This window comes from Collinsella sp. AM16-21 (genome assembly GCF_003471905.1).
GTDB lineage: Bacteria > Actinomycetota > Coriobacteriia > Coriobacteriales > Coriobacteriaceae > Collinsella.
On the sequence record NZ_QRKJ01000001.1, the window covers coordinates 285,061 to 379,946 of the forward strand.

Genomic DNA, 94,886 nt, shown 5'->3' on the forward strand with positions numbered 1-94,886 from the left:
GGTATCCATGCTGGAGCCCGCGAGCTGCTCGAGCTGCATCTGCACGAGCTTGCCCTGGTTGCCCAGCTTGACGATGCAATCCTTAAGCTCGGTCTTTGCCTGTTGCATGATCTCGAAACTCGAGAAGATGCCGGTGATGTCGGCGAGCGTGACGTAGTCGTCGAGCTCAAGGGCCGTCAGGCGCAGCAAGGAGCGGTCGAGCGACTGACGGGTAGTCTGGAGCGTGGCGACGAGCTGGTTGACCGAGCTCATGATGGTGGTGACGGGCTGGATCTCGTAGCTCTTGCCGTGAACGTACACGTTGACGACGGCACGACGAGCCGAAACCGAGATCACGATGGCATCGGTGAGCACCGACATGCGAGCGGCAGTACGGTGACGCATGCCCGTCTCACTCGTGGCGAGCGAGGGATCGGGATTGAGGTGAAAGTTGGCGCGCAGGATCTGGGTGAGGTCGCCATCGATGACGATGGCGCCGTCCATCTTGGAAAGCTCGAACAGGCGGTTCGAGGTAAACGAAATGTTGAGCGGGAAGCCGTCGTTACCGGCAGCGAGCACGTTTTCGGTGTCGCCGACGCAGATAAGGGCACCCAGGTGACCGGCAATGATCATGTCGAGGGCGGTGCGGATCGGCTGGCCAGGTGCCGTCAGGCGAATGGCCTGCTCCATACGCTTTTGCAGCTCGTTCTTATCCAAGGCATCGCTCCCATCGTATACGCTCCATAAACGCTAAATAGTTTCTCACGGTTTGTCCCTGCGGCGCTTGCGAAATCCGATGCTTACAGAATGAGCGAACACCGCTGGGGTAGTCAAAAGAGCCCCAACCCAAATGAGCTGCTTATGTGGTAGCATCGGGATTCACATATATGAGGGAGTAGTCGCGTGACCGGGTTCGCCTCCGGTGGCGCGGTAAGTCAACACACTGGCCGATGCGGCCTGGCTTGCCTTAATGAACGAGACTCGTGGCTGTGCGCGCAACGCATACGCCACGGGTCTTTTTTGTTGCTCCCCCAAGAGGTACACGCGGGCCCGCCCGCAGAGAGGGAGCCAGACTATGGGACTCGCAGAGCTCGCGCTGCTTGCCATTGGCCTTTCGATGGACGCCTTTGCCGTTTCCATCTGCAAGGGCCTTGGCATGAAGAAGATCAACCTTAAAGTCGCCGTGGTGCTCGGCCTGTTCTTTGGCGGCTTTCAGGCCGGCATGCCCGTAATCGGATGGGCGCTCGGCAGTCAATTCATGGGCATCATCGGGCCCATCGACCACTGGATCGCCTTTGTCCTTTTGGCCTTTATCGGCGGCAAGATGCTGTGGGAAGCCTTTACCGAGGACGAGGATGAAGGCGACGACAAGGATGCCGAAAAGATTGACCTGGGCGAGTACCTGATCCTCGCCATCGCCACCTCAATCGACGCCCTAGCCGTAGGCATCTCATTTGCGGCGCTCTCGGTTGACATCGTTCCCGCTGTATCGCTTATCGGCGTCACAACGTTTATCTTTTCCGTCGCCGGCGTAGCGATCGGCCACACCTTTGGCGCGCGCTACGAAAAGCCTGCCACCATCGTGGGCGGCGTCGTGCTCATTCTCATCGGCCTCAAGATTCTGCTTGAGCATCTGGGGATTTTGGCGCTGTGACGCCAAACACAATCGCTCAAAACTCAACGCCAGTACAAGGCCTCATGCAGAGTTTTGCATATTGCCTTTTCGTGCAGACTTTTGCATGTCATACTGATATGCAAAAGTCTGCACGTTAGGAGATCGCCATGGATACCCTTCCCATCACCACGCCGCGTCAAGCTGGCATCTACGTGCGCCAAGCGCGCAAGGCACAGGGGATCACTCGTGCGACCCTCGCTAAAAAAGCCGGTGTTTCGGAGCGCCTGCTCGCATCGCTCGAGCTGGGCGACGCCACGGGCATTCGGCTCGACAAGTTACTGACCGTCTTTAACGCACTCGGCATAAGTCTCTTTGTGCAAAGCGATAACGACCCAATCGCATCACCCTTTAAACATCCGACGACGATAGCGGACCTCCCTATCGCGAACTCGAATGCCCTGCCCAAGCCAAGTGTAGGCAGACGACCCGCCCGACAAGGAACGCCATCTTCCTATGGTGCCTTGCTGGCCCAAATCGCAGCCGAGCAAGGCCTTTCCGGCACTTCAGACCTCTCCTTTGGCTGTAAGGTTGTGAAATAAATGGCAGAGATAGAGCTTGCGACCCTCATTTGTGGCGAAATCGCAGGCACTCTCCGGCAAGACGAGCATGGACTCTGCAGCTTTGTATACGTCCCAACCTATCGCGGGGCACCGCTATCGCTAACAATGCCGCTTTCCAATCGCACGTATGGCCATAACATCGTCCGCCCGTTCCTATTTGGCCTTTTGCCCGACAGTCAAGAGCAGCGTCGCGCTATTGCCGCCGAGCATGACGTTGCATCCAACAACCCCGTCGCCCTCTTGTGCCATATCGGTCTTGACTGCGCGGGGGCCGTTCAGTTTTGTCGAACCGATCAATTAGGCGCCGCCCGCGGCAGGGTCTCGGCATACCGCCCGCTTACCGATTCTCAAATCGCTCACAAGCTCAAAGCAATTCGCGATGACGAAAGAGAGACATGGATGGGCTCCAACGAAAGCTGGTCCCTGGGCGGCAACCAAGGCAAATTTGCACTAGCTTGGCATGATGGCCAATGGTGCGAATGTCTAGGGTCATCCCCCACTACCCATATCTTCAAAAATGGTGTCGTTGGGTTCAAACATCAGGCCTTAAACGAATTCGTCTGCATGAAAACGGCTCGGCGTGTTGGCGTTCCAACTGCCAACGTCTCCTATTGCACATTTGAAGATGAAGCCGCGCTCGTCGTTGAACGGTACGACAGAATGGTCACTAGCAGCGGAAGTATCGAAAGGCTGCATCAGGAGGACTTTTGCCAGGCGCTCGGTGTATTGCCAGGCCAGAAATACACCGCCGACGGAGGACCGACTACACGAGACATCCAAGAACGACTGATTAACACAGTCCCCCACCACATGAATCTTGTGCTTTTTACCTATATGTTGTTCTATAACGCCATTATCGGAGCGCCTGACGCACACGCTAAAAACTACTCGCTCATCCTAGGCAAAGGCACAAACGCGGCACTCGCACCCATGTACGATGTCGCATCGGGCTTGGCGTATGAGCGCATGCGACGTCGGGCACGCCTTGCTATGAGCGTTGGCGGCGAAAATCGTGTGGGGCGCATCGGTCCAGGTGCTATCCGCCGATACCACGGTATGGGCGACCCCGCGCTGGAGACGGCGCTCACCGATGCCGGGCTATCCGAGAAGTTTTGCTTTGCGACCATGATGGACCTCGCCTACGAGGTACCCATTTGCATGGAAGAGGTCATGGACGAATACGCCGACCTGCCCGGCATGGCGGACCTGCGCGAGCATATGCTCGGCCCCGTCCGCGAAAACTGCCAGCGAACCCTCGACCTCATCAGGGCGGATATGGGCTAGACGCCAATCAATTTCCCATTTTTTAAAAGAAGAGAGGGGGCACCCGTCGCAAAAGTTCGGATGCCCCCTCTCGTAATGTCATTTGCAATCCGCCAGCACGTGGCTCGGACTGCCGCTAGCGCAACCTTTACGCAGCGAGGCGCTTGAGGACGTCGATGAGCAGCTCGTAGAAGCGCTCGGCAGAAGCGAGCTCCATGCTCTCGTCCGGGGTGTGGACATCGGAGAGCGTCGGGCCCACGGCGATGGCGTCCAGGCCGTGCAGGGCCTCGGCAAACAGGCCGCACTCAAGGCCGGCGTGAATGGACTCGATGCGCAGCTCGGAGCCAAATAGCTCGCGATAGCTCTCGACAAAGACGTCGCGGACCGGCGAATGCTCGGCATAGCTCCAGCCGGGATACTCGAACTCAAACTTGGCGTCGAAGCCCAGGACATCGGCAAGCGTCTGCAGGCGGTCCTTGAACTCGTTCTGCAGCGAGGTGATCGAGGAGCGCGGGGACAGCATAATCTTGACCTGATCATCGGAAGTGGCGACCACGCCGATGTTGGAGGAAACCTCGACTGAGCCGTCGGTGGCGACGTTGCGGCGAATCACACCATTGGGGGCAAGACGCAGAGCGCGGATGAGGGCAAGCGCGGACTTCTCGTCCATGGCCTCGACCTCGGCGTTGTCGGCGATCTCGACAGTGCAGGTAAAGCCGGGGTCGAAGACCTCGAGCTCGGCGGTAACGTCGGCGATGATGCCACGGGCGATCTCGGCCGCGGCCTCGGCGGCAGCGTGGTCGGCGTAGACCAGAACAGCCTTGCACTCACGATTGATGGCGTTGTCCTTGGTGCCGCCGTTGAAGCTGACGATGGCGGGCTCACCGGCAACCATCAGGCGGTCGATGATGCGGGCCATGATAAGGTTGCCGTTGCCGCGCTCCAGGTTGATATCGCTGCCGGAGTGACCGCCCAGCAGGCCGGAGATGTCGAGCGTGAGGGCGCTACCGGTCTTGTGCTCGCGCGCGATCGGGCAGGTGTAGGTAACGACGACGCCGCCGGCGCAGCTGACGGTGGCAACGCCCTCTTCCTCGGAGTCAAGGTTAATCATGGTGCGGGCGCTAATCTGGGACTTGTCGAGCGTCTCGGCGCCGACCAGGCCAGTCTCCTCGTCGGTGGTGAATACGCACTCGAGGGCCGGATGGACAATCGAATCATCGTTGAGCACGGTAAGCATAAGCGCGACGGCGATACCGTTGTCGGCGCCCAGGGTGGTGCCGTTAGCGGTGAGGACGCCGTCCTTGACGACCAGGTCGATACCGTCGGTCGTAAAGTCGTGCTCAACGGAGCCCAACTTGTCGCACACCATATCGATGTGGCCCTGTAGCATCACGGTCGGGGCATTCTCGGCACCGGCAGATGCGGGCTTGCGAATGATGACGTTGTAGACCTCGTCCTGATACACGTCGAGGCCGCGCTCCTTGGCAAACGCAACCAGGAAATCGCTGATGCCCTTCTCGTTGCCAGACCCACGGGGGATCGCGCTGACCTCCTCAAAGAAATGGAACAGCTGAGCGGGCTCGTAGCCGGTAATCTTGTAGTCCATGGTGCCTCCTTGGCGCAACTGGTTAGACAGTAAGATATGCGACTTGTATATTCCCAGACTTTGCGTGCATAAACCAGTCGAAAACGCCGAGCGCCCTTGCATCATCGGCTAACGGTGAGGAAACGCCACTTTATCAAGGTAAAGCAAGCTAGACGGGCCGTGCAGAGGGAACGTTGGACCCCCCAACCAACCTCAACGCCTGTTGAACATTAATGCATACACCATTGGTATGTTTAATAAGATTCTTGTCCTCCGTCACGACGTAATCGGCATCAATGCGATTGGCGACGCCCAGCATCAGGTCGTCCTCAAAGTCATTGTGGTGGTACTTGAACACAAAGGAGTCGAAGACCTCGTCTGCACCGACCGGGGCGATGAGGGCTAGCTCGCGCATCTGTCGAACGCATGCCCAGGCCGTTTCGTCTGCCGCCGCAATGGCGTTATCGCTCAGTGAGCCAGTCTTTCTTCGGCACTCCTGCTTGATTGCCGCCGAGACAAGATATGAAACGTCTTTGACCGAAAGCGACGAGGCAAACAGGGCAATCCGCTCCGAGGCGTCGGCAATCTCGATCAGATGGACGACATTTGCCGTACGGTCGGACCTGCCAGAAAAATAATCCATCCATACGTTGGTATCGATTAACAGCTTGAGGACGCCTTCTGTGCTCATAGTTCCACCCACTCGGGATAGCGCTCCGCCATGGCCTCCTCATAGAGGTCGTCATAGTCTCCCGAGAACTCAGGGATGGGGATGCCGTATTTGAGGCACGAATCGCGAACGATATGGCTGCCTTGCGCGGCCCTTGACTCCATGCGCCGGGGCTCCACTCCGTCAGAAACCGGAGCCGCCGCGTCTCCCTTCGAGGGCATGCGTCCGTTAACGACCAGATACTCCCAAAGTGTCCGAACGGCTTGTGACGGCGTCATGCCAATATGAGTCAGGACGGCGTCTCCCGCCTCTTTGAGCTGGCGATCTATACGCACGTTCATCTGAACTGGCCGCGTGTCGAGTATTGACGTAGGCATATCAGCTCCTTTGCTATACTATATCTCGATTTTAGTATAGCACGGCAGATTGAAGCGCATTTCAATAGAAATGAGGGCGCTTCCTTATCGGAAACGCCCCCGTTATACAAGGTATGTTCAATCCCTACAGCGCACCAGAGCCGGCTTGCATCATGCCACCGGGGCCCGAGCTCACGCCACTGCTCACGGGCGCGGCGTTGCCGGTGTGCGGTGCCGCCGGGGTGGTATCGCCACCGAGCGTACCTGCCGGACGCGGTGCTGGGATCTCGCCCGTGCCGTGGCTAAAGACAAACTTGCCATCGGCCACGTCGCACAGGACGGTATCGCCCTCGCCCCACTCGCCGGCCAGCAGCTCCTCGGACAGCGGATCCTCGATGAGCTTTTGGATGGCACGACGCAGAGGACGCGCGCCATTGGTGAGGTCGGTACCCTCGGCCACGATCTTGTCATAGGCCGCATCGGTGAGCTTGACGTTCATGCCGTTGGCAATCAAACGCTGACGCAGATCGTCCACCAGCAGGTGCGCAATCTTAGTCAGGTTCTCGCCCGAGAGCTTCTGGAACACCACAATATCGTCGATACGGTTAAGCAGCTCGGGGCGGAACAGGCGCTTGAGCTCGCCCATCGCACGGCCGCGGATCTCACTCGAGGTGAGACCCTGCTCGCCGGTGGTGCCAAAGCCGACGCTCGCATCCTGCGCGATCTCGCGGGCGCCCACGTTGGACGTCATGATGATCACGGTGTTGCGGAAGTCGACCGTCTTGCCCTGACTATCGGTCAGGCGGCCCTCCTCCAGCACCTGCAGCAGGATATTGAAGATGTCGGGGTGCGCCTTCTCGATCTCGTCGAACAGCACGACCGAGTACGGATGACGGCGAACGGCCTTGGTGAGCTGGCCGCCCTCGTCGTGGCCCACATAGCCCGGAGGGCTACCGATGAGCTTAGAGACCTCGAACTCACTGCCAAACTCCGACATATCGAAGCTGATAAGCGCGTCCTTGCTGCCAAAGAGATACTCGGCGAGCGTCTTGGCGAGCTCGGTCTTGCCCGTGCCGGTGGGGCCCAGGAAGATAAAGCTGCCGCCGGGGCGACGCGGGTCCTTAAGCGGCGAGCGGCTGCGGCGCACGGCCTTGGCAACGGCCTCGACAGCCTCGTCCTGGCCGATGATGCGGGTCTTGAGCACGCTTTCGGTCTGCAGCAGGCGACGGCTCTCGCTCTCGGTGAGCGAGGACACCGGCACGCCCGAAGTCACGGACACGATGTCGGCGATCTGACTCACGTCGATGGTGAGCGGGCTGGCGTCGAGCTCGGCGGTCCAGGCAGCCTTGGCCTCGGCGAGTTCAATCTCGGCAGCCTTCTGCTGCTCGGTGATCTCGGCGGCCTTGTTCATGTCGTCGCTCTCGGTAGCCTCCTGTGCGGCAGCCTTGAGTTCCTCGATGCGATGCTCGGCCTCGCGCACCGGCTCGGGTGCGCGATTCGCGGCGATGCGAGCGCGGGCACCGGCCTCGTCAATGAGGTCGATGGCCTTATCGGGCAGGAAGCGATCCTGAATGTAGCGGTTGGAGAGGTTCGCAGCGGCCTCGATGGCACCCTGCGTGTAACGCACGTGGTGGTGCTCCTCGTAGCGCGGCTTGAGCGCAGTCAGGATCTTGACCGTGTCCTCGACGCTCGGCTCCTCGACATCGATGGTCTGGAAGCGACGCTCGAAGGCCGGGTCCTTGGTGAGGTACTTGCGGAATTCCTCGGCCGTGGTAGCGCCGATAATCTGGAAGGCACCACGCGCGAGCACGGGCTTGAGCATGGAGCTTGCATCGATGGATCCCTCGGCAGAACCGGCACCGATGATGGTGTGCATCTCGTCGATAAACAAGATGACGTCGTCGGCTTCGGTCGCCTCCTGGATCACGTTCTTGAGGCGCTCCTCAAACTCACCGCGATACTTGGCACCCGCGACAAGACCCGGCAGATCGAGCGTCCAGATATTCTGGTTCATAAGATTCTCGGGCACATTGCCAGCAGCAATCTGCTGCGCCAGGCCCTCGACGATGGCCGTTTTGCCCACGCCGGGATCGCCCAGGATAAGCGGGTTGTTCTTGGTGCGGCGCGAAAGGATCTCCATCATACGCTGGACTTCCTTTTCGCGGCCGATCACCGGATCGAGTTCGCCGTCGCGCGCCTTCTGCGTAAGGTTGGTCGCGAACTGCTTAAGTGTATCGGTGCCGCTCCCCTTTTGCTGGGAGGCATCCGAGCCGCTAAAGAACGGCAGACCCGTACCGGGACGACCAGCACCGGCGCCAGCGAGCGGGCGCTTCTTATCCTGGTCCTTGGCGGTGAGTTTCTCGATAGCCTTTTTGATGGAGGCGGACGACACACCCAGGCGCATGAGGATGTCCATGGCCATGCCGTTGCCCTCTTCGACGATGCCGATGAGCAAGTGCTCGGTCGAAACGTAGGTCTGGTTGTTCTCGCGTGCCACGCGGAAGGAGCGCTCCATCACGCTGATGACGAGCGGCGTAAAGGCGAGCTTGGCAGCCTCGGTCTCCTCGCTGGGCTCGGGAACCGTGGTCTGGACCTCTTTGAGGGTATCCATGATGTCATCGTAGGAGATATCGAGCGAGCGCAGTGCCTCGGCGGCAATACCCTCGTCCTCCTTAGCGAGCGCGAGCAGCAGGTGCTCGGTGCCCACCTTATTTGAGTGCAGATCGAGCGCCTCTTGCTTGGCCATGGACATGACCTTGCGCGCGCGATCGGTAAAACGGTCTAACATGCTAGTTCCTCTTAGACGAGCTAGTTTTTCAAACGCAAAGCGCCACTCGTGGCGGCGCTTTGGTCTCTTTACCCATATGGAGTATATGTTAACCGTTGGGACCTTTCCTGCCCGTAGCCGCGCGACAACGTCTACAAAAAAGGAATTGCCAGGTGCCTCTGCATCGGCCCAACGAGCGTGGATTTTCGGACACCCATTCCACGAGCGTGGATAATCTCCCGTTTTGAGCCCGTAAACAGGCCAAAAACGGGAGATTATCCACGTTCATGTTTTGCGGATCAGTTTCATTTGCACCAATTAGCTGGTGTGGCGCCAGCGAGAGTCGGTGAGGGTTCTCGCCACGCCCAGGCCAACGGGCAGAAACGCCACAATGAGCACTGCACGCACAAACCAGCCGAGCATATTGACCGTGTCGAAGGTGCACATGTAATACATCGAGCGATACAGATACAAGCCCGGCACCATAATGACAATCGATGGCACCGTGAGGGCGATACGTGGGTAGGTGAGCTTGATTTCGGCTAAGCTCGCGAGCAGGCCCGATACCAGCGCACCGATAAACGCTGCCGCCTCGGGAGGCATACCTAAGCTCAGACCCAGGAAGGGAAACAGCGCCGACGCATCAACAAGGGTCAGACGCAAGGTATTGGACACGGCGCCGATCAGCCCAGCTGCCGCGGCCATCTTTACCGGGCTGTTGAACATCACCGAGAAGCCGAATACGCCAACAAAGCTCATCACCACGCGCAGGAGCGTAAGGGCAAGCGGCGAAAGGCCGAGCGGGGCAAAATCATCCGGTGCCAGCCCCACACACTCGGCAACCATCCAGCCCACAAGGGTCGCCATCACAATAATCGACACGGCATACGAAAGACGCTCAATGCCGCTTCGCATATCGAGCTTAGCGATGTCGAGGCCTGCCGTAATGAGGGGAAAGCCGGGAATCACAAAGAGCATGGCGCCGATATAGCCTTCTTGGTGCGACATTGCCCCCGGTACGACCTGGCCAAGGCCGAGCAATGTCAGCAGATACGAAACGCAAGCGAGCGCAACGCCAATCGTCAGCGCGCTAAACTGGCCAAGACCCTGCTTGAGAATATGAGAGCGAGCAAAGTTGCCAACACCAGCGCCTACGAATGCGCAGGCCATCTCGATAGGGCCGCCGCCGAGCAAAAAGACGAAGGCGCCGCAAGCACAAGCTGCCGCAAGGCCCTGTTGCCAGGGAGAGTAATCGGGTTTTGAACTCTCAACGGTCTTGAGCATCTCGTGGTATTCGTGCACGGTAAACCGGCGCCCATACGTCTCGATTTCCTTTAGGAAGCTCTCCATCATCCAAATGCGATGGGTATTGACTCCCGTTGTGGGCAGGCTGACAACCTCGTTAAAGCAGTGGCCATCTTCGATGCAGGTGCACTCAAACGACAGAAGACTTAAGTCAACGTGGACGGTGACACCGAGTACGGCGGCAACGCGATTCATGGTATCGCGTACACGCCAGGCACCCGTTCCGCTCGCGAGCATAAGCATACCGGTGCGGCAGATGATGGATGACTTATCGGTGAGCGGCGCATCGACGGCAAGCTCATCGCCTGCCGTCACGATCTGGTGCCAGTCAGTTTTCATATGGAGTGCGCCGGCACGAACACCGTGGTGCATGGGGGCTCTCGAAAGCAGCGAGTCAAGGCGCGAAGACTGTGGGGGCTCCGCTGATCCGACCTCGTCCTCGTCGGGCTCTTCATCAACAAGGTCGAAAGTATCGAGCGCCGCCGGCTCGCGACGGTCGATCAATTCCTCGTCCTCATCATCAAAGTAGTTGAACTGATCGAGCATGTCCTCTTCGATTGCACGCTCGCTCGCGTCGTCCATATAGACGCTCCCTTCCTGCCGACTAACTCCCATCCTAGGCAGCGACGGCTAAAGGAAACATAAAAGAGACGACTGTCATGCATGGAAGGCGTAAACCCCCAATGCACCGGTAGACCCCAGGCGGCTAGGACCGTCCCCAAGTGCCGGCACAAGAGGAACGTCCCTAAGTGCCAACCAGGGCAACGCCACAGGTAGAGGACGGACAGCGAAAGCCCGCCAGAGTGAGCAAGGTGCCTTCAAACAAAATGGCGCCGCAGGTTGAGCATAAGTCAGCGAGCGGGCTGCATTTGAGACAAGGTGACGTGAAACGAAAGGGCGCTGACCTTCTGGTCGCGCCCTTGAAGTTGAACGTCAGATTGTCCAAATGCGGCCCGCGCAGCGTCGAGCCGTTACGCGGTTCGTAGAACCGCGTAACTACTTAGTACATCTTTGCGCCGGCAGGGATGGAAGCGTCGAGCTGGATCAGGTTGAGGCGCTCCTCGCCCTCCTCCTCGTGGATGGCGCTGATGAGCATGCCGCAGCTGGGGATACCCATCATCTTGCGCGGAGGCAGGTTGGTGATGGCGAGCAGGGTCTTGCCGACCAGGTCCTCGGGCTCGTAATAATCGTGAATACCGGAGAGGATGGTGCGGTCGGTACCGGTACCGTCATCGAGCGTAAAGTTCAGCAGCTTCTTGGACTTCTTGACGGCCTCGCATGCCTTGACCTTCACAGCGCGGAAATCGCTCTTGGAGAAGGTATCAAAGTCGACGAACTCCTCAAACAGCGGCTCAACGGCGATCTTGGAGTAATCGAGCGTGGGCTTAAGCGACGTAACGAACGGGCTCGCGGCGTTGCCGGCCTCTGCAGCCTTGGCGGCAGCGGCACCGGACTGGAAACCCTTCTCGGGCTTCATGTGCGGGAACAGCAGCACGTCGCGGATGGAAGCCTGGTTGGTGAGCAGCATGACCACGCGGTCGATGCCGATGCCGATGCCGCCCGCGGGAGGCATACCGTACTCGAGGGCGCGCACGTAGTCCTCGTCATACTCCATGGCCTCATCGTCGCCGCCGGCCTTCTCGGCCATCTGGGCAGCAAAGCGCTCGGCCTGGTCGACCGGGTCGTTGAGCTCGGAGAACGCGTTGGCGTACTCGTGGCCGGCAATAACCAGCTCAAAGCGGTGCGTCAGGCGCGGGTCGTCCTCAAAGCGCTTGGCAAGCGGGCTGACCTCGATGGGGTAATCGCACACGAACGTGGGGTTGACGATGGTGTCTTCGCCCAGCTCATCGTAGATCTCGGCGATAATCTTGCCGGCGGTCCACTCGGGCTTAATCTCCAGGCCCTTCTCGCGCGCGGCGGCAGCAAGCTCCTCGACCGGAGTATCGATGGTGACCTGCTTGCCGAGCACGTCGGAGACGATGTCGGTCATGGGACGGCTGGCCCACTCACCAGAAAGGTCGATGGTCTGGCCCTGGTACTCGATGACCTCGGGGTTGCCGATGGCCTTGTTAGCCGCCTTAATGACACCCTGGGCGAGCGCCTTCATGCCCTCGAGGTCGGAGAAGGCACGGTAGGCCTCCATCGTGGTGAACTCGGGGTTGTGGGTAAGGTCCATGCCCTCGTTACGGAAGATGCGGCCGATCTCGAACACGCGCTCAAAACCACCGACAATGCAGCGCTTGAGGTGCAGCTCGGTGGCAATACGCAGGTAGCACTCCTGATCGAGCGCGTTGAAGTGGGTAATGAACGGCTTAGCAGTAGCGCCGCCCTGGATGGTCTGCAGGATGGGGGTCTCGACCTCCATGTAGCCGTCGGACTCCATAAAGCGACGGAAGGTGGAGAGAATCTGCGAACGCTTACGGAAGGTCTCGCGAACGTCGTCGTTGGCGATCAGGTCGACATAGCGCTGGCGATAGCGGGTCTCCTTGTCGGAAAGACCGTGGAACTTCTCGGGCAGCGGACGAACGGCCTTGGCAAGCAGGGTCGCGCTCTTAGGGGCAACGGAAAGCTGGCCGCGCTGGGTGCGCACGACCACGCCGGTCACGCCCAAGATATCGCCCAGGTCGAGGGACTTGAGCGTATTCCAGGCAGCCTCGTCCATGTCGTTGATGCGGCAGAACAGCTGAATCTCGGCAGTCGCATCGCGCACGACGATGAACATGATCTTGCCCTGACCGCGCTTGGCGACCACGCGGCCGGCGATCTTCACGACGTCCTCGGTGTCCTCGCCATCGGCAAGCTCGGCGTACTTAGCCTCGATATCGGCGACGTAGTCCTCAAGCTCAGAGTGCTCGGGATAGGGGTTCTGGCCCGCCTCGAACAGGGCGGCGCGCTTGGCCAGGCGGGTGGCGCGCTCGTCGTTGAGCGTCGATGCCTGATCGGCGGCGTTCTGGTTCTCTGCCATAAGTTAGCTCCTCAAACTAAAACGCTCCCCAGGATTCGGTCCCAGGGAGCGAAAACATACCTTTACGCGGGACCGTGGTCTAGCGTGCGATCTTGGCGATGGTGTAGACGCGAGTCTTGCCGGAAGGCGTAACGACCTCGACGGAATCGCCCTCGCCGTGACCGATGATGGCGTGACCGACCGGAGACTCGTTGGAGATCTTGTGCTCGAGCGAGTTGGTCTCGGTGGTACCGACAAGCGTGACTTCCATGACCTCACCGTTGGGATCAATCAGAGAAACGGTGGAACCGATGGAGACGGTCAGATCGCCCGTGGTGGCAGCAACCTGAGCGTTGGCGAGGATGGCCTGGATCTCGGCAATACGAGCGGCGTTCTGGGCCTGCTTGTCCTTAGCGGCATCGTACTCGGAGTTCTCCGAAAGGTCGCCGAACGCGCGGGCTTCCTTGATGTCCTCGACGATCTCCTTGGCGTAATCACCCTCACGCCAAGCGAGCTCCTCGACGAGCTTCTGGCGGCCCTCAGCGGTCAGTACGATCTGGCTTGCGTCCATACGGATATCTCCCCAACTCTGATCAAACAATCAACTGTCAACAAAACGAAAAAGACCGGCTAGCCTGCGGGCAAGCCGGTCAGGTGCTCACCCCAAAGGGATGGGACTACTCTGCGTCCGCGTCGCTGTCCTCTGCCTGCTTCTTCTTGGCAGCAGCGAGCTTGGCCTCGAGCTCAGCGATCTCCTTGTCCTCCTCGGACTGCTCGACCACGACCTCCTCGGCCTGCTTGGTCTCGGCCTTATCGTCGCCCTCCATACCCTCGCGGATATTCTTGACGGTAGAGCCGAGGGACTTGCCGAGCTTCGGCAAGTTCTTGGGCCCGAAGATAATCAGGACAACGACGAGAATAATGATGAGCTCAGGAGCCCTCAGTCCAAACATGTAGACCTCCACAATACAGCGAGACAAGCTCGAATGAGTATACCGCGGGTATCGCGGTATCACAACAATAGCTAAAAAAAGGGACCGCAAGAAGCAGTCCCTCCTCATGCTCTGGTCGGGTTGACTGGATTTGAACCAGCGACCCCTGCGTCCCGAACGCAGTGCTCTACCAAACTGAGCCACAACCCGTTAGCTCGACTATAGTAACAAAGATTTCCGTCGTGTGCTAGAGAAATTTTTACTTCTTTGGCACTTCGATGCGAACCGTGTTGGGAATGAGCTCCGTCGCGCAGGACCACCAGCCGTTTTGCAGGGCAGCGTCGGCAAGCCTTTCGGCCGTGGCGGCGGTGTCGCAAATGGCAAATGAGCAGGCACCCGATCCGCACACATCTACAGCAACGGTGCCGTCCTGTTTACGCAGCCAATCGAGAACCATTTGAATCTGCGGCTCCATCTGTGCGGAAATGACACCTAGGTTGTTATGGATGAGCGCATATGCCGTCTCGGCATCACCAGCATGCAAGGCAGAAGCTATCGCGCCGGGCTTGTCTGTAGGCACCGGAGCCTCGTCAAAACGTCGATAGGCTTCAATTGTCGAAACGCTTGCCTCGCGCGGCTTGACCAACACGACGGGCGTTGCGGGCAGCGCGGGATACTCAGTTGCCAGCACGTCTCCCCCACCTACGTAGAACGCAAGGCTCGCGTGCAAAAAGAACGGGACGTCAGCACCAATGCCCCGCGCAATGTCGTCGAGCGCGGGGTCGGAGCGATCAATTCCCCAGAGCTCCGCCAAGGCGACAATGACCGCGGCCGCATCCGTCGAGGGACCGCCCAAGCCGGCGCACAATGGAATGCGCTTCTCAATCGTCACGCAGATGTTTGCCTCGCGACCATAATGCTCGGCCATAGCAACCGCAGCCCGATACGCCGTATTCTTTTGCATGGGAAAATCTGATGCCGGAACCGTCTGGACGGTCAGCACCTGCGCCGGCGTGACCGTCACGGTATCGGCAAGACCGACGGCTGCCATCAGGGAGTCGACTCTGTGATAGCCGCGGGCGTCGCGCTCGGTATGAACCCCCAGATAGAGGTTAATCTTTGCCGGCGCGGAAAGAGTCAGGGACCGATCGGTCACCGTTAGTGCTCCTCGAGCTGATTGCCGAGCGGGGTAAAGATATGCTCGCCGCTCTCGGGGTCGAACAGCTCGACCTGACCGGTGAGGACATCGATATACTGGTAGGACTGACGCGACTTGCGGCCTCGGCGCTCGTCAACCTCGACGATAAAGACGGCGGGGTGGACGCTCTTGATGGTGCCCATGCGCTCGACGACGCGGGTGCGGCCCATGTTGGCCTTCACCTTAACGCGATCGCCCACCATATTGGTCAGCTTCTCGTGGATGTCGTCGACGTGATTGACTTCCATCTCTTCCATGAACAGGGCCTCCAGAAGATGCAATTCAAAAAGGGGATAATACCCCTAAGATAGACAAAACTCTAATACTATAGCACCCTGTTGCGACCACGCGCAAGTAGCTAATTTGGCTACTTACAGATTGTCGGTATCGAGGACGATGGTGAATGGGCCGTCGTTGACGAGGTCGACTTTCATATCGGCGCCAAAGATGCCGTGCGCCACGTGTTCGACATCTTGACGAACGAGCGTCAGGAAGTACTCGTAGAGCTCGTTGGCAACATCGGGCGCGCCCGCATCGGTAAACGACGGACGGCGACCGTGGCGGCAATCGGCGAACAGCGTGAACTGCGACACCACGAGCACCTCGCCGTCGACATCGGCAAGTGCCAGGTTGGTCTTGCCGTTCTCGTCCTCGTTAATGCGCAAGCCCCGGAGCTTGCCCCACAGCTTATCGGCCTCGGCGCGCGTGTCGCCGTGGCCCACGCCCAGCAGCACCAGGTAGCCACGTCCAATACGGCCCACGCACTCGCCGTCGACCGTCACGCCGGCGTTGAGCACGCGCTGCACCACCGCGCGCACGGCCTACTCCTCGCCCGTCAGTTTGGCGGATAGGTGCTCGAGCGCATGGAATCGATGGCTGATGGCGTTCTTCTCGTCCGCCGTCAGCTCGGCCATGGTCTTGCCCGGCGTGTCGACCGGCAGGAACAGCGGGTCGTAGCCAAAGCCGTGATCGCCGCGGCCCTCGTGTGCGATAGTGCCCTCGCAGGCGCCCTCACCATAGGTGACCAAACCGTCCGTGTCGATGAGCGCAACGACGCTCCTAAAGCGCGCGGTGCGATCCTCGTCGGCCACGCCCTCCAGATTCACGAGAAGCTTGGCGTTGTTGGCGGCATCGTCTCCGTGCACGCCCGCATAGCGCGCGCTATACACGCCAGGCTCGCCGTCCAGGGCATCAACGACCAGGCCAGAATCGTCGGCAATGGCCATAAGGCCCGTCTCCTCGACCGCAGCCTGCGCCTTGATGATGGCGTTCTCCAAAAACGTCGTGCCGTTTTCCTCGGGGTCCTCAAAATCGCCCAGCTGGCCGAGCGCCACAAAGCGAACCTCGGGCATGACCTTGCCTAAAATGGCCTCGATCTCGGTGAGCTTATGGGCGTTGCCCGTTGCCACGACAATGGTCGCCGCCGGGTCGAGGGTGTCGATGTCGATCTTCTCAAGTGCCATGAGTGGTCTCCTTGTCTCTATAGCAATGCCGCGCCGAGGGCGACGAGGGCCTCCGCCTCTCCCCTCTCAATCAACGGCAGTCTTATACTTCGACGTTTTCCCAGATAAAACCTGCCAAAATAAACCTGTCCCTTTTTGGCAGGTTAGGCGATGGCTTGGCGCTGAAGCTCGATGAGCTCGGCGATGCCTTTGTCGCCCAAGTCGAGCAGGGCGTTGAGGCGCTTACGGTCAAAGGGCGCCTGCTCGCCAGTGCCCTGGAGCTCGATCATCTCACCGGTGTCGGTGGCAACGAGGTTCATGTCGACTTCGGCATGGCTGTCCTCGGAATAATCGAGGTCAAGCAGCGTATTGCCGTCGACAACGCCCATGGAGATTGCAGCCACCTGGCCGGTAAGCGGGATGCGCTCGATCTTGCCCGCCTCGACCCACATGGCGAGGGCGTCGTGCAGCGCCACCCAGGCGCCGGTGATGCTCGCTGTACGCGTGCCGCCATCGGCCTGAATCACATCGCAGTCGACGGTGACGGTGTACTCGCCGAGCGCCTTCATGTTGACGACGGTACGCAGGCTGCGGCCAATGAGGCGCTCGATCTCCATGGAGCGGCCCTTGCGGTTGGCGTGTTCGCGCTTGCAGCGCTTGCCGGTCGACGTCGGCAGCATGGCGTATTCCGCGGTCACCCAGCCGGCCTTAGCTCCCTTTCGCCAGCCCGGCACGCCCTCCTCGATAGTGGCGGCGCACAGCACGCGCGTGTCGCCGAACTCGGCCAGGCACGAACCGTGGGCGTGCTTCATGACGCCACGGGTGAGCTTAACGGGACGCAACTCGTTGGCGGCGCGGCCGTTGGCGCGGTTGACCTGCATGTACTCCATAGAAAGATCCTTTCGGCAAAAAATGTGGCGAAGGCTTTGGCGGCGGCCTTGCATCTATTTCAGCTCATCGATATCGATATGCTCAATGCTCTTGAGCGGCTGACCAAAGATAAAGCTGCCCGCCACCGCAAACTCGGCAATGTTATCGGCCGTCGTGGCAAAACGATGCTGCGGCTCGGCGGCGTCGCCCGCCAGCTGCTCGCGGCGCGTGAGGATATCGGTCAGCTCGCGCGTGGTCTCCTCGGCGGAACTCACGACGCGCACCCCAGGCCCCAGCGCATGACGGATAGGTCCCACCAACAGCGGAAAATGCGTACAGCCGAGCACCACGGTATCGATACCGTGGTCGCGCAGCGGCTCAACCGTGGCACCCACCAGCGCACGCACGGCAGGCGTATCGAAGATGTCCTCGTTCTCAAGCCACTGTTCCTGCAGATGTGCACCCGAGGCGAGCTCGTGTTCGACAACCTCGACAAAGCTCGAGGCAGGACAACCGTATACATCGACGCCGGCATCCAGATCCTGGATGGCGCGCGTGTAGGCGCCCGATCGAATGGTGAGGTTGGTGGCGAGCACGCCCACCCGGCGCGTGCGAGTGCTGTTGATTGCCGCGCGTGCGCCCGGTGCGATCACACCGATGACGGGAACGTCGAGCACCTGCTGGGCCAGACGCAAGGCCGCAGCGGTCGCCGTGTTGCAGGCGATGACCATAATCTTGACGTCGTGCTTCGACAGCCAACGGCCCGCCTGCAACGCAAACGAGCGCACCTCATCCTCGGTGCGCGTGCCGTAGGGGCAGCGTTTTGTGTCGCCGAAGTAGTAGACGGACTCGTGCGGCAGCGCCGTCGCGATGGCGCGCGCAACCGTCAGACCACCAAGACCCGAGTCGAATACGCCAATAGGGCGCGTGTCCCCGGCCAGATTCTTGATATCGGACATTACCTCACCAGATTCTCTCTCGAAAAGACATATCCAAGTGCGGCGACGCCGCGCTACGAACGCGCCGTGACCAGCAGCTCTGCCGTCGCCGCCCAACCGTCGACAATTTTGCCGCGCGTAACGAAAGCGTTCTCGCAAGCAGCCAGGAACTCGGGCGCGCCGGCGCTCGTCAGGCCATTCTCGACCAGGCAGAACGTGCCCACGTGATCGGCCATGTAGAAGTCGGACTCGGAATCGCCGAGCGCGAGCGTCTCCTCGCGCTCGATCCCCAGGTGCTCGCAGAAGCGCGCAATGGCGACGCCTTTGTTGAGGCCCGCGGGGTTGATGTTGAATGCACGACCGTCCTCGACGCGATCGAGCTCGAGCGTCGTCGGCTTGGACAGATGCGTCAGGTGACCGTTACAGGCCCACACCAGGCCACAGCCGGCCTCGTCGAGGATGGCCTGCGCCTCGTCATCGGGGATGTCGCCGCGCATGCCGACGGTAACCTCGCGGTACTTGTAGCCGGTCGACATGTCGTTGTGATACTCGATCTTGTGCGGCCAGCGGGCGAGGATCTTCTCGCACACGCCAGTCTGCTCGATCACCTGGTGCGGCGTGAGACCGCAAGATGGGTCGTAGGGCATATCGCCGGTCAGATACTCCCAATCGTTGGCCTTGAGATCGTACATGACCAGGCCACCCATCTCACCAATGTAGGAGTTGAGGCCGAGCACGCGCGCATCCTCGTGGATCATGGTGCGGTTGCGGCCCGAGGTGGGAACCACTTGGATGCCGGCGCGAGCAAGTGCCACGACAGCCTCGACGAGCTTGGTCGAGGGGTTGCCGTCGTTGTCGCGCAGCACGCACGAGCCGGGTGCGAGCATCGTAGCATCCAGGTCGGTAAAGACGTACTTGACCTTGGCCAAGCGCTCGCGCATCTCGCCCGAAAGCTCGGCAACGGTCGGCAGGGTGTTGTGGGACATGGTTACTCCATTACGTAGAAGGGGCTTCTGGTCTTAGGCGGCGCGCCTCACTCGAGGAAAAACGCGCTTGCAACGGCAGCGCGCTCAGGACGCCGCCCTCATCGCAGTTCATTAGTCAAACTGGGTAACATCGATTAGGCGATTGGCCAGCGAAAGGTCGCTCTCGATGGGCACGAACTTGTCGCCCACGTGCATGAGCTCCTCGTCACCCTTTGCCAGCAGCAAGACAATGGTGGGAGCATCGGCGTTGACGTACTCCTCGCGCGCCGCCTTGAATGCCGCGTGCACAGCAGCCTCGCGATCGAGAATGATCTTGTTCGGCGTATCGTCGGGAACATGTTCGGCAAGCTCGCGGCAGACCTTCATCGGGTCCTCGTGAGCCGGATCCTCGTTGGTAAAGATCATCAGGTCGGAATATGGTGCGGCCTCGCGCGGAAGCTGCTCGCGGCGCTCCTGCGCCTTGCCGCCGGCAGCGCCAAACACTGCAATGACTGGACTAGTGGGAAACGCGCGCTTAACCGACGAGAAAAGCGATCGGAACGAAAGCTGGTTGTGCGCATAGTCAACGACGCAGATCACGCGGCCGTCCTTCGACTCCACGACCTCCATACGGCCCGGCACACGCAGTTTGGAGAGGCCCTTCTTGATAGCCTCGATACCGATGCCGATCTCGTGCGCAGCGGCGATAGCGACCAACGCGTTTTCCACGTTAAAGTCGCCCGCGATGCCCAGCAGGACCTTCTCCCCCGCCTCGGACTCGTCAGCACACAGGCCATGCAGGTTAAACTCGATGCTAAAGCCGAGCACGCGGACATCGCTTGCCCACAGGCTTGCCTCGGGATGCTCGACGCCAACGGTCACCAAGCGCTCGGCCGTCGACGCTGCCTCCAGCACACGGTCAACCTCTTCGGTGCCCAGATTCACCACGGCGGTCTTTGCCTGGTCAAAGATCCTGAGTTTGCTCTCAAAATAATCCTCAAACGTGGGGTGTTCGATCGGCGAGATGTGGTCGCGGCCGATGTTGAGGAAGCACGCCACGTCAAACGGCAGATTCTCGACGCGTTGGTACTTGAGCGCCTGGCTCGAGACCTCCATGACCATGGACTGGCGACCGGACGTGCGGCAGTTGGCGATATGGCGCCAGACCTCGGGGGCCTCGGGCGTGGTGTTGGTGCTCTCGTAGCACTCGATACCATCGTCGGTACTCACCGAGCCGATGATGCCGCAGGACTCGCCCGCCGCCTTGATAATCGACTGGAGCATAAAAGCGGCAGTGGTCTTTCCCTTGGTACCGGTGATGCCCACGATCTTGACGTCGTGGTCGGGACGGTCGTAGACCTCCGGCGGCAACAGGGCCATGGCCGTGCGAACGCTATCAACAACCAGCATCGCAGCACCGCTCTCCTGCGCCAGCGGTTCCAGAGACTCGACCAGCGACTCTTCGCACACAAATGCGACGGCGCCCGCATCGAGCGCCATGCTCAAAAACGCGGGCTTAAAGGCAGCGCCTTTGCAAAAGAACACGTCACCTGCCGAGACCGCGCGCGAATCAAACGAGCAGCCGGTCACGGCACGCTCGTCAACCTGCTCTGATGCGCGCAGCTCGCCGAACACATCGAGAAGCTTGGCAAGCGTATCGACCGTGGTCACGGTCGCGGAATCCGAATGGTGCATCTTTCACCTTTCTCAGCCATTTGGCAGGGACGGTTTTTATAGTAACTGAAACGCACCCACGCAAAAACGGCTCCCGGAGGAGCCGTTACGCGCAGGCGTTCGTAAGCCGAGGCTAGGCAGCCTGAACAGCGGGCTGGTCCTCGTCGATAAAGAAGCGCTTGTACCACACCAGGAACACGAGCGGCGTATAGATCTTGCGCTGGAAATCGCCCTTGCCCGCAAAGTGCAAATCGAGCAGGTGCATGAGCTCGTCGGTATCGAAGAACTCGCTTGCCCACGGCGCGGTGAAGTACTCCTTGACATAGTCGTACCACTTTTGCTCGCGCAGCCAGTAGACAATCGGCACCGGGAAGCCCACCTTGGGACGGGTGGCCCACTCATCGGGCAGCGACTTGTTGGCAGCGTGGCGGAGTACCTGTTTGTTGCCGTTCTCGTTGATGCGGTAGCGGTCGGGAATGTGCTCGGCGAACTCCATGACTTTGCGGTCCAGGAAGGGCACGCGCAGCTCCAGCGAATGTGCCATGCACATCTTGTCGGCCTTGAGCAGAATGTCGCCCGGGAGCCACATGTTCATGTCCAGGTACTGCTTCTTGACCAGCTCGGGCTGGCCCTTCACGCGTGCGTAGATGGGTGCAGCGAGCTCAAAGGCGCCGTCGCCGGTGTTGTACTCGGGCTTGAGCACGCCGTCGACCTCGCGCTCCGGCCATACCAGAGCCTGTCCCAGGAACGACTTCTCGGGGATCTCGGCACCCTTGACCAGGAAGTTATGTCCCTTGAAGTACGGCATATGCAGCGCCAGGTTACCGAGCGCGCGACGGATGGGCAGCGGCACCATCTTTTTGTACTTGCGGACCGGAACCGTGTCCTCGTAGTAGGCGTAGCCGCCAAAGAGCTCGTCGGCGCCTTCGCCCGAAAGCACGACGGTGACGTCCTTGCGGGCCATCTCGGCCAAGAACCACAGCGGCACGGAAGACAGGTTGGACTGCGGCTCGTCCATGTGATACTGGATGTCCTCGAGCGCACCGAAGAACTCGTCGGCGGTAATCATCTTGCGGACATTCTCGACGCCGAGCTTGTCAGAAAGTTCCTTGGCGTAGTTAGTCTCGTTGAAATTCTTGTAATCGAAGCCCACCGAGAAGGTCTTGTCGGGCATGAGGCAAGCGGCGATGTAGCTGGAGTCGACGCCGCCGGAGAGGAACGACGCGACCTTGACGTCGGCGATGCGATGGGCCTCGACGCTCTCGTGCACGACCTCATCCAGCTCGTCGACGTACTCCTCGAACGGCTTCTCGACGGCAGAGTAATCGCAATCCCAGTAGCGCTCGATGTTCATCTTGCCGGTCGGGATGTCTACGGTAAAGTAATGCGCCGGCGGCAGCTTGTAGACACCCTCGAAGAAGGTCTCCTCGGTTGCCGAATACTGCAGCGTCATGTACGGACGCAGGGCCTTTTTGTTGACCGCCTTGTGGAAGTGCGGGTAGTCCAGGAAGCTCTTGATCTCGGAACCAAAGAGCACGCCCGGAGCGCCGTCGCCCGCATCGGCCATGGGATAGTAGTAGAGCGGCTTGATGCCAAAGATATCGCGGGCGCCAAAAAGCTTGTTCTTCTTCTTGTCCCAGATGACGAAGGCGTACATACCGCGCAAGCGATCGAGTACTGCCTCGCCCCACTCCTCGTAGCCGTGCAGGAGGCTCTCGGTGTCGGCGCCGCAGTGGAACTTGTAGCCCTTGGCCTCGAGCTCGGAACGGAGTTCTTGGAAGTTGTAGATCTCGCCGTTGAAGACAATGACGACGCTACCGTCCTCGTTGGCCATGGGTTGGGCGCCAGCCTCGGTCAGGTCGAGGATCGACAGACGGCGGAAGCCGAGGGCAACGCGGCCGTCGATAAACTGACCGCCCATGTCGGGACCGCGATGGACGATGCGGTCCATCATCTTGGTGAGTACCTCGGATTGGTTATCCGTCCCACCGACAAAACCGACAAAACCGCACATATACTATCCCCTCTGCTGTTGCTGGGCATCAAATCGAATCAGTAGCTTTTGAGTATACCCGAGGGCGTAAAGAGGGGCGGAATGTTCAGGCAATCTCAACTGAATCAGCTCCGCTGTGACACGCGACGGTTACCTTTAATGGATATGAGATGAATGAGGCGATTGTTTTGCTATACTCTCTCCGCACGGGCGATTGGCGCAACGGTTAGCGCAGGTGCTTTACACGCACAAGGCTGGGGGTTCGAATCCCTCATCGCCCACCACTGATTTGGAAACGGTCCTCGAAAGGGGACCGTTTTTTGTTTGGGCCCATTTCATGGGATTCGAACCCGCAAGGGTGCGGAGCTGAGGAAACGCGAAGCGTTTTCCAGCGCAGCACGCGAGGGCCGTAGGCCCGAAGCGAGAGCGGGCGGCGTCAGCCGCACGCGACATCCCTCATCGCCCACCACTGAATTGTTAGGCCTCCAGCGATGGAGGCCTTTCTTTTTTTCAGGCCCAGCGCATGGGATTCGAACCCGCCAGCACGTCTGTCACAAAGGCCGTGGCCAGAAAATGGCAAAAATGAGTACTGCTACCTTGCTTACAACATATCAAAAGATAGTATTTGATTAAGTTACGCAACATATGTCCATTATAAGGACTAACAATTAGATCAAAATCGTGCATTCATCGCCATTTCGACTTGCCATCTGGTCTTATTAGTCCAAAATTGCTGCGACCAAATCGGTAACAGTACTCATATTTAATGTTTTTTGACCAGCAGGTCTCCCCGCCTTAGCAAATCTAAGGCAAAACGGGCTCCAGACCGCTGAATCATGCCACATAGGGCACGTCCGCAGTCCGGAACCCGGTCCAAATTGAGTTATTGCGCTGTGTTAGGCCAAAACGTCCGACAAAATCTCGATCAGGCTGTCCACGTCGGCTTCCTCGCAGATAAGCGGCGGCAGGAAACGCAGCGTATGAGCTCCGGTCGCGTTAATCACGGCGCCAGCGGCCAGCGCGCGGGCAACAATATCATGTGCATCACCCGCAGTCTCATCCAAATCGCAGCCGAGCATTAAGCCGCGACCGCGTACCTCGACCACATGCGGCAGCTTGGTGAGTTTTGCCTCCATATAAGCACCCACCTTGGCAGCATGCTCAGCATAATCGCCGCGCACGAGCGCGGAGAGCGTCGCGGCGCACGCCGCGACAGCCAAGCAGCTACCGCCAAAGGTCGAACCGTGGTCACCCGGCTTAAACACGTCGGCGATCTCTTTCTTTGCCACCACGGCGCCCATGGGAACGCCGTCGGCGATGCCCTTGGCAAGACTCATGATGTCGGGCTCCACGCCATAGGTCTGGAATGCAAACGGCTTGCCGGAGCGGAAGATGCCACACTGGACCTCGTCGGCGATAAGAACGGCGTCCACCTCGTGCGCCAAGTCGCGCGCCGCCGTCATAAACTCCTCGGTCATGGGGTGCACGCCGCTCTCGCCCTGAATCGGCTCGAGCATGACGGCGCAGACCTCGCTCCCCAGCTGCTTAAAGATCGCACGCAGCTCGTCCACATCGTTGGGCGTGCAGGCCACAAAGCCACCCGGCAGCGGGCGGAAGCTGTCCTGCAGCCAATCCTGCATGGTGGCGGCAATGGTCTCGAGCGTACGGCCGTGGAAGCCGCCGCGCATGCACACGATGGTGTTGCCGCCATTACCGGCACGCTTGGCGTACAGACGAGCAAGCTTCATCGAGCCCTCGTTGGCCTCGGCGCCAGAGTTGGCAAAGAAGGTCTCCCAAACCTGCTCATCCGCAGCCGGGGCACCAAGAGCAGCTGCCGTGGTCTCATCGCCGGCGACAATGGCATCGGCAAGCACGCGCGCACCATCTACGTCGTCGTTGGCAAGCTTGGACAGCAGCGCCGCGACCTGTCCGCGCTGCTCGATGTAGAAGTAATTGGAGACATGCATGAGCTTTTTGGTCTGCGCCTCGAGCGCCGAGAGCACAGCCGGGTCGCCATGACCTAGGCTGCACACGCCGATGCCGGCAAGAAAGTCGAGGTACTCACGGCCATCGTCGCCGGTGAGCTTCATGCCGTGACCCTCGACAAACTCGACCGGAGAGCGGCCAAAGGTATGCATAACGTAGTGGGATTCGAGCGATTGTTGAGCAGCAAGTGACATGGGATGCCTTTCGTTGGGCGCCGTACGGCGCAGGGCTATGGGTGCAGGGACGCGACGACCGCGGGTCGGCTAGACCGTCTGGAGTTTCTCGACCTCGTCGAGGTTCTCGGTCAGGCGTGCCGCAAAGGTCGAAAGCGGGTGCGGGTGTGTATCGAACTCGTAGGCCGTCTCGGTGGAGTGGATCACGGTACCGACGCCAGCATCGGTCAGCAGCTCCAGCAGCAGCGAGTGCGGCGTAGTACCGTTAATGATGTGAGCACGAAATACGCCGGCGGTAAGCGCATCGACAGCGGCGCGTAGCTTGGGAATCATGCCTTTGTCGACCTCGCCCCCATAGAGTATTTCGTTAACCTCGTCGAGCGTTAGGTTGGAGATAAGCGAATCCTTGTCGCTAAAGTCCTTGTACAGGCCATCGACATCGGTCAAAAAGATCGCCTTATGCGCGTGGAGCGCCGCGGCAACGGCACCGGCGGCGGTATCGGCGTTGATGTTGAAGAAACCGCCGTCCTCCCCCGCCGCGACGGTAGCGATGACGGGGATGTACTCGCTATCGAGTAAGCGCTCGATATAGTCGGTGTTGACGTGCGTCACTTTGCCCACGCGTCCGAGCTCGGGGTCGAGCGGCTCGGCGATGAGCGTGCCGGCATCGCTGCCCGATACGCCCACGGCCAGGTTGCCGTGGTGGTTGAGCGCCGCGACCAGCTCCTGATTGACCTTGCCGCCCAGTACCTCGCGCACGATATCCATGGTGGCAGGCGTAGTCACGCGCTGGCCGTTCTTAAACTCGACGGGGATGTCATAGTGGCTGAGCGCCTCGTTGATGGCCTTGCCGCCGCCGTGCACGATAACAGGGCGCATGCCGATAATCTTGAGCAGGACGATGTCGCTCATCACGTCACGACGCAGCTGCTCGTCGACCATGGCGGCACCGCCGTACTTGATAACGACCGTCTTACCGGTCAGGTTCTTAATCCACGGCAGCGCCTCGAACAGCAGCTGCGCGGTAACTTCGTTGGATTCGCTCGAGCGACAATCGCGTGCGAATTTCATAATCTGCCTCGTCTTTCGTATCGTTATCACGCCGTGCTTCGCTGTCCGCAATGCGGCAAGATGCGCAGCGTGCCTGGAATCTAGGAACGGTAGTCGCCGTTGATGGAGATGTACTCGTGCGTGAGGTCGCAGGTCCACACGGTCGTTGCCGCGTCGCCTGCGCCCAGGTCGGCCGAGATCACGATCTCGGACGCTTCAAAACGTCGCAGAGCCTCGTCCTCGTCAAAGGGAACAGTCAGACCGTCACGGCAGACAGGCATACCCATCATGTCGATGGAAACGTCTTCCTGATTAAACTTCACGCCGCACTTGCCGAGCGCCATGGCAACGCGGCCCCAGTTGCAATCGTGGCCAGCGATGCAGGTCTTGACGAGCGGCGAGTTGGCGACGGCACGGGCGGCGATATCGGCTTCCTCGTCGTTGGCGGCGCCGGTAACGTTAACCGTCACGAGCTTTGACGCACCCTCGCCATCGGCCGCGATGTTGCGCGCCAAGCTCTCGCACACCTCGTGCACGGCAAAGGCCAACTCGTCAAAGGCGTCAGTGCCCTCGACGATGGCCTCGGTATCTGCGGCAGCAGCGCCAGAAGCAAGCATGATACAGGTGTCGTTGGTCGAGGTATCGGAATCGACCGTCACCTTATTAAAGGTCTGCTTAACGGTCGAGAGCAACAGGGCGTGGAGCGCCGCCGGCTCGACGGGGGCATCGGTAGTAATGACCGCGATCATGGTGGCCATATTGGGCATGATCATGCCCGAGCCCTTGCACATGCCGCCCACCGTATAAGCGTTGCCCGCATGGCCCGCAGCCTCACTGCGGTAGCGAACGGCATACTCCTTGGAGTGCGTATCGGTCGTCATGATGGCACGGGCCGCATCGGCACCGCCATGGACAGAGAGCGCCTCGTAGGCGGACGGAACAGCCGTCTCAAACGTATCGATCGGCAGAATCTGTCCAATCACACCCGTGGAGGCAACCAGGATCTGCTGGGGCTCACAGCCGATAACCTGCGACGCGATGTTGCAGGTCTCGCGCGCGCAGGCAAGGCCGGTCTCGCCCGTGGCGGCGTTCGCGTTGCCGGAGTTGATTGAAACACCGGCGATGATGCCATAGCCCTTGTCCGCGCCGCCCAGGTTGGCACGGCTCACCTGCACGGGCGCCGCGCAAAAGCGGTTGGTCGTAAACACGCCGGCGCCGGGACAGGGCTTATCGGGCACGACGAGCGCATAGTCCAAGCGCTCGGGATTCTTCCGGAATCCCGCATGGATGCCTGCAGCCTTAAAGCCGGCAGCTGCCGTAACGCCGCCCTCGACGGCGCGAATCTTGATATCAATCAGGTCGGTATTCATCGTCCCTACGACTCCTTATATCAAATAAAAAAGCGGGCATCGGCTGGCACGCCATACCGGTCGCAATGAGTAGACCAGCTTAAAAGTGGCGCCCAACTCGATACCCGACTACCAAATCGTTAACAATCGAATGTGCTACACCGGGCACGCCACTGTGGGCAAGCCTCGTCGCTCGTCAAAACCAAAGACGATATTGGCGCACTGGACCGCCTGGCCTGCTGCGCCCTTGCACAGATTGTCGATGGCGCCCGTAGCCACCAGAACGCCCGCGCGCTTGTTGAGCGCGAGGCCGATCTGGGCGACATTGGTACCGACGACCGAAGCCGTCTTGGGCTGCTGGCCGGCATCGAGCACGCGCACAAAGGTGCGACCGGCGTAAAACTTCTTGTAATGGTCGACGACGTCCTCAAGGGTCAACGTGTCGAGAGCCTGCGGCGCAAGCGGCAGCGTCACCGTAGAGAGCAGGCCGCGCTTGAGCGGTGCCAGATGCGGAGTAAAGACGACGCGGTCGGTCAGGCCCAGAATTTGCTCGATCTCGGGCGTATGGCGATGCTTGCCCACGCCATAGGCCTCCAGGTTCTCGTCCGCGCTACAAAAATGGGTGCGGGCGTTGCAGGACTTACCGGCACCCGTCACGCCGCTAATGGCATCGACGATTACGGGACCGTTCTCTGCCACCCAGCCCGCACGCACGGCAGGAGCAGCAGCAAGGCTCGTTGCGGTGGGATAGCAGCCGGCGCAGGCGACCAATACGGGCCTGCCAGCGGCATGGCTGGAAGCAGCGGCCTTCAAGTCCTGGCAGAACAGCTCGGGCAGGCCAAAAGCGCGGGTCCTGAGCAGCTCGGGGCTCGTGTGCTCGGCGGCATACCATGCCTCAAAGACGGACGGGTCGCTCAGACGGTAATCGGCCGAAAGATCAAAGCAGGAAACGCCTGCGGCAAGCAGGGCGGGCACCTGCGCCATGGCGGCTGTATGCGGCACGGCAAGAAAAACCGCATCGCAGCTCTTGAGCTCAGGGGCGTCATGCGTGGTGAAAACCAGATCGCTCACGCCAGCAAAGCTCGGATACACCGCGGACAGCGGCTGGCCGGCATCGGCGTTGGACGTAATGGCAACAAGTTCAAACTCGGGATGACCGAGCACGAGGCGAATGAGCTCGGCTCCGGCATATCCAGCCGCGCCGACGATTCCAACCTTCAAAGACATATCAGACTCCTTGTCTGCGATTTATGCACCGATGCGCATTTCGCAGCGGTCGTTATGAAGTGGGTTGAAACTTTAGCACCAAAAGATGCATGAATACGTAAATAGCTTGCATATTCATGCATTGAAACATTCCCGACACATTCGCTTGAAGGAATTGACAAATAGAGCGGGCCCCGTATTGACCGGCACTCCTTACGGTGCCGGGCAACACGGGGCCCGCCCATGCGAAAAACCAAGTTGTTGGGATGAGCCAGCTGGTTAGAGCTCGACCGGCGCCCATTCGTCGTGATTGCAGATAAAAGCCTCGGGATCCTCGACGCTAAAGAAGACAAGCGCGGGGTCGTTAGGCCCCTCATAGTGCTCGCTCAAGCGCTCAAGATGCTTCCATCCGGCCTCGCGCATTTCGCTCGAAGCCCGGTCTTCCAGCCCCGCACGCCCGCGCAGAATCAACCAACCATGGCCCGGCCACCAACTCGTGGCCTCAAAGCGCTGGTTTTGCAGCAGCTCCTGCCACACATCTTTGGTGCGCGCCGTCACAAACCACAGCTTGCCGTCCTGAATCTGTGCAAACGAGAACGGACGCACATGCGGCTGCCCGTCCACACTCGTCGCCAAATACCACGCCGGCACCGACGTCAAATACTCCAGCACCGTATTCAATCCGTCCACGTTTCCTCCTGACGCCTGATCAGTCTTTTTGGAATGGGTAGTCAATTTGGGAAATTAGAGCTCGAGGAGCTCTTCGCTGCCGTCGATATCGCAGAACCGCGCAGCGATGTTGCGGACCGAGAAGAACGCAAGGCGGCCGTCGTTGGCGCTATCGTGTTGCTCGCCAATGCCCACCATGTGCTTAAAGCCCGCCTGGCGTACCTTGTCGCTCGCGAATGCATCGTCCTCGAGCGCGGCCTCACCGGTTAGCACGATCCAGCACTCCCCCGGCTTCCAGCCCGATACCTCAAACTTGGGATTCGCACTCAACTCCGCCCATACGTCCTTGTCACGCGACGTGCAAAACCACAGTTTGTCATCATCAACCATGGCAAACGAAAACGGCCTCACGCGGGGCTGATGCCCGTCGCTCGCATCGGTCGTGGCAAGATACCACGCCGGAATGCGCCTGAGATACGAGCAGACGCGCTCGAGCTGAGCCGTGCGATCGATGTCGGTCATAGTGACCCCTTTCTTGCGCTCGAATCGAGCTTAGACGAGTTGAAGGTTGATAACGACAACGCATGTCACCAGCAGCGCCATCGTCAGCGCTGCCAGCGCGTCCTCACGACCAAACGTAAGCGCATGCAGACGCGTGCGTCCCTGCTCGCCGTGATAACAGCGCGCATCCATGGCGGCCGAAAGTGTCTCGGCATGACGGAACACGCCGGTGAACAGCGGAATCGCCACGCTGCCGAGCATGCGTACGCCGCCGAGCGGACCACCCGTCACGCGCGCGCCGCGACTTGCCTGTGCATCGGCCGTCTGTTTCATCTCGGTGGCAAATTGCGGCATAAACCGCAGCGCGATACCCATAATCATGCCGAGCTCGTGTGCCGGAAGCCCCACGCGCGCAAATGGTGCGAGCAGGCGCTCAAAACCTGCGGTGAGGTCGAGCGTCGGCGTGGTGAGTGTAATGGCGCTCATGCCGGCCATCATCAGGGTCAGACGGCACGCCATAAACCCGGCGGAACGCAGCGAGCCCTCGCTCACCTGCAAAAAGCCAAGCTGCCACAGGATGCGGCCACTCTGATCGGAAAACAGGTTGAGCACCGCAACCACTACGACAATCGCCAGCAGTGGTGCCATCGATGATAAGACCCGACGCAACGGCACCCGGGACACGGCATAGATCAGCACAACGAAGATTGCGACCGGAACCAGTCCGCGGAAGCTACTGGCCGTGAGCGTCGTGATCAGAAACACAAAGCCCAAGAGCAACTTGGTTCGCGGGTCCAGGTGGTGGATTGCACTATCGCCGGGATAGTAGCTGCCAAATGAGAACGCCTCCATTAGCAGCCCTCCTCTCGCGTGGGCGCCTTGGAACCAGCCTGACACGGAACCCTCAAAGGCACTTCCGCGCAGCCCAGCAGCAAGCCGGCCAGCTCGTCGGCCAGCGCCTCAACCGTATAAAGCTTGTCGCAGCGGAGCGGCACACCGGCCTGCGCAAGCGCCAGCGCCATACGCTGGGCGGCAGGAACGCCCAGGCCGATTGACTTGAGCTCGTCCGCATGCGCAAAAACCTGCGCGGGCGTTCCCTCGGCAAACACGGCGCCCTCGTTCATCACAACGATACGGTCACAACAATTTGCCAGGTCATCCATGCTGTGCGAAACCATGACAACAGTCAGACCCTCGCGATGGAGCCGATCGATGAGCCCCAGGAAATCTCTGCGCGCAGCCGGATCGAGCCCCGCCATGGGCTCGTCGAGCACCAGGACCTCGGGTTCCATGGCGAGCACGCCGGCAAACGCCACGCGGCGCTGCTGGCCGCCCGAAAGCTCAAAGGGGCTCTTGTCGCCTATCGCGGCAAGGTCGAGGCCCACGCGCGCAAGCGATGATGCGACACGGCGCGCGACCTCGTCTTGTGGCAGGCCAAGGTTACGCGGGCCAAACGCCACGTCCTGTGCCACGGTCTCGGCAAATAGCTGACGCTCGGGATACTGAAACACCACGCCGACCTTGGCCTTAACCGCGGCGGCGTCTTTCTTGTTTGATAGGTCGAGCCCCAGCGCGCAAACGCTTCCCTCCTGCGGACGAATCAACCCGTTGAGATGCTGAACCAGCGTCGATTTACCCGAGCCGGTATGACCCGCCAGACCCAGAAACTCACCGCGACGCACCGTCAGCGAAACATCGCGCAGTGCCCAGGGGCTGTTTGGATCGTTGCCCCAAAGGGCCTGTTTGCTCGATGCGTCCGCAGTGGTCGAGCGCTTGCGCCAGCGACGGCGCTCGCGGGCGCTCAGCGAGTAACTATGCGAGAGGTGCGAAATCTCGATGACGGGCTCCGACGCGGCCGCCCCGTCAGTCACGGAGGATACATTGTCGAGCATACGAGAATCGGATGCGGAAGACTGCCCTGCGACGTCCGCCCCACTCCGCTCGGCATAAGCCTGTGCAATCTCGGCGACCATATCCGCCTCGCGCACCTGCGCGCAAACGCGTACGCCCTTCTCACGAAGTGCCCTACCTAGACAGCACGACGCCGGCATATCCAGGTTGAGCTGCGCAAGTTCGTCCGCCCGCGTCAAGATTTCCTCGGGCGTACCGAGCATGGCAACGCGCCCCGCCCGAAACACCGCGACACGATCGGCCTCGGCGGCCTCTTCCATAAAGTGCGTAATCATCACGATGGTCATGCCGCGATCGCGTAACGCGCGGCAAGCCTTCATGAAGCCCTGACGTCCACGCGGATCGAGCATCGAGGAAGCCTCATCCAAAATGAGAACGCGCGGTTCCATGGCGAGCACGCCGGCAAGCGCCACGCGCTGCTTTTGGCCGCCCGAAAGCGCGTGGGTCTCATGGCGCTCAAAGCCCACCAGGCCCACGCCCTTCAGCGCCTCGCGTACGCGCTGCGCGATTTGTGCCGATGGCACGCCAAGGTTTTCGGGACCAAATGCAACGTCATCTTCGACAAGCGTTGCCACCAGCTGATCATCGGGATTCTGGAATACCATGCCCGCGGTCGAACGAATGTCATAGACCAGCTCGGGGTCGGACGCATCCATGCCGTTGATACGTACCGTGCCCGCATCGGGCTGCAACAGTGCGTTCAGATGCTTGGCAAACGTCGACTTACCCGACCCATTGCCACCGAGGATGCAGAAAAACTCGCCGTCCTCAATGTTCAGATCGACACCGTCGAGTGCCGGTACGGCACCGTCATAGCTAAAGGAAACGCCCCGACACTCAATCATGCGCGGCCTTTGACCTGGTCCTTCTTGGGCGTGATGAGATTAGAGACCGCCTTGTACACCGCCAGCGTCAACACCGAGTTAAGCACGGTCTTGATGAGGTTGAACGGCAGCACGGCAGGAATCATGAGTGGGGCGATCACATCGACCGAGCCATACCAGAACCATACGCCAATGGTAAGGTTTGCGACCATAGACAACGCCGTAGCAGCAATAACGCCGAGCACCAAGCCAATCACGGCACCCTTATAGGTATGCATCTTCTGGTAGACGATAGCCGCGGGCAGAATGTAGCCCAGCGTGGCAACCAGGTTCATAAGCGCGCCGACCCAGTCACCCGTAGTGAGCGCATGGATAACGATCGCCATGGCGGCAACAGCGGTACCGGCACCGGGGCCATATGCAAACCCACACACCATCGCCGGCACCAGCGACGGGTCATAGGTCAAAAACGGTGCCGAAGGAAGAATGGGCAGCTGCACGTACATAAACAGGGCGCCCAAGGCGCACATCAACGCCATGGTAACGAGCTGTTTAGTGCTCCACCTATTCGTGTTCTCAAAATGGATATGCTGCGACTGTTCAGACATAAGATCACCTGCCTCTTTCATCCGGACTCTAACCGTTGGTACTGGGATCTCACCAGTTCAGCCGGCATGCGAACCAACGCACACACGGGTCGCGGACTCATCGGCTCGGTCGCAGGCACTTTACCTGCGCCACGGCGCCCCTTTGACACCGCCCGATTTACCGCCAGTGGGGAATTCCACCCCGCCCTGAAACAGTGAGGAAAAGTGTAGCACGAGGGAAGACAGGTGCAAGTATGCCGAGGATAATTTATGACGGGGATCAGTTACCGCAACAACCACGTTCCCCACCCATCCCAAAGTAACGCGCCTTTCGCGCAAAGCGCGAAACAGCGACCGGGACACGTACCCCTATCAACCACGTCCTCCGCCCACGCCGACCTCAAGGCCGTAAACGCAGGGGATCCGGGGGCGTGACGGGGGTTTCTCTCCGGAACATTCCACAGGACGCAAAGAGGCTCCGCAGCGCGAAGCGCGATGCGGAGCCTCTTTGCATGTCCGAGGGCGTTCCGGAGAGAAACCCCCGTCACGCCCCCGGATCCCCGGTGGGAGTTCTAGACCTTGTCGGCCTTAGTACATACCGCCGCCCTGCTGACCAGCGGTAGCAGCAGCGATAGCATCCTCAAGCTGAGTGTTCTTGGGCACATCGGAGACGGTGGCCTCGGTGATGAGGATCAGGCTGGCGACAGAAGCAGCGTTCTGCAGGGTGACGCGGCTGACCTTGACGGGGTCGAGGACGCCCATCTCGATCATGTCGCCCCACTCGCCGTTGGCAGAGTTGAGACCCTGGCCGGCGGGCAGCTCGGCAACCTTGTCGACCACGACAGCGCCCTCAAAGCCAGCGTTCTTGGCAATGGTAGCGACCGGAGCGGTCAGAGCCTTCTTGACGATATCGACGCCGATCTTCTCCTCAGGGTCGTCGATCTCGACAGTATCGAGCGCAGGAGCAGCGTCCATGAAGGCAACGCCGCCACCGGCGACAATGCCCTCCTCGACAGCAGCGCGGGTAGCCTGCAGGGCGTCCTCGACGCGATGCTTGATCTCCTTGAGCTCGGACTCGGTAGCAGCGCCGACCTTGATGACGGCAACGCCACCGGAGAGCTTGGCCAGGCGCTCCTGGAGCTTCTCGCGGTCGAAGTCAGAGGTGGTGTTCTCCATCTCACCCTTGATCTGAGCGATACGGGCGTCGATGGCCTCCTTGGAGCCAGCGCCGCCGACGACGACGGTGTTGTCCTTGGAGATGGTGACAGACTTAGCGGTACCGAGCATATCGGCGGTGATGTCAGCGACCTTCACGCCCAGCTCGTCCAGAGCGGCCTGGCCACCGGTGAGGACGGCGATGTCCTCGAGGATGCGCTTACGGCGATCGCCGTAGCCCGGGGCCTTGACGGCGCAGACGTTGAGGGCGCCACGGATCTTGTTGAGGACCAGGGTCGGCAGAGCCTCGCCGTCGATGTCCTCAGCAATGATGAGCAGGCCACGGCCGGCGCGCTGGACAGCCTCGAGAACAGGCATGATGTCCTGGACGCTGGAGATCTTCTGGTCGGTGATGAGGATGTACGGATCCTTCATCACAGCCTCCATGCGGTCGTTGTCCGTGACGAAGTAAGCGGAGACGTAGCCCTTGTCGAACTGCATGCCCTCGACAGTGTCGATGGTGATGTCGAACGTCTGGGAATCCTCGACGGTGATGACGCCGTCCTTGCCCACGACCTCCATGGCCTCGGCGATCTTCTCGCCGACCTCGGGGTCACCGGCGGAGATGGTACCGACGGAAGCGATCTGCTCCTTGGTCTCGACCGGCTTGGCCTGCTTCTTCATCTCGGCGACGGCGGCGTTGACGGCCTTGTCGATGCCGCGACGGATGGCCAGCGGGTTGGCGCCAGCAGCGACGTTGCGCAGACCGTCGTTGACGATGGCCTGAGCGAGCAGGGTTGCGGTGGTGGTGCCGTCACCCACGGTGTCGTTGGTCTTGGTGGCAACCTCCTTCACCAGCTGAGCGCCCATGTTCTCGATGTTGTCCTCGAGCTCGATCTCCTTAGCGACGGAAACGCCGTCGTTGGTGATGGTCGGAGCACCGAACGTGCGCTGCAGAGCGACGTAACGGCCCTTGGGGCCCATGGTGACGGTAACGGCGTCGGCCAGAGTGTTGACGCCCTTGGCGAGCTTGGCGCGGGCATCGGTGTTGAACGTAATGTTCTTTGCCATGGTAGGTAATCCTCCAAAAGAAATGTGACTCGCGTCGCCGCTTCCGAGTCCTATGCGGCGGACGCGTTCAAAGACGAATCAGAGATTCTGACGAGACTAGGCCTCGACGACGGCGTAGATGTCGTCGGCGCGCATCAGCAGATACTTCTCACCGTCGACCTTGACCTCGTTGCCACCGAACTTACCGTAGATGACAACGTCGCCAACCTTGACGTCCATGGGGATGCGCTCGCCCTTGTCGTTGACCTTACCGGCGCCAACGGCAACGATGGTGCCGCGCTGCGGCTTCTCCTGAGCGTTGCTGGCGATGTACAGACCAGAAGCGGTCTTCTGCTCGGCCTCGTCGGGCTTGACCAGGACGCGATCTGCAAGCGGCTTCAAAGACGACATGCTTGTTTCCTCCTTTTTGGGCCGCGCGGTTATGCCGCGCGGGTTAACCCTTTTTGTTTGCGTACGCGTTGAATGGTACCCACGAATGGCGGGTTATACAACACAGAGTCAAAAAATCTTATTTTTTGGCACTTAGATTTTCTGAATGCCGGGGGATAACTTAGCGATGCCTCCCGTGTGGCTCCGGAGGGGCGGGGCATAAGGTTTCCTGCTCGGGCAGTCCTGCTCGCACGAAGGCCACATTAAGTGGCCTTCGGCTCGTGCGGAACTCGCGATGAACCTTATGCCCCGCCCCGCCGGAGCCACACGGGAGGCAGGTTAACTAATTCGGGCCCGGCATTCAGAAAAGTCAGTGCAGCAAAATGGCGATGCAGATGGTGCGAACAAGAAAGGGGCACGTTGCAGAAACGCGCCCCTTATGGGTGGGGTATGGGGCTAGCGCTCGTAGATCAGGTTGCCGGCTAGGTAGGTGGCTTGGACTTTGGTGGCTTGGAGTTCTTGGGGGTCGATGGTGAGTGGGTTTTGGTCCAAGACTACCAGGTCGGCGTATTTACCGGGTTCCAGGCTGCCGAGGTTTTGCTCGTCGCCCGCTGCATAGGCGCTGCCCAGAGTGTAGTTGCGCAGAGCCGTTGCCGCATCGATGCGCTCGCTCGGCAACCAGCCGCCCTCGGGCCAGTGGCTTTTGGGGTCCTGGCGCGTGATGGCCGTGTAGAGCACGTTCATGCTGGTAACGGGCGTGATAGGGCTGTCAGTTCCGAAGGCTTGGCGGATGCCGCGCTGCTTATAGGTTGCGAACGGCCACATGATTCGGCTTCGCTCCAGGCCAAAGTCGCGCTCTGGGCCACCCGGATCGAGCGTGATGTGGCAGGGCTGGCTCGAGGCGACCACGTTGAGCTTGCGCAGGCGATCGATGTCCTGGGGCAGGAGGTTCTCCAGATGCTCGAGTGTGTTATGGCCGTGCTGGGGCAGGCCGTAGAGCTCTGCCGCCTCCTCAAAGATATCGAGCGCAGCATGGATGGCACCGTCGCCGATGACGTGGATACGCACAGTGTGGCCGCGCTCCGCGGCCGCCAGAACCAGCTTACGCATGCGCTCGGCAGGAACTGTCAGACGGCCCTGGTCGCCCGGGAAGCGCGGATTGGTATAGGGCTCGGTGAGATATGCCGTGTGTTCGCTCGACACGCCGTCGAAGAACTGCTTAAAGCCTGGCGCCGAGAGCAGCGCGTTGTTCGCGTAGCGGGTCTGTAGCTCTTCCAAGCGCGATTGGTCATCCAGCAGCGTGGGAAACAAATGGGCGCGGATGCCCAGCTTGCCGGCTGCCTGCAGTTTGTCGTAGACATCGTCGCGGATAAAGTCGCAGCCCGGCATGGGCATGAGCGACATATCGCATATCGAGGTGATGCCCTGCTCGGCCATCCGCCTCATTTGATCGGCGTAAGCGCTTGCGATGCGATCCTCGCCCAGCCACTCAAGGCAGCGCGGTAGCAGCTGCATGGCAGCCGCCTCGTGAGCAATGCCCGTGAGCTCGCCGCTTGCGTCCTTGTCGTAGCCACCGCCCGCTGGCGGCTCGCTGTCGCGCGTGACGCCGAGCGCCTCGAGTGCGCGGCTGTTGAGCCACAGCGTATGGCCGTCGCCCGAATACATAACGCAGGGGCGATCGGGGAATGCCGCATCGAGCGACGCCTTGGTAGGATGCTCGGGCGGGTCCCAACGGTAGTCGCGCCAGCCCTGAGTCACAACCCAAGCGTCGTCGGGCAGGTCCTGGGAAAACTCGAGCGCGTGTTGCACCAGCGCCGCCTCGGACGTGCCCATATCCATGAGCATGTACGGCGAGGAGCCGACCGAGGTATGGAAGAAGTGCAGATGAGCGTCATGGAAACCTGGGCAGACAAACTGCTCGCCGTAGTCGATAACCGGCGTGGCGGCAGGCGCGGCGGCAATCACGTCATCGGGCGCACCGACTGCGACGATACGGTCGCCTGCGATGGCAATCGCCAGCTCGCGGGCGGTATCGATGCCGTCTTGCGCGGTAAAGACGTTCTTGGAGCGGATAATCCGATCGATATGTTGCATGGGCATCCCCATCTCTGGCAGGAAATTCAACACCCCCGAGTGTACTCCCCCGCCCTTGTAACAAAACCCCAAGCGGCAAACGGCAACTTTACCAGCCCTAGCGGCAGGTGGCATACTGGAGAGAGCCTGTACGATTTTGCGATCAACCCAGCAAGGAGCAAATCGACCATGACGAAGACCAAGGCACAGCAGATTATGGCGGCGACCGAAGTGCGAGCGGCTGACGACGTCACCGCAGCCATCCAAGATATCGCTACCGAGTTTGAACCCTATATCATCAAGCAGCGCCGGCACTTCCATAAGCACCCGGAGCTGAGCCTTGCCGAGGAGCGCACGACCTCCGACATCGCCAACCAGCTCGACGCCATGAATATCCCCTACGAGCGTCCCCTCAAGACGGGCCTGGTGGCGACCCTTCGCGGCACCGCGCCCGACGCCTATCGCGAGGACGGCACGCCACGCCGCCGCATCCTGCTGCGCGCCGACATCGACGCCCTGCCCGTCACCGAGCAGACCGGCGAGGAGTTTGCCAGCGTCAACGAGGGCTGCATGCACGCCTGCGGCCACGACTGCCACATCGCCATGATGCTCGGCACGCTGCAAATCCTGCGCCATATGACCGACGACATCCACGGCGAAGTCCGCATCGTCTTCCAGCCCAGCGAGGAAAACGGCCAGGGCGCCAAGCTCATGATCGGCACGGGCGTGCTCGACGGCGTCGATGGCGCCTACGCCGCGCACATCTGGAGTGAGGTCGACGCCGGCACCGTGAGCTGCGAGCCCGGACCGCGCATGGCCAATACCGACTGGTTCCGCATCGACGTCCGCGGCACCTCGTGCCACGGCGCCATGCCCCAGCGCGGTCACGACGCCGTTATGGTTGCCGCCGAGATCGTCAACGCTCTGCAGACCATCGTTTCGCGCGAGATCAGTCCCTACGAGCCGGCCGTCATTACCGTCGGCGAGCTGCACGGCGGCACCGCGCGCAACGTTATCGCCGGCACGGCCTACCTCGCCGGCACGGTGCGCACCTACGGAGATTCGACCCACGAGGAAATGCCGGAGCTCATGCGCCGCATCGTGGAGCATACCGCGGCCGCCTTGGGCGCCGAGGCAGAGCTCACCGACTACACCATCGCCAATTACAAGGTCGAAAACGATGCCGCCTCGAGCGAGCGCTGCCGCCAGGCAGTAATCAAATGCCTGGGCCCCACCGGCCAAGGCCATTATCGCGGCACGCTTTCGGGCGAGGATTTTTCAGAGTACCTGCGCCGCGTACCGGGCGTGCTCGCCTTTGTTGGCACGCGCAACCCCCAGATTGGCGCCACGTACGCCCAACATTCTTGCTTCTACAAGATTGACGAGTCGGTACTGGCCAAGGGCTCCATGGTGGCCGCCCAATATGCCATCGACTTTTTGGCCGAGCCCACACAAGAAGAGCTCGACGGCCCCACGATTGCCGCGGTCGCCGAGACCAATCCCGACCTGGCAGCCAAACTGCGCTCTGCCAAGGCCACGGCCGCCGAGGCCCGCGACGCCATGCACGATGCCCGCACCGCCCGACACGCCGCAATCAAGGGCATCCACGACGCTCGCGCCGCCGCCCGCCGCGAGGAGAAGCACAACGAGTAGTCGATCCACGACCATCTCGCAGTCATAGCCGCATCGCGATATCAAAGCGGGGGCGGACGCTTCGGCACGTCCGCCCCCGCTTATTTGTCAAGCGCTATTTCTACCGTTTCTACCCCGTCCCCAAATGGCAGGTGGCAGGGTTACTCGTCCTGCGGGTCCTCGTCGGAGCTTGGCGCAGGCTCGGGCTCAGGTGCAGGCTCGGGCTCCGGTTCCGGCATGGGCGCGGGCTCGGGCTCAGGCTCAGGCTCAGGCTCAGGCACGGGCGCGGGCTCGGGCGCAGGCGCCGGCGCCGCAGCGGAATCGGATACGGGCGCTGCGTCGGCGCTAAAACCAGCCGGAGCAGACTTCTTCTCAAACGGCAGCACAAAAGTCAGGACGTCGTCCTTGTCCTCGTCGGCCCACTCGCTTGCGTAGCGCGCAACCCAATAGCCAACGGCACGGTGCTTGAGCATCTTGCCAAAGACCGTGAGGAATACCGTGACAAACGCCGTCAGCACCAAGAACAATACGAGCGTGATGCCACCGCCGGTAACAAGCGCCTCAATAGCCGAAGGACGGTAGTAGTAGCTATACATACCGACAGAGGCAATGGTGCCAAAGACGAACGTCAGGATCCAGGTGACAACGTTGGCGACCAGGCCCGTCAAAAACTCGGGAAGGAACGAAGCGCAGAACAGTTTGGTCTTGTTGTGCTTAAAGGCCGCCCAGACCTTATCGAGCGAAAACGCGCTCTCGACACGACCGGTCACCGCAAAGTGCATCACGGCAATGTCGGCGAACATCTTAAAGAAGACCCCCAAGACCGCCGTGGCAATCATAGCCAGGACAAGCAGGCCAAGCGAGCCGAACAGCGCTGCCTCGAGTGCATAAGAGCCGTAATACGAATACGAGCCCGCGGCGCCAATTACCACGCTCTCCACCAGCGAAAGCACTACACCGATAACGGGAATGGCAGCGATAACCTCGAGCACGACCGAGATAACGCTCGAAAAGACTCCGAGGCCAAACGACGTGGAACGCATGAGTGGACGATCCATACCGTCATCAACCTTGAGCGACAGATCGCGACCCCACTCAATACCAAAGCCGGAACCACACACGCTCGCAATGCAAGCTGCCAAAAAGCCGATGGCAGCCGCGATACCGCCGATAACGGGAATGAACAGCACGAGCACCGACACAACACAAATCAGCGCCGGCAAAAAGGCGATCTGGCACACGCGCTGCAGCACGCCCGGCGTCTTGGTCATGTCCTCAAACGCCTGAGCCACACAGCCCTTGGACGCATTCGCCACGGGCGGTTGCGGAACAAACTGCTGGGGCTGACCCTGAGGGGCAGGGGCTGCGGCACCGGCATTGGGGGCACCACACGCGCCGCAGAACTTGTCGTTATCACCCATGGGGGCACCACACTGCGAACAGAACATCGAGATCATCCCTTCGTATCTTGAGCGAATCATCTGGATCGCAAACGATGTCTTTGGCATCATTATCACCCAATGTGGGGACAAATACTCCAACATGACGCATTTGCAATGCGCAGGGCGCTATTCGATTGTTTGATAAGCTCGACCGCGTTAGTTCGTTCCGCGGAAACCCTTGCCGACGATCTCGGAGCTGTCGACGATCGTGATAAAGGCACCCGGATCGATCTCGCGAGCGTAGCGACGCAGCTGCACGGCCTCGCGACGACTCAGCACGCTCATGATCACCGTCACGCACTTGCCCGAGAAGGCGCCGTAGCCGCGGCTGATCGTCGCCGTGCGGTTGAGATGTTTGACGATAAACTCCTCGACCTTAAGGGGCTCGGAGCAAATGACCGTGCAGACTTTGCGCAGGTGAATGCTCTCGATGGCCTTGTCGACCACGAGCGTCTTGGCAAACAGGCCAAGCACGCAATACAGACCGACGCGCGGGCCGTACAAGAAGGCCGCGATGGTCACGATGCCGATATCGACCAACAGCAGGGCGCGGCCAATCTCGAGCGTCGTGCGACGTTTGAGGATCATGGCGAGAATGTCCGTGCCGCCCGTCGAGGCACCAATATCAAAGACGATAGCGCTGCCGAGCGCCGGCAGAATCACGGCAAAGCACAGGTCGAGCCACATATCGCCCGTCATCGAGACATCGGTCGGAATAAAGAGCTCAAACAGCGAGACATAGGCGGACAGCGCAAACGAGGCAAAGACGCTCCACAGGATTGCCTTGCGCTCCAAAAAGATAAAGCCCAAAACGACCAGGACCGCATTGATAATCCACATAAAAACGCCGACGGGCAGGGTCGGGAACAGCGTGGACAGAATGACCGACACGCCCGAGGTGCCGCCAAAAGCAAAGTGATTAGGGGTTTTAAACGCAACGATGGCAAAGGCCGTGAGGATCAGGCCCAAATTGAGCTCGGCAAAAAAGCGCGGAAAGCCCGGCTCCTGACTGCGCTTGCGACCAGCGCGCTCGCCCCGCTCGATAACATCGCGATCGACCACGCGCTCCATCGGCACCACGGGAGGACGATGCACCTCCTCGGCAGCACGCGACGCCGCCTCTGCCGCAGCGGCCTCAATCGCCCATGCCTTGCTTTCTGTTTCGTGCTCGTCGGCCATTACGGCAACCCCTCGTTAACAATTTGGAAACAATGCGCCCATTAGAGTAACGCGGAACGTAGGGATTGCAACCCCCAGTTAGACGAGCGGTATGACTACATCGGGAGCGTACAAAAACGGCCGGCCACGCTTTTGCTTGCGCGGTCGGCCGTTTAACGTTTTCGCAGATAAAACCTGCCAAAACAAACCTGTCCCTTTTTGGAAGGTTATTCGTGCTGGCTGGTGCGATGCTCGTACTCCTCGGGGGTGATGACATCCTCGATGCGCAGGTTGACGCCCGCCACCTCAAGGCCGGTCATCGCGGCAAGACGCTCGGCGACACGTGCCTTGACATCGTCGAAGATCGCGGGCGCATAGGCGCCGTACTCGATGATGACGGAGATGTTGACGACCACGCGATTGTCATCGGTGACCTCGACCGTCACGCCCTTGGTCAGATTCTCGGCACCAAACTGCTCCTGCACAAAGTGCATGAGGTTGCCCTTCATGCCCAGAACGTGCGGAACCTCGCGGGTGGCCATAGCAACGATCTTCTCGATCACGCCGTTGGAATAGGTGAGCGAGTCCTCGGACTCGTCCGCTTCCTCGTCGTCCTCATCCGTATCGGACTCGGCCTCGACGAGAGCCTCATTCTCGAGCGTCACATCCTCAGCTTCGGCGACGACCGCCTCGTTCTCCTCGAGCTCGGTATCGGCTACATCGACCTTCGTATTAAAAGCCATGGTTCCTCCTTATGCCTGCCGCGGATGCGACAGTCGAATACATATTAGCGGCCGCTAAACAAACGGCCGAAGAAGTTGACGATCCCGTTCTCGCCGTCGCGAATTTGACCGATCACAGCGCCGATCAGCACGAAGAATGCAATGACGAGCGTGTCCCACAGGCCCAACGTGAGCACCAACACGGCGAGGATAAAGCCGGCGACGGCGCCGAGCGTGGTGTTGGGACGACGCACCGCATAGCTCCAGATGGCAGCGCCCGTACCCTTGATGAGACCCACAGCCTCGTCAAAATCCGCGGCTGCCGCTTCTTGTAACTCGGTTGCCTCTGCTTTGAAATCAACAGGTTCGCTCGCCGGCGTGGCGCTCTGGTCAATCGTCAGACGCGGCGTACGAGCGGTCTTATCTTGATTGGTATCACTCACCGGAAACCTCCACGGTCTGGACGGTAGTCTTGGACGGCAAAAAACGGACGCGCGCGGTCGTACCCGGCGCGCCGAGCATGGTATCGCAGGCTTCTTCGATGCGCTGCTGCATCGCGGTAGCCAGAGATGCCACGTCCTTATCGTCAAGCGCGATAGCCTCGACCTTAAAACGGACGTGCGAATCGTCGGGGCCTTGGACGCGGGCCTCGACATGCTCGACCATCACGCGGTCGTCGCGCTCGGCAGCAACCCTGGCGCACGAAGAAAGCGCCGCAAGGGTAACCTCGATATTGCGCTCCCCCGCCGGATGCACGCAGGACGGCTCGCGACGGGCGAACATCAGGCGGAAAAAGCTCAGCAGTACGCCAAACGCCACGACGCCGGCGCACGCCGTCACGACGATGCGCGGCATGGGGTCGCGCATCAGCAGCATAAAGCGATACGTATACGGCCCCCAAAACTGGCAGACAAGCGTACCCAGCGCCACGATGGTGGCGGCAAGATACACGATCGCTAGGGCTCGTTTGAGTACGCGCACGCGGCGCTCCCTTCAAATCTCGGCTCTCGAAATGCAGAACGGTTCGCATCATTATAAAAGAGCCGGGTCCGGTGCTCTACGCACGCGGATCCGGCTCATCTATTCCACGAGGCTTGCATGCTCGCTTCATTATGCCCAGATATGCACGGCTTAACCCGTGCGGGCGCTACTCCTCCTCGAGGGCAGCGATGACCTCGTCGGTCATGTCCATGGTGCTGTAAACATCCTGGACGTCGTCGAGCTCCTCAAGACGGTCGATGAGGCGCTGGACCTTCTTGGCGTCGGCGCCGGAGACCTCGGTCGGGGTGGTCGGGACCATGGTGGTCTCGGAGCCCTTGACCTGGACGCCCTGCTCCTCGAGCGCCTTGGAGACAGCCATGACCTCGTTGGCAGTAGTCCAGACAATCCACTCCTCGCCGGCATCCTCGTAGTCCTCGCCACCGGCCTCGGCGATGGCCATCATGAACTCATCCTCGTCACCGGCAGCACCGTTGGCGATCATGGTCTCCTTCTTGGCGTTCTCGTCCAGGATCTCCTTGGCGACGACGATCTGGCCCTTACGCTCAAACTGGAAGGCGACGGAGCCGGAGGTGCCCAGGTTGCCACCAGCGTGGGAGAAGGCGGAACGGACATCAGCGGCGGTACGGTTGCGGTTGTCGGTCAGGCAGTCGACGTAGACGGCGACACCGGCGGGACCGTAGCCCTCGTACACGATGTTCTCGTAGACGGCGGCATCGGCACCCGAACCAAAAGCCTTGTCGATAGCGGACTTGATCTTGTCCTTAGGCATGGACTGAGCCTTGGCCTTGGCAACGGCAGCGGCGAGGCTGGCGTTGTTCTCGGGCAGCGGGTCACCGCCGAGACGGGCAGCAACGGTGATGTTGCGGCTGAGCTTGGAGAAGAGGGCGGAACGCTTGGCGTCCTGCGCGCCCTTACGATGCTTGGTTGTGGCCCACTTAGAGTGTCCGGACATACGTGTCTCCTATCGGTTTCGACCTAAAGCCCAGCGCAGATGCTCGGGCAATATAAACAAACGTCGTTATGATATACCTACTGGCCTGCAAGATAAACCCCAAAATGAAGGCGTCGTGATGATGGCCCCTTTGGTGCAGCAAAGAAACCTGACCCCAATGCACCAGGTTAGGACCAGAGGAAGTCACTGCGGGTGACGGTGGCGCCGATGGCGAAGGGCATGCAGGCGATGACCGGATACAGGTAGCGCATGTAGGTCGAGCCGTTGCACGGACCAATCAGGCACACGGCGAGCACGCCCAACAGCGGCACCCAGATCGCCAGCGCACGCCATGAATGACGACGCAGCAGGTAGACCACCACGGCGATCATAATCCACACATAGGTGGCCGAGCTCATGGTGAGCGAAATAAACGGGATGCGCTGCACCGCCACACGGTACAGATTGATCAGGTGGTCGCACCAGCGCACCACGTTGCTGTCAACCGGATGGAAGTCGAAGTACTTGAGGTTGTCGGGACGCGCCATGATCTCGGCACTACGCGCCGTGCTGTAGACCCAGGCATCGCGCGCGCTCGGATAAAAGTAGCCGTAATAGTTATTGATGAGCGCCGAGATATAGCACTCGGGATCCTTTTTGAACATCTGCGCCCAGACCTCAAAATAGGCCTTGATGTCCTCCTGCGAGGCGTACTCGTTAAAGCAGTTCTTGACGGCATCCGACTTATCCGGGTTGTAACGGCGGCCCAGATTCTCGTACTTGAGCACCCGGTCGATCACGGCGCGCTCCTCATCGGTCACCAAGCCGTCGCAAGGAGCCTCCACGATGGTGCCGTCCTCCTTTACCGTGGGGTTGACGCCCGAGTTGAGGCCGTCGTGCTTTTGGACGAAACGAGCCGTCTGTTGGAACGGAATCGAGAGGATTTCGCGCTTGGAACCAGGCGTGATGTCGTGCGCCGGCATAAAGACCTTGGTGAAGTACATATTAGAGGCAAGGCAGAGTGCAAGCACCGCGAGGACGCCAACCCAGCGGAAGCGCGGCGTGGCGCATGAGACCGCGGTGCCCGTCTGCTTAGCCGCACGACGGGCGACATGTACATCCCATGCGCAAAACGCCGCCGCAATCACGCAGGCCGCCAACGGAAAGACCAGACCGCCATTGCGCAAAAACGTGGAACCCATGGCAGCCAGCGCAAGCAACAGCCAGTCGTGGCGCGCAAAGAGCACGGGCCTCTGTTCGCCCGCACGCTCGGCATTGGCATCACGACGGGGCAAGCCACATGCCACGAGCTTGACGGTCTGTACCAGCAGCACCAAAAACGCGTCGGCAAAGAGCACGTCTTTGGTGAGCAACGCCGCGTAGTTAGAGAACATCGGCATAAACGCAAAGAACAGCAGGATCGCACCGCGAACCGGCAGGCTCACGCCCAGTTTGCGCAGCGACGAAATGGAATAGGCCATGCAGGCAGCCGTGATGACAAATTGAGCGCAGGTATAGATGATGAGGCCCGCGTTAGCGCTGTTGAACAGCGAAAGCCCCAGTTGAACGCACGAGCCGATAATGGCCGTGTGCACTACGGGATGATGCCCGTTGAGCAGCACGTTGGGGTTGAGTAGGCGCAGGTAGTCGCTCGTGCCGTTGGGATAGTTGAACCACTGGCGAATCTGCGCACCCGTATCTCCCATAAAAAGGCCGGGCAGCGAAGCGATGAGCGTGGGCGCCCAGGCGATCATAAGCACCAGGAAGGGCCCGGCAAAGGGATGGACCGAGAGCACGGCGTGAGCCACACGCCATATGCGGCCAAAGTGCGCCTCGGAAAACGGGATGCGTCGGGAGCTCAGCCAATCCAGACACTCAAAAGCCAGATAGAAGGCCACGATCGCTAGGAGCATCCAGCCCGCGCCGCCAATCCAGGCGCAGATGATGCGGGCCTTGTCGCCAAGAACAATCTCGGCCGAGTCGGTGAGGTCGTAGCTGCGGCCGAACACCATGCAGATGGCGAAAAACAGCGACGGCAGAATGATCGATGGACGCCAGGTGTCGCCACGGCCAAAGAACACGTAGCGAAACGGCAGCGTGAGCAGGCAGGCAAGCGCAAGCAGCATGACCGCGTCGGTATGGCCGGCAAACGAGAGGAGCACCTCGTAGCACACGTACAGCATGCCCGAGGCTTTGGGGTCAATCGCCAAGACTGCGTTGCTCGACACCGGGGCGGGATCGATGGAAAACGCCGTGGTCGCCAACAGCGCGAGCAGAAATGCGATGAGCGTCTGCTTGGCGGGGTAGCGCTTAAACCAGACGATGCGGGCCGCGTCGCGCGCAGCCGTTGTGGAGAGATCGGAATCCTTCACAGTCCGAAAGCCTTTCTAGAAACCTGCCAAAAAGGGACAGGTTTATTTTGGCAGGTTTTATCTGGGGAAACGTTACGGTTCTGTCATCATTGCCCAGCAAACCACCACAAAGGTGCCTGCCCCCTTTGTGGTCGTATGTGGTGGTTAAGCGTCGAGGTAGATGCGCTGGGGGCGATTGCGGTGTCGGGCGAAGATGATGAGCGCCAGGCCCGCAATAACGAGCGGAAGGCTCAGCAGCTGACCCATCGTGATGACGCCGCCCAGCAGATAGCCAAGCTGGGCGTCGGGCACGCGCACGAACTCGACGAGGAAGCGGACGATGCCGTAACCCATCACAAACACGCCCATAAACGTGCCCTGGGGCAGCAGCGGCTTTTTGCGGCTGAGCACCTGCAGAATGCAAAAGAGCACAATGCCCTCAAGAAATGCCTCGTAGAGCTGGGAGGGGTGACGCGACATATCGCCCGCGGTGCCACCGAAGACCACGCCCCAGGGCAGATCGGTCGGCTTGCCCCACAGCTCACCGTTGACAAAGTTGGCACAACGGCCCAGGCACAGGGCCAGCGGAGCGCCAATGACGGCAAGATCGGCCAACGTCCATGCATCGAGCTTATACATGCGGCACACGATGATGCCGCCCAAGATGCCGCCGACCAGGCCACCGTGGAAGCTCATGCCGCCCTCGTTGGTGGCAAAGATCTCGAGCGGGTGCGCCCAGTAGTAGCCGTCGCCGTAAAAGATGACGTAGAACAGACGGGCGCCAATGATAAGGCCAAAGACCACGCCGACCACGACACTCGTCAGGTCGTCAATCGTGATGCTAAAGCCCCAGCGACGCTGCGTGCGGTACATGACAACCGCCGTGAGCAGGGCACCGACCACATAGGCCAGACCATACCAGTAAATCGTGATGGGCCCCGCCGAAATCGCGACGGGATCAAGCATATGGTAGAAGTCGTTGAGCATGTCGACCCTCCTACTCCCTACATACAAATGCGGCCGCGGGCCTTGCGCTCGCAGCCGCATATCTGGGCGTAACGTCTATGCGGAGCATGTCGTCCGCAGCTTTCGCATCTTAGAACGGCGCGTACTCGTCGTACAGGTCGTCGGTCTCGCCGGAAGCATTGACCTGCTCGACGCGGGTGACGCCGGGCACGTGCTCCTTCAGGATGCGCTCGATACCCATAGACAGGGTCAGCGAGCTCATGGGGCAGCCGGCGCAGGCGCCCTGTAGTTCCAACTTGACGACACCCTCGTCGTCGACGCCCACATACTCCATATCGCCGCCGTCGGCCTGCAGGTTGGGGCGAATCTCTTCAAGAACCTTCTTAAGCAGCTCTTCGTTAACAGCCACAAGGGCTCCTTTCTCACAATAACGCGGGCACGCCCGCGGACAGGGGCTATGTTACTACAGCCATGTACCCGCTTAGGCGCCAGCCATGCGTGCGGACACGACTTTCACGAGCAGTCAATTTGGGACGGGGCTCTTTTGGCTGTTTTGCCGCCAGCTGGCGTTGGCACGCGCTACTGCCGAGCCTGTCCCCCGGTACCAATCTGGACATCGACGATGACCTGGCGGTAGCTGATGCCGCAGGAGTCGAGAATGCGGCGGCTGATACGGCCGTCATCGGTGTCGGCATACTTATTGTCCAGGTAGACGACCTCGCCCACGCCCACCTGCGCCAGGATCTTGGCGCAGTCGTGGCACGGGAACAGCGTGACGTAAACCGTGGAACCCTCGAGGTCCTTGAGCGAGCCACGGTAGTTGAGCACGGCGTTGGCCTCGGCATGGACCACGTAGTTGTGCTTGTCCTGCAGCGGGTCATCGCTCGTACCCCACGGGAAAAAGTCGTCGTTGAGCGCCGAGGGCGTGCCGTTGTAACCCACCGAAAGGATGCGGTGGTTGGTGCTGGCGATGCACGCTCCCACCTGCGTGTTGGGGTCCTTGCTGCGGCGCTGCGCGGCGATGGCCACGCTCATAAAGAACTCGTCCCAGCTAATAACGTCGCGGCGCTTGCCCGACGCGGTTTGATGAAGATCGTCCGACATGGCAGACACCTCCGCAATCGCAATAGTTTGGCCCATTGTAGCAGGTGAAAGGTAGGGGCGCTTATCCCACCAGCCCCTCGCCCTACGCGCGGCGGGGCTTTTGGTTGATGCGGTAGAGCTCGGCGAGACCCCGCAACGTCAGCGCGTCGTCTACCGTCAGGCTATGGCCGACCAGCGCCGCAAGTGCCTCGGCATCGTCGCCGGTAATGACGATGGGCACATCGCCCTCCCCCGCAGCCTTGGTCGCGCGCATCTCGGCAAGCACCATGTCGAGCATTCCGTCGATGCGGGCTACCTCGCCCAAAACCACACCCGAGCGCATGGCCTCGCGCGTGTTGCGTCCGATGACGTGCGTTGGCGCCGAGGGCTCAACCTGGGGTAGGCGCGCTGCTGCCGCCGAAAGCGAACGGGCGCCGAGGGCCAGGCCTGGCGCGATAACGCCGCCCACAAAGGTACCGTGCACGTCGATGACCTCGATATTGGTCGTCGTGCCCAGGTCAATCACGATGCACGGCGAGCCGTAGACGGCGCGGGCCGCCACGGCATCGGCGATGCGGTCGGGGCCGATCTCGGCCGGATCGTCGTAGTGCACGGGTATGCCGGTCTTAAGTCCCGGCCCCACGGTGAGCACGCGCCCCGTGCAGGTGCGGGAAAGTGCCGCCTTCCACGGGCGCTCGAGCGCCGGGACTACACAGCTCAGCACGGCCGCGGCGGGTGCAAGCACCCCGGGCACACCTGCATCGGCGGCGAGCGCGCCCATGACCTGCATAAGTCGCATGCGCGCTTCGTCGGCCGTAATGCTCGACGGCGTCGTGATCTCGCATGTCGCAAGCGGGCGCTCCTGCGCCGCGGCCGAATCCTCGGCAAACAGGCCAAAGCGAATGAACGTGTTGCCCACGTCGACCGTCAATATATATGCGCACCCATTAAGCATCGTCGGCGCTCCTTTCGTCTGCCCAGCAGTATATCGCCTACCTAAACCAGTCATCCCAAAATGACTAACTTGCGGCTATACTGGTGCGCGGTCGCGCGCGAGCTCACGCGGCGGCCCTTGGTAACCCGACTTCCCGCGCCGTATCCGTATCGGCGCTCCCGGGGGAAGCGGATATACGCAAAGGAGTTTTATATGAGCAATCCCTCGAACCGCGCTTCGATGCGCGGGCAACTCACGCTGCGCGGCGTCGTCATCGGCGTCCTCGGCTGCGTGATCATCACGGCAAGCTCGGCCTACACCGCCCTCAAGATGGGTGCACTCCCCTGGCCGATCGTCTTCGCTGCCGTCATCTCGCTGTTCTTCCTTAAGCTCATGGGCAACGCCAGCCTCAACGAGGCAAACGTCACCCACACCATCATGTCCGCAGGCGCCATGGTCGCCGGCGGTCTGGCATTTACCATTCCGGGCGCCTGGATGCTGGGCTATGCCGACCAGATCAGCTGGCTCGACATGTTTATCGTGGCACTCGCCGGCACTATCCTGGGTCTGCTGGCCACGGCGCTCATCCACCGTCACTTTATCGTGGACGCCGCGCTGGAGTTCCCCACCGGCAACGCCGCAGCTCAGACCCTGCGCGCCACCGAGGCAGGCGGCAAGACCGGCAAGCAGCTCTTTGGCTCCATGGCCATCGCCGGCATCTACAGCGTGCTGCGCGACGCTCTGGGCATTGTGCCCAGCATGTTGTGCACGCTCAACATCCCCGGCGTGACCTTTGCCATCTACAACTCGCCCATGTTGCTCTCCGTCGGCTTCCTCGTGGGCTTCGCCCCGGTCGCATTCTGGTTTGCCGGCGCGCTACTGGGCAATTTTGGCATCATTGTCGGCGGCACCGCTACCGGTCTGTTTGACGTTATGACCGCACAAGGCATTGTTAAGTCCCTGGGTATGGGCCTTATGATAGGCTTTGGCGTCGCCGTCGTCCTCAAGGACATCCTGCCGCAGGTCGCCGGTATCGTCCGCGGCCTCGCCGCCGACAGCTCCACCGACACCGACGAGCAGTCGCTCATCTCGGGCTCCCTTAAGCTCGACGCCGGTATCATCGGCCTGGGCGCTGCCGCCATCGCCGTGATCATCGCCATCGTGCTCGACCTTGGCCCCGTTCCGGCCGTCATCGTCACGCTGTTCACCTTTGTCACCACCATCATGAGCGCGCAGAGCTGCGGCCAGACGGGCATCGACCCCATGGAGATCTTCGGCCTCATCGTCATGCTCATCGTTGCCGCCTTCGCGCAGCTCGCTCAGGTCAAGCTGTTCTTTATCGCCGGCATCGTGGCCGTAGCGTGCGGCCTTGCGGGCGACGTCATGAACGACTTTAAGGCCGGCGCCGTGCTGGGCACCAACCCGCGCGCACAGTGGGTCGGCCAGGCCATCGGCGGCATCGTGGGCGCCCTGGTCGCTGCCGCCGTCATGGTCGCGCTCGTCACCGCCTATGGTCCGGACGCCTTTGGTCCCGACAAGAGTTTCGTTGCCGCACAGGCAAGCGTCGTCGCCACCATGGTCTCGGGCATCCCGAGTGTGCCGTGGTTCGCAGGCGGCTTTATCGCCGGTATCGTCATGTACTGGCTCGGCATTCCAGCCATGATGATCGGCCTGGGCGTGTACCTGCCGTTCTATATGTCGCTCACGGCTTTCCTGGGCTCCTGCGTTAAGCTCGCCTACGACAAGTGGTCCGCCCACCGCGACGCCACCGCTGGTCTTTCGGACGAGGAGAAGGCTGCCAAGGACGCCGCCTTCCAGGAACAGGGCCTTGTTGTCGCCAGCGGCCTGCTCGGCGGCGAGTCCATCGTCGGCGTTATTCTGGCGTTTGTCTCTGTTGGTCTGAGCCTGCTGGGGTAGGCCGAACAACAACGCACCAGCGCAGAGCGCGGAGTCGGAATCAAACCGGCCCCGCGCTTTTTTGTCTATTTGATTCTTATGATCCTCACGGCGTTTTAGCCATGTCGATTGGCCTGACTTCCAGGTCAACAAACCTTGTCTGACACCTCGCCTAACGCGGTGTAGAGTAAAGACGACAGACGCAAGAAGCGGCTCAGAAGCTAAACGAGGTAAGCATGGAACTCGACAAACAACAGATCAAGCGGCTGCGCGAGCGTCATCATCGTCGTCACGGTATACGCCCTGCACACAGCGAGGCCATGGAGAATGCTACCCGTTTCCTTAAGCAGGCGTTCAACATTCGCGAGGGACGCGCGCCCTATCACGTGATTCGCAAGCGCTTTGTAAACGGGGCGCGCCTGACTGGCTCGCACTTATGCATCCTGATCATTGCCATGTTGATCGCGAGCATCGGCCTCGATATCGACTCGGATATCGCCATTGTAGGTGCCATGCTCATCTGCCCGCTCATGGGCTCGGTCCTTGCCATGGCATATGGCATCGCCACGCTCGACCGCGAGATTACCGTCGAGGCCATTGCCGGTCTCGCGTTGCAGATGGCCTTCTGCCTGATCACGTCCACGCTGTACTTTAAGCTCTCACCGCTCGGCACCACCACGGCCGCTATCATCGACAACTCGACACCCACCGTCTGGGATCTTGCCGTCGCGCTCGCGGGTGGCTTTGCCGGAGGCCTGGGCAACTCGCGCGACCAGGAGCCCGCGACGCTTATCGCGGGCGTGGCCGTGGCAACCGCGCTCATGCCGCCCCTGTGCGCGGCGGGTTACGGCATCGCCATCGCGAGCGGGTCGCTGTTTCTCTCGGCGCTCTACGAATTTGGCATCAACGTTGTCTTTATCGCGCTGGCGGCCGAAGCCGTATTGCTTCTTCTACGTGTACCGCTCAAGCGTGACCTCAACGGCGACGGTATTGTGACCGCCGAGGAAAACGCCGAGGTCGATGAGCTGTCACACAAGGTGCGCCGCCGCATCATCGTGGGCACGGTGATCTTTGCCATCCCCTGCATCGTTATGACCGCGGGGTCTATTGGCTCGGCGCAGGCCGGCGTGCAGGACGGCTATGGCGTCACCGAAACTACGCGCGAGCTTGCCGCGGTACTGCCGGGCTTTAAGGATTACACCGTCGCCGTCGAGACCTCGGCCACCGAAGGCGGGGAGGAGGGCCTCGTCGAGCGCGAGGTTGTCGCCCATGTGACGACAAGCGAGACACTTGGGGCGCACGACCGTCGTGTTGCCCGCAAGCTCATCGACCTCAATGTGCCCGAACTCGATCGCGTGGAGTTCGATGTGAAGTGATGCCGGCGCGGGATGAGCGCTCGCACGGACGCAAGTTATGACGAGGCGCAGACGCGATACGGACGCGAGCAAATAGCGTGGTGCAGTTCACACCCGCGCCCCGCTCGCCGTTTTATTGCCGTGAATCAACTGTCCGCATCGACATCGCCAGACTCCACCATAAACGCCGGATCGGTGCTCACCAGATAAAAACGGGTCACCTTGGTATCTCTAAATAGGTAGAGCAAGCCCTGATCGCGTCGGCGCGAAATATGCGCCACGTGGACCGTACCGAATATTTCGCCGTTTTCATTCTTTAATACCAGAATGTTGGGGTCATCCGTACGCTTAAACTGCCCGTCTGTGCAGATTCCGTCTTGGTCAACCAGCTGCCATCGACAGTTGTCCTCCTCAAGAAAAGCCAGGGTTTCCCGACTCGTTTTGTCATCCCGATAGTAGCCATCAATGGCGAAGCCTTCGGAAGCACATTCCCGCATATAGGATGTTTCTCGACTTATAGCGAACTGCCCCATAGCGCCCAGGAGCACAGCTAGGCAAACCACTGCAAGGGTTATCGAGATAGTACGGCGGCCCATATTAACCAGCCCGATACTTGTTTAACGGAGCGTGAAACATACTTGGTACCTCCGATATCAGAGCAAACGTCACCCGCAGCCCGGCGGCAGTCATATGTTTCCAACATCAAACCATATGGCAACCACTCGCGAGAGGAGTATCGGCGAACGGTGCATTTTTGCGCTCCATTGGTCAAACGTCAACGCGCGCTACAGCTCTTGCCCGATCAATTCAGATTTTGTCGCATACTACCGTAGATCCCCAACGCTTCCACCCCCAAGAGATCATTTTTAGTACGTAAAGAAGCCCTCGCCCGAGCTTTCGCCCAGCTTGCCTTCGTCGAGCATTTTCTTGAGGACGGACGCCATAGCCTTAAAGTTGTAGGGCATCATCATTTTTTTGAGCAGCGGGCTCACCAAGCCCGGCACCTTCTGATACTGCATGACGATGTTGTAGGCCGTCTGGATACCCACCGTGTCGAATACGCGAAACGGACCCTTGGGGGCACCGGTGCCACGCGTCCACGCGAGGTCGATGCTCTTGGGATCGCTCACGCCCGAAACGTACAGGTCAAGGCCCGAAAGCAGCCACGGCACCAGCATGGAATTGAGCAGGTAGCCGTTCTTTTCCTTGTTGACGGGCAGGGCAAGCATACGGATATCGTTGGCAAAGTCGACGAGCTCGTCGAAGTAGCGCTTGTCGGTTTGGTCCTGTGCCATGACCTCGGTCATGTTGTTCTTCCAGATGGAGTTGGCAAAGTGCAGCGACAAGTACTTCTCGGGACGGCCGGTGTACTTGGCAAAGGTGCTCGGCAGCAGCGTGGAGGAGTTGGTCACGACGACGGTCTTTTGCGGGAGTACCGGGGCGAGCTTCTTGTAGAAGTCAATCTTTGCCTGGGCGTCCTCGGCCATAGATTCGATGACCAGGTCAGCGTCGGCCACGGCCTTGGCAAGATCGAGCTCCAGCTTGAGTGTGGAGTAGGCACGCTCGACGGCGGCGAGCGCCGCTTCCTTGTCGAAGGGCTGGGTGCCATCGGCGATACCGGCGCACCACTCGCCCGTACCGTCCGCCATGCCCTCGATTGCCGCGATGTACTCCTTGCGCACGTGATCGATCTTGGGCTGGGTGCGGCCGATGCTGCCCTCGCTGCGCAGCCAAATCGTTACATCAAAGCCGCAGTAGGCAGCCTGAAAGGCAATCTGGCTTCCCAACACGCCGCCGCCGGCAACACAAACGGTCTTGTAGCTCATGGAACGGTCCTCTCTTACGTAATTCCATAGATGTGTATTTATTCAACCGTAAGGATGGCACGCGCAGGGGTTGGGTTCTATAAACGGGCGGTATTTCGCGGCAAACGGCTACATATGTTCATTATCTCAGGGCTTCAAGGGCAATTTATGGTGCCACCGAGACGTCATTTTCGAAAGTATGCGGCAAACTCCGGAACTCTTGAGCACATCCTGGTTTTTCACCAATAAAACCGCAGGTACAGAGCTTGGACATATCCGGTGTGCTCGGCCTATTCAGATTTTGCCGCATACTTCCGAAATCTAAGTTCGCAAAGGGTGATAGTTGGGGCGTTTACGCAACATATGTCCAGCAAAAACGGGTGGTAGCCGGCACGGCTGCCACCCGTTTGTCTCATATCTAGCCCATAGCGGGCAAGCTACTTCTTAATGCCGCGTCCCAGACGCTTGGCGACCGATGTGACGGCCTCCTCGCTGGCCGGCCCGCAGCTCACGCAGCCGTCATGGGCACGCATCTGACCGGTGACCTCGTCCATCGCGAGCGGCGCCACCTTCTCGAGCTTAAAGCCCTTGCCGGCGCGCATGTTTTCCTTTGCCACGCTGATCATAAGCTTAATACGGTTGAGCTGGTTGACCTCGGACGCACCGGGGTCGTAGTCCACCGCGACAATGTTGCTCTCGGGATGCTGGCGGCGCAGCTCCTTGATCACGGCCTTGCCCACCACGTGGTTGGGCAGGCACGCGAAGGGCTGCGTGCAGATGATGTTGGGCGCACCATGGTCGATCAGGTCGAGCATCTCGGCCGTGAGCAACCAGCCCTCGCCCATGTTGTTGCACACCGAAAGTACCGTACGGGCCTTTTCGGCCATGGTGCCGATGCGCTCGGGCGCCTCGAAGCGGCGGGACTTCTCGAGCATCTCCTCCACCGGCGTGCGCATCCAGTCCACAAGCTTGATGAGCGCTTGCATGCCCGCGCGTGTAGTAGCAGAGCTTCCCAGCTCGTCTTTCTGCAGCTCGGCGTTGCTCATGGAGTAGAGGAAGAAGTCGAGCAGGCCCGGCACCACGGCCTCGCAGCCCTCGCGCTCAATGACATCGACCACGTGGTTGTTAGCCGTGGGATGGAACTTGACCAAGATCTCACCGACCACGCCCACGCGCGGCTTGGTGCCCTCGCCCACGAGCGGCATGGTGTCGAACGCGCGGATGGCCTCGCGGCACAGCTTGGTGTAGTTGTGGCGGTTAAACTTGGGCGCCAGCTTGCGGGCACGCGCCATGTACTCCTCGTAGAGCGCGTTGGCGGCACCGGGCGTGGCCTCGTACGGGCGGCAGCGGTAGAGCATCTGCATCATCACGTCACCAAAGAGCACCGCGTAGACTGCCTGCTTAAGCAGCGCCGGCGTCAGCTTAAAGCCGGGGTTGTCCTCGCCCAGCGCCACGGCCGAAAGCGAGATGACAGGAATCTCGGGGTGGCCGCTCTCGCGCAGGGCCTTGCGGATGAGCGCGATGTAGTTGGTGGCACGGCAGCCGCCGCCGGTCTGGCTGATGACCACGGCGGTCTTGGACAGGTCGTACCGACCGCTCTCGATGGCCTCCATAATCTGGCCCGTCACCAGAATCGACGGGTAGCAAATGTCATTGTTCACATAGCGCAGGCCAGCCTCGACGGCATCGTGGTCGGTCGAGGGCAGCAGCTCAAGGTTGTAGCCGGCACCGCGGAACACCTCTTTGACCAGGTCAAAGTGGATCGGCGCCATCTGCGGGCACAGGATGGTATAGCCCTCGTCGCGCATCTGCTCGGTAAAGGGCACCTTGGGCCATGCGGTCGAGGCGCTCTCACGCTGTGCCTCGAACGTGTACTTGCGGCTCGCGAACGCGGGGGCATCCGTGGAGGGCGCCACCGGCGCAGCGTCGCCCTGCTCAAAGACCTTGCCCGCGGCCGTGGCCTCGGCCAAGCGCTCGGCCTCCTGGTCCTTGAGTGCCGCCATGAGCGAGCGGATGCGAATGCGCGCGGCGCCCAGGTTGGACACCTCGTCGATCTTGAGCACGGTGTAGATCTTGCCACTGGCCTCCAGGATCTCCTGCACCTGATCGGTGGTCAGGGCATCGAGGCCGCAGCCGAAGGAATTGAGCTGGATCAGGTCCAGGTCGTTGCGCATGGTCACAAAGCGGGCGACGGCGTACAGGCGGCTGTGGTACATCCACTGGTCGACGACGCGGATCGGGCGCTCGGGCTTCACCAGATGCGCAAGCGAATCCTCGGTAAAGACCGCAAAGCCAAAGCTCGAGATAAGCTCGGGCAGGGCGTGGTTGATCTCGGGGTCGTTATGGTAGGGACGACCGGCGAGCACGATGCCGTGACCGCCGTGGTCCTCGACCCACTTAAGAGCCTCCTCGCCCATGGTCTGGATGTCCTCGTGGAAACGCGCATCGGCCTCAAAGGCGGCGTTGACAGCGGCATCGACCTCGGAGCGCGTGATCTTGGGCCCACGCACGCGACCGCGTCCGGCCTCAGCGTCGGCCACACGGTCGACGGCGAGCACCTGGTACAGACGGCGCTTGAGCTCGGTCTTGTCATGATAGGGCACAAACGGGTACAGGAACTCGATGTTCTGCTCGCGGATGTCGTCGATGTTGAGTGCCAACGCCGTGGGGTAGCTCATGACGATGGGGCAGTTGTAACAGTTGCCGGCGGTCGGGTCCTCTTTGCGCTCCCAGCGCACGCACGGCATCCAGATAAAGTCGACGTCGCGGTCGATAAGGTTCATCACGTGGCCGTGGCTCATCTTGGCTGGATAGCACACGCTCTCGGACGGCATGGACTCGATACCCGCCTGATAGGTCTTTTTGCTCGACTGGTCGGACAGCTGCACGCTAAAGCCCAGGCGCGTAAAGAACGCATGCCAGAAGGGGTAGTTCTCGTACATGTTGAGCGCGCGCGGAATGCCGACGGTGCCGCGCGGGGCCTCGTCGGGGCTCAGCACCTCGCGGTTAAAGAGCAGCTCGTTTTTCTTTTTGAAGAGGTTGGGGGCCTCGGTCTTTTGCTTTTTGTGGCCGGCACCCTTCTCGCAGCGGTTGCCGGTAATGAAGCGCCTGCCGCCGCCAAAGTCGTTGACGGTAAGCTGGCAGTTGTTGGAGCAACGGCCGCAGCGGACATGCTTTTGCGTCACGGTGAGGTGCGCGATATCCTCAGCCGAAAGGATGGTCGAGGTGCCGTCGACGCCGGCGCGATCGCGGGCGAGCAAGGCCGCACCATAGGCGCCCATGCAGCCGGCGATGTCGGGACGCACGGCGTGCACGCCGGTGAGCTGCTCAAACGCGCGCAGCGTGGCATCGGACATAAAGGTGCCACCCTGGACGATCACCTGACTGCCGATCTCCTGGGGGTCGCGCAGCTTAATGACCTTGAACAGGGCATTCTTGATGACGGAATAGGACAGGCCGGCCGCGATGTCGCCCACCGTGGCACCTTCTTTTTGCGCCTGCTTGACGCGCGAGTTCATAAAGACCGTGCAGCGGCTGCCCAGGTCGACGGGGGCCTTGGCATGGATGGCGGCGTCGGCGAACGCGCGCACGTCCATGTTCATAGAGACGGCGAAACTCTCGATAAAGCTGCCGCAGCCCGACGAGCAGGCCTCATTGAGCATGATGTGCTCGATGACGCCGTCCTTGACGCGCAGGCACTTCATGTCCTGGCCGCCAATGTCCAGAATGAACTCGACGCCGGGCAGGAACGCCTTGGCGCCGCGCAGGTGCGCGACGGTCTCGATCTCGCCGGAATCGGCCTTGAGAGCCTCGATGAGCAGCGCCTCGCCGTAGCCCGTGGTGGTCACGTGGCCGATGGTGCAGCCCGCGGGGATGTGGTTGTAGAAATCGGCCATGATGACCTTGGCCGTGCCCAGGATGTCGCCGTTGTTGTTGCCGTACCAGGTGTGCAGCAGCTGACCGTCCTCGCCCACGAGTGCGGCCTTCATGGTGGTGGAACCGGCGTCGATGCCGATGAACACGCGTCCGGTGTAGCCGTCGAGCTTGCCCTTGGGGACGACCTCGGTGTCGTGGCGACCCTTGAACTCGGCAAAGTCCTCGTCGGTGGCAAAGAGCGGATCCAGGCGCTCGACCTCAGCACCCTGCGTGTCGCCCAAGCTGTCGATGGCCTCGATAAGCTGTGGGAACGTGCTGAGCTTGTTGGACTCGTGCGCCATGGCGGCGCCGCTCGCTACAAACAGGTGGGCGTTTTGGGGCACGATACGGTGCTCCTCGTCCAGGTTGAGCGTGAGGTAGAAGCGGTGGCGCAGCTCGGAGAGATACTGCAGCGGGCCGCCCAGGAAGGCGACGTTGCCGCGGATGGGGCGGCCGCACGCCAGGCCCGAGATGGTCTGGGTCACGACGGCCTGGAAGATGGAGGCAGCCACGTCCTCGGGACGGGCGCCCTCGTTGAGCAGCGGCTGGACGTCGGTCTTGGCAAAGACGCCGCAGCGGCTGGCGATGGGATAGATGGTAGTGGCGTTGGCCGCGAGCTCGTTGAGGCCGCTCGCGTCGGTGTGCAGCAGGGTTGCCATCTGGTCGATGAAGGCGCCCGTACCGCCGGCGCAGGTGCCGTTCATGCGCTGCTCGATGCCGTTGTCGAAGTAGATGATCTTGGCGTCCTCGCCGCCCAGCTCGATGGCGACATCGGTGGCCGGGATAAGGGTCTCGACGGCGCGTTTGCTGGCGATGACCTCCTGGACAAACTCCAGGTCGAGCCACTGGGACAGCAGCAGGCCGCCCGAGCCGGTAATGGCGCAGGTCATCTGGGCCGTCGGCAGCACGGTCGCGGCACCCTCGAACAGGTCGCGGGCGCAGGCACGGACGTCGGTGTGATGGCGCTGGTACTTGGCGTAGACGATCTGGTTGTCGTCGTTGAGCACGGCGAGCTTAACGGTAGTGGAACCCACGTCGATGCCCAGGTGCAGGTTGCCACGAGCGTTCTCGGGGTTGAAGATCGCGCCTTCGGGGGCGTGGGCGGCGGCTACGGGCTCAGCGGCGGCAGCGGGCTCGCCAGTGACGGACGCCTCCCCTGCCGCGTTCTTGGCATCGGCAACTGCCTCGGCAACTTTCTCGGCTGCCGCGGTCGCGGCCTTCTGCGCGGCGTCCACCACGGCGGGCGCGGCCTCGCGTGCGGCAGCGACCATGCGGTCCTTAATGCCCTCGACGAGTTTGCTCATTGTCTCTCCTCTTAGTTGTTGGACTCGACGGTTGCGGCGGTGTCGACCGCGTCCTCGAGCTGCAAGTTCAATAGCTTCATGCCGTATTCCGGCACGTTGATATCGATGGGTTGGCCATACAGGTCGCCGGGGCGCACAAAAGCGAGCACCGTCATAATGCGCGCCATGGCCTCGGGCGATTCGGTGAGCCCACGCTCAAACCAGCGCTGAATCATGCCGACCTCGGCGCTCACGACGTAGGTGACGTAGTAGTCAAAGAACGTGCCCAGCGCCAGGCCCAAAATGCCCGTCTGCGCACGCGGCACCACAGCCTCACGCGCGGTGTCGATAATCCTTTTAATAAAGGCCTGGTCGCCGCCCGGACCCAGCAGCGCACCGATTAAGTCGCGGTTGGCCGCAAGATAACGCAGCAGCTCAACCGAACCGGGCGCCGGCTCGAGCTCATCGATGTTGTGATAGAGATCGGGTAGCTGAGCTGCAGTGATGAGCTCAATGCGCTCACGGATCTCGGCCAGCAAGCCGTCCTCGATTTGATTGATAAAGTCGGGAATATCGCGGTAGTGCGAATAGAACGTGCGGCGCGTAAGACCGGCGCGCTCGGTGAGCGACGCAACGTTAATGCGCGAAAGGTCGCCGCTTTCGGCAAGCTCGCTGGCAAGTGCCTGGCGAAGGGCACGCTGCGAGCGAAGGGATCGGCGATCGCATTTCTCGAGCTGGGACAAGCGTCCTCCCTGTTACTCAACCTGTGCACTATTGCACAGTGCGAGTATTATTGCACACCGTGTGCATCAACACGTAAAGGCAATATTTAGATTGTGGCAAAAGCGCAGTCCCTTGGTCACATTATTCGATGACGGTGCGGGAGTTTTGCTTGCGCATGGTGGCGAGCATGTGCTTGGGAACGGCGTGGGTCATGCAGCTGCCGATAGTCGCGCCTGCGGCGGCCTTGGCTGCATCGCTGCCGTTTTTGGTCGCATAACTGTGGCGGAAGCGTTTGAGCATGGCAATGTCGTTGCCGCCGTCGCCGTAGACCGCCACCTCGTCCTCGGCAATGCCGTAGTAACCCGCCAGCCAGGCAACACTCTCGCCCTTGTTGCACGCCACGTCCGTGATCTCGAACATCACCGGATCGAACGGCGCGTTGACCACGCGGTCCGATCGTTCGGCCAAATATGCCTTAAGGTCGCGCTCCAGCTCGGGCGAGGTCACGCGACAATTGATCTTGCATACATCGTGACGCAAGATATCGCCGATCGACTGGTCGAAATACTGTTCCTCGTGATAGCCGCCACGCGCACGCATGCCGCGCATCACAATACGCTTGATGGGGCTGTCCTTTTTAAAGCCCGCCTGATGCATCTCGAACGAACCGCTCGAGAACATGCCATCGGGCGTGGAGCAATCAAAGCAGATATCCGGGAACGCCTTGAGCAGCTCCTCGGTAACCTGCGGGTCGATGGTCCAGGTTTTGAGCACCTCGCCATGACTGTCGCGCACGATGGAGCCGTTAGAGCAGCAGGCATCGATCGCCAGCCCCGTAAAGCCATGCTCGCCGATTGGCAACGTCGAGCGCCCGGTCGCGGGAACCACATGCAAGTCAGCCTCGGTCAGCTCGCGGATGGCACGGCGGATGGTCCCATCCGCCTCGTGCAGGGCGTTCAGCAGCGTTCCGTCTAAGTCACTCGCAAACATCTTGATCATGGGCGTGCCTCTCCTTCGTCTGCACGATATTGTAGACGAGAACGGGCGCGCCCCAAGAGAGGCACGCCCGTCGGGCGAAAGATTGTCCTACACCGCGGCAGGGCCATGTTCGCCGGTACGGATGCGGATAACTTCCTCGACCGGCTCGACCCAAATCTTGCCGTCTCCGACGGCACCGGTGCGAGCAGCGTTGCAGATGATCTCGACAATGCCGTCGACATGTTCATCGGCGCAGATGAGGATGAACTGCACCTTAGGGATCGTGTTGACAAGCAACTCGTTGCCGCGCACGTATTCCTTCCAGCCATGCTGCGCGCCGCAGCCCTGCACCTGGTTGATGGTCATGCCGCGAACATCGGCAGCAAACAGCGCGTCTTTGAGAACCTCAAGTTTTTCCTGACGGACGATCGCCGTGATCTTCTTCATAGTGAATTCCTCTCTTTAGTAAAGAAATGAATTGCCATTCAATAACGCGGGTTTTCCAAGTGCCCGAGATTGCCCCGAAAGAGGAGCGCCGCGTACTTCGGTACGCAAGCGACGGTTTGAGGGGCAAGGTCGGGTGCTTGGGAAAGCCGCGCTGCTAATCGAGTCCGGAGAACGAGGGGTACGCGCTCTCGCCGTGCTGACTCGCATCCAGGCCCAGTGCCTCGTCGGCCTCGTCCACGCGCAGGCTACCGTGGAACAGCGCCTTGACCACCGCGGCGATCACCAAGTCGAGCATCAGCACAATAACGACCGTCACCACAATGCCCAGAACCTGCGAGACAAGCAGCGACACGTCGCCCGTGTAGAACAGGCCGCCCTTACCGGTCCACGAGAGCTCCGGCACGCAGAACAGGCCCGTGAGCACACCGCCCAAGATGCCGCCGATACCGTGGCAACCGAACGCGTCGAGCGCATCGTCGTAGCCGAACTTGGTCTTAAGATGGCTGATGGCCAGATAGCAGACGGGCGATACGATCAGGCCCATGACCAGCGCCGCCCACGGCTCGACAAAGCCCGCACCCGGCGTAACCACCACAAGGCCCGCAACCAAACCGGTGCTAGCACCCACCAGCGTGGGACGACCGGTGTGCACGCGCTCGACGACAAGCCACGAGACCATGCCCGCCGCGCTGGCCGTCACGGTGTTGAGGATGGCGAGTGCCGCCACGGCGTCGGCCTTAAACTCGCTGCCGCCGTTAAAGCCAAACCAACCAAACCAAAGTAGACCGGCGCCCAGCGCCACAAACGGCACGTTATGCGGACGGTAGCTCACCATGCCAAAGCCGCGACGACGGCCGAGCATTAAGCAGAGAATCAGGCCCGTGAGACCGGACGAAATGTGTACCACGTCGCCGCCGGCAAAGTCGAGCGCGCCGATGATGTCGCCGATAAAGGAACCATCGCCGCCCCAAACCATGTGGGCGAGCGGCGCATAGACCACGAGCAGCCAAATGCCCAGGAAGGCCGTCATGGCACCAAACTTAACGCGGCCTGCCAGACTGCCCGTAACGATAGCGGCGGTGATCATGGCAAACGCCATCTGGAAGGCGATGTTGATGATCTGAGGGTAGACGGCACCATCCGCAGCATTGCCCTCGGCCGCCTGCAGCACCTGGTTGAGCACCGGCAGGCACAGCAACTGGTCAAAGCCGCCAATAAACGGGCTAGAACCGTCGCCACCGTAGGCCAGCGACCAGCCGGCAACAATCCACAGCACACCAACCAGGCCAATGGCGCCAAAGCACATAAGCATGGTGTTGATGACATTTTTGCGCCTGGACAGGCCGCCATAGAAAAACGCCAGACCCGGTGTCATTAAAAACACGAGCATGGTGCAGATGAGCATAAACGTTGTCGATCCCGTATCGTACATTCGCTCCCCCTTGGTCGCATGAACGTTGTCGGCGCTCATGATGCGGCCGAGGGGCAACTGGTGTAGACCAGATACGGCGTTGTTAAACGCTGCGTTGTCGAATGGAAACGGCACCGCAATCTTGGAAACGGCGCGGCAACGGACGCGAAACGAACGGGAAACGTGCGAACGAGAAGGGCGCGCTTGGCTCCGCTCTGGCTAGCGCCGGAACAGCTCGCGGGCTCGGTCGCGGAGGTCGGTAGCTCGAATGACACCCTCGTAACGATTGATGCGCAGACGCGGGAAGGCGTTAAAGAAGCGTAGGTCGCGGCGGCTGAGTGACACGCTCGGTACCGGGCGGCTCATGCGCTTGCCGGCAAGGCGACGACCGAGCGACGGACGCGGCATACTCGGCGCGGCATCGGCCACGCGGCGGGCAGCGAGCGCCAGGCCGCGAGCACCATCCGAGATAAACGTCGGCATCGAAGTCTTCTCGCGCAGGGCATCGAGCGCCGCGTCGCCCAGCTCGGCCAGCCAAGCGTTAACGGCGCGACCGCGGATATGCGTCTGCGCCACCGAGTCAATCGCCGAATCGGGAATACGTTCGAGCATAGAGTCGGAGGCGTCGGCAAGCGACTCATTGATGCGGTCGGCAAGGTCGGCACGCACACGCTCAAGCTGATCGGACAGACGCCGCCAGCTCGCCAACGAGCACACCGCATCGACCATCATCGCGACCGCGACGATAAAGGCGGCCAAGCGCACGATTAGCACCGGCAGATGGCCAAGCAGCCCCAGCAATGCCGGCTCCACTAAACGGCAAATACACAACGCACCCAAGCCAAACGCGCAGGCCCAGTACAGGCAGATGCGTCCGTGCAGGTTAAACGGCAGATGCGAGTAATCCCAAAACCGGGCACCCGTCGTTTTTTCCAACAGCACGCCCACGCTATATTCGATCACGCTGCATACGAGCGCGGCAGCGACAAACTGGCTCGAGGCGTCTGGGATTCCACGCAGCAGCAACCAGCACGCAATGCCGCCCGCACCGTAGATGGGACAACACGGCCCTAGCAAAAAGCCGCTGTTGGCAAAGCGTCCGTGGTTGAGCATGGCGCAGACTGTCGACTCCCATACCCAGCCGCAAAAACCGTAGAAGGCAAACGAGAGTACCAGCGCCGAGAGCGGACAGGCGGCAAGCGTCGCGCCGTCAAATGCCATGTCGATCGCGGTTCCCACCGTCTACCCACTCCTCTTTTCGTTCGATTCTTTGCTCGAGCCGTCACTCGGGCCCTCGTTCAAATCGTTCGCGCCGCCTTTGCGCGGCAGACGGCCGGCAATCGTCTCGCGCAGTGCGCACCATTTATCCGCCAGGCACACAATCCATGCCTCACGACACGTCGGCGGCACCGGTACCAGCGGAAACATATGCCGTACGATAATATTCCGCTCGCGCGGCGTCAGCTCAAAATCTTCCTCCGCACGCGCCAAGGCAAAAAACGGGTGACGAAAGCCATGCAGTCGATGGCTTGGGTCGGGATCGTGCCAGTCATAGAGAAAGTAATCGTGCAGCAGGGCCCCGCGCAGCAGCGATAAGCGGTCGACGGAGATACCGACGCGGCCCAGGCGCTCGGCAAAGGACAGACTTGCCCGCGCTACCGAGGTCACATGCGTATAGACCGTCACATCGCCATGTTGGATAAACTCATGCATCAGGTCCAAGCGGCCCGCCTGGGCAAGCTGACGGGCGGCATCGTCGACCTCGCGCGCGATTTTCTCGGCACGAACGGTATCGGACATGCGGCCTCCTTCCGGCGGCGCTCGGCGGCAAGCCGCGGCCTGCGCGCAATGAATAAAATCATCATCGAATTTACCAGTATGGCATCGGACAAAACGTTTTGCCCCACCAGTTGGCGAATTACCGCGCCGCCGTCACATATCAAACGCCAAAATGTGCGAGACTGTCTTGTGCAATTGTGCCGGCCGAGGGAGTGCCGGCGCACGATTCGCATGGAGTAACCCACAACGATGCTGCTTACGCAAACGACAACGCCCGAGGACGTCAAGGCTCTCGATCGCGCCGAGCTTCCGCTGCTCTGCGGCGAGATCCGCCACGCCATCCTCGAAAGCTCCGCCGCCGTCGGCGGGCACGTTGCCCCCAACCTGGGCGTCGTTGAGCTTACGGTTGCGCTCCATCGCGTGTTTAACTCCCCCATCGACAAGATTGTCTTTGATGTTTCGCACCAGACCTACGCCCACAAGGCGCTGACTGGGCGCGCGTACACTTATATCGATCCGGAGCGTTATGGTGAGGCTTCTGGCTTTGCCAATCCCGACGAGTCCGAGCACGACCTGTTCGCCATGGGCCACACCTCCACGTCGGTGAGCCTGGGCTGCGGCCTAGCGCACGCTCGCGACCTGGCGGGGGATACATACAACGTCATCACCATCATCGGCGACGGCTCGCTTTCGGGCGGTTTGGCGTTTGAGGGCTTTAACAATGCCGCCGAACTCGATAGCAACCTGATCATCATCGTCAACGATAACGACCAGTCCATCGCCGAGAACCACGGTGGCCTCTATCGCAATCTGGCCGAGCTGCGCGCCAGCAACGGCACCTGTGAGCGCAATGTTTTCCGCGCGATGGGGCTCGACTACCGCTATCTGGACGCCGGTAACGACGTGTTGGCCCTAGTCGACGCGCTGCAGGAACTACGCAATATCGATCATCCCATCGTGCTGCACGTCTCCACCGCCAAGGGCAAGGGCTTTGAGCCGGCCCAGAACGACCCCGAGCGCTGGCATCACGTAGGCCCCTTTGACATGGCGACCGGCCGAAAGCTCTGCCCGGGCCATCCGAGCGAGCCTGCGCCGCGCACCTACGCCGACATTACGGGCGAGGCGCTCAGCGCCGCCATCGAGCGCGATCCGCAGGTTGTGGGCATCACGGCTGCCACGCCCTACATCATGGGCTTTACACCCGAGCTTCGCGCCGCGGCAGGCAAGCAGTTTGTCGACGTGGGCATTGCCGAGGAACACGCCGTGACCTTTGCCACCGCGCTCGCCAGCGCCGGTGCCAAGCCGGTCTTTGGCGTGTACGGCACGTTTTTGCAGCGCGCCTACGACGAACTGTGGCACGACCTGTGCCTCAACGACGCCCCCGCAACCATCTTGGTGTTTGGCGCGTCGATCTTTGGCACCACGTCCGAGACGCACCTTTCGTTCTTTGATATTTCCATGCTGGGCGGTCTTCCCAACATGCACTACTTCGCGCCGGCCTGCATGGAGGAATATCTGTCCATGCTGAGCTGGTCGCTCGATCACCGCGAACATCCCGTGGCGATTCGCGTGCCGGGCATTGGCTTGGTAAGCCGCCCCGACTTGGCGCCTGCCGAGGACGACGATTACGGCGTCGCGCGCTACAACGTGGTGTGTCAGGGCCGCGACGTAGCCGTGCTCGCGCTCGGCGATTTCTTTGAACTGGGCGAGCGCGTGGCAAACCGCTTGGCTGCCGAGTACGGCATCGAGGCCACGCTCGTCAACCCGCGCTTTGCAACCGAGCTCGACCACGAGTTCCTCGACAGTCTTGCCGCCGAGCATCGCGTTGTCGTCACCCTCGAGGACGGCATCTTGGACGGCGGCTGGGGCGAACGCGTGGCATGTTATCTGGCATGCACGCCGTTGCGCACGCGCACCTTCGGCATCGCCAAGGGCTTCCCCGACCGCTACGACCCCAACGAACTGCTTGCGCGGAACGGCATGACGGTCGAGAACATGGCCGCCGAAGCCGTAAGGCTACTGAACGAGTAAAAAACCTCCGCAAGGGAAGCACCCCTGCGGAGGTTTTTATTTTCGCGACGCGATTATCTCAATCTGTAACATCTAGGGCCCGAATTCCCGTCTATCTGTTACAGATCAAGACAAGACGTCTTAGTCCCTGACCTTTGTCTCAATCTGTAACAGATAGAGACCTTTTGGCCGTCCAGATGTTACAGATTGAGACATTCGAATTCCCCTGAAGAGAAAATCTCAATCTGTAACAGTTACTCGGCAAAAATGGCTGCAGATGTTACAGATTGAGACAAAACAGTAAGGCATGCCGTTGCATCGGTCAAAACCACCACGAAGGTGCCTGTGAACCTGTCCCTTTTTGGTAGGTACAATAACCCATAAGGTAAGTATGTTTCTGAGTTATTTCGTGTTGACCCATTTGAGCGCGATAGGGTATAACTCTACTCAACCGCTAGGGATTTTATTGAGAAAGGTGTTCTACCATGAGCAAGAACCTCTCCCAGCAGGTCGTTCTCGACCGCCGCGGCTTCGTCGCCGCCACCTTCGCAACCGTCGCCGGCCTTGGTCTTGCCGGCTGCTCCGACACCAGTACCGAGGCCGACAAGGGTTCCGCCGGTTCCTCCAAGAGCTCCGAGGATACCGAGGTTTCCGCCACGCTCGACGCCAAGGCATTCGACAAGCTCGTCAACGACGGCCCCAAGGCCGATGACGACGCCATCGCCGCCAGCACCTGGGCTACGGCCGTCAAGGATGCCGGCGTCTTTACGATCGGTGGCGTCCAGACCTCCACGCTCTTCTCCCTCCTCAACGAGAAGGACGGTCAGACCCGCGGCTTCGACGCCGGTATCGCACAGCTCCTGTCCAACTACATTCTGGGCGAGAACAAGGTCGAGATCACCCAGGTGACCTCGGACACGCGCGAGTCCGTCCTGCAGAACGGCCAGGTCGACGCCGTCTTTGCCACCTACACCATCACTGACGAGCGCAAGAAGCTCGTCTCCTTTGCCGGTCCCTATTACTACACGCAGCAGGCCATCCTGGTACTCGCCGATAACGACGACATCAAGAGCGTCGACGACCTGGCCGACAAGAACGTCGCCGTCCAGTCCGGCTCCAACGGCCCCGCCATCCTGGAGGAGCTCGCTCCCAAGGCCAGCCAGCAGGAGTTCAAGACCGACGAGGAGGCCCGCCAGGCACTCCAGCAGGGTCGCGTTGACGCCTACGTCATCGACAACAACATGCAGCAGAGCGCCCTGGTCCGCGAGCCCGGTAAGTACAAGATTGCCGGCAAGCCCTTCGGCAGCAAGGAGCCCTATGGCATCGGCCTGCCGCTCGATTCCGACGGCGTCGCCTTCGTCAACGACTTCCTTAAGAAGATTGAGGACGACGGCACCTGGACCGAGCTGTGGCAGATCTGCATCGGCGACCGCACGGGCGACACCAATGTTCCCGAGCTGCCCGAGATCGGCGCCTAGGCAACGCGCCTAGTAACGGCCGCAACGAAACCATACGGAAACGCACGGTGCGCTTTATTGCGCTAAACTGTTTCTTCACTGAGTTGTCGGGGCTTCCGTACACACGGGAGCCCCTTTCCTTATCGGCGGGAGGTCCGCATGAGTCTCTCCGAGCTCTGGTCGCTCTATGGCCAGAACTACATTGACGCGCTGCTCGCAACCTGGGGCATGACGCTTGAGTCGTTTGCCATCGCCATGGTGCTGGCCGTCGCCGTCACCGTGATGCGCGTGTCGCCGCTCAAGCCGCTGCGCGTCTTTGGCGACCTGTATGTCCAGGTCTTCCGTAACATCCCCGGCATCGCGCTGCTCATTATCGTCGTCTACGCGCTGCCGCCGCTCAAGGTCGTCCTGCCCTATCGCACCTGCGTTATCGTCGCCACAGTGCTCTTGGGTTCTGCCTTTGGCTCCGAGAACTTTATGAGCGGCATCAACACCGTCGGCGTCGGCCAGGTGGAAGCCGCTCGCTCGCTGGGCATGAGCTTCAACCGCATCCTCGCCAAGATCGTGATTCCGCAGGCACTGCGCTCGAGCGTGCTGCCCATGACCAACCTCTTTATCGCCGTCATGCTCACCACCGCGCTCGGTAGTCAGGTGCCGCTTAAGCCCCAGGAGCTCACCGGCGTGGTGAGCTATATCAACACGCGCTCGCTCGGCGGCGTCGCCGCGTTCTTTATCTCGGCGCTCGGCTACCTGGGCACAGCCTTTGTGGTGAGCCACATTGGCAACTACATCGATAAGAAGGTGAGGATCCTCCGATGAGCAAGCACTCCTCCCCCGCGCTCACCATGCGCGATGCGCTCTACGAGGCTCCCGGCCCCAAGATGCGCGCCAAGATTCGCATCGGCACCGCCATCTCGCTTGTTGCCGTCGTCGCACTCGTTGCCCTCGTGTTGCAGCGCTTTTATGTGACCGGCCAGCTTTCGGTCCACTATTGGTATTTCTTTACGCACCTCACCACTTGGAAGTTCCTGCTTGCCGGCTTTGAGGGCACCGTTAAAGTCGCACTCACCGCTGGCGCCATCGCGCTGGTGCTCGGCCTTGCCCTTATGCTCGGTCGCACCAGTGACATTAAGCCGCTGCAGCTGGTCTGCCGCGTGCTCACCGATTTCTTCCGCGGCGTGCCGAGCCTGCTGTTCATCTACTTCTTCTTTTTGGTGCTGCCCCAGTACAAGATCGCGCTGCCGTCGTTTTGGATGCTCACGCTTCCCGTCGCGCTCGCCGCAGCCGGTGTACTGGCCGAGATCTTCCGTGCCGGCGTCAACGCCGTGCCGCGCGGCCAGGTCGAGGCTGCCCAGGCGCTCGGCCTCTCCAAAGCTAAAATCACCTTTAAAATCGTATTGCCCCAGGCTATTCGGTTTATCATTCCGTCGTTGATTTCGCAGCTCGTGGTCGTCGTCAAAGACACCACCGTCGCCTACGTGGTGAGCTACCCCGACCTCATGCAAAACGCCCGCGTGCTCATTACCAACTACGACGCCCTCGTGTCGGTCTACCTGGTGATCGCGGTCATCTATATCCTCATCAACGTCGCGATCAACAAGGCCGCCGTCTACGTCTCGCACAAGACCGGCGCGACCATCATCCGCTAACGATTTACCATTTCGAGTCATAAGGAGCCGAGCACCATGGCACAGAGCACCTCTTCCACCGGCAATCAGCCGCTGATCGAGCTCAGACACGTCGATAAGCACTACGGCGATCTGCACGTCCTCAACGACATCAATCTCTCGGTCGACCGTGGCGAGGTCGTCGTCGTGATCGGCCCCTCGGGCTCGGGCAAGTCGACCATGTGCCGCACCATCAACCGCCTGGAAACCATCGACTCGGGCGAGATCCTCATCGAAGGCGAGCCCCTGCCGCAGGAAGGCAAGGATCTTGCCCGCATGCGCGCCGAGTTGGGCATGGTGTTCCAACAGTTCAACCTGTTCGCACATATGACGGTGCTGCAAAACGTCATGCTGGGACCGGTCGATGTGCTGGGCGTCTCCAAGGAGGAGGCTCGTGAGCGCGCCATGGATCTGTTGAGCCGCGTGGGCGTTGCCGAACAGGCCGATAAGGTGCCCGCACAGCTTTCGGGCGGCCAGCAGCAGCGCGTGGCCATCGCCCGTTCTCTTGCCATGCAGCCCAAGGCCATGCTCTTCGATGAGCCCACGAGCGCCCTTGACCCCGAGATGATCAACGAGGTGCTCGAGGTCATGGTCCGTCTAGCCCAGCAGGGCATGACGATGATCGTCATCACGCACGAGATGAACTTCGCCCGCCGCGTTGCCGATCGCGTCGTGTTTATGGCCGACGGCCAGATCGTGGAAACCGGCACACCCGACGAGTTCTTCGACCATCCCCAGACCAAGCGCGCCCAGGACTTCCTCAACTCCATCAAGGGCCACTAACCCCATTGCCACGCGGGGCAAATTCATCAACAGCGTTTGCCCCGCGCCGCCCCTGCGCCATGTCCACCCGGATTCGAAAGCCACGCCCATGATCGGAACCCGCACCTCATCGTCCTACACCCCGCATGTCAACGTCGACCCCGCCGACCGCCCACTCATCCTCGTCGCACCGCGTTGGGAAGAGGCAAAGCCGTTTTTGAGCGAGACGCTCTCCCCCAACGAGGAAATCGCCAGTGTCTTTGTCGATGCCATTCTTGCCGCCGGCGGCCTGCCGCTGCAGATGTCCATCACCGAGGACATTGAGGTTATCCGTCATTACGTCGACATCGCCGACGGCATCGCCATTCCCGGCGGCCCGGACGTCAACCCCAAGCGCTGGGGCGACGAGCGCCCCTACGACCCCACACTGTGCTGCGAGATTCGCGACCGTTTTGAGTTTAAGCTGGTTAACGAGGTGCTCTGCGCCAAAAAGCCACTCTTTACCACCTGCCGCGGCACGCAGCTGCTCAACGTCGCCACCGGCGGCACCCTGTGCATGGACGTGCCGAGCCTAGGTGCGCGCGAGGGTCGCACGCAGTGGCGCCATACCCACGTGCTCAACGACCCTGTGCATCCTGTCGAGGTCGTGCCGGGCTCGCTGCTGGAGCGCGCGGTTGGCGGGCACAGGTTGATCCAGACCAACTCGGCACATCACTGCTGCGTCGACCGCCTGGGCAAGAGCACGCGCTTGGTCGCCAAGGCAACCGACGGCGTGCCCGAGTGCATCGAGGTCGAGGGCCAGCCGTTCTGCCTGGGCGTGCAATGGCACCCCGAGTACACCTGGCAAACGCTCGAGACCGACTTTAACCTGTGGAAGTCGTTTGTCGAGGCAGCGGCTAAGGTAAAGCAGGCTCGTTAGCTCGCGAACCACATAGGCTAAAGCTACCCATACAGGGGGGGACACCAACTACGGTGCCCGCCCCCTGTATTTGATACGCTCGGTATGATCATCCCTCACAAACAATCAAAGAAATCTCGACCGCAATCGGTCGACGGTAAAGCAGATGGCAAAAACGCTTGCTACGTTTATTAGGCAGTCAATCAAAATCGAAACGCATTGACCGCCCCCCAACGGGGTCACGCCGCAAATCCACATGAGCATCGAGGACGGAAACGGAAGCATGGAATTGGCTCCGACCTGTATGTAGATCGTTACGACGTTGACAAGCAACAGCATGCCAATAGAACCGAAGCCGGATCCAAAATAGGAAACAACGATCACGCAAGAGACCACGTATGCAAGGCAGACCGCACTCGCCAGAAGAAGTCGATCGCAAAACATATTCAGGTTGAAATACTGTTGAGCATCCAAAACGATTGCGCAGTTAAGACAGTACAAAACGACACTTGACAGGATAAACGCGCCCAATAGGGCGAAAGAAGACAGCATCGCTCGCGCAACGGTAACGCACGCCCGCTTCCCTCCCCGAGCCTCCGACAGCCCCCACGGTTCCTCGACAAAGCCCGAACTGACAAAGCGCGGCACAATACAAGCCGCGATGAACGGAAAGAACAATGCATGAGCCAACGGGGCTACGTTGAACAGCAGACCGCGAAAAACCTCTGCATTACCAAATAGAAGGACATCCTCCGCCGATAGCCGAAGCGTCGGGTCTGGGAAGAAGCCCAAGAAACTGTTCTCACGGAGGCTGCAGAACCACATCGGGAAAGAATTAAGCTGCAATACCACCATGCACGCATAAATTACCGGGATTAAGGCGTACGTCCATTTACTCACGTGCTTCAATTCTGAATGGAGGAATCTTTTAATCTGACGAGCCATTGAGCACACCCCCAGCACGAAAGCTCACGAGAGCGTAAATCAATACCGATAAACAGCTGGCTGCCACGCCATAGCCCAGAAGCGCCAGTTGCCCCATATCGCTATACCCAAGGGCGCATCCGACTCCAAGGTACGGCCCAGGAAGGAAGAAGATCCATCGCAAGGATGGTATAGGTGCCTGAAGGAAGGCTCCGTAGAGCGTCAAGCTCATGACAAATCCGATTATTATTGCAGCCCCGCTCAATACAGCGCTGCCTGTAATCCGATAGATGGTCACCGTCTCCAGCGCAACCGATATCACCAATACGGTGTTGACTATCATTGCAGGCAAAAATGCAGCCAGCATGCCATGCGCGTAGCTATGCCCTCCACGTATTATGGCTATTGCAAACAGAAGAAAGCAAAGCGCACTATATGCTGCGCCAATTATTAAAGCAGACGAAAGCGCATGAGCTAGAACCCCATAAAAGCGGGTAAGACCTCTTGCTGAAGAAATTCGGTATCCCTCTTCATAGCCGTGCTCCTGTAAAATCGCCAGGCAAACGATGAGTGGAACGAACAGAGAGGTGCCGGCAAAAGCACTGCGCACAAGGGACTCATCGGGTGCAGAAGGATCGATTACATTCCAGAAGAAACCAATATCCTCCCCAAAAACGCTATTGCCAAAGGCGAGCAACGTTGTTCCGTTTTTTAGAAAGACACCGAAGAGAAGGCCGAACGCCAGCATAAGCGCAAGACCAAGCTTCGCCGGAAACATCCTGTACAAACGCATCATATCTGCCTTTATGGGATGGATCGCCCGCTTCATAGCGAGACCGCCTTCATCAAGCGCCTGTAATACTCTTTTAAGGACGACGCCTCATCCCTTATGATGTCCATCGGTTCCTTTTTCAGCAGTTCGCCGTCATGAAGAAACAGGCAGCATGTTGCAACCGATGCCAGCTCATCCAAGTCGTGGCTAGAAATAAGCATGGTTTTGCCCTGTTCTTGATTCAATCGACCGATAAGGGCCCATATACTCTCGATGCCCAACGGATCCAATCCATTTGCCGGCTCATCGAAAATTAGTACGTCGGTATCGCCCAACAAAGCCGTAGCTATATCCAGCCGCCGTTTCATTCCCAGAGAAAAACTGCCCACGCTCTTTTTCTCTTCGACGTCCAGCCCGACTAGGCTCAAAACGCGAGGAATCTCACAATTCGCATCAAGCCCCCATTCCGAACATCGGATTTGGAGATTCTCAACCGCACTGAGGGATTGGTATGCTCCGCTGGAATCTGGCACATAGCCGACACGCGTCCGCATCAGGCCAAGCTCTCTTTTTGATTTGCCTCCAAAGAGCTCCACGCTCCCCGACGATGGCTCGCAGAGGCCCAAGACGATTTTAATAAGCGTGCTTTTGCCCGCACCGTTTGCACCGACAAGGGCACAGAGCTCAGACTGATGCACCTCGAAAGAAACGTCATGCAAAACGCGCCGTTTCCCGTAGCGCTTTGATACTTTTGATAGCTTTATCGCTGATGCGTTCATTGGCCTCCCGTTCTGCTTGATAGCAAAACCGCTCATATCGTTCCTTCTTTCCTTTATCGTTTTCCATGGTTGTTATTGTTTTTCGATAACTCATATTTGTCAAGATAATCTAAAAGAAGGGACCCGTGTTAGACACAGGTCCCTTCACGCTGATACTTCGTTTTAGTTGTTTGCCTTAAGCTACTCGTCACTCAAATCGACAGCGAAGACTGATGTCGGAAGCGATACCTCATTGCCTCCGCCGTCCCGCATCTGTCTCACGACATTTTTTGCGCGCTCGACAATAAGCTCCTCAAGCTCTTTCTCGCTCACGCGCTGAATAATATCTCCCGGTTGACAATCAAGCTCATCACAGATATCGAGAAGCGTCTTTAGGCGAATAGCTTTTATCTTTCCGTTTCTAAGCTTTGAAATATTAGCCGGAGTATGCCCCGTCGCCCGAATCAGATCAGCGCTGGTCTTTCCGGTCTTAAGCAGCTGCGTCTCAAGCTCGATGATGAGATAGCTCATGTTTCCTCCTACACAAGCTCGTCAGACTGCTCTTGGAGCAGCGAGGCATAACTCCAGATCGCCGAGATAAACAAACAGACAACTGCGCCGATAAACGACCCCGCATCAAAGGTAGCGCCTTGGCAAATCTCAATAACGAAGGAATGAGGCACGATGTAAAGCTCCAGTCCGCCAATGGTGAGATTGACCGATCCATAGGCACCAACAAGCGAAACCGCGGCGTTAACAGCAAAGGCAAGCGCGAGAACACGGATAAGCCGCACATGCGTCTTGGTAAAGGGCGAGACGCCCCGAGAGATGTTATGGCTGATTCCGCACAAAACGACAAGCGAAACACCCACGACGAGTGCCAGGCACAGCCCGCTTGGGATAACGATGCTCCCGCCATCGAGAAGCGTCACGACACCGAAAGAATCGACAGAAACAACGTTTGCAACCGCATACCAGATCACGTAAACAACCAACGCGGCAAAAGCGACGAGCATTCCCGCAAAAACGACCGCCATGCAAAAGCCAAGCTTCCTTACAGTCTCGCCCGCCTTGGCCATACGCTGAACGCTGTTGGACATACACTCACCCTCATCGAATCTATCGTTATCCGAATAGTTTATCGAACAACGATATGGATTGCATGCGGAAAGCCCCGCCAGTGCGCATAGGCCATTCACCAATCAGAAGGGGTGAGAGTGGATTTTTGGACACGTATCGAACGAGAGTGGATAATCTCCCACTTTGAGGTCGCCACCGGGCCTAAAACGGGAGATTATCCACTCTCATAGCCATCAAAGCTCGCGAGCTCTTACTCGGCCACCTCGCGCAGGGCCGACATCGTAGCCGCATATTGCTGCTGCAACGCATGCATTCCCGCGCGAGCGCCGTCAACGGCATCGGCGCCGCGCAGCGCCTCGGTCACCACGACCGCCGGCTCGTACAGATTATCGAATCCCAGGTTCTGGCTCACGCCCTTGAGCGTGTGAGCTGCCATAAACGCTTCCTTGGCGTCTCCTGCCGCCATGGCGGCCTCCAGCTTGTCCATGCTCTCGTCATCCAAAAACTTGAGGGCAAAGCGGGCAAGCATCTCCTCGCCCATCAGCCGAGTGCAAGCGTCATCATAATTGGCGCCGATCTTCTCATACGCTTCACGCATGGAAATCATGGATTCAAACTCCTTTGGTCAAACTAAATCGTAGGAAGCGCAACGACCTCGGCAGGGCGCGCCAATGTTTCGGCAATACGGTCTTGCACCTCGAGCAGACAGTCGAGCAGCAGCGGGTTAAAGGTGCCGCACTTACCGTCCAGGATCATCTGGATCGCCTCCTCGTGCGGGATGGCATCCTTGTACACGCGCACGCTCGTCAGCGCATCGTATACGTCGGCCACCGAAACCACCTGTGCGGCGATGGGGATATCGTCGCCCTTAAGGCCATCGGGATAACCCTTGCCGTCCCAGCGCTCGTGGTGCCAACGCGCAATCTGGTACGCATATTCCATAAGCGCATTACCGGCGTGATGGCTACCCAGCTCAAGCAGCATGTCGGCGCCGATCGTGGTATGCGTCTTCATAATCTCGAACTCATCGGGCGTAAGGCGTCCGGGCTTGTTGAGGATCGCATCGTCAATCGACATCTTGCCGATATCGTGCAGCGCCGAAGCCAGGGCGATCGTGGAGCGTTCCTCATTGTCGAGGGAGATCGTGCCGCTACGCTGGACCAGATAGCCAAGCAGCAGCTCGGTCAGCTTTTCGATGTTCGTAACGTGCCTGCCGCTCTCGCCGTTGCGAAGCTCCATGACGCCGGCCATGATGTCGATGAGCATGCGACTGTTCTTGACGCGCTCGTTGTACTGTTGGGACAGCAGGTTCGTCAGGCGGCGCTGTTTGGCGTACAGGCGGATGGTGTTGCTTACGCGGCGGCGCACGACACGGGAGTCAAACGGGCGGTTGATATAGTCCGAGGCGCCCAGCTCGTACGCGCGCAGAACCGCATCATCGGAATCTTCGCTCGAAATCATGATGACAGGCAGATTATCGATACCCGATCGGCGCGACAGATCGGCCAGCACCTCAAAGCCGCTTATGCCCGGCATCACAATGTCCAACAGCACGAGCGACAACTCATCGCCATAGCGGTCGACCATGTCGAGCGCCGCACGACCGTTATCGGCCTCGAGGATGCAATGCTCGTCCTTGAGCATCTCGCTGAGAATGGCTCGGTTCATCTCGGAGTCATCGGCGATAAGCACCAAAGGCTTTTCGCTTTGGAAGGCCTCGATGGAATCGGCATCGGTCACGACCGTACCGGCTTTTGCCTTAGCGCGGCTCAGTAACTGAGCAGCGCGGCCAACGCCCTCATCGACCGTCTCGCCATGAATGCGAACGCCACCAACACATGCCGTCAAGCTCACGTACTCATGGCCCGGAATAATCGTGGAATGAACGGCATCGGACACCTGATGCAGGCGACGGGTGAAGTCATCGGAGGGAATATTGGGCATGACAACCACAAACTTGTCGCAGCCATAGCGCACAAGCTCGTCAGTCGAACGAATTCCGCTGCGTATGGCTGTCGCCACAGCACCGAGCGCAAGGTCGCCGGCATGACGGCCACACGTATCGTTGAAGGCCCTAAAATCATCAACGTCGATCATCGCAACGCCGGCATTCATGCGGGCGCTGCGAAGCTTTTCCTCGTAATATCGGCGATTGCGCACGCTCGTCAGCACGTCGGTGTAGACAAGGTCCTCTTCCGCGGCCTCTTGCTCATCAATCGGACGCACCATCAGCAAGACGTGAGGCTCGCCCTCGACCTTCAGAGGGCGTAGACGGGCGCGGTACTCAGTGCCATCATTGAGCAGTTGCTCCGACACCTCATCGGAGTCTGCCAAAGCCTCAAGACTCGACTGACGCAGACAAGGGCAGCGATCGCCGGCGAGCAAGCAGTTAGGCTCGCTCTTAATCTGATCGGCCGACAGCAAACGCACCACGGGGTAGTTCTTCGCGACACGGGCGACCTCAGCGGCAGCCTCCTCGTCGGTTAGATTGACCTCGTGATTATTGAGCATATGGGGCCCTTTCGATAGTTTCGCATGGTAGCGGTGGGTTCCAAATGCTACAAGGGTAACACCTTGTCGATGCAGGTAAGTACGTGAATGCTGTTACATTTTTATGAGTTGGCAGGCGGCGCGATTGAAGTCGCAGACGTGAGGTTTTGAGCACATTTGTTAACACGGCCGAAACGTTTGCGGGTGAAGCCTGCTTTGGCCATTGCGGGTGTTAGAGCCCCAGGATGCCACGGACAGCCCGGGCAGCCGCTGCCGGGCGATCGCGCAGACCGTTATGCGCGCCCGGGATCGTCACGAGAGGGCAATCGAGATATTCGGCAGCCGCTCGCGTGCCAGCCTCGCGGGGCGTGCCAATCGAGAGCTCGCCCAGGAGCACGGCGGCCACCGTTTTTGACGCGCGAACGCTATCCCAATCGGGAACGCAGGTCATAGTAATCCCGTATTCATTGGCCATGAAGCAACGACCATTGCGCAGGGCATGTTTGGCTTCCGCTTCGGTCGTTCCAGGAGCCTCGGGGTCCAAGTCGCCGAGGGCTCCCAAGAAAAGCCGGAGCGCCCTTGAAACCTTTCCAGCCGCAATCATATCGAGCAAAACCGGGGCTGCGCCCATGCCGACGCCTTCGGCCGACACAGCCGGCTCATGCAGAATCGCACGGGCGACGAGATGGGGTTCGGTACGAAGAAGCTCCAGCGCCACCAACGTACCGGCGCTGTGCGCAAGCACATTTGTCGGAGCGCCAACGTGTTCGATCACGGCTTGCAGATCGGCGGCCTGAGCGGCAAGATCATAGCTGCCGTCTGCCGCATCGCTGCTGCCACCACAGCCGCGGCGGTCGTAGGCAATTACGCGGTAGTTGCGACTGAGCTCACAAGCGATGCCGTCGAAAAATGTGCCGTCGACACAAGCGCCGTGCACGCACACCAAGGCAGGAGCATCAGGCGACACATCCGGGTCGGCATATTCGCGACAGGCAATCGTGGTGCCCGCATTCTCGACCGTAAAATCCATGTTGTGCCCCCATCATCAATGCTCATCCAGTTGCACGTCAGCACGGTTGGATGGACCCGCATTGCTTTACACCTTGTTAACAGATTAACTTTACCCGACCCGAGGCTTTTCATGGCACGGCATCATGAGCGACGTGAAAAAACGAAACTTGTAAAGCAAGAGCCCACACCTTGCTTTGGAGCCGATGCTATGCTTAGGCACAATTGTCTTGAGGAGCATATGCCTATGTCTACGTTTTTGAATGCCAGCCCCATCTTTGGGCCCGTTCGCAGCCGTCGCCTTGGTCTCTCGCTCGGCGTCAACATGATGCCGGCCAGCGGCAAAATCTGCACGTTCGACTGCATCTACTGCGAGAACGGCCTCAACGCCGAGCGCCCCTGCCATGAGCCGTATAACACGGCTGCCGTGGTACTCGAAGCGCTCGAGGCAAAGCTGCGCGAGATGGCAGCCGAGGGCGAGCTCCCCGATGTAATCACCTTCGCAGGCAACGGCGAGCCCACCGCCGCACCGGAGTTTCCACGGGCCATCGCCGGCGCCGTCGCACTGCGCGACGAGCTTGCCCCAAACTCCAAGATCGCCGTGCTCTCCAACGGCACACGCGCCGACCGCCCCGAGGTGCACGACGCGCTCATGATGGTCGACGACAACATTCTTAAGCTCGATACCGTCGACCCGGCGTTTATCCAGCTGCTCGACCAGCCTGTTGGCCCCTACAACGTCGAACACCAGATCGAGACGTTCGCAAGCTTTGACGGTCACGTTATTATCCAGACGATCTTTTTGACCGGCGAGTATCAGGGCAAGCTCATCGACAATACCGGCGAGGAGTATGTTGCCCCCTGGCTCGCGGCGCTTGAGCGCATTCGTCCGCAGGAGGCGACCATCTACACGGTCGCGCGCGAGACACCAGTCGCCGGCCTTGCCAAAGCAGCGCCCGAGGTGCTCGACGCCATTGCCGCGCGCGTGCGCGCCCTCGGTATTCCCTGCCAGGTGAGCTACTAGCGCGGCCGCCCGCCAGCAGCTAAATTAGCCCCATCCCAAATGAGCTGGTCTGCGGGTGGGCTATACTAGCTGCGAATGAAAGGAAGTTAGCCATGTTTGACAATGGACCCGTGCCCGGCCGCAACGACGCCTGCTGGTGCGGCAGCGGCAAAAAATATAAGAAATGCCATAGCGCCTTTGATGAGCGCCTCGAGCGCTTGTGGGAAGAGGGCTGGGAGGTTCTGCCCCGCACGCTCTACAAGACACCCGCCGACATCGAGGGCATCAAGCGCTCGGCCGCCATCAACGTGGGCGTGCTCGACTACGTAGGCGAGCACATCGCCGCGGGCATGACCACCAACCAGATCGACCAGATGATCTACGACTACACCATCGATCACGATGGCACGCCGGCTGACCTCAACTATGAGGGCTACCCCAAGAGCGTGTGCACCTCGATCAACGACGTGGTCTGTCACGGCATCCCCTGCGATACGGACGTGCTGCACGAGGGCGACATCATCAACGTCGATTGTTCCACGATCTTGGACGGCTACTTTAGCGATTCGAGCCGCATGTTCTGCATCGGCAAGGTCTCTGCCGAGCGCCAGCGTCTGGTCGACGTCACTCGCGCCAGCGTGGAAGCGGGTCTAGCCGCCGTCAAGCCATGGCTACCGCTGTCCGTGATGGCCGAGGCCGTGCAAAAGACGGTCGAGGACGCCGGTTTTAGCGTGGTGCGCGAGTACGGCGGACACGGCATTGGCAAGGAGTTCCACGAGGACCCGTTTGTAGGCTTTACCACCGAGGCGCCCGATGTGGACACCATCATGGCTCCGGGCATGGTCTTTACCATCGAGCCCATGGTCAATGCCGGAGCGCCCGACATCAAGATTAGCAAGGGTGACGGTTGGTGCGTGCGCACCAAGGACGGCAGCGATTCGGCCCAGTGCGAGGTACAGCTCGTAGTGACCGAGGACGGCTACGAGCTGCTGAGCTGGTAGCCGCACGGACGCCGGGCGCTCATGGACTTATAAACCGTCCATGAGCGCCCGGCGCTTTATTTAAGCGTTTTGCCTGATAAAACCTGCCAAAATAAACCTGTCCCTTTTTGGCAGGTCAAGCGGAGAGGACTGCTTGTGAACATCCTGGTTTTGTTGCCCGTCAACGACCGCCATCGCGCAATTCTTGAGTCGAGCGCTCCGGGCGAGAACTTTATCTATACGAGCGCCGACGCCATCACGCATGAACAAGTCGCCAACGCCGACGTGATCTTGGGCAACATAGACCCTGCCCTGCTTACCGCATGCGAGCACCTCCAGCTACTGCAGCTGCAGACCGCGGGCTATGACGACTACCTTGCTGCCGGCACCGTGCCGGCTGACGCCAAGCTGTCTTGCTCGGTGGGCGCCTACGGCCAGGCCGTGAGCGAGCACATGTTTGCCATGGTGCTGTCAATGATGAAGCGCCTGCCCGGCTACCAGGACCTGCAGCGCGAACATCGCTGGGAGGACTTGGGCCCGGTCACCTCGCTCAAAAATGCCAACGTGCTGGTGCTGGGCGCGGGCGATATCGGCGGCCACTTTGCCACGCTCTGCCGCAGCATGGGTGCGCACGTCCGCGGCATCAAGCGCCATCCGCTCGTCTATCCCATTGTGTTTGAGGACATGGACGGCATGGATGCCCTGTCCGAGCGCCTAGCCGAGGCCGACATCGTCGCATCCTTTATGCCCAGCACACCCGAGACCCGCGGCCTGGCGAACGCCGAGTTCTTCGCCGCGATGAAACCGGGCACCTTCTTTGCCAACGGCGGCCGCGGCGATCTTGTGGTCGCCGACGACTTGGTTGCCGCCCTGGAGTCGGGACATCTCGCCGGCGCCGCGGTCGACGTCACCGACCCCGAGCCGCTGCCTGAGACAAGCCCACTGTGGGATGCACCCAACATGCTCATCACGCCGCACGTCTCCGGTTGGTTCCACCTGGCAGCCACACTTAACAACGTGGTCGACATCGCCGCCAAGAATCTGCGTCACCTGCAGGCCGGCGAGACCCTGCGCTGCTGGATCGAGCACTGATTTGTTCCGGCGTTTTACCAAACGCCGGAACCCCTCGACGCTGCGAGCCCGCCGTTTGGCCAATCTGCCGTTCAATTTCAAAGGCGCGACCAGAAGGTCAGCGCCTTTTCATTTCACGGCACCTTGGCTCAAACGGCGGGCTCTCGCTGACTTTTGTTCAACCTGCGGCGCTTTGCTGGCGCGGCCCTACCTGTGGACTCTCGCTGACCATTATTCGACCAGAGGGGTCTAGCGCTATTTAAGCGTTGTTAGATAGTTTCTTGCGTTTTCGACGTTCATTGCTGCGACGGGCGCATGCGAAGAGAGCTTGACATCGTTGGTGACCAGGAGATCTGCCTTTGCGCGTATCGCTGCCGCAATGATTAAATCGTCTTCGTAATCGCTATGGAGCTCACGCTGCCTGCTCGCCATCCATATATCGCTCAGGTCACAGGGCACTGGCGTGGCAAGCTGCGACAGCACGCTAAGACAATCCCATGCAAGCGAAGTCGCTACCGTAGCGGCATACTGGGAAAGCGAACCATGCTCGCGCCGATACCATGCCTTATGTTCGCTTGAAATCAAATAAAACAGGTCTTTGGACGATGTCGCCGCGTACAGCAAATCAACCTGCGCCGTGCATGCATCGCGTAAAAACTCAATCGCCACCGAACGACCACGTCGTGAGGGAATGAAGTAATCGAGCCACACGTTGGTGTCAACCAAGATGCGCTTTGGAGTCTCACTCATAGAGCCAGCTCATCTCCTCGCCATAGCGATCCGCATAGGCATTCCGTTTGAGCTCTTCGTCGTCCGATGGCTGAGCCTTGACCATATCGATTCCCGACTCACAGCAAGCGGCAGCGAACAGCTTCGACCCCTGATCCATGAGCTCGAGCTTACGTTTGGCGGCCTTTTCGCGCTCGCGCTGTTCCGCCCGGGCACGACTGGGCAGCAGGATATCCTCGAGCGCACCGGGGCGATCGGCCAGCGACGCTGCAAGCTGCCAGAGCGCTCGCACCGCTTGGCTCGGCGTCATACCGGCCTTGGAGAGAGCGGCGTCCCCACTCCTTTTAAGATCGGCATCGAGACGTACGTTGATCTGAGCGGCTGTTGTGGTCATAACCCCTCCTTAATACTTCAAAACTATCATAAAACTCTATGGTAGATACGTAAAGCATGTATAGCATTTATAAGCATTAGCCGTACTCTGTACACAAAAAGCCGCCGAGGCACACTGCACCTCGGCGGCTACGCATCACCAATCCAGTTCGGTTTCACCCTTTGCATTCGCCCAGATAAACCCTGCCAAAATTAACATCCCTTTTTGGCAGGTTTTAGAGCTCCACACTTTCGGCGCCGTTGATGGTTAGGTTGCGCTCGTAGAAGGCGGTGAGGGCGCGGATAGCGTACATCACGTCGCGCACGCCGCCGGTCTCGTAGCTCGAGTGCATGGCAAGCTGCGGCAGGCCCACGTCCACGGCATGCATGCTCGCCTGCATATTGGACAGATTGCCCAGGGTAGAACCGCCGGCCATATCGCTCTTGTTGGCAAAGGCCTGCGTGGGCACGTCGGCGTCATCGCAAATGGCCTGGAACACCGCGCGGCTAAAGGCGTCGGTGCAGTAGTGCTGGTTGGCGGCCTCCTTGATGACGATGCCGCCGTTGAGTACCACCTGATTGCGGGCATCGCACTTCTCGGCATGGTTGGGGTGCACGGCATGTGCATTGTCGCAGCTTACAAGCATCGAGGCGGCAAGTGCGCGGTGGTACGACTCGTCGTCAAAGCCCAACGATCCGTTGATGCGGCGCAGCGCGTCGGCCAAGAACGTCGACATGGCGCCCTGCTTGGTCTCGGAGCCAACCTCCTCATTATCAAAGCAGCAGAAGACCGAAACGTCGTGCGCGTTCTCGGCACCCAAAAATGCCTGCAGTGAGGTGTAGGCGCAGGCCAGGTCGTCGAGCTTGGGCGTCGAGATGAACTCGTCGGCCCAGCCCCAAATGCGCGCATCCTGACGATTGACCAGGAACAGATCGCGGCCCAGGATCTGCTCGGGCTCAACGTCCAGTTCGTCAGCGATCAGGGCGTCAAAATCTCCCTGCTTAAGGTCACCGGCGCTGATGAGCGGGCACAGATCAATGGCTCGGTTGGGAGCAAAGTCCTCGTTAACGCCGCGGTTCATGTGGATGGCAAGGCTCGGGATAATAGCGACCTCGCGCTCGGTGGCAAGCAGGCGGCTCTCAATACGGTCGCCCTCGCGCACCAGCACGCGTCCGGCCAGCGCGAGCGGACGATCAAACCAGGTGTAGTCGATCATGCCGCCGTAGGCCTCGGTGTTCAGGCGCAACGTCTCGCCTGCGCCGTCAAGCTCGGGCACGGCCTTGACCTTAAACGTCGGCGAATCGCTGTGCGACGCCGTGAGCTGAAAATGATAGTCACCGGCAACGCCGTCCTCGCCCCACGTCGCAGCCAAGTCCTCGCCCACCTTAAAGGCGATAACGCTCGAAGTATTGCGCTGCGTGTAGTAACGACCGCCCGGTTCGATATCCCATGCCGCGTTCTCGGGCAGATAGGTAAAGCCTGCCTCGTCGAGCTCGGCCATAATGGTCGCCGCCGTATGGAACATGCTGGGGCATGCCTCGATAAAGTCGATAAGGTCGTTGGCGGCCTCGATATCGTCGGCCGTCACGTGCGCGCGCTCGGGCGTTTCCTGATCCGTCATGCTCTCCCCTTTCGCTGGGTTGATGGTCCCTTCCAGCATACCCCGCCGCGCCAGCGCCGCACTCTTCATTCCGTGCTTAATTCCGCGCCGCTCACCAAGTTGAGTCATCATGCCCGCACTCCTTTTGCGACAATTACGCTAACAGGACGAGAGGAGTCGTCATGAAGCCACGTAACATTGCCATCGCCTACGGTGTCGCGGGAGCCGCCGTCGGCCTTGCCGCTGCCACCGGTATCGTTTATCACAAGCAAATCAAGTCCGCCGCGTCGCTCAAACGCTTGACCGACTATGCGGATGGCTATGACCTGTACGCAATCGACATCGCCTACGACTACGATCTTGATCGCATCATCGCTGCTGGCGTGCGCGACGACCAGGCCTACATCGATGCCGTGGTGGCGCAGGTGCTGCCCGGTGTGCCGACACATGTCCAGGCACCCCAGTTTGCCTGCAGCGCTTTTGTCGCCGTAGATGCCGAAGGCCGCGTGCGCACCGGTCGCAATTACGACTTTAAGGACGACACCTCGGCGCTGCTGGTGCGCAATCACCCGCGTGACGGCTATGCCTCCATCGGCTTTGCGGCCCTCAATAACCTGGGCGATAACACTCCGCTTGACTCCATCGCCGGACGCGCCGCGGCGTTGATGGGCCCGTTTGCCCAGCTCGACGGTGTTAACGAATGCGGCGTGTCCATTGCCGTACTCACTCTGGATTCCAAGCCCTGTGACCAGGACACGCAGCGCCCCGTCATCAATACCTCGCTCGCCATCCGCTTGGTGCTCGACCGCGCGGCTACCACACAGGAGGCCGTCGACCTGCTTTCTGCCTATGACATGCACGCCATGGCCGGACGCGACTACCACTTCTTTATCAACGACGCCGCCGGTGACGCGCGCGTAGTAGAGTGGGATCCGCACGATCCGGACCGCGCTTTCAAAGCGACTCCCGTACGCCAGGTTACGAACTTCTACACCTGCTATGGCGACGAGGTGCTCCCCAACCAAAAGAATGGCGAGCTGGGCCATGGTAAAGAGCGCGCCGTCGCAATCGCCGATGTCCTTGACGCCCATGTCGGTGCCCAAGACGAGGCAGTCGCTTGGAAGGCCCTACGCGCTGCAGCGCAAGAGCCCAATCCGGAAGACATCACCAGCAACACGCAGTGGTCGGTCGTCTTTGACAATACCGAACCCGCCGCCGCTATTACGCTGCGCCGCCACTGGGGCGACGCCGACGCCTTCGCACTGTAAGGAGCCAGGCCCGTCGACCTTACGCTCGCCTGACGTTGCTTACATTTCTATACGCTTGAGCTAACACGTTTTACCCCCGTATCAACAGTGTGCGGGGGTAAACTTATGCGCATGTTATAACTTGCCCGGAAGGATTCATCATGCTCAGGATCGGTCTTCTTACCAGTGGCGGCGACTGCCAGGCGCTCAACGCCACCATGCGCGGCATCGTCAAAACACTCATGACCAATAGCGAAGAGCCTATCGAGATCTACGGTTTTGAGGACGGCTACCAGGGCCTTATCTACAGCAGGTTCCGCGTCATGACGCCCGCCGATTTTAGCGGTATCCTCACCCGCGGCGGCACCATCCTGGGCACGAGCCGTACGCCGTTCAAGCGCCTGGATACTCCCGAGGCCGACGGCGTCGAGAAGGTGCCCGCGATGGTCCACACCTATCACAAGTTGCAGCTCGACTGCCTGTTTATGCTGGGCGGCAACGGCTCCACCAAGACCGCCAACCGCCTGCGCGAAGAGGGCCTCAACGTTATCGCCCTGCCCAAGACCATCGACAACGACACCTGGGGCACCGAGTTGACGTTTGGCTTTACGAGCGCCATCGACGTCGCCACCAAGTGCATCGACGACATCCACACCACTGCCTCGAGTCACGGCCGCGTGTTTGTCATCGAGATCATGGGCCACAAGGTCGGTTGGATTCCGCTGTATGCCGGCGTCGCGGGCGGCGCGGACGTCATCCTGATTCCCGAGATCCCTTACGACATGGATAACGTCATCAAGACCATCGAGCATCGCATGGAAACCGGCAGCCGCTTTACCATCGTGGCCGTCGCCGAGGGCGCTATCTCCAAGGAGGACGCGGCGCTGTCCAAGAAGGAATACAAGAAGAAGCTTGCCGAGCGCACGAGCCCGTCGATCGTCTACGACATCGCCAAGGAGATTGAGGCCAAGACCGGTCGCGAGACCCGCGTCGCCATCCCCGGCCACACGCAGCGCGGCGGCCAGCCCGATGCCCAGGATCGCATCTTTGCGACCCAGTGCGGCGTCGAGGCCGCGCTTGGCTGCCTGCGCGGCGAGTTTGGCTACATGATCGCCCTGCGTGACGGCAAGATGTGCCACATGCCGCTCGAGGAGGTCGCCGGCAAGCTCAAGCATGTCAACCCCCAGAGCGATCTGGTACGCGAGGCCAAGGCGTTGGGCATCAGCTTCGGCGACGAATAGCCTCGGCTGGAATCCACCCCATCGGGCCCTCCGACCCCGCCCGACGTATTTCGATTTGGCTCCTCCCTTGACTCCGTCAAAGGTCGCCAATCGAAATCGTCGGGCGGGGTCGGAGGGCCCTGCGTTTACATACTCGCCGGGGCTATTCGTCTTCTTGCTGCGGGTGCCTGGTCTGAAATTAAGTTGCGGTGAAATAGTTCCCGCTTAGCCCGCAAATGGCTGAATCTAGAAACTATTCCACCGTAACTTACTGAGTGGGGACTCTTGGCTGCTACTTGCACTGACATTTGTCCTAAAATGGCTGGTCGTTAGGGGTTGCTACCGGTAGTTGCGGTAGGGTCGGAGCAGATTCTAACTAGAAATGGTGGTCGCTACCGGTTGTTCTCGGCATACTCGGCTCATTCGATTCGACCATCAAACGAAAGGAACCACCATGGATCTTGCGATGGCACAGCGCCTCGTCGATCGCCGTAAAGCTGCCGGGCTTTCTCAGGAGGCGCTTGCTGCCCAGCTGGGCGTAAGCCGCCAGGCTGTTAGTAAATGGGAGCGCAGCGAGTCCTCACCCGATACCGATAACCTTATTGCGCTCGCCTCGCTGTATGGCGTGTCGCTGGATGAGCTGCTGTATGGGGTGGCGGTGGCTAGCGCTGATGACTCACAGGCTGATGATGAGGCACAGGACAGCAACGCCGGCACCAAAGCTTCAGATGAGGCTGAGGATTCTGCCGAGCACGCCGATTGCGGCGACAAACCACTTGTCGATATTTCCCTCGCGCGCGGTATCCACGTCATTGATCCCAATAAAGGCGAGGAAGTCCATGTTGGCTGGAGCGGCATCCATGTGACCAACGAGCGCAAGGGCGAAGAGGTGCATGTGGGGCCGGGCGGCGTGCATATCGATACGCTTGAGGACGATGGACATAGCGTGCGTACCAATGACAACGGCACCGTCACCATCGATGGCGAGACGTTTTCCAGCTGGAAGGAAGCACACGACAAGCTCGACCATCATGGTAGGCATTTCCACACCAAGGTCGGACGTGCATGGAACAAATTCCCCTTCCCCGCACTTGTCACTCTTGCCTATCTGGTGCTTGGCATTGTCTACGGCACATGGGGCATGGGGCTCTTCCTCGTCTTTTTGGTTCCCGTCTACTACGCGATTGGTGACTTCATCGATCGACGCCACCTGTCTAAGCTGATCGAGGTCATCTACCCGGCAGCCGCCATCGCTTGGTTCCTCTACATGTGGCTCTGTTTGGGACAGCCCCATCCCGCATGGATCATCCTCATCACGACTCCCATCGTAAAGGCGCTCATGCGCTGGTGTCGCAAACAATGGAAGTGCCGCAAGCAGGCCTAAACCGCCCCAACCAGCCAGCGCCACTCATCCGACACCGCCCGCCCCTTTCAAGTTGCGGTGATATAGGGACTGTTTTGAGGCTCCAAAGCGCCAAACAGTCCCTATATCACCGCAACTTACAAACAACTGGGTCAGTTCCGGCACGGAGATTAGCATTGAACTGACCGCACACCAAGAAAAGGGCCCATTTACTACGTTTAACTCGAGAAGGCCGACCATACCCGCCTTTTCCGATAATTGGCAAGCCCTCTACCTGCGGTTTTAATTTCATAATCTTTGTCATGGTCGAGGGTGTGGTAGCAAACGTAATAGATAGGCCCATTTTATGACATACGACCCATTCAAGCTCAATCTCGAAGGCTAAAGAGAGCCTCTCATCCACGCCTGTGAGCGAAAACCAAATAGAATGAAAGGCAAATGGAAAAGCCCGTTTAACGAGCGGAGGACATATGCGCGACGTAGCCGAAAGCGACTGGAAGCTGTTTAAGAAAATGCTTCCTCAATGGCAAGAACGTTATATGGAAAAGCTCATCGGCCAGTATGTTGAGATACTGAACGGCGACAGTGAAGCGTCCAGTAGATTTTGGGCACTAGAAGAGCACCTCAATAGAGACAAGCTGTCCTCAGGCGTAATTGCAAACGACATTCGCCGCAGCACAATGCACCGCGAGATAGCCAATTTGCTTATCGACAGCGTGATCACCCTTGACGACCTTGACGGTTTTACCGAGGACATTAAGAGCTATGCGCAACACTGGATTGGCCAGTAAGAGCACTGAACGACAGACATCCCCGGCAAAACGGGGCAAACGCCGGGCCACCTAATGGTTGTCCGGCGTTTGCCCAGATAAAACCTGCCAAAATAAACTTGTCCCTTTTTGGCAGGTTACTCGGCACTCTTGAGGGCGCCGACCATGTCGATCTTATTGAGGGTGCGATTGGTAGCGAGGTTGACGATAAACGTAAAGGCAAAGGAAAGCACTACGGCGAGCACATAACTCAGCGGCTCGACCTCAACGTCAAAGTAGAGCGACGGCATCTGCAGAATGTACGTAAAGCTCTCGGCCAGCAGGCTACCCAGCGGCACGCCCAACGCGGCGCCAATCGCCGTGAGGATTAACGTCTCCTTGTTGACGTAGTGGTGCACCTCGCCGCGACGGAAGCCCAGCACCTTGATAGTCGCCAGTTCGCGCTCGCGCTCCGAGATGTTGGTGTTAGACAACGTAAATACCACCACAAACGACAGGCACGCCGCCATAAAGGTCACAAGCACCACGACCGAATTGATAATCGTAAAGTTTGCCTCATAGTTTTCCCAATGCTCGGCGGTACTCGACAGCGCAATCCAACCATCGCTCTTAAGACGGTCGGTAAACGCAATCTGATCGGCCGACGAACCCTTAAGCAGCGCAAGGATGCCGTTAAGGCGCGCGCTTCGACCGAACGCGCGCTCATAGGTGCCCTGCGTCATGTAAAGCGTATTGCCCAGATAGTTGAGCGAGATGTCGCTGACTTTGACCTTGGCAACATTGAGCGACGAATCCTGGACGTGAGCCGTGTCACCCGGCTTGATCCCCAGCACCAGCTGAGAGCTCTTGCTCAAATACACATCCCCGTCACGCAGGGCGAGCGGTTCTTTGGACTCATCCTCCAGGCGCACGTAATCGCCCAAGTCACCCGTGCGGTCGTCGGGAATCACGATGAGCTGCACGGTCTCGCTCTTACCGCCAAATGTAAAGGTGACGTTGTCTGTCATAATTGGCAGCGTCGAAGTCACGGTCACGTTGGAATCCTTGGCTGCACTGCGTTCATCCAGTGCTGCGCACGTCTGCGAAAAATCGTCGGGGTTGGCGACCGCCAGCAAGTCGTAGCGCGTGATGTGCCCGTACTGCTTGGGCGACAGCGCGACCGACGTATCGCGGATACCCATACCGCAGATCACGAGCGCCGTGCATCCCGCAATGCCAAAGATGGTCATAAAGGCGCGCTTTTTGTAGCGGAACAGGTTGCGTGCAGCGACCTTGTTCAAAAAGCCCATGCGGTGCCAGATAAAGCCGATGCGCTCGAGCAGAATGCGCGAACCGGCGCGCGGAGCCTTGGGGCGCATGAGCGAGGCAGGGGTCTCGGCCATCTCGTGGCGGCAGGCGATAATCGTGGCTCCCACCACGCCCACGGCAAACAGCGCCACCGAAACGATCGAGGACACGATGTCGTACGAAAGTAGCATCTGGGGCAGCGAGTACATGTCGTCGAACACCGTAAACAAGAACAGCGGCAGACCCACAAATCCGATGATATTGCCGAGCACGCCACCGATCAGACACGCCCACAGCGAGTAGTCCACATATTTGGACAGGATACGCCCGCGTGAATAGCCGAGCGCCTTGTACAGGCCAATTAGTGTGCGCTCCTCCTCGACCATGCGGGTGGCGGTGGTGAGGCTGATAAGCACGGCGACGATAAAGAAGATGAACGGGAACACCGTGGCGATGGCCTCGATCGAAGAACTATCGCTCTCGACGCTCGAGTAGCTTGCGATATTGCCGCGGTCCTGGATGTACCAGGTGCATTCGCCTAGGTCAGAGAGCTCGGCGCGGGCATCGGCAAACTGCTGGTCGGCGGCGGCGCGGCGCTGGTCCAGGTCGGCTTGCGCCTGCGCACGCTCGTCGCTGCCCTCGGCCATGCGATTGATGTTGTCCTGCTCGATCCCAAAGAGCATGGCGGCCTGACGCTCGGCCGTATCCAAGCTTGTCGGCGTGTCAACCGTCAACTCCTGGACGCGCACCTTCTCACGCTCCTCGCGGATCTTCTCGATATTGCCTTTGACCTCGTTGATCTTTGTCGTGTAGGCATCCGAATAGGAGTTGAGGCTCTTGGCTCCCTCGACGACCACGTGGACCGCGGAGTAGGAAGAAGATGTCGCAGCATCCTCGCTCACATAGAACTTATAGTCCGCCGCCGAAGCAGCGCGAAAGGCGTTGACTGTCGAGTCGGAGCTCACGTCGGTAGGATCGAGGACCTCGGCCGTAATGGTGTACTCGCCCGCGGCAAACTGATCCTTGGCGCTTTGGTTCGACGAGCTCGCGTCATTGGCGGCAAAACTCACCGTATCGCCGAGCTTTTTGCCCGAAGCCTTCAGGAACTTCGAAGTTACCGCGACCTCATCGGCGCCCTCGGGCAAATCGCCGTTCACGAGCACTGGCTGATCGATGTTCTCCTTGGAGAGACTTTGCACGACCACGCGCTCGCGCGTTGTGCCCACGGCGGTGTAGGCGGTCTCGGTGTAGATACCCTCGGCCGTCTCGACGCCGTCGACCTCTTGAATGGCCGCAAGATCGTCACGCGTAAGACCATAGGTCGACTGCACATTAATGTCATAGACATTCTGCTGGTCAAAATAGGCGTCAACCGAATCGCACAGGTCCTCGCAGCCCGCCTTAAGACCGCACATCACACTCACGCCGAGCGCGGTGATGACCACGATGGACAAGAAGCGCTTAAGACTGCCTCGGATTGTGCGGTAGATGCCACGGCGAAACACCGCCGGCACCATATCGTTTGAGCTTTGGGCAGTGCGGTAGGTCGTAAAATCCTGCTCTCGCTCCGTGTTCTGCGCGTCGCGGCGTTGGCTGTTTTGGCGGTCCTGATTCATGGGCGCTACCACTCGATCGTCTCGATCGGCACGGGATTTTGCTGGACCGTCTCGCTCTCCACGCGGCCGTTCTTAAAGCGGATCAGGCGATCGGCCATGGGCGCCAGCGCGGAGTTGTGGGTGATGATAATGACCGTGATGCCTTGCTTGCGACAGGTGTCCTGCAGCAGCTGCAAGATCTGCTTGCCGGTTTTGTAGTCGAGGGCGCCCGTGGGCTCGTCGCATAGAAGCAGCTTGGGGTTTTTGGCCAGCGCGCGGGCAATGGACACACGCTGCTGCTCGCCGCCCGATAGCTGCGCGGGGAAGTTAGCAAGGCGGTCGCCCAGGCCAACCTGGCAAAGCGTTTGCTCGGCATCGAGCGAATCGGGGCAGATTTGCGCCGCAAGCTCAACATTTTCGAGCGCCGTCAGGTTGGGGACCAGATTGTAGAACTGGAAGACAAAGCCGACGTCGGCGCGGCGGTATTCCACGAGCTGCGCCTCGTTAGCGGAGCTCACATCGCGCCCGTCCACCGTCACGGTGCCGGAAGTCGCCGTATCCATGCCACCCAGAATGTTGAGCGCCGTGGTTTTACCGGCGCCCGAAGCGCCCAAGATAATGGCAAGCTCGCCACGCTCAACGGTAAAGCTCGCGCCGTCGAGCGCGTGAATGCGGGCATCGCCCTCGCCGTATGCTTTGATGACGTCTTTAAATTCGATATAGGCCATCGATCGGTTCCCATCTGGTCGGATAACTCTTTAGTATTACCCATTTCGCACCTATCAAAAAGAGACAGGTTTATTTTGGCAGGTTTTATATGGGGAAACGTACCTCTTTGGGGGCAGCGCGGGACGCGCAGGGGCGGCCGTGCAGATCGGCACAGCCGTCTCACGTGGAATCGACCGACGCCTGCCTTTCCGTGACACCGGCAACTCGTTTTTGCTTGTTGGCATGGCCGCCATTATGCCTTGGGACTGAGCACTCAAATTCTCACTCCTCATTGCCACGCTTGCCGCAAGCTATCAGGGTGACGAGATGACAACGCTCGCTGTAGCAGCGCAGCCACACTCTATAAGCGAGGCGTTTGCCAGCAAAAAAGCGCGCGACAGGGTAAGCCCGCCGCGCGCTATCCTATGCGGACTAGTTATTGTTGTTGGTCATCGAGGCCACTGCTGCCGCAAGATTGGAAATGGGCATCGTCTGCAACCAGATGCGACCGGGACCGGTGAGCACGGTGTTGAACACGCCCTCGCCACCAAACATGATGTTTTTGACGCCCTTGACCATTTGAGCGTCGATGCTCACGGTCTCCTCAAAGCCGGCCACGTTGCCGGTATCCACAATCATCTGCTGGCCAGCAGCGAGCTCGTACTCAACCAGGTCGCCGTCGATCTCGGCAAAAGCAACACCCGAGCCCGTGAGCTTCTGCATGATAAAGCCCTCGCCGCCAAAGACGCCGGCCTTTGCCTTCTTGTTAAAGTGAATGCTCAACTCGACGCCACTTTCCGCGGCAAGGAACGAACGCTTCTGCAAAATCCAGCTCTTGCCCGGACCGATCTCGATTGGCACGATGCGGCCGGGGAAGCAGGAGCCAAACGCGATCATGCCATCGCCACGCGCGGTCCAAATGTTTTGGAACAATGCCTCACCCGAAAAAGCCTTGGAGAACATCTTGCCGATGCCACCGCCCGAGGTAGACATTTCCATGTTGGGGGTCATCCAAGCCATGGCGCCGCTTTCGGTGATCATGGATTCGCCATCGCTAAGGTTGCATGTAACAACCGGGAAAGCCCCTCCGCCGATCTCGTACTGCATGACCGTCTCCTTTCCACTCAGGAGCCGAATAACGATGCCTATATTTTAGCAGGTAGAGATGCATATGTTCACACCGCCCATGCCCTCTCCTGCGGACGTTTCCCCAGACCTTGATTATCGACTTTATCCGAACACCTCCCACATTCATCCGTAC

The 94,886-nt window shown here is 60.0% G+C and carries 83 protein-coding genes, 2 tRNA genes, 1 pseudogene and 1 riboswitch (1 of these 87 running past the window's edge); of the genes and pseudogenes, 21 read left to right on the forward strand and 65 right to left on the reverse strand.

All coding sequences use genetic code 11. The features are described from left to right. Positions 1–669 carry the 5' portion of a DNA integrity scanning diadenylate cyclase DisA gene (disA, locus tag DW180_RS01255; protein WP_369831362.1) on the reverse strand. 372 nt of this gene lie to the left of the window's left edge, so 669 of the gene's 1,041 nt are visible here — the first part of the coding sequence; the start codon lies at positions 667–669; its stop codon lies off the left edge, out of view. 385 nt (positions 670–1,054) lie between these two features. Between disA and DW180_RS01260 the strand changes: the two genes are divergently transcribed. From DW180_RS01260 to DW180_RS01270, 3 genes are all read left to right on the forward strand, one after another. Next, positions 1,055–1,633, forward strand: coding sequence for a manganese efflux pump MntP family protein (locus tag DW180_RS01260; RefSeq protein ID WP_118237018.1), 579 nt, complete (start codon positions 1,055–1,057; stop codon positions 1,631–1,633). Positions 1,634–1,761: 128 nt separating this feature from the next. Next, a complete protein-coding gene (locus DW180_RS01265) occupies positions 1,762–2,193 on the forward strand; it encodes a helix-turn-helix domain-containing protein (RefSeq protein ID WP_118237020.1) in 432 nt (143 codons plus the stop codon). Then, a complete protein-coding gene (locus DW180_RS01270) occupies positions 2,194–3,498 on the forward strand; it encodes a type II toxin-antitoxin system HipA family toxin (protein ID WP_118237022.1) in 1,305 nt (434 codons plus the stop codon). A gap of 127 nt (positions 3,499–3,625) precedes the next feature. Here the strand turns inward: DW180_RS01270 and DW180_RS01275 are convergent, their stop codons facing one another. The 18 genes from DW180_RS01275 to asnB form a co-directional block, all read right to left on the reverse strand. Further along, positions 3,626–5,083 (reverse strand): aminoacyl-histidine dipeptidase, encoded by a 1,458-nt coding sequence (locus tag DW180_RS01275; RefSeq protein ID WP_117799679.1) that lies wholly within the window; start codon positions 5,081–5,083, stop codon positions 3,626–3,628. Between the two features lie 148 nt (positions 5,084–5,231). Continuing rightward, positions 5,232–5,753 carry a PIN domain-containing protein gene (locus tag DW180_RS01280; protein WP_117635965.1) on the reverse strand — a complete coding sequence of 174 codons (522 nt, stop codon included), beginning with the start codon at positions 5,751–5,753 and terminating at the stop codon, positions 5,232–5,234. After that, complete coding sequence (locus tag DW180_RS01285) at positions 5,750–6,109, reverse strand: type II toxin-antitoxin system RelB/DinJ family antitoxin (RefSeq protein WP_099432102.1); 360 nt, start codon at positions 6,107–6,109, stop codon at positions 5,750–5,752. Before DW180_RS01285 ends, DW180_RS01280 begins: the two co-directional genes overlap by 4 nt. 124 nt (positions 6,110–6,233) lie before the next feature. Then, complete coding sequence (locus DW180_RS01290; protein ID WP_117790139.1) at positions 6,234–8,876, reverse strand: ATP-dependent Clp protease ATP-binding subunit; 2,643 nt, start codon at positions 8,874–8,876, stop codon at positions 6,234–6,236. Positions 8,877–9,173: 297 nt separating this feature from the next. Then, positions 9,174–10,742, reverse strand: coding sequence for a threonine/serine exporter ThrE family protein (locus DW180_RS01295; RefSeq protein ID WP_233539767.1), 1,569 nt, complete (start codon positions 10,740–10,742; stop codon positions 9,174–9,176). Positions 10,743–11,160: 418 nt separating this feature from the next. Then, positions 11,161–13,125, reverse strand: a complete 1,965-nt coding sequence (lysS, locus tag DW180_RS01300) for a lysine--tRNA ligase (protein WP_118237026.1) — start codon at positions 13,123–13,125, stop codon at positions 11,161–11,163. 79 nt (positions 13,126–13,204) lie between these two features. Then, the gene (gene greA, locus DW180_RS01305; RefSeq protein ID WP_006234960.1) at positions 13,205–13,675 is read right to left on the reverse strand and encodes a transcription elongation factor GreA; all 471 of its coding nucleotides are present in this window, start codon (positions 13,673–13,675) and stop codon (positions 13,205–13,207) included. A gap of 106 nt (positions 13,676–13,781) precedes the next feature. Then, positions 13,782–14,057: a twin-arginine translocase TatA/TatE family subunit gene (gene tatA, locus DW180_RS01310; RefSeq protein ID WP_022094895.1), complete on the reverse strand. Its 276-nt coding sequence runs from the start codon at positions 14,055–14,057 to the stop codon at positions 13,782–13,784. A gap of 112 nt (positions 14,058–14,169) precedes the next feature. Next, positions 14,170–14,246 (reverse strand) — tRNA-Pro (locus DW180_RS01315). 49 nt (positions 14,247–14,295) lie between these two features. Next, positions 14,296–15,192, reverse strand: coding sequence for a 4-(cytidine 5'-diphospho)-2-C-methyl-D-erythritol kinase (ispE, locus tag DW180_RS01320; protein ID WP_118237030.1), 897 nt, complete (start codon positions 15,190–15,192; stop codon positions 14,296–14,298). 2 nt (positions 15,193–15,194) lie between these two features. Beyond that, positions 15,195–15,491: a Veg family protein gene (locus DW180_RS01325; RefSeq protein WP_118237032.1), complete on the reverse strand. Its 297-nt coding sequence runs from the start codon at positions 15,489–15,491 to the stop codon at positions 15,195–15,197. A 114-nt stretch (positions 15,492–15,605) separates the two neighbouring features. Further along, positions 15,606–16,052 carry a D-aminoacyl-tRNA deacylase gene (dtd, locus tag DW180_RS01330; protein WP_055286755.1) on the reverse strand — a complete coding sequence of 149 codons (447 nt, stop codon included), beginning with the start codon at positions 16,050–16,052 and terminating at the stop codon, positions 15,606–15,608. Positions 16,053–16,055: 3 nt separating this feature from the next. Further along, positions 16,056–16,697, reverse strand: a complete 642-nt coding sequence (gene rdgB, locus DW180_RS01335; protein WP_118237034.1) for an RdgB/HAM1 family non-canonical purine NTP pyrophosphatase — start codon at positions 16,695–16,697, stop codon at positions 16,056–16,058. A 143-nt stretch (positions 16,698–16,840) separates the two neighbouring features. Continuing rightward, positions 16,841–17,566, reverse strand: a complete 726-nt coding sequence (gene rph / locus DW180_RS01340; RefSeq protein ID WP_117563804.1) for a ribonuclease PH — start codon at positions 17,564–17,566, stop codon at positions 16,841–16,843. 54 nt (positions 17,567–17,620) lie between these two features. Beyond that, positions 17,621–18,505 carry a glutamate racemase gene (gene murI / locus DW180_RS01345; RefSeq protein ID WP_117583118.1) on the reverse strand — a complete coding sequence of 295 codons (885 nt, stop codon included), beginning with the start codon at positions 18,503–18,505 and terminating at the stop codon, positions 17,621–17,623. A gap of 53 nt (positions 18,506–18,558) precedes the next feature. Beyond that, entirely contained in the window at positions 18,559–19,470 is a 912-nt protein-coding gene (locus tag DW180_RS01350) for an HAD family hydrolase (protein ID WP_117736905.1), read from the reverse strand. A 111-nt stretch (positions 19,471–19,581) separates the two neighbouring features. Continuing rightward, positions 19,582–21,144 (reverse strand): Mur ligase family protein, encoded by a 1,563-nt coding sequence (locus DW180_RS01355; RefSeq protein ID WP_118237036.1) that lies wholly within the window; start codon positions 21,142–21,144, stop codon positions 19,582–19,584. Positions 21,145–21,256: 112 nt separating this feature from the next. Continuing rightward, a complete protein-coding gene (asnB, locus tag DW180_RS01360; protein WP_117563808.1) occupies positions 21,257–23,137 on the reverse strand; it encodes an asparagine synthase (glutamine-hydrolyzing) in 1,881 nt (626 codons plus the stop codon). Between the two features lie 187 nt (positions 23,138–23,324). Between asnB and DW180_RS01365 the strand changes: the two genes are divergently transcribed. Then, positions 23,325–23,400: transfer RNA gene (locus DW180_RS01365), tRNA-Val, on the forward strand. Positions 23,401–24,012: 612 nt separating this feature from the next. On the opposite strand, the gene DW180_RS01370 is transcribed toward DW180_RS01365, so the two are convergent. The 12 genes from DW180_RS01370 to DW180_RS01425 form a co-directional block, all read right to left on the reverse strand. Continuing rightward, positions 24,013–25,296 carry an aminotransferase class III-fold pyridoxal phosphate-dependent enzyme gene (locus DW180_RS01370; protein ID WP_118237038.1) on the reverse strand — a complete coding sequence of 428 codons (1,284 nt, stop codon included), beginning with the start codon at positions 25,294–25,296 and terminating at the stop codon, positions 24,013–24,015. Positions 25,297–25,365: 69 nt separating this feature from the next. Then, a complete protein-coding gene (argB, locus tag DW180_RS01375; protein ID WP_118237040.1) occupies positions 25,366–26,346 on the reverse strand; it encodes an acetylglutamate kinase in 981 nt (326 codons plus the stop codon). Between the two features lie 80 nt (positions 26,347–26,426). Next, on the reverse strand, positions 26,427–27,695 hold the full coding sequence (gene argJ, locus DW180_RS01380; protein WP_118237042.1) for a bifunctional glutamate N-acetyltransferase/amino-acid acetyltransferase ArgJ: 1,269 nt from the start codon (positions 27,693–27,695) through the stop codon (positions 26,427–26,429). Positions 27,696–27,830: 135 nt separating this feature from the next. Beyond that, on the reverse strand, positions 27,831–28,901 hold the full coding sequence (argC, locus tag DW180_RS01385; RefSeq protein WP_118237044.1) for an N-acetyl-gamma-glutamyl-phosphate reductase: 1,071 nt from the start codon (positions 28,899–28,901) through the stop codon (positions 27,831–27,833). 258 nt (positions 28,902–29,159) lie between these two features. Continuing rightward, positions 29,160–29,570, reverse strand: a complete 411-nt coding sequence (locus DW180_RS01390) for a pyridoxamine 5'-phosphate oxidase family protein (protein WP_118237046.1) — start codon at positions 29,568–29,570, stop codon at positions 29,160–29,162. 54 nt (positions 29,571–29,624) lie between these two features. Further along, on the reverse strand, positions 29,625–30,071 hold the full coding sequence (locus tag DW180_RS01395; RefSeq protein WP_118237048.1) for a pyridoxamine 5'-phosphate oxidase family protein: 447 nt from the start codon (positions 30,069–30,071) through the stop codon (positions 29,625–29,627). Positions 30,072–30,101: 30 nt separating this feature from the next. Then, positions 30,102–30,902: an energy-coupling factor transporter transmembrane protein EcfT gene (locus tag DW180_RS01400; protein WP_118237050.1), complete on the reverse strand. Its 801-nt coding sequence runs from the start codon at positions 30,900–30,902 to the stop codon at positions 30,102–30,104. Beyond that, on the reverse strand, positions 30,902–32,806 hold the full coding sequence (locus DW180_RS01405; protein ID WP_118237051.1) for an energy-coupling factor transporter ATPase: 1,905 nt from the start codon (positions 32,804–32,806) through the stop codon (positions 30,902–30,904). The genes DW180_RS01400 and DW180_RS01405 overlap by 1 nt, the downstream gene beginning before the upstream one ends. Further along, entirely contained in the window at positions 32,803–33,393 is a 591-nt protein-coding gene (locus DW180_RS01410; protein ID WP_055252299.1) for an ECF transporter S component, read from the reverse strand. Before DW180_RS01410 ends, DW180_RS01405 begins: the two co-directional genes overlap by 4 nt. 5 nt (positions 33,394–33,398) lie before the next feature. Continuing rightward, a riboswitch (FMN riboswitch) is annotated at positions 33,399–33,591 on the reverse strand. A 369-nt stretch (positions 33,592–33,960) separates the two neighbouring features. Beyond that, on the reverse strand, positions 33,961–35,598 hold the full coding sequence (gene groL / locus DW180_RS01415) for a chaperonin GroEL (RefSeq protein WP_118237053.1): 1,638 nt from the start codon (positions 35,596–35,598) through the stop codon (positions 33,961–33,963). Between the two features lie 96 nt (positions 35,599–35,694). Further along, positions 35,695–35,988 (reverse strand): co-chaperone GroES, encoded by a 294-nt coding sequence (groES, locus tag DW180_RS01420; RefSeq protein ID WP_022094351.1) that lies wholly within the window; start codon positions 35,986–35,988, stop codon positions 35,695–35,697. Positions 35,989–36,423: 435 nt separating this feature from the next. Beyond that, the gene (locus tag DW180_RS01425; protein WP_233503852.1) at positions 36,424–38,061 is read right to left on the reverse strand and encodes an amidohydrolase; all 1,638 of its coding nucleotides are present in this window, start codon (positions 38,059–38,061) and stop codon (positions 36,424–36,426) included. A gap of 168 nt (positions 38,062–38,229) precedes the next feature. Between DW180_RS01425 and DW180_RS01430 the strand changes: the two genes are divergently transcribed. Beyond that, the gene (locus tag DW180_RS01430) at positions 38,230–39,693 is read left to right on the forward strand and encodes a M20 family metallopeptidase (protein WP_118237055.1); all 1,464 of its coding nucleotides are present in this window, start codon (positions 38,230–38,232) and stop codon (positions 39,691–39,693) included. Between the two features lie 140 nt (positions 39,694–39,833). Here the strand turns inward: DW180_RS01430 and DW180_RS01435 are convergent, their stop codons facing one another. The 11 genes from DW180_RS01435 to DW180_RS01485 form a co-directional block, all read right to left on the reverse strand. Continuing rightward, on the reverse strand, positions 39,834–41,216 hold the full coding sequence (locus DW180_RS01435) for a zinc-ribbon domain-containing protein (protein ID WP_118237057.1): 1,383 nt from the start codon (positions 41,214–41,216) through the stop codon (positions 39,834–39,836). 54 nt (positions 41,217–41,270) lie between these two features. Continuing rightward, complete coding sequence (locus tag DW180_RS01440; RefSeq protein WP_082435553.1) at positions 41,271–42,293, reverse strand: YitT family protein; 1,023 nt, start codon at positions 42,291–42,293, stop codon at positions 41,271–41,273. 206 nt (positions 42,294–42,499) lie between these two features. Further along, positions 42,500–43,015: an Asp23/Gls24 family envelope stress response protein gene (locus tag DW180_RS01445; RefSeq protein WP_118237059.1), complete on the reverse strand. Its 516-nt coding sequence runs from the start codon at positions 43,013–43,015 to the stop codon at positions 42,500–42,502. A 44-nt stretch (positions 43,016–43,059) separates the two neighbouring features. Then, on the reverse strand, positions 43,060–43,437 hold the full coding sequence (locus tag DW180_RS10430; protein WP_233545132.1) for a DUF2273 domain-containing protein: 378 nt from the start codon (positions 43,435–43,437) through the stop codon (positions 43,060–43,062). Next, complete coding sequence (locus DW180_RS10435) at positions 43,430–43,975, reverse strand: hypothetical protein (RefSeq protein ID WP_147356496.1); 546 nt, start codon at positions 43,973–43,975, stop codon at positions 43,430–43,432. The genes DW180_RS10430 and DW180_RS10435 overlap by 8 nt, the downstream gene beginning before the upstream one ends. Positions 43,976–44,141: 166 nt before the next feature. Then, positions 44,142–44,948, reverse strand: a complete 807-nt coding sequence (locus tag DW180_RS01460) for a YebC/PmpR family DNA-binding transcriptional regulator (protein WP_006234926.1) — start codon at positions 44,946–44,948, stop codon at positions 44,142–44,144. A 167-nt stretch (positions 44,949–45,115) separates the two neighbouring features. Continuing rightward, complete coding sequence (locus tag DW180_RS01465; protein ID WP_233545134.1) at positions 45,116–47,299, reverse strand: DUF6020 family protein; 2,184 nt, start codon at positions 47,297–47,299, stop codon at positions 45,116–45,118. Positions 47,300–47,443: 144 nt separating this feature from the next. After that, entirely contained in the window at positions 47,444–48,265 is an 822-nt protein-coding gene (gene lgt, locus DW180_RS01470) for a prolipoprotein diacylglyceryl transferase (RefSeq protein ID WP_117640264.1), read from the reverse strand. Between the two features lie 109 nt (positions 48,266–48,374). Further along, positions 48,375–48,653, reverse strand: a complete 279-nt coding sequence (locus tag DW180_RS01475; RefSeq protein WP_099432127.1) for a NifU family protein — start codon at positions 48,651–48,653, stop codon at positions 48,375–48,377. Positions 48,654–48,823: 170 nt separating this feature from the next. Then, entirely contained in the window at positions 48,824–49,348 is a 525-nt protein-coding gene (locus tag DW180_RS01480) for a dCMP deaminase family protein (RefSeq protein ID WP_117584124.1), read from the reverse strand. Between the two features lie 82 nt (positions 49,349–49,430). Further along, positions 49,431–50,282: a type III pantothenate kinase gene (locus tag DW180_RS01485; protein WP_117758398.1), complete on the reverse strand. Its 852-nt coding sequence runs from the start codon at positions 50,280–50,282 to the stop codon at positions 49,431–49,433. A gap of 192 nt (positions 50,283–50,474) precedes the next feature. Here DW180_RS01485 and DW180_RS01490 point away from each other — a divergent pair, with 192 nt between their 5' ends. Continuing rightward, complete coding sequence (locus DW180_RS01490) at positions 50,475–52,178, forward strand: OPT/YSL family transporter (RefSeq protein WP_118237065.1); 1,704 nt, start codon at positions 50,475–50,477, stop codon at positions 52,176–52,178. 215 nt (positions 52,179–52,393) lie between these two features. Next, complete coding sequence (locus DW180_RS01495; protein ID WP_117758396.1) at positions 52,394–53,533, forward strand: DUF389 domain-containing protein; 1,140 nt, start codon at positions 52,394–52,396, stop codon at positions 53,531–53,533. 125 nt (positions 53,534–53,658) lie between these two features. On the opposite strand, the gene DW180_RS01500 is transcribed toward DW180_RS01495, so the two are convergent. The 9 genes from DW180_RS01500 to DW180_RS01540 all read right to left on the reverse strand — a co-directional run bounded on the left by DW180_RS01500 (position 53,659) and on the right by DW180_RS01540 (position 65,874). Beyond that, positions 53,659–54,009, reverse strand: coding sequence for a hypothetical protein (locus tag DW180_RS01500; RefSeq protein WP_118071993.1), 351 nt, complete (start codon positions 54,007–54,009; stop codon positions 53,659–53,661). A gap of 369 nt (positions 54,010–54,378) precedes the next feature. Continuing rightward, positions 54,379–55,338, reverse strand: a complete 960-nt coding sequence (locus DW180_RS01505; protein WP_117758394.1) for a 3-hydroxyacyl-CoA dehydrogenase — start codon at positions 55,336–55,338, stop codon at positions 54,379–54,381. Between the two features lie 416 nt (positions 55,339–55,754). After that, positions 55,755–60,536, reverse strand: a complete 4,782-nt coding sequence (locus DW180_RS01510; protein ID WP_118237067.1) for a 2-hydroxyacyl-CoA dehydratase — start codon at positions 60,534–60,536, stop codon at positions 55,755–55,757. An 11-nt stretch (positions 60,537–60,547) separates the two neighbouring features. Then, positions 60,548–61,258, reverse strand: coding sequence for a TetR/AcrR family transcriptional regulator (locus DW180_RS01515; RefSeq protein WP_117584131.1), 711 nt, complete (start codon positions 61,256–61,258; stop codon positions 60,548–60,550). Positions 61,259–61,379: 121 nt separating this feature from the next. After that, complete coding sequence (locus DW180_RS01520) at positions 61,380–62,237, reverse strand: HAD-IIB family hydrolase (RefSeq protein ID WP_118237069.1); 858 nt, start codon at positions 62,235–62,237, stop codon at positions 61,380–61,382. A gap of 87 nt (positions 62,238–62,324) precedes the next feature. Then, on the reverse strand, positions 62,325–62,663 hold the full coding sequence (locus DW180_RS01525; protein WP_118237071.1) for a P-II family nitrogen regulator: 339 nt from the start codon (positions 62,661–62,663) through the stop codon (positions 62,325–62,327). 154 nt (positions 62,664–62,817) lie between these two features. Further along, on the reverse strand, positions 62,818–64,095 hold the full coding sequence (locus tag DW180_RS01530; protein WP_117584134.1) for an ammonium transporter: 1,278 nt from the start codon (positions 64,093–64,095) through the stop codon (positions 62,818–62,820). Between the two features lie 198 nt (positions 64,096–64,293). Continuing rightward, entirely contained in the window at positions 64,294–65,313 is a 1,020-nt protein-coding gene (locus tag DW180_RS01535) for a putative ABC transporter permease (RefSeq protein WP_233502699.1), read from the reverse strand. A gap of 3 nt (positions 65,314–65,316) precedes the next feature. After that, positions 65,317–65,874, reverse strand: coding sequence for an HD domain-containing protein (locus DW180_RS01540; protein WP_117584135.1), 558 nt, complete (start codon positions 65,872–65,874; stop codon positions 65,317–65,319). Between the two features lie 228 nt (positions 65,875–66,102). Here DW180_RS01540 and DW180_RS01545 point away from each other — a divergent pair, with 228 nt between their 5' ends. The 6 genes from DW180_RS01545 (at position 66,103) to DW180_RS01570 (ending at position 72,668) form a co-directional block, all read left to right on the forward strand. Continuing rightward, positions 66,103–67,884, forward strand: a complete 1,782-nt coding sequence (locus DW180_RS01545) for a 1-deoxy-D-xylulose-5-phosphate synthase (protein WP_118237073.1) — start codon at positions 66,103–66,105, stop codon at positions 67,882–67,884. A 464-nt stretch (positions 67,885–68,348) separates the two neighbouring features. After that, complete coding sequence (locus DW180_RS01550) at positions 68,349–69,341, forward strand: glutamate ABC transporter substrate-binding protein (RefSeq protein ID WP_117802881.1); 993 nt, start codon at positions 68,349–68,351, stop codon at positions 69,339–69,341. A gap of 138 nt (positions 69,342–69,479) precedes the next feature. Continuing rightward, entirely contained in the window at positions 69,480–70,139 is a 660-nt protein-coding gene (locus tag DW180_RS01555) for an amino acid ABC transporter permease (RefSeq protein ID WP_006234894.1), read from the forward strand. After that, the gene (locus tag DW180_RS01560; RefSeq protein WP_117775915.1) at positions 70,136–70,969 is read left to right on the forward strand and encodes an amino acid ABC transporter permease; all 834 of its coding nucleotides are present in this window, start codon (positions 70,136–70,138) and stop codon (positions 70,967–70,969) included. Before DW180_RS01555 ends, DW180_RS01560 begins: the two co-directional genes overlap by 4 nt. Positions 70,970–71,005: 36 nt before the next feature. Continuing rightward, positions 71,006–71,770 (forward strand): amino acid ABC transporter ATP-binding protein, encoded by a 765-nt coding sequence (locus tag DW180_RS01565; RefSeq protein WP_117746439.1) that lies wholly within the window; start codon positions 71,006–71,008, stop codon positions 71,768–71,770. Between the two features lie 88 nt (positions 71,771–71,858). Continuing rightward, a complete protein-coding gene (locus tag DW180_RS01570; RefSeq protein WP_118237075.1) occupies positions 71,859–72,668 on the forward strand; it encodes a gamma-glutamyl-gamma-aminobutyrate hydrolase family protein in 810 nt (269 codons plus the stop codon). A 105-nt stretch (positions 72,669–72,773) separates the two neighbouring features. Here the strand turns inward: DW180_RS01570 and DW180_RS01575 are convergent, their stop codons facing one another. The 8 genes from DW180_RS01575 to DW180_RS01610 form a co-directional block, all read right to left on the reverse strand. Beyond that, positions 72,774–73,592, reverse strand: a complete 819-nt coding sequence (locus DW180_RS01575; protein WP_118237077.1) for a hypothetical protein — start codon at positions 73,590–73,592, stop codon at positions 72,774–72,776. Next, the gene (locus DW180_RS01580) at positions 73,576–74,400 is read right to left on the reverse strand and encodes a hypothetical protein (protein ID WP_118237079.1); all 825 of its coding nucleotides are present in this window, start codon (positions 74,398–74,400) and stop codon (positions 73,576–73,578) included. Before DW180_RS01580 ends, DW180_RS01575 begins: the two co-directional genes overlap by 17 nt. Continuing rightward, positions 74,397–75,158 carry an ABC transporter ATP-binding protein gene (locus tag DW180_RS01585; RefSeq protein ID WP_118237081.1) on the reverse strand — a complete coding sequence of 254 codons (762 nt, stop codon included), beginning with the start codon at positions 75,156–75,158 and terminating at the stop codon, positions 74,397–74,399. The genes DW180_RS01580 and DW180_RS01585 overlap by 4 nt, the downstream gene beginning before the upstream one ends. A 144-nt stretch (positions 75,159–75,302) precedes the next feature. Then, on the reverse strand, positions 75,303–75,632 hold the full coding sequence (locus tag DW180_RS01590; RefSeq protein ID WP_117758382.1) for a helix-turn-helix transcriptional regulator: 330 nt from the start codon (positions 75,630–75,632) through the stop codon (positions 75,303–75,305). An 8-nt stretch (positions 75,633–75,640) separates the two neighbouring features. Beyond that, on the reverse strand, positions 75,641–76,201 hold the full coding sequence (locus tag DW180_RS01595; RefSeq protein ID WP_117758381.1) for a hypothetical protein: 561 nt from the start codon (positions 76,199–76,201) through the stop codon (positions 75,641–75,643). A gap of 230 nt (positions 76,202–76,431) precedes the next feature. After that, positions 76,432–76,788, reverse strand: a complete 357-nt coding sequence (locus tag DW180_RS01600; RefSeq protein WP_117758380.1) for an Hpt domain-containing protein — start codon at positions 76,786–76,788, stop codon at positions 76,432–76,434. Between the two features lie 23 nt (positions 76,789–76,811). After that, complete coding sequence (locus DW180_RS01605; RefSeq protein WP_117758379.1) at positions 76,812–78,692, reverse strand: diguanylate cyclase; 1,881 nt, start codon at positions 78,690–78,692, stop codon at positions 76,812–76,814. Positions 78,693–78,903: 211 nt separating this feature from the next. Further along, on the reverse strand, positions 78,904–79,701 hold the full coding sequence (locus DW180_RS01610; protein ID WP_117758378.1) for an alpha/beta fold hydrolase: 798 nt from the start codon (positions 79,699–79,701) through the stop codon (positions 78,904–78,906). A gap of 225 nt (positions 79,702–79,926) precedes the next feature. Here DW180_RS01610 and DW180_RS01615 point away from each other — a divergent pair, with 225 nt between their 5' ends. From DW180_RS01615 to DW180_RS01625, 3 genes are all read left to right on the forward strand, one after another. Further along, a complete protein-coding gene (locus DW180_RS01615; RefSeq protein WP_117584148.1) occupies positions 79,927–80,703 on the forward strand; it encodes a radical SAM protein in 777 nt (258 codons plus the stop codon). Positions 80,704–80,795: 92 nt separating this feature from the next. Further along, positions 80,796–81,683, forward strand: a complete 888-nt coding sequence (map, locus tag DW180_RS01620; RefSeq protein ID WP_118237083.1) for a type I methionyl aminopeptidase — start codon at positions 80,796–80,798, stop codon at positions 81,681–81,683. Between the two features lie 135 nt (positions 81,684–81,818). Next, complete coding sequence (locus tag DW180_RS01625; protein WP_118237085.1) at positions 81,819–82,754, forward strand: D-2-hydroxyacid dehydrogenase; 936 nt, start codon at positions 81,819–81,821, stop codon at positions 82,752–82,754. A 234-nt stretch (positions 82,755–82,988) separates the two neighbouring features. Here the strand turns inward: DW180_RS01625 and DW180_RS01630 are convergent, their stop codons facing one another. The 3 genes from DW180_RS01630 to DW180_RS01640 all read right to left on the reverse strand — a co-directional run bounded on the left by DW180_RS01630 (position 82,989) and on the right by DW180_RS01640 (position 85,456). Then, positions 82,989–83,459, reverse strand: coding sequence for a PIN domain-containing protein (locus DW180_RS01630; RefSeq protein ID WP_233545136.1), 471 nt, complete (start codon positions 83,457–83,459; stop codon positions 82,989–82,991). A gap of 16 nt (positions 83,460–83,475) precedes the next feature. Further along, complete coding sequence (locus DW180_RS01635; RefSeq protein WP_117584152.1) at positions 83,476–83,856, reverse strand: translation repressor RelB; 381 nt, start codon at positions 83,854–83,856, stop codon at positions 83,476–83,478. 214 nt (positions 83,857–84,070) lie between these two features. Continuing rightward, the gene (locus DW180_RS01640) at positions 84,071–85,456 is read right to left on the reverse strand and encodes a M18 family aminopeptidase (protein ID WP_233545137.1); all 1,386 of its coding nucleotides are present in this window, start codon (positions 85,454–85,456) and stop codon (positions 84,071–84,073) included. Between the two features lie 161 nt (positions 85,457–85,617). On the opposite strand from DW180_RS01640, the gene DW180_RS01645 reads away from it, so the two are divergent. From DW180_RS01645 to DW180_RS01660, 4 genes are all read left to right on the forward strand, one after another. Further along, positions 85,618–86,703: a carcinine hydrolase/isopenicillin-N N-acyltransferase family protein gene (locus tag DW180_RS01645; protein ID WP_117640210.1), complete on the forward strand. Its 1,086-nt coding sequence runs from the start codon at positions 85,618–85,620 to the stop codon at positions 86,701–86,703. Between the two features lie 140 nt (positions 86,704–86,843). Next, on the forward strand, positions 86,844–87,923 hold the full coding sequence (locus DW180_RS01650; protein WP_118237089.1) for a 6-phosphofructokinase: 1,080 nt from the start codon (positions 86,844–86,846) through the stop codon (positions 87,921–87,923). A gap of 433 nt (positions 87,924–88,356) precedes the next feature. Further along, complete coding sequence (locus tag DW180_RS01655; protein WP_118237091.1) at positions 88,357–89,286, forward strand: helix-turn-helix transcriptional regulator; 930 nt, start codon at positions 88,357–88,359, stop codon at positions 89,284–89,286. Between the two features lie 449 nt (positions 89,287–89,735). Continuing rightward, positions 89,736–90,056 (forward strand): multidrug transporter, encoded by a 321-nt coding sequence (locus DW180_RS01660; RefSeq protein WP_118237093.1) that lies wholly within the window; start codon positions 89,736–89,738, stop codon positions 90,054–90,056. Positions 90,057–90,172: 116 nt separating this feature from the next. On the opposite strand, the gene DW180_RS01665 is transcribed toward DW180_RS01660, so the two are convergent. After that, the gene (locus DW180_RS01665; RefSeq protein ID WP_233539794.1) at positions 90,173–92,938 is read right to left on the reverse strand and encodes an FtsX-like permease family protein; all 2,766 of its coding nucleotides are present in this window, start codon (positions 92,936–92,938) and stop codon (positions 90,173–90,175) included. A gap of 5 nt (positions 92,939–92,943) precedes the next feature. Further along, complete coding sequence (locus DW180_RS01670; protein ID WP_117790890.1) at positions 92,944–93,645, reverse strand: ABC transporter ATP-binding protein; 702 nt, start codon at positions 93,643–93,645, stop codon at positions 92,944–92,946. 109 nt (positions 93,646–93,754) lie between these two features. On the opposite strand from DW180_RS01670, the pseudogene DW180_RS10630 reads away from it, so the two are divergent. Continuing rightward, positions 93,755–93,895 (forward strand): annotated as a pseudogene (locus DW180_RS10630) (hypothetical protein); the annotation flags it as partial. 162 nt (positions 93,896–94,057) lie between these two features. Here DW180_RS10630 and DW180_RS01680 read toward each other — a convergent pair. Then, positions 94,058–94,732 (reverse strand): TIGR00266 family protein, encoded by a 675-nt coding sequence (locus DW180_RS01680; protein WP_117629922.1) that lies wholly within the window; start codon positions 94,730–94,732, stop codon positions 94,058–94,060. Positions 94,733–94,886 lie beyond the last annotated feature (154 nt).

Excerpts from the sequence above, each read along its gene's own strand:
- DW180_RS01540 (WP_117584135.1), bottom strand. The coding sequence starts at position 65,874 with ATGTCCGATACCGTTCGTGCCGAGAAAATCGCGCGCGAGGTCGACGAT.
- DW180_RS01545 (WP_118237073.1), top strand. The coding sequence starts at position 66,103 with ATGCTGCTTACGCAAACGACAACGCCCGAGGACGTCAAGGCTCTCGAT.
- DW180_RS01430 (WP_118237055.1), top strand. The coding sequence starts at position 38,230 with ATGACGAAGACCAAGGCACAGCAGATTATGGCGGCGACCGAAGTGCGA.
- DW180_RS01370 (WP_118237038.1), bottom strand. The coding sequence starts at position 25,296 with ATGTCACTTGCTGCTCAACAATCGCTCGAATCCCACTACGTTATGCAT.
- lgt (WP_117640264.1), bottom strand. The coding sequence starts at position 48,265 with ATGCTCAACGACTTCTACCATATGCTTGATCCCGTCGCGATTTCGGCG.
- DW180_RS01460 (WP_006234926.1), bottom strand. The coding sequence starts at position 44,948 with ATGTCCGGACACTCTAAGTGGGCCACAACCAAGCATCGTAAGGGCGCG.
- murI (WP_117583118.1), bottom strand. The coding sequence starts at position 18,505 with ATGTCCGATATCAAGAATCTGGCCGGGGACACGCGCCCTATTGGCGTA.
- DW180_RS01260 (WP_118237018.1), top strand. The coding sequence starts at position 1,055 with ATGGGACTCGCAGAGCTCGCGCTGCTTGCCATTGGCCTTTCGATGGAC.
- DW180_RS01605 (WP_117758379.1), bottom strand. The coding sequence starts at position 78,692 with ATGCTCAATAATCACGAGGTCAATCTAACCGACGAGGAGGCTGCCGCT.
- DW180_RS01405 (WP_118237051.1), bottom strand. The coding sequence starts at position 32,806 with ATGATTGAGTGTCGGGGCGTTTCCTTTAGCTATGACGGTGCCGTACCG.
- DW180_RS01350 (WP_117736905.1), bottom strand. The coding sequence starts at position 19,470 with ATGTCCCACAACACCCTGCCGACCGTTGCCGAGCTTTCGGGCGAGATG.
- DW180_RS01595 (WP_117758381.1), bottom strand. The coding sequence starts at position 76,201 with ATGTCCAACAGCGTTCAGCGTATGGCCAAGGCGGGCGAGACTGTAAGG.
- DW180_RS01570 (WP_118237075.1), top strand. The coding sequence starts at position 71,859 with ATGATCGGAACCCGCACCTCATCGTCCTACACCCCGCATGTCAACGTC.
- DW180_RS01510 (WP_118237067.1), bottom strand. The coding sequence starts at position 60,536 with ATGAGCAAACTCGTCGAGGGCATTAAGGACCGCATGGTCGCTGCCGCA.
- DW180_RS01395 (WP_118237048.1), bottom strand. The coding sequence starts at position 30,071 with ATGACCGACATCGATCGCACGGCTCAGCTCGAGCGCGTCTGCTCGTAT.
- lysS (WP_118237026.1), bottom strand. The coding sequence starts at position 13,125 with ATGGCAGAGAACCAGAACGCCGCCGATCAGGCATCGACGCTCAACGAC.
- greA (WP_006234960.1), bottom strand. The coding sequence starts at position 13,675 with ATGGACGCAAGCCAGATCGTACTGACCGCTGAGGGCCGCCAGAAGCTC.
- DW180_RS01285 (WP_099432102.1), bottom strand. The coding sequence starts at position 6,109 with ATGCCTACGTCAATACTCGACACGCGGCCAGTTCAGATGAACGTGCGT.
- DW180_RS01485 (WP_117758398.1), bottom strand. The coding sequence starts at position 50,282 with ATGCTTAATGGGTGCGCATATATATTGACGGTCGACGTGGGCAACACG.
- DW180_RS01280 (WP_117635965.1), bottom strand. The coding sequence starts at position 5,753 with ATGAGCACAGAAGGCGTCCTCAAGCTGTTAATCGATACCAACGTATGG.
- map (WP_118237083.1), top strand. The coding sequence starts at position 80,796 with ATGTTTGACAATGGACCCGTGCCCGGCCGCAACGACGCCTGCTGGTGC.
- DW180_RS01615 (WP_117584148.1), top strand. The coding sequence starts at position 79,927 with ATGTCTACGTTTTTGAATGCCAGCCCCATCTTTGGGCCCGTTCGCAGC.
- DW180_RS01325 (WP_118237032.1), bottom strand. The coding sequence starts at position 15,491 with ATGGAAGAGATGGAAGTCAATCACGTCGACGACATCCACGAGAAGCTG.
- groL (WP_118237053.1), bottom strand. The coding sequence starts at position 35,598 with ATGGCAAAGAACATTACGTTCAACACCGATGCCCGCGCCAAGCTCGCC.
- DW180_RS01500 (WP_118071993.1), bottom strand. The coding sequence starts at position 54,009 with ATGCGGGAATGTGCTTCCGAAGGCTTCGCCATTGATGGCTACTATCGG.
- DW180_RS01610 (WP_117758378.1), bottom strand. The coding sequence starts at position 79,701 with ATGGATTTTACGGTCGAGAATGCGGGCACCACGATTGCCTGTCGCGAA.
- DW180_RS01590 (WP_117758382.1), bottom strand. The coding sequence starts at position 75,632 with ATGAGCTATCTCATCATCGAGCTTGAGACGCAGCTGCTTAAGACCGGA.
- DW180_RS01525 (WP_118237071.1), bottom strand. The coding sequence starts at position 62,663 with ATGAAGAAGATCACGGCGATCGTCCGTCAGGAAAAACTTGAGGTTCTC.
- rph (WP_117563804.1), bottom strand. The coding sequence starts at position 17,566 with ATGGAGTACATGCAGGTCAACCGCGCCAACGGCCGCGCCGCCAACGAG.
- DW180_RS01495 (WP_117758396.1), top strand. The coding sequence starts at position 52,394 with ATGGAACTCGACAAACAACAGATCAAGCGGCTGCGCGAGCGTCATCAT.
- DW180_RS01650 (WP_118237089.1), top strand. The coding sequence starts at position 86,844 with ATGCTCAGGATCGGTCTTCTTACCAGTGGCGGCGACTGCCAGGCGCTC.
- DW180_RS01660 (WP_118237093.1), top strand. The coding sequence starts at position 89,736 with ATGCGCGACGTAGCCGAAAGCGACTGGAAGCTGTTTAAGAAAATGCTT.
- argB (WP_118237040.1), bottom strand. The coding sequence starts at position 26,346 with ATGAAATTCGCACGCGATTGTCGCTCGAGCGAATCCAACGAAGTTACC.
- DW180_RS01355 (WP_118237036.1), bottom strand. The coding sequence starts at position 21,144 with ATGCACCATTCGGATTCCGCGACCGTGACCACGGTCGATACGCTTGCC.
- DW180_RS01265 (WP_118237020.1), top strand. The coding sequence starts at position 1,762 with ATGGATACCCTTCCCATCACCACGCCGCGTCAAGCTGGCATCTACGTG.
- DW180_RS01555 (WP_006234894.1), top strand. The coding sequence starts at position 69,480 with ATGAGTCTCTCCGAGCTCTGGTCGCTCTATGGCCAGAACTACATTGAC.
- argC (WP_118237044.1), bottom strand. The coding sequence starts at position 28,901 with ATGTCTTTGAAGGTTGGAATCGTCGGCGCGGCTGGATATGCCGGAGCC.
- argJ (WP_118237042.1), bottom strand. The coding sequence starts at position 27,695 with ATGAATACCGACCTGATTGATATCAAGATTCGCGCCGTCGAGGGCGGC.
- DW180_RS01445 (WP_118237059.1), bottom strand. The coding sequence starts at position 43,015 with ATGGCTTTTAATACGAAGGTCGATGTAGCCGATACCGAGCTCGAGGAG.
- DW180_RS01520 (WP_118237069.1), bottom strand. The coding sequence starts at position 62,237 with ATGATCAAGATGTTTGCGAGTGACTTAGACGGAACGCTGCTGAACGCC.
- DW180_RS01645 (WP_117640210.1), top strand. The coding sequence starts at position 85,618 with ATGAAGCCACGTAACATTGCCATCGCCTACGGTGTCGCGGGAGCCGCC.
- DW180_RS01560 (WP_117775915.1), top strand. The coding sequence starts at position 70,136 with ATGAGCAAGCACTCCTCCCCCGCGCTCACCATGCGCGATGCGCTCTAC.
- DW180_RS01640 (WP_233545137.1), bottom strand. The coding sequence starts at position 85,456 with ATGACGGATCAGGAAACGCCCGAGCGCGCGCACGTGACGGCCGACGAT.
- DW180_RS01290 (WP_117790139.1), bottom strand. The coding sequence starts at position 8,876 with ATGTTAGACCGTTTTACCGATCGCGCGCGCAAGGTCATGTCCATGGCC.
- DW180_RS01295 (WP_233539767.1), bottom strand. The coding sequence starts at position 10,742 with ATGGACGACGCGAGCGAGCGTGCAATCGAAGAGGACATGCTCGATCAG.
- DW180_RS01635 (WP_117584152.1), bottom strand. The coding sequence starts at position 83,856 with ATGACCACAACAGCCGCTCAGATCAACGTACGTCTCGATGCCGATCTT.
- DW180_RS01505 (WP_117758394.1), bottom strand. The coding sequence starts at position 55,338 with ATGAGCTACAAGACCGTTTGTGTTGCCGGCGGCGGCGTGTTGGGAAGC.
- DW180_RS01575 (WP_118237077.1), bottom strand. The coding sequence starts at position 73,592 with ATGGCTCGTCAGATTAAAAGATTCCTCCATTCAGAATTGAAGCACGTG.
- DW180_RS01670 (WP_117790890.1), bottom strand. The coding sequence starts at position 93,645 with ATGGCCTATATCGAATTTAAAGACGTCATCAAAGCATACGGCGAGGGC.
- DW180_RS01400 (WP_118237050.1), bottom strand. The coding sequence starts at position 30,902 with ATGGAGGCGTTCTCATTTGGCAGCTACTATCCCGGCGATAGTGCAATC.
- groES (WP_022094351.1), bottom strand. The coding sequence starts at position 35,988 with ATGTCGTCTTTGAAGCCGCTTGCAGATCGCGTCCTGGTCAAGCCCGAC.
- rdgB (WP_118237034.1), bottom strand. The coding sequence starts at position 16,697 with ATGGCACTTGAGAAGATCGACATCGACACCCTCGACCCGGCGGCGACC.
- DW180_RS01410 (WP_055252299.1), bottom strand. The coding sequence starts at position 33,393 with ATGTCTGAACAGTCGCAGCATATCCATTTTGAGAACACGAATAGGTGG.
- tatA (WP_022094895.1), bottom strand. The coding sequence starts at position 14,057 with ATGTTTGGACTGAGGGCTCCTGAGCTCATCATTATTCTCGTCGTTGTC.
- DW180_RS01275 (WP_117799679.1), bottom strand. The coding sequence starts at position 5,083 with ATGGACTACAAGATTACCGGCTACGAGCCCGCTCAGCTGTTCCATTTC.
- DW180_RS01440 (WP_082435553.1), bottom strand. The coding sequence starts at position 42,293 with ATGGCCGACGAGCACGAAACAGAAAGCAAGGCATGGGCGATTGAGGCC.
- DW180_RS01435 (WP_118237057.1), bottom strand. The coding sequence starts at position 41,216 with ATGTTGGAGTATTTGTCCCCACATTGGGTGATAATGATGCCAAAGACA.
- DW180_RS01490 (WP_118237065.1), top strand. The coding sequence starts at position 50,475 with ATGAGCAATCCCTCGAACCGCGCTTCGATGCGCGGGCAACTCACGCTG.
- DW180_RS01480 (WP_117584124.1), bottom strand. The coding sequence starts at position 49,348 with ATGTCGGACGATCTTCATCAAACCGCGTCGGGCAAGCGCCGCGACGTT.
- DW180_RS01270 (WP_118237022.1), top strand. The coding sequence starts at position 2,194 with ATGGCAGAGATAGAGCTTGCGACCCTCATTTGTGGCGAAATCGCAGGC.
- asnB (WP_117563808.1), bottom strand. The coding sequence starts at position 23,137 with ATGTGCGGTTTTGTCGGTTTTGTCGGTGGGACGGATAACCAATCCGAG.
- DW180_RS01550 (WP_117802881.1), top strand. The coding sequence starts at position 68,349 with ATGAGCAAGAACCTCTCCCAGCAGGTCGTTCTCGACCGCCGCGGCTTC.
- DW180_RS01585 (WP_118237081.1), bottom strand. The coding sequence starts at position 75,158 with ATGAGCGGTTTTGCTATCAAGCAGAACGGGAGGCCAATGAACGCATCA.
- DW180_RS01530 (WP_117584134.1), bottom strand. The coding sequence starts at position 64,095 with ATGTACGATACGGGATCGACAACGTTTATGCTCATCTGCACCATGCTC.
- DW180_RS01665 (WP_233539794.1), bottom strand. The coding sequence starts at position 92,938 with ATGAATCAGGACCGCCAAAACAGCCAACGCCGCGACGCGCAGAACACG.
- DW180_RS01580 (WP_118237079.1), bottom strand. The coding sequence starts at position 74,400 with ATGAAGCGGGCGATCCATCCCATAAAGGCAGATATGATGCGTTTGTAC.
- DW180_RS01565 (WP_117746439.1), top strand. The coding sequence starts at position 71,006 with ATGGCACAGAGCACCTCTTCCACCGGCAATCAGCCGCTGATCGAGCTC.
- DW180_RS01655 (WP_118237091.1), top strand. The coding sequence starts at position 88,357 with ATGGATCTTGCGATGGCACAGCGCCTCGTCGATCGCCGTAAAGCTGCC.
- DW180_RS01425 (WP_233503852.1), bottom strand. The coding sequence starts at position 38,061 with ATGCAACATATCGATCGGATTATCCGCTCCAAGAACGTCTTTACCGCG.
- DW180_RS01600 (WP_117758380.1), bottom strand. The coding sequence starts at position 76,788 with ATGATTTCCATGCGTGAAGCGTATGAGAAGATCGGCGCCAATTATGAT.
- DW180_RS01680 (WP_117629922.1), bottom strand. The coding sequence starts at position 94,732 with ATGCAGTACGAGATCGGCGGAGGGGCTTTCCCGGTTGTTACATGCAAC.